This is a genomic window from Dysosmobacter sp. Sow4_B12 (assembly GCF_052116665.1).
Lineage (GTDB): Bacteria > Bacillota > Clostridia > Oscillospirales > Oscillospiraceae > Oscillibacter.
Genome location: NZ_JBQKKR010000003.1, coordinates 57521 through 168439, shown reverse-complemented (window position 1 = coordinate 168439; position 110919 = coordinate 57521). Strand labels below are relative to the sequence as shown.

The following is a 110919-nucleotide window of genomic DNA, read 5'->3' as shown; positions in this document are numbered from 1 at the left end:
GTACAAGAGAGCCCGGGCCCTGGCGGAGGCCACCGGGGAATTTCTGCCCATCCGCACCCACCGGCGGCTCAGCTTGCTGTTGCTGGCTGTGGCGTTTCTCTTTTTCTTATCCGCCGCGCTGGAGCACACCCGGTCCACGCTGTTTGCCATGCTGTTCTGGCTGGCGGCCTTTGTCCTCATCCTGCTGCTGATCAACGCCGCCAAATCCGCCCTCAAGGGCCTGCAGGCCCCCCGGACCGTCACCCGGGCGGTGACCGTCATCATGAGCGTGGTGCTGGCGGCGGCGCTGACGGGCGGGATGACAGCCCTCATCTTCCGGGGTATCCGCTCCGGCTGGCTGGAGGACCGCAGGCCGGCGGAGACCTACGAATACAGAGGCATGGCCTGGAAGGTCTATGCCGATGACATTCCTTTGCGGATCGAGGACCTAACGGACACGGACTATACCCGCTGGTCCACGGAGGCCCGGATCTCCGAGACCGTGCTGGCAGCCTTCCGGGAATATACCCAGCGGCCCCGGATGGACGCCCTGGGCGAGCCGGACCTGGCATACGACATTGTGGAGGTCAAGGTGCCGTTTTTATACGGCATTTGCAAAAAAAGCATGCTGGAGCGGTACTGGTTCAATGACCCTGCGGAATACCGCAGCGCCTACCGGCCCACGGACGCCGCCCCTTGGGGAGCGGCGGAAGCCTACCAGCTGTACCACTTCCAGGACGAACCCTCTGCCCGCTATCTTCTCTGCTGGCCAGACCGTATCGTGGAGATTCGCTTCGACGAAACGCCCACGGCGGAGCAAATGGCCCTGGCGGGAGAGATTTTGAAAACCGCGGATTGACCCAACAAGCAAAAGCCGCCCATTCCCCGGCCGTTAGGTGCCAGGGAATAGGCGGCTTTTCACTTTCTTCTCAGCCCTTGTAGCGGCAGTAGCGGACGGCTTTCGTCTCCAGCACGTAGTCGGGCTTGATGGTGCCCATCTTCTTGACGTTGTCTGTAAATGCGTGGGCGTCCGCGGCGTCCTCATTCTCCCACTGCTCGATCAGGACCAGCGTGTCCTCCTCATCCAGAGGCAGGTAGAAGGAGTAGCCGTGGTTGCCGGGCTCCTGGCGGACACCCGCCGCCACGCCGGACTCCGTGACCGCCCGGTAGAAGGCTTCCGCCTTGCCGGGCAGGGTCTTATAAGTAACGATGACAGTCAGTGCAACAGATTCCATATGATACGCTCCTTTCAAAATTACCGCTTTCTTATACGCATATCCGCATTTGCATGCGGCCTCCCTCAGCCGATGTCCCGGATGGCCAGCAGGGTCTGCTGTGCCCGTTCCTCGTCATAGGGCAGGTCCGTTTCAATGGAAACGGAGCCGTCGTACCCCGCGGCCTTCAGCCGCCGCAGCCGCTCCCGGTGCCGCTCATAATACGCGGGCTTCAGCTCGTCGCGGCGGTAGGGGGTGCCGTCATAATCGGAGATGTGGGTGTGCAGCACGCTGGGCACCAGCGTCAAAAGCTCCCGCTCATCCTCACCGCTGAGCTCCATGTTGAGAAAATCCAGAATGAGGCCGACCTTGTGGGGCTGCAGCGCCCTGGCAATGGCCTCCCCCTCGTCATAGTCGTTGACACAGTTGCAAAAGCAGGGGGCCAGGGGCTCCAGGGCCACCTTCACGCCCACGGGGTCAAAACACTCCGCCGTGTCCATTAAAAACTCCCGCAGCTGCGCCTTGGCCTTTTTGCGGTCGTATCCCTCCGGCAGCGTGCGGGACGCGGGAGAGCCGATGCCCACCTGCCGGATGCCCAGCCGCCCCGCCCGTGCTGCCAGACGGGCGGCGTAAGCCCGGGTGTTGGCCCGGTCGTATCCGGGGCCTGCGATGACTACCTCCGCCGGACAGTAGGCGTTAAACCCCAGGCACGGAAGCTCCAGCTCGTCCAGCTCCCGGCACACCTGGTCAAACGCCTCGTCCGACATGGCGGCCACAGCCTTGCCCCGCAGCTCTGTAAACGCATAGCCGCTCCGTTTCACCGCCGCGAACTCACCCGGCTGTGCGCAGTGTCCAAATTTCATTTGCAGTCTCCTTTCCGGGCCACGCATTTACCAGTGTTTGGCACAAAAATGGCCACAGATATTTGCATTATTTTACAAATATGGTATAATACTCAAAATATCAGCTCTTTCTTACATGCCCAGGCGATCTCATACACGGCAAATCATACTGCAACTGTAGGAGTGCTTATGGAGAAGAGAACGACCATCAAGGATGTCGCAAGAACCGCCGGTGTTTCCATTGCGACGGTTTCCCGTGTTTTGAACAACAGCGTCTCCGTAACGGAGGAAATGAAGCAGCGCGTCATGAATACGGTCCATCAGCTGGATTACATCCCGAATTCCGCCGCCATCAGCTTGAAAACAAACCGCACATACACCGTCGGATTTTTGATTTCCGACATCTCCAGTGAATTTCTGATCTCTGTGGCCCATGCCGTGCAGTCTGTTTTGGCAAGCCATCATTACAGCATGCTGCTTTGCAGCACGGAAAACGACCCGGACCGGGAGCGGGAGTACCTAAAAATGCTGCTGAGCAACAATGTCGATGGCATCATCATCAACGCCACCGGCAAAAATCCGGCGTACATCCAGGAGATCTCCCAAAAGTGCCCCATCGTTTTGTGCAACCGCAAGGTGGACGATGAGCGCTTCATCGGCGATCTGGTGGATACGAACAACTTCCTGGGCAGCTACCAGCTGACCAACCATCTTCTGCAGCTGGGTCACCGGCAGATCGCCGCCATCTGCGGCCCCACGTATTACCTCAGCAACGCCAAGGAGCGCTTTGAGGGCTTTGCCGCCGCCATGCGGGAAGCCGGCATCGACATCCAGCAGAACTATCCCTACATTTTTAAGGGCGAATTCTGCCATCAGTCCGGCGTGGACGCGCTGAATTACTTCATGTCCCTGCCCCAGATGCCCACGGCCATCGTCTCCCACAACGTCACCATGTCCATGGGGTTTTTGGCAAAGGCGTATGAGCGGAAGCTCCGTATCCCCGAGGACGTGTCCTTCGCCTCTTACGACGATATTCCCAATGCTGAGCTGATGCGGGTCCGCCCCACCGCGGTGGTGTTTGACGTAAAGGAGATGGGCTTCCAGATCGGCCGGGCGATTTTGAACCGCATCGACCATCCAACCCTTCCAAACCACGCCTACATCTTCGACCCCACCATGGTCCAGGGCAACTCTCTGGCGCCGGTGACCGCGCCTTGATTTTCAAAAGCACAAACGTTTCTGATCATGCGGGACCGCCCAAGCGGTCCCGCATGTCTTTTACACCACAGGGTTTACGATCCAAATGCACAGCAATATCGCCCAGGCAACGGCAATAGCGATGTCCCGTCGGGCCCACAAAAGCAGATATTCCTTCCAGCCGCTTTGACGGACGCGGCAGACAGCGCCCACAAGGACCATGCCCAAAATCCCCGCGGTCGCCCCCATCTGGTGAATCAGCTGGTTCTCCGCGTAATAGGCGGTGACAAGAAACGCGGCTCCCATCAGTCCCAGCAGCATATAAACCGTTTTGGCGGCCTTGCCCATAGCAGGCTTTGCCGCCTTTTGATAAAAGAAATCGACCAGTTTTGACAAAGTGAAACACCTCAGTAATCGCAACAGGAGGAGAAATACAGGTTCCCTGCACTTCTCCTCCCTGATGTGTGGATCAGCTGATCAAGCACAAAGTGACCTGAGGGACCATGGTGATAACGATCAAGGTGATCACCAGAGGGATATAGAACACAGCGGTTCCCCGCAGCTGCTCTTCAAAGCTCAGGCCGGCAACGCGGGCCGTGGCATACAGGCACATGCCCACAGGAGGAGTCAGCAGGCCGACCATCAGATTGAACACCATGATGAGGCCGAAGTGGACCTCGTTGACGCCGAAGGAAACTGCCGCGGGCACCAGGATGGGCGCCAGGATCAAAATGGCGGCGTTAGATTCCATAAAGCAGCCCACGAACAGCAAAAACAGGTTGATCATCAGCAGGAACACGTATTTATTGCTGCTGACGCTCAAGAAAAATTCCAGGGCCATTTTGGGGATCATGAATTTGGTCAGCATGTAGCCGTACAGCGTGGACGCCGCCACCACCAGCATGATGGCGGAGGCCTCCCGGCAGACCTCCTTGAAGATCCGGATCAAGTCCTTGAAGCCCACTTCCCGGTAGATCAGGCACACCAGGATCATGGCGTACAGTGACGCCACCGCAGAGGCCTCCGTCGCCGTGAACACACCGGAGAGGATGCCGCCGATGAGGATAACAGGCGTCATCAGCGACAGGATGGAGGATTTGAACAGCGACCAAAGCTCCCGCAGACTGGGGAAGCCCCGGCGGGGTTAGTGGCGTCTAAGGGAGATGATGGCCACCATGATGCCCAGTGCGATGGCGCAGACAACGCCGGGAACGATGCCGCCCACCAGCAGGTCGGAAATGGACACGCTGGCGGCACAGCCGAACATGATCAGGGGAATGGAAGGTGGGATGATAGGTCCGATGGTGGAAGACGCCGCCGTGATGCCGGCTGCGAACTCCGTATCAAAGCCCTCATCCTCCATGGCCTTGATCTCAATGGTGCCAAGGCCCGCGGCGTCCGCCACTGCGGAGCCGCTCATGCCCGCGAACACCACGGACGCCAGGATATTCACCTGGCCCAGGCCGCCGGGGATCCAGCCCACCAGGGCATTGCAGGCATTGAAGATGCGCTTGGTGATACTGCCGACGTTCATCATCTTGCCCGCCAGCAGGAAGAAGGGGATCGCCAGCAGAGTGAAGCTGTTGACGCCGGCGGCCATCTTTTGCGCCATAGTGCCCATCTGCACCGGGCCGAAGCTTCCGGAATAGATCATGCCCACGACGGAGGTGGCGATCAGCGCGTAAGGCACGGCAACGCCCATGAGGAACAAAATCAAAAGCAGGCCCACAAAAATCGCAATGATCATTTACCGCTCGCCTCCCACTTGATATTCCGCTTCCTCCTGCGCAAAGGCCTCTTTGAAATGGATCGCCCGCTGGATGATGTACAAAATGCCCAGCACGCAGCCGATCACCACAGGAATATATTGATAGCTCATCAAAAGCCAGGTCACGGAGGCAAAGGTCATCGTGCTGGCGGACTGGAAATAGCGCACCGCGCCGTAGGTAGTAAAGGCCAGAAGGACCACATATGCCGCGGACATCAGCCAGTAGAGTACAGCGCGAATCGCCAGGGGGATCTTGTCAAAGAAGAAGGTCACTTTCAGCTGCTCATTTTTGGATTCCAGAATGGGCAGCGTCAAAAATACCATCCATATGTAGCCCATCCGCGCGAATTCCTCCGTAAAGGGCGCGGAAATATGCAGGATGAACCGGAAGGTGACCTGCAGAAGGCAGCAAATGAGCATAAACAGCAGGATGACCGCTGTTACATTCTCAAGAATTTTCTCAATTTTTTTCATATCAGGCTCCTAAGTATCAGCAAGGCTTTGGGTGCAGCAAAGGATGGGAAAACACGGATTGGGTCTGGGGAAAATATGAGAATAAGGGGATGGAGTAACTGCTATCACATGGCGCAACAGCAGTTACTCCATTGATGTTTCAGCTAGTCAAAGCGCGTACCAAATGCGTTTTGGAAGGATCAGCCCAGATAGTTGGCGATATAATCCTGCGCTTCCTTGGAATAGCCGGCCATGACGGTGTTGATGCCCTCCTGGGCGGCGGCGGACCAAGCGTCCTTGTCCACGTCGACCACGGTCACAGAGCCGTCAGCCAGGACCTCGTCCCAGTAGCCCTGGGCCAGGTTCTCCAGCTCGGCGTCGCCCCAGGCGTTGGCCTCGTCAAAGGCTCTCTGCAGGATCTCCTGGTCGGCAGGATCCATGCTGTCAAAGGTATCGGCGTTGATGCACCAGTGATGCAGGCCATACAGGTGCTCGGTGTTCATGATGTACTTGTTGACCTCGAAGATCTTGTTGGTGAAGATGTTATCGATGGGGTTCTCCTGGGCATCCACAACGCCGGTCTGCAGGGCGCTGTAAGTCTCAGACCAAGCGACAACGGTGCACAGGGCGCCCAGGCTGTTCCAGACGGTGACCCAGTCGGTGATCTCGGGGACGCGGACCTTGACGCCGTTCAAATCGGCAGGGGTCTTGATCTCCTTGCTGGCGGTCAGCAGGCGGGGCGTGCGCTCCTGCAGGCCGATGAGGTAGCAGTTGGCGGTCTCCTTGGCGGCGTCCTTGATGGCGGCGCCCAGAACGGGATCATCATAGACGGCCTTAACGTCGTCGACGTCCTTGAAGATGAAGGGGATGACGGTGGGGTCGATGCCGGTGGCGATCTGGCTGCCGAAGTTATCGCCGAAGTGGCCGATGTCGATCTCGCCGGTCTTGATCTGCTGGATGTTTTCCAGCTCGCTGCCCAGAGTAGCGTCCTGATGATAGTTGATCTTGATGCGGCCGTCGGAATACTTGTCGGCCAGCTCCACGATCTTCTCACCCACCAGGCCGATCACGCAGCCGGTAGCATCGGAGGAAGCCATAGTAAGTTCATAGGTACGGCCTTCTGCAGGCGTCTCCGCGGGGGTCTCTGCCGGGGTTTCGGAGGTGCTTTTGTCCTTGCCGCCGCAGGCAGCCATGGTAAACACCATCGTCAGCGCGAGAATCAGGGACATTACTTTTTTCATTGTTCATCCTCCTCGGTTTTTTATTAACCAACAAACGTTCATAAAATTGAATGAAATCGTTGTCAAACAAAATGAAAACGTTTCCTGGTTCATTTGACTAAATTATAGCGCACAACGTTTTGATATTCAAGTAAAATTTCACAAATTCAAAAAGCATTGTGCCAGCGAAACAAAAAATGTCGTTTTTATTATGCTGTTGACAAAATTTCCGTTAAACATCCGTTAATTTTACACAGGCGGACTGTTACAGATTCTCGTCGTCCAAAATGGCGCCGCGGTTGGCGGAGGTGACCATGGCGCGGTAGCGCTTGAGGTAGCCGGACACCTGCTTGGGGGGCTGGGGAACGGTCTCGGCCTTCCGGGCCGCGATCTCCTCCTCGCTCACCAGCAGGTCGATCTTATGGCCGGGGATGTCGATGGCGATCATGTCGCCGTCTCGCACGTAGGCCATGAGGCCGCCGGCCGCCGCCTCCGGGGACACGTGACCGATGGACGCGCCGCGGCTGACGCCGGAGAACCGGCCGTCCGTCACCAGCGCGCAGGTGGAGTCCAGGCCCATGCCCGCCAGGGTCGCCGTGGGGCTCAGCATCTCCCGCATGCCGGGGCCGCCCTTGGGACCCTCGTACCGGACCACCACCACGTCGCCCGCCACCACCTTGCCGGCGTACAGGCCCTCGCAGCAGGCCTCCTCGCTGTCAAAGCACTTGGCGGGGCCCGTGTGCACCAGCATCTCCGGCAGCACCGCGCCCTTCTTCACCACCGCGCCGTCCGGCGCCAGGTTGCCGTACAGCACCGCCAGGCCGCCGGTCTGGGAGTAGGCGTGCTCCCGGTCCCGGATGACGTTCTCGTCCATGATCTCCGCCTTGGCGATGCGGTCCGCCCAGGTGCCGTCCACGGTCCGGGCGGAGGGGTCGATGAGGCCCATGCTGTCCAGCCGCTTCATTACGGCGCTGAGGCCGCCGGCGTTGTTCAGGTCCACCAGGCAGTGGACGCCGGCCGGGTTCAGCTTCACCAGGTGGGGCACCGCGTCGGAAACGGCGTTGACGCCCCGCAGGTCGAACTCCAGCCCCGCCTCGTGGGCGATGGCCGGCAGGTGCAGCATGGTGTTGGTGGAGCAGCCCAGGGCCATGTCCGCCGCCAGGCCGTTCTTGATGGACTTCTCCGTCACGATGTCACGGGGGCAGATGTTCTTTTCCACCAGGTCCATGATCTTCATGCCCGCGTGCTTGGCCAGCAAAATGCGCTGGCTCTCCACGGCAGGGATGGTGCCGTTGCCCGGCAATCCCAGGCCCAGCAGCTCCGTCATACAGTTCATGGAGTTGGCGGTGAACATGCCGGCGCAGGAGCCGCAGCCGGGGCAGGAGTGCTCCACGATGTCCTGGGCCTCCGCCTCCGTCATCTTGCCGGCCCGGACGGCGCCGGGAGCCTCGAAGGCGTCCGTCAGCGCCACCTGCTTGCCATTGGCATGGCCGGGCATCATGGGTCCGCCAGAGCAGAAGATGGCGGGGATGTTCACCCGCAGGGCCGCCATGATCATGCCGGGCACGATCTTGTCGCAGTTGGGGATGAACACCAGGCCGTCAAAGGGATGGGCGTTGGCCATGATCTCCACGGAGTCCGCGATATGCTCCCGGGAGGGCAGGGAGAAGAACATGCCCTCGTGGTTCATGGCGATGCCGTCGCACACGCCGATAGCCGGGAACTCGATGGGGGTGCCGCCGGCCATGCGGATGCCGGCCTTCACCGCCTCCGCGATCTTGTCCAGGTGCATGTGGCCGGGGATGATCTCGTTCTTGGCGCTGACCACGCCGATGATGGGCCGGTCCAGTTCCTCCTGCGTCAGGCCCAGGGCCCGGAACAGCGCCCGGTGGGCGATGCGGTCGATGCCGCTTTTCATCAAATCGCTGCGCATACCGTCCTCCTCACTTCTTGTCGTTGAAATACAGGACCTTGGCCAGCTCGATGTACATGCGGTCCCGCTCCCGGATGGCCTCGTCCGCCTTGTCGCCGGAGTAGTCGTAGAAGCCCTGGCCCGTCTTGAGGCCCAGCTTCCCCTCCTCTACCATCTTGTGCAGCCGCTCGTTGCCCACCTTAGCGTCGCACAGTTCGGCGTTGAGGTAGCTGTTGATGTGGTCGAAGGTGTCCAGTCCGCCGAAGTCCGCCACGCCGAAGGGGCCCAGGGCCGCGTACCGCAGGCCCATGCCCGCCTTCAGCACCGTGTCCACGTCCTCAATGGTGGCGGCGCCCATGTCCACGATGTGCAGGGCCTCCCGCAGCACCGCGAACTGGATGCGGTTGATGATGAAGCCGTTGATGTCCTTGACGATGACCGGCTGCTTGCCAAGACCCACCACCAGCTGGCGCATCTTCTGCAGGTTTTCCTGGCTGGTCTTCTCTCCGGCGATGATCTCGCACAGGGGCAGCAGGTGGGGCGGGTTCAGCCAGTGCTGGCCCATGAAGCGCTCGGGGTACTTGCAGGCCTCGGCGATCTCCGTGATGTGCAGGCCGGAGGTATTGGTGGCCAGCAGCGCCTCCTTGGGGGCGATCTCGCTGATCTCACGGAAGAAGCCCTGCTTGATGTCCATCCGCTCCACGGTGGACTCCACCACCAAGCAGCAGTCCCGGAAGCACTCCTTGTCCATGGTGAAGGCCATGCGGTCCATGGCCGCCTTGGACTCCTCGGCAGTGATGAGGCCCTCCTTTACCATCATCTCCTGGTTGATGGCGATGAGGTGCTTGCCCTTTTCGATGCCCGCTTCATAAATGTCGTACACATATGTCTCGTAGCCGGCCAGGGCGTACACCTGGGCCAATGACGCACCCATCACGCCCGCGCCGGCCATCACGACCTTGTTCGTATTCATGCTTGCTCCTCCTTCTGATCCGCACTTTTGAAGAAAGGGAGAAAAGAATGCCGACTTCATTCTTTTCCCCCTTGTTTTCGGTATAGTGGTGAAATGATGTGTTACTCTGCCCGGTGGAATTCGAAGCCCGCCAGCTTCTCATAGTATTTCATCAGCGTGGCGTTATCCTCGCTTCCCAGACCATTGGCGGACAGGTACTTCATCATATCCAGCACGATACTGCCCAAGGGCATGGGGGCGCCCACGGCGTAGCCGGTCTCAACAGCGTTTACCATATCCTTGATATGCAGGTCCAGGCGGAAGCCGGCTTTGAACTCCCGGTCCATGGCCGCCGTCAGCTTGCCGTCCAGCACCTTGGAGCCGGCATAGCCGTTGTGAATGGCATTGTAGATCACCTCGGGCTCCACACCTGCCTTCTTGCCCATGGCAAAGGCCTCGGCCACCGTGGCGATCTCCACGGCGATAATATGCTGGTTCACCAGTTTGGTGGTATTGCCGGCGCCCAGGTCACCGCACAGGCACAGGGAAGTGCCCAGAACGCTCAGCACAGGCTGCAGCTGATCAAACAGCTCCTTCTTGCCGCCGCACATAATGGAGAGCTTTCCCTCCGCGGCACCGCCGACGCCGCCGGAGACAGGCGCCTCCAGCATGGGCACACCGGCAGCCTCGCACAGCTTGCCGATCTCCTTGGTAGCCAGAGGGGCGATGGAGCTCATCTCCAGCAGGATACTGCCCTCGTGGGCGCCGGCGAGAACGCCGTCCTCCCCAGTGACAGCAGCCTTTACGTGGGGAGAATTGGGCAGCATGGTGATGACGATGTCCGTGGCCGCGGCCACGTCCTTGTTGCACGCTTCCGCAATGGCGCCGCAGCCGACCAGTTCCTCGACCGCCGCGGGAACAATGTCGTACACATGTACCTCATGTCCTGCCTTCAGCAGGTTTTTAGACATCGGTCTGCCCATGGCTCCCAGGCCGATAAACCCGATTTTCATAGTAAATTCCTCCTTGATTTTGTGAAAATAACTGTTAAATTCAAATGTAAACGTTTCCTCGTTTTCAAATGATAGCACAGCATTTTCCCCTTGTCAACGACACGCCTCATCTTCTCAGGTTTTCACGAATGTTTGCGTAATTTTTTGTAAAAGCGCACAAATTTTACGTCTCCCGCTGTCCAGTCACCTGGCTCAAGCTCCGCACAGCCGGATACACCTCCATGAACCGCCGCAGGAGCTCTTGATACAGCCGATGGTTTTCCCCATCGGGGTACACGGTGCGTACGACCCGGTTCCAGGACACCGCATCCTCCAGAGCGCCGATGGCCTGGCCGGCCAGGATCGCCGCGCCCATGGTCTCCGTTTCCAGATGCTCCGGGATCAGCAAGGGCTGCCCCAACATGTCACTGAGGATCTGTGTCCACACCGTGCTTTTGGCGCCGCCTCCGCCGCAGTAGACCGGCGATTGCAGCTCCCCTCCGTTTTGGAGGAAAATGAGCAGGCTTTCCGCCAGCGTATAGCCCACGCCCTCAAACACCGCCCTGGAAAAGTGGCCGGGGCCGTGGTATGCCTGGATATTGGCAAATGTTCCCCGTACCGTATTGTCCCAGTTGGGGCAGCTGGCTCCGTTCAGATACGGGAAAAACATCAGCCCCTCCGCGCCGGGGCCAACCTGTCCGGCCAAGCGGTTCAACATCTCAAAGCTGTCCGCCTGCCCCCGCGTCCCCGGCAGAAGCAGGTCCCGTATCCATTTCACGGCAATGCCGGCGTTATTCACCGGCGTCATGCTGACATACATGCCGCCGTCCGGCGTCAGTGTGTTCAAAAACCGGCGATCCAGCTGCTGCGCCGCCAGGGCGAACCGGCCCACGCTCCCCAGGATGAGGGCATTTGCCTGCCGTCCCGAGGACAGCCCCACCACCGCCGAGATGGTGTCCATGGCTCCCGCCGCCACCGGAATGTCCGCCGGGAGACCGCCGGCTCCCGTGGTACGGCCCACGATTTCCCGGCCGCCGCAGAGCCGCGGCATTGCCTCCGGCGCGAGATGGAAGTATTCGCACAGGGCTGGGTCCCACCTTCTGCGGCGGATGTCGTACAGCATCGTGGTAGCGGCCCGTGTATGGTCCATACAGTAAGCGCCGGTCAGCCGCAAAACCAGGTAACTGGCGGGATTGAGCAACCAGCGCACCTGCCGGTACGCCTCCCGCTCCCGCTCCCAAAGCCATTTCAGCGTGGGGCCCCAGACAAAGCCCGCGGCATTGTTGTTGCCTGTGATTTCAAAAATACGGTCATTTCCCAGCTCCCGGGCCAAGACAGGGACCATCTCCGCTCCCCGCTTGTCCAGCTGCATAATGGCCGGGAACAGCGGCTTCCCGCGGCTATCCGCCAGGACCATCGCGTTGGCGTGGCTGACGCCGATCCCGCGGAGGCCCCGCAGGTCCAGCGTCTTTCCGATCTCCTCCACGCAGGAGCAGAAGCTCTCCCACCAGACCTCCGGGTCGATCACCACCTGGTCACCGCCCCGGTACTCCAGTGAATACTCCCGGTAGGCGTACCGGATGCGCTCTCCCGCCCCGGAAAATACAGACACCTTCAGCCCCGTGGACCCAATATCAACGCCAGCAAGCACAATTACACCTCATTTTCTCCAAAAAGCCTGCGATTTGCTTGAAACACCTTGCAATAATACTGATACCGCTCCTCATAGAACCCACGTTTTTCCCTGTCCGGAACATACACTGCCGTGTCCTCCCGGTCCGTTTCCGTCCTCTCGAAGGCGGGCATGCCCAGTGCGCGCATCGCCAGGACGGCGTTTCCCCGCAGCGCAGCGTCAAAGTCCGGCTGGCGGACGCGGATGGTGCAGTTCAAAACGTCGCTTTTAATCTGGGACCAGACGCGGCTGTGATACCCGCCGCCGGTGCCCAGGATCACTTTTTCATGGATGCCCGGCTCTTGAAATTCATCCAGGATCGTCCGAAGGGCAAACGCCGTCCCCTCCATGATGGCCCGCACCAGGTCCTCCCGTCCCGTGGACGTGGAGAGGCCAAAGAACATCCCCTGCAGCGTCCGGTCCCAAAGAGGCGCCCGCTCGCCGCAAAGATACGGAAGGAACACCACCCCCCGGGCTCCCGGCGGAGACTGCTCCGCCAGCTGGCTGTATACGGAAAAGTCCTGGCCGGACCGGCCGTCCACGCAGTCCCGGAACCATTTCAAGGCGCCGCCGGAGCAGGACATGCTCCCCTTTCGTATCCAAAGGCCGGGCAGGGCGTGCTTCAAAAGGCACAGGTTCGGATGAAACGCCGGTTCCCGGAGGATCTCACCAATGCCGGAGCTCTGGCCGCTCATCTCGAAAAGCGCCCCCGGCTCCGTGACGCCCAGGCCCAGGGGCGTGGACGCGCCGTCGATGCAGCCCGCCGCCACGGGGGTGCCCTCCGGCACGCCCCACAATGCCGCCGCCTGTCCGGTGACAGTGCCCACCACCTCGTCACAACCGAAGACCTCCGGCCATTTTCCGGCATCTAGGCCAAGCAGGGAAAACGCCCCCTCCTCCGTCCGGAGCGTGTGGACGTTCAGCGTCTGCGTCAGCGCGGCGCTGGAGACGTCGATGGAGCAGCGCCCTGTCAGCTGGTAGACGAGCCAGCCGTTGATCTGGAGATATTTCCAGGTCTGCGCGTACTGTTCCGGCTCATGCCGCTTGTGCCAAAGGAGCTTCGGCAGCACGTAATAGGGGTCCAGGCGGTTGCCAGAAAAGCCGTTGATATACGCCGCGTGGAGCGTCAGAACCTCCCGGCAGACATCCTCCGCCCGCTGGTCCATCCAGATCATGCCCCGCCCCAGCGGCTGCCCGTCCCCGCCGATGGCCAGCAGGGTGGGTGCCTGGCTGCTGACGGAGATGCCCCGGACGGATGCCAGCAGCGCCGGCGCTTTTTCCCCCAGCCGCCGGACAGCGGCGGTGGCGGCGTCCCACCAGTCCCAGGCGGACTGCTCCACCCGGGACTGGCCCATGGGATAGCTGGGGTATTCCCGGCTGGCCTGGAGCAGGCCCTGTCCGGAAGCGTCCACCAGTCCGGCTTTGACGCTGGTGGTCCCCACGTCCACGCCGAGAAAGACCGCCCTGTCAGACTTCATGCAGCGGCCTGCCTGTCTCAAAGAACGCGGCAATATCCTCCAGCAATATCCGCGTCTGCTGGGCGATGATGTCCTTAGACGCGCCGCCGATATGGGGTGTCAGGATGATGTTGTCCAGCTCCAGGAACTTGGAGTCCCGCTCCATGGGCTCGTGGACCTGCACATCCAGCGCCGCGCAGGCAAACTGCCTGCTGCGCAGGGCCTCGTACAGGTCGTCCTCGTTGACCAGCGCGCCCCGGGCCGTGTTGACCAGCACCGCCGTGGGCTTCATCAAACGCATGGCGTCGGCGTTCACGATGCCCCGGGTCTGCTCCGTCAGCTTGCAGTGGATGCTGATGACATCCGCCGTGGAGAACAGCTCCTCCCAGCCAACGCCCCGGACAGAGCCGTCCGCGGGCCAGTCCTTCACATAGGGGTCGTAGGCGATCACTTTTACGTCAAAGCCGCTCAGCAGCTTCGTCACCCGCCGGGCAATGGCACCGTAGCCCACAAAGCCCACGGTTTTTCCGGAGAGCTCAAAGCCGTTGAAGGTTTTAAAGGAGGTATTGCCCGCGATATCCCAGGGCACACGGTCCCACTGCCGGGACTTGATGAAGTGGAAGGTCTTGGGGATATGGCGCAGGGCGCACAGCATTAAGCCCACCGCCAGCTCGGCCACGGCGTTGGCGTTTCGGCCCGGGGAATAGGATACCGGCACATTGTGGCGGTGCACCGCGTCCCGGTCCACGTTTTCAACGCCGCTGCGGGAGCAGGCGACGAACTTCAGATTCGGCAGGTGGTCCAGCACGTAGTCGTTGATCTCCTCATAGCAGATCACCAAGATCTCGCAGCCGGCCGCCTCCTGCACCAGCTCCTCCGGCGTCAGCTTTTTGCCGGTGGCGCCCCAGCCGCCGAATTTGATCTCATCCACATATTCGGCCAGCTTTTTCAAGCCCTCCTCCGTCATCTGCGCGGATACGAACGCTTTCATTGCACATCCTCCTTCCAGGGGTCCAGAACCGTTTTGATCCCCTTGTAGTTGGCCTTCATCTCAAAGGCCGTCTGCCACTGCTCCAGCGAGAACACGCCGGAGACCATCTTGCTGCAGTCCACCTTTCCGGAGTCCAGCAGGCGGAACACCTCCCGCTGGTTGTCCGCGGAAGAGGAGGAGGAGCCGGTGACCACCAGTTCCTTGTAGTGGATAACGTTGGGGTCGATGGAGACCCGGCTGCCTACGGGGTTGCCGGCAAAGATCACGAAGCGGCCGCCCTTTTTCACATACGCTAGGGACTGCTCCAGCACGCTGGGCACGCCCACGTCGATGATGACCGCGTCGGCGCCCCGCTTGCCGCTGGCCTCCATGATGATGTCCAGGGCGTTTTCCGTGGTGGGATCGATCACGATGTCGGCGCCCATCTCCGCCGCCATGGCCCGCTTTTCGGCGATAGGCTCGATGACGATCAGCTTGCTCAGGTTCACGCTCTTGGAAAGCTGCACGTGGAACAATCCGATGGGGCCCGCGCCCACGATCACAAAGACGTCGCCGTCCTTCAGCTGTGCCTGCTGGATGCCGTGATAAGCGGCGGCAATGGGCTCGGAGATGGCGGCCACCTCATCGGACACGCTGTCCGGGACCTCCACCACATTTCCGCAGGCGATGGCCTCCTTGGGGATCTTCACGTACTGGGCAAAGCCGCCATCGATCTCATAGCCGATGGTGGTGCGGTTCACACAGATATTTGTTCTGCCCTCCTGGCAGCAGTGGCACGTTCCGCAGTAGATCATGGGGTATACGCTGACCCGCTGTCCCACATGGTAGCCCTCCACGTTTTCACCGATCGTTTCGATGCGGCCGGAGAACTCATGTCCGGTGATGCGGGGCGCCTCGATGATCTTGGTGCCCTGGTAAATGCGGTTGTCCGTTCCGCAGACGCCGCCGTATCTCACCCGGACCAGGATCTCATCCGGGCCGCAGGCGGGGATGGGCCGCTCCTCTACCTCAAAGTGCTTGGGCCCCTTGAACACCAGTGCTTTCATCATACCGTCTTTCATATCGCACGCTCCTTTTCAATGTCTGTTCTGCCGCGTCCTGTTCCGCGTTTTGAAATAGCTCCGCTTACAGCGGCGCCTTTTTGTAGAGCTTTTCAACGTCCTCGTCGGAGAGGGGCCTTGCCGTCTGCCCGGAAACGAAGTGCAGCATGGCGTTGTTCTCAATCTCATTGGCCACGGAGACCGCCGCCGTCATGTCCTTTCCCACCGCCACAACGCCGTGGTTGCTCAAAAGGGTGCCGTTGGAGTTCCGGATACCCGCCCGGACATTTTCGCCCAGCTGCTCGGAACCAGGAAACGCGAAGGCCGTCACCATGACCGGACCGACCTTGGCGGCGACGCTGGGAACGTACACCGGCATGATGGTGCCGTTCTCCACAGAGCTGGCATAGGCCGTGGCATAGATGGAGTGGGTGTGGCACACCGCCCGGACGTTGGGCCGCTCCTGATACACCGCCAGGTGGAGCGGCACCTCCTTCGTGGGCTTCTCACCGTCCAGCAGGTTTCCCTCCATGTCGATGCGGCTGATGCACTCCTCCGTCATGTGGCCCAGGAACCAGCCGGTGGGCGTCATCAGCACCGTGTCGTCCTCCAAACGGATGGAGAGGTTGCCGCCGCTTCCCTTGACCAGCCCCTGGTCATACAGCTCCTTGCCCCAGGCCACCAGTTCCCGTCTTGCGGCGCGTTCCTCCGCGTAAGTTACCTTTCTGCTCATAAAAACACCCTTTCTCTTTGCGTTTCATGCTTCATCAAGTCAAAGTCCGCCGTCTCCGGTCCGGCAAAAACGCCGTCGGTGCGGCTGCTTTGCTATCATCTTAGCACGCCGCCTTTTGCTCCGCAGTTTCCGGCAAAATAAATATTGCTCCCTTTTTTGTGCTCTCAGCACAATTTTCTCCCCAGTGCAACACCGCTCTCTGTAAAAAAACACCACAAAGCCACGTCCCGGCTTTGTGGTGCCTTCCATATCCCCTGCTCTTAGGACAGTATCATTTTTAAGTACAGGCAGAAGTTGCTGGCAAACTCCTTCTGCTTGAAATTCTGCATGGGATTGATATTCAGCCGCTCCTTGATCTTACCCAGGCGGAAAGACAGGGTGTTTTTGTGAATGAACATCTGCTTGCTGGCCAGCTGAAAGTTGAAGTCATACTGCATCAAGCTGTCAAACAGCTCCTTGTAGGATTCCAGAAAATCCGTGGGCAGGTTTTCGGAAAAGGCGTTGAAGATCCCGCGGTACTCCATGAGGGGGATGCTGCTTTTCAAGTACGCCTCCGTATAGTCGTAAAACCAGTTCACGGTATCCCTGCACCTGGCCGTGTTATGCAGCCAGACCGCGTGGTCATAGGCCAGTCGGTAATAGGAGAGGTTGCTTTGGATGGTCCCCACCTGCATCTGGTATTGGAAGCCCATCTCCGAAAGCGTGTCCTGCCACCAGCGGAGATAATCCGTGACGCTCTCCCGGAAGGTGCGCAGGACCTCCTCGCCGTAGCCCAGGTAGATGAACAGCGTGATGTTTCCGCTGCGGCTCAAGGCCATGATGTCCTGGGGATTGTACAGGGGGTTGGCCTTTCCCTGCTGGACCAGGGCGCTGAAATCTCCCACCTGCTCCGTGGTGATGAACACCGGTATCCGCATGCAGTCATGCAGATATCCCAGGGAGGCCGCCCGGGCCTCCAGCTCCGATCGCAGGACCTGGGGGTCATAAAACAGCTTCTGCACGAACAGGTCGAATTTGCTGCTGTATTTTTGCAGCCGCACCGCGTTGACCTCCTGGCCCAGCATGCTCTCAATGGCGCTTTTCACCGCCCGGGCATAGATTCGGACCGTCTGCTCTTCCCCACTCAGCGCCAGAAGCGCCGCGGTCTGCCGGTTTTGGAGCAGGGGCGTGTAGAGGGTCCCCTGCTCTTCCTGGCCGCCCTCCCAGAAATCCTCATCCGGGTCCGTCATTCTCCGCAAAATGTGATACGCGGCCTCGTGAAACGTCCCGACGCTGTTGATGCTGCAGCCGGCGATGACAAATCCGTTGCTGTCAATGATCTGTGCCCGCAGCGCTTCACTCTCCGGGAAATTGGACAGAAAGTCTTGAAAGAACCGAATGTCCACACACTCACCTCCGCACAAAGCTCATCAACTGTACATGTAAACGCTTTCTCTTATTTTATACAGCAAAAACGCGGTATAGGTCAAGAAATAATTGATGAAAGGAAGGCTTTTCCAAGTCTTCTACTTTAAAACTCCAAATTTTAGGCCATCCTATCTCTCCTCTTTCATTTTTTCTGTTTTTTTAAATTTTCTATTGCTATTTTGTAAAAAGCGGGGTAAAATACATGCAAGAAAAATGTAAACGTTTTCTTACAATGCGTTTCCGCCGCAGCCCGCTTGCTCTGCAAGCCCTCTTACTTTTCACGTGCCAGTATCTGTCAGAAAGGATGAAACTGTATGGCAAGGACCCCTAAAAAAGTCGTTATTTCCGCAGCGATCACCGGAGCGATCCACACCCCCAGTATGTCCCCTTATTTCGCCGCCACCCCGGATCAAATCATCCAGCAGGCTGTGGATGCACATAAAGCCGGTGCCGCCATCGTCCATATCCATGCCCGCAACGACGAAGGCATGCCCGTCGGCGACTTCGCCACCTTCGAAAAGATCCTCACGGGCATCAAGTCCCAGGTGCCCAATGTGGTCATCGGCATCACCACCGGCGGTGCAAACGGAATGAGCACGGAGGAGCGCTTTTCCGTCATTGAGCGGTTCCAGCCGGAGATGGCCTCTGCCAACGGCGGCTCCATGAACTTCTGCTACCATCAGCTGGCCAACAACATCCCCAATCCGCAGTACGCCTGGGAAGAGCCCTATCTGACCCGCACCTACGACAACGTTTTTAAAAACACCTTCAAGGATATGGAATACTGCCTGCGGCAGATGGTGAAATGCGGAACACTGCCCGAATACGAGGTCTTCGACCTGGGCCAGCTGAACAACCTGGCTTTCTTCAAAAAGCAGGGCCTGCTGCCGAACCCCATTTACATTCAATTCGTCCCCGGCGTCATGGGCGGCTGCCCCGCCACGCCGGAAAACATGCTCTATCTGATCGACCAGGCCAAAAAGCTGCTGGGCAATGACATCCAGTACAGCACGGTGGCTCCCGGCCGGCGCATGTTCCGTCTGGCCACCCTCATGGCCATCAATGGCGGCAACGTCCGCGTGGGCATGGAGGACGGCCTGTACATCAGTCCCAGCGAACTGGCCACCTCCAACGCCGCCCAGGTCACCAAGATCAAGGGCATTCTCGAGAGCCTGGACTTTGAGATCGCCACCTCCGACGAGGCCCGTGAAATGCTGCACCTCAAGGGTGCGGACAAGGTCAATTTCTAAAAGGCGCCTCTCTTCGCCCCGCCTATGACAAAAGCCCCCGGGCCTGCGGTCCGGGGGCTTTTCTTCTGTTTTCTGTTGTATGGCTCCTCTCACGCCGGTCCCCGGCGGCGGGATTTCTGCTCCAGCACCAGCCGGTCGGCGATCATGGCGATGAATTCGCTGTTGGTGGGCTTGCCCTTGGCATTGGAGACTGTGTAGCCAAAGTACTTTTGCAGCGTCTCCAGGTCACCCCGGTCCCAGGCCACCTCGATGGCGTGGCGGATGGCCCGCTCCACCCGGCTGGGGGTGGTGCCGAAGCGCTTGGCCACCTCGGGATAGAGGACCTTGGTGACAGCGTTGATGACATCCATATCGTCCACGGCAATGAGAATGGCCTCCCGCAGGTACTGGTAGCCCTTGATGTGGGCGGGGACGCCGATCTCATGAATGACAGCGGTCACCCGGTTTTTCATATCCGGCGCGGCGGGCTCCGCCTCCTCCACTGTCTGCTGCAGCACGGTCCGCATCCGGTCCAGCAGCGTCTGGGTGTCACAGGGCTTGGGGAAGAAGTAGCTGGCGCCCAGGCTCACCGCCTCCGCCGCCACCTGCTCGTTGCAAAAGGCCGAGAGCAAAATCACCCGGGGCGCCTTTTCCGCCTGCAGGTCCATGCGCTTCATCACGCCGAAGCCATCCAGTCCAGGCAATACCACATCCATCAAAACCAAATCCGGCTGCCGCTGTTCGATCAGCTGCAAAGCTTCCGCCCCATCCCCTGTGGAACCCACCACGGTGAATTCCTCTGTCTGGTCTATGATCTCCCGCAGCATCCCGCGGAATTCCTCGTTGGCATCTGCCAGCAAAACAGTTTTCCTGGTATCCATGTTTTCCCTTGTCCTTTTTCAGTTTTTTTGGTTCGTTTTCGGGGCGGAGCGCCGTCTGGAAAGCGCCCCTCCCTCTTTGCGACGGATTCATGAAGCTTCAAATCACGTTTTCTATAAATTAGCATAAACGGACAGCTTTTGCAACCGCAAACTGTAAATAAATTCCAAAAATCATTCGACGGTTTTTTCAAAAAACGCCGCTGTTCCTTGGCGCGCAGGGATTTCCGCCTTTTGCTTCCCTTTTCCCCGCCGCTGTGGTATGATGAGGGCAAAGGAGGCGCACTATGGAACTTTTGGATGCGATCACAGCCTACCGGCCCTGGAACGAGCAGGAGCGCATGGACCGGGAGGAGCTTTTGCGGCGGCTGCGCAGCGGCGAGGCGCTGTACACCCGGGATAACCGCGCCGCCCATCTGACGGCCTCCGCCTGGGTGGTGAGCCCGGATAGGCGGCAGGTGCTGATGGCCTATCACAACCTGTACGATTCCTGGGCCTGGCTGGGCGGCCACGCCGACGGAGAGCGGGACTTGCTGGCGGTGGCCCTGCGGGAGGTCCGGGAGGAGAGCGGACTGGCGGCGGTGCGTCCGGTGTCGCCGGATATTTACTCCCTGGAGATCCTCACCGTGGACGGCCACGAGAAGCGGGGGGTATACGTGTCCTCCCACCTGCATCTCAATGTCACCTTCCTGCTGGAGGCGGACCCGGCGGAGCCCGTCCGCTGCAAGCCGGACGAAAACAGCCGGGTGGGCTGGTTCACGCCGGAGGAGGCGGTGGCGGCCTCCAGCGAGCCCTGGTTTCGCCAACGGATCTACCGCAAGCTCAACGAGAAGCTGTCTGCTTATTAAAAAACTGCCCCACTTGTGGGGCAGTTTTTATATTCCGCGCTTTTTTTCCTGCGCCAGCTTGGTCTGCCGGCGGTTGCGCACTTCCTCGGACATGGGCTTGATGTCGCCGGCGGCTGTTAGAGCCTGGCGGGTCAGCAGGGGTCCCACCATCTCGTAGACCAGTACGGAGAACAAGGTGATATTGCGGATCAGATTCCCCTGCTCCCCCAACTGCATGGCCGTGGCGCACATCCCCAGGGACACGCCGGCCTGGGGCAGCAGGGTGATACCCAGATATTTACAGATCTGGGGAGCGCATTTCATCTCCCTGGCGCTGACATAGGCGCCCAGGTATTTCCCGGCGGAGCGAAAAAGAATGTACGCCGCGCCGACACAGACGATGGCCCAGTCGCTGAACACGTCCAGCTCCAGCTCCGCGCCGCTGATGACGAAGAACAGGGCAAACAGCGGCGCCGTCCACTTATCCGCCGCGCCCATCAGATCGCCGGACAGAGGGCAGAGGTTGCAGAACACCGTACCCAGCATCATACACACCAGCAGGGAGGAAAAGCCCACCGTGACCGGCCCCAGCCGGAACTCCAGCATGGACAGGGAGACAGTCAGAAACACGAAGGCGATGGTCATGTTCAAACGGTTGGTGTTGGAATGGAACAGCTTTTCCAACTGGGTCAGCAGCCAGCCCATCACCGCGCCCAGCGCCAGGGAGGCCGCGATCTCCGCCACGGGGTTCACCAGGATGGACACCAGGTCCACCGTCCCGCTGACCAACGTCTTGGCGATCCCGAAGGACACCGCGAACACCACCAGGCCCACCGCGTCATCCAGCGCCACGATGGGCAGCAGAAGACTGGTCAGCGGCCCTTTGGCCTTATACTGGCGCACCACCATCAGCGTGGCGGCGGGAGCAGTGGCGGTGGCGATGGCCCCCAGGGTGATGACCTGTGCCAAAGAAAGCGTTTCCGGCAGCAGGACATGGACCGCAAACAGGGCGGCATCCACCAGCGCCGTGGCGGTCAGCGCCTGAAACACGCCGATAACGGCCGCCTGGCGGCCGGTGGCCTTCAAATCCTCCAGGCGAAACTCATTGCCGATGGAAAAGGCAATAAAGCCCAGGGCCACCTCGGAGATCAAGCCCAGGCTGCTCACCGCCTGACCGGAGACAAAGCCCAGCCCGTCAATATGCATGGAGCCCAGGAAATAGGGTCCGATCAGCACACCGGCCACCAGGTACGCGGTGACATCCGGAAGTCTCCACAAGTTGAACACCCGCGTCATCAGCAGTCCCGCCAGCACGGCAACAGAAACAGACAAAAGCGTAGACATCAAGCTCGCCTTCCTCCCCTTATGAATTCGGTTCCACCAGTATACATCACTCTGTTTCCAAAATCAACGCAAACGTTTGTTTTTTTACTGGATTTTAACACGTCAAATATTTAACATTTTAAATTAATTTTATTGTCTTTTACGCAAAATTGTTTCATTAAATTTGCAATAATTTACGCTAACGATTGCGTTAAAAGGCTGCCTAACAGCCGACGCATCCGCCTTGCATCCGGGAAGCGGCCGCCTGCGGGCAGCCGCTTCCCGGTGAACGGTCACTTTGCCGCGTTCAGCATAGTTTCAAGGAAAATTCCATATCCTTTGGTTGGGTCATTCAGCAGCACATGAGTCACGGCGCCTACGAATTTGCCGTTTTGCAGGATCGGACTGCCGCTCATGCCCTGGACGATGCCGCCGGTGGCGGCGATGAGGTCCGGGTCCGTGACGGAGAGTACCAGCTCCCGGCCGTCTCCGCTGTTGGAAACAATTTTCAAAATTTCCACATCATATGCCCGCACCTCATCCCCCTGGACATTGGCCAGAATGGTGGCCGGACCCGCCGCCACCTCCGACGGCGACGCCACCGGCAGGGCCTTGCCCTGCTGCCAGGAGGCGCTGTCTGCCTCCAGGCGGCCGAAAACGCCGCAGCCGGTATTGGCGTACAGGTCTCCCAGTGTCTCCTCCAGCACGAAATCACCCCGCAGCTCCCCGGCGCTGCCGATCTCCCCCCGTTTCACCGCCTTCACCGTGGAGGGCAGGACAGACCCGGAGGAAAAGGGCATCAGCTGGGCCGTGTCCGTGTCGGTGATGCCGTGGCCCAGGGCGCCGAAGGTGCCGGTGGCCGGGTCATAATAGGTGACGGTGCCGATACCGGCCATACTGTCCCGAATCCAGGCGCCGATGGAGTAGGTGCCCTGTTCCGTTTCCTCCGGGCAGACGGAGAGGGTCATGCTTTTTCCGTTCCGCCGGACCTGCAGGTCCGTGCTCTGCTGTCCTGTTTTTTGCAGCAGGGACCGGAACTGCTCCGAGGACCGGACGGCGGTGCCGCCGCAGCGGACGATGACGTCGCCGGTCCGCAGGCCGCAGGCTTTGGCGGGCGTACTGTCCTCCGGCAGCTTTACCACCAGAACGCCCCGGGAAAACAGCTTGATGCCAACAGTGTGCCCTACCGGCACCAGCTCCTTGACGGAAGGCAACCTCTCCGGTTCCGCCGCCCGGGCCGCCGCCGTGGGCGCCATCAAAAGCTGCATTGCCAGCAGCAGCGCCGCTCCGCCCCGCAGCGCCCGTTTTGCCGTTTGCCATAGTCCATACAAAAAAATCACCTCGCTTTCCAAAACGCCGGCCTGTTTCACGCCGGCAGGTGTAGCTTTCTCCTTCCGCCGCCGGCTCACCCCATGCAAAAAGCGGCAGCGGCCCCAAGGGACGAATCCCCAGAAGCCGCGCCGCCCGCCAAACAAAAGCGCCCCGCAGGAAAATCCTGCGGGGCGTTCCAGTTTTTTCAAATCAATCGCGCTTGTTGAAAATTTTCAGGATGTCACCGAACACATCGTCGTCATCATCTTCCTCGGGCTTGGGCACATCCTCCTCCTGCAAAGGCACAGGCTCCCGGACCGCGCCTGCGGGAGCGGCCTTGCCGGTCACGGCGTCCGCCATCTTGGGAAGCTGGGTGGGTGCCTTGTCAAAGCCGGTGGCAATGACAGTGACCCGGATCTCATCGTCCAGAGTCTCGTCGAAGGTAGCGCCGAAAATGGTGAGGGCGTCGGGATGGACCGCCTGCTGCACCAGAGAGGCAGCCTGCTCCACTTCCTCCAGGCCAATGTCCATAGAGCCGGTGACATTGATGAGGACGCCCTTGGCACCCTCGATGGAGGTCTCCAGCAGGGGGCTGGAAATGGCCATCTTGGCGGCCTCCTCGGCCTTGCCCTTGCCGGCGGCCCGGCCCACGCCCATGTGGGCCATGCCGGCGTTTTTCATGATGGCGGTAACGTCGGCAAAGTCCAGGTTGATAAAGCCGGTGTCCCGGATGAGGTCGGAAATGGACTGCACCGCCTGGCGCAGCACATCGTCCGCGATCTCAAAGGCGTTGGCAAAGGTGATCTTCTGGTCGGTGGCGTGCTTGAGCCGCTCGTTGGGGATGATGACCAGAGAGTCCACCTTCTCCTCCAGCTCGTTGATGCCGGCCATAGCGGCCCGCATGCGGCGGGGTCCCTCAAAGCCGAAGGGCTTGGTAACCACGGCCACCGTCAGAATGTCCATCTCCTTGGCGATCTCCGCCACAATGGGCGCCGCGCCGGTGCCGGTGCCGCCGCCCATGCCGGCGGTGATGAACACCATGTCCGTGTCCTCCAGAGCCTTGGCGATCTGGTTGCGGCTCTCCTCGGCGGCCTTGCGGCCCACCTCGGGGTCCGCGCCGGCGCCCTGGCCGTGGGTCAGCTTTTCGCCGATCTGGATCTTGTATGTAGCGCTGGACACATTCAAGGCCTGCTTGTCGGTATTCACCGCCACAAAGTCCACGCCCTTGGTGCCGGAACGAACCATGCGGTTGACCACATTGTTTCCGCCGCCGCCAACGCCGATGACTTTGATATTAACAACGGTATCGGGACCGGTTTCCAATCCAAATGCCATAGTGGTGCCTCCTACTATCATTTGTGGCAAAGGGCCTGCCCGCCCTTCTTTTTTCGCAACATCCTGTGGTTATAATAATAAAGTTATTGTATGACACTTTGTTTCTCCGGTCAAGGGGACTTTGCCCTTTTCCAGGAGTTTTTTCCGGCGAAAAAAAGGAGCGGCCCCGCCGGCTCCTCCTTTTCGTCAATTTTCGATGAAATGGACCTCTCCGTTGTCCCAGGTCAGCTCCACGGTGCCGGTCTGGTTGGTCTCCAGCTTGTCGATGACCGACTGCAGCGCCCGGAGCTTGCGGGGATAGTCCGCGCCGTAGGGCATCTCCACGGTGAAGCGGCCGCCGTACTCCATCACCAGCACGGAAAGGTCATCCAGCCGGATACCCTCCACCTGGTCCATCATGCCAGCCTGCTCCAGCGCATCCAGCAGGTCCAGAAGGCTCTGCTGCTGGGCGGCGTACTCCGTAGCCAGGGCCATGGGCGTCCCCACAGTGGGAGCCAGCAGCTGGCAGCCGCTGATAACGGGGTAGTCCCCCGCCTGCGACGCGCTCCGCTGCTCCACGATCTTGCCGCCGGGACTCACCAGCCAGGCAAAGCCGTCTTGAAGCACCGCCAAAGGCTCGCCGCACTCCTTCACCTCGATGATGAGGGTGTCCGGCAGACGGCGGTAGGGATGCACCTCTTCAATATAGGGAAGCTTCTCCACCAGCTGATGGGCCACGGTGTGTTTGTTCAGCAGAATGAGGTTGTCACCCTCCGCCACGCCGGAGGCCTCCCGGACCTCCTCCGCCGTGTACCGCTCCTGGCCGGTGACGACCACAGTGCCCACCCGGAAAAACAACGTCAGCGCCGCGACGATGGCGCCGCAGATGACCAGCATGGACAGCACCTTGTAGAGGAAGCCGAAGCTTCCTCCTCTGTGCCGCCGGTTGGAATGTCTGCGTCTTGCCATGTTCACGACTCCCAGTTTCACTCGTTGTCAACGCGGACAGCGTCCGCGCCCAGGGCCCGCAGGTCCCCGGCAATGTCCTCATAGCCCCGGTCGATGTGGGACGTTTCAAAAATACGGCTCTCCCCGTCGGCGGACAGGGCCGCCACACACAGCGCCGCTCCGCCCCGCAGGTCCGTGCAGCGAACAGCGGCGCCGGACAGCCGCTCCACTCCGGTGACCACCGCCACCCTCCCGGCCACCCGGATGTCCGCTCCCATGCGGGTCATCTCATCCACATGGCGGTAGCGGTTTGCAAACACATTCTCCTCAAACACCGTGGTGCCCCTGCTTTTCAGCAAGGCGGCCATCAGCACCGCCTGGGCGTCCGTTGGGAAACCCGGATAGGGCGCCGTCCGCACCGGGCGGGCCGCCCGCAGCCGCCGGCGGCACCGGCAGGCGATGCCGCCGCCGTCGGACGTCACCGTGCACCCCGCCTTCCGCAGGGCGTCGGCCACCGTGGCCAAGTGCCGCTCCCGGGCGTTTCGCAGGTAGACGCCGCCTCCCGCCGCCGCGCAGGCGCACAGGTATGTGGCAGCCACGATGCGGTCCGGCATGCAGCGAAATTCACAGCCGTGGAGGGGCCTTCCCCCCCGGATGGTGACGCTGGAGCTGCCGGCTCCGGCGACATCGGCGCCGCAGGCCTTTAAAAATTCCTGCAGGTCCACGATCTCCGGCTCCCGGGCAGCATTGGAGATGACCGTGGTCCCCTCCGCCCCGCAGGCGGCCAGCATCAGGTTTTCCGTGGCCCCCACCGACGGCAGGCTCAGCACCAGCTCCCGGCCTGTCAGATGAGGGGCCGTGCAGTGGAGGACGCCGCCCTCCTCCCGGATGTCCGTTCCCAGGTCCCGCAGGCCGCTTAGGTGCAGGTCGATGGGCCGTGGACCCAGCTCGCAGCCGCCGGGATAGCTGATGTCCGCCTGTCCCAGCCGGGCCAGAATGGCCCCCAGGAAGATGGCGGAGGAGCGCATTTCCCGCATTAGTATATCAGAGATGGCGCAGCAGTTCAAGGCAGCGGTGTCCACCGCCAGGGCGTCTCCCTCCCACTCTGCCTGGCAGCCCAGGCTCCGCAGGATGCGGATGGAGGTGTCCACATCCCGCAGGCGCGGACAGCCCCGCAGCACCACCTGGTCCCCGGTCAGGACCGTTGCCGCCAGGATGGGAAGGACGCTGTTTTTCGCCCCCTGGATGGTCACCTCGCCGTCAAGAGGTCTGCCGCCTCTGACCAATAGCTGGCTCATATGGTAGTTCCCCCCGCTTCACAGAATGGCTCAACAGTCCATCCTATGGCGGAGGGGAGGTTCAGGTTACCGGCAAAGCTCCAGGACCGTCCGGTAAATACGCTCCGTGGCGTCCCGGATACCCAGGGAGGCCATGGCCGTTTCCATTTGGGCCCGCCTTTTCTCGTCATGCAGAATGCCGCAGGCGGTCTGGAACAGGGTCTGGCCGGAGCTGTCCTTTTCCAGCAGCACCACCGCGCCGCCCGCCGCCTCCAGCACCCGGGCGTTTTTCTCCTGGTGGTTGTTGGTAACGTAGGGGGACGGCACAATGAGGGCGGGGACGCCCAGGGCCGTCAGCTCACTGATGGTGGAGGCGCCGGCCCGGCAGAGGACCAGGTCTGCCGCCCGCATGACTCTGGCCATATCATAAATGTACTCCCGCACCTGCAAGGCAGGATGCCGCCCCAGGTCCACGCCCTTTTCCGCCAGCAGCTGCCGCACCTGGGGGTAGCCGCTTTTACCGGCGCCGTGGATGTGGTGAAAGGGCTCCTTTACCGCCTCCAGAGCCAGGAAATCCGCCATCTGGCGGTTCATGCCCGCGGCGCCCAAAGAGCCCCAGAAGGAGACGATCAAAGGCCGGCCGTCGTCCACGCCCAGAGCCTTTTTGGCCTCCTGCTTCGTCATGGTGAAGAAATCGCCCCGCACCGGCGTTCCGGTGACGCAGACCCGTTCCGGGTGCTTGTAATGCTGCCGGCACTCCTCAAAGCCCACCATGATGCATCCGGCGAAGGGCTCCAGCATCTCGGTGGTGAGTCCTGGCACCATGTTGGACTCGTGGACCGCCGTGGGGATGCCGGCCTTGGCGGCGGCCTTCACCATGGGAAAGCTGGCGTAGCCGCCGGTGCCGATGACCACATCCGGCCGGAAGTCCCGCAGGATGGCCCGGGCCTCTCCCGGCGCCCGCAGGAGGTTGCAGACGGAGATGACATTGTGTTTGATCTCTTTGGGCTTGAAGGAGCGGTGAAAGCTGGAGATGTGGACGGTGCGGAAGTCGTATCCCGCCTGGGGGACCAGGTCCTTCTCCAGGCCCCGCTCCGCTCCCACAAACAAAAACTCCGTCTCCGGGTCCTTCTCATGCATCAGCTGGGCCAGGGCGATGGCGGGATTCACATGGCCCGCCGTGCCGCCGCAGGTGAAGATGACGCGCTTTAGCTTCGTTTCCATGGGTATGCCTCTCTTTCCGTCATCCGGCCTTGGTGGGCTTCATCTGCCTGGACACGCTCAGAACGATCCCCATTTCCGCCAGCTGAATGGACAGGGCGGTGCCGCCGTAGCTGAAAAACGGCAGGGAGATGCCGGTGGTGGGCAGCAGGCCTGTCACCACGCCGATGTTCAAAAAGGTCTGGAGGGCGATGAGGGTGGTGACGCCCACCACCAGGAGGCTGCCGAAGCGGTCCCGGGCGTGGAGGGCGATCCAGTAGCCCCGCAGGATCAACGCCGCGAACAGCAGCATGATGATGGAAGCGCCGATGAGGCCCAACTCCTCACAGACGATGGCAAAAATAAAATCGTTGTGTTCCTCCGGCAGGAACAGGAATTTCTGCCGGCTGCGGCCCAGGCCCACGCCCAGCAGTCCGCCGGAGCCGATGGTGATAAGGCTCTGGGACAGCTGGTAGCCCTTTCCCTGGGCGTCCGCCCAGGGGTTGTGCCACATTTCAATGCGGGAGGTGTTGTAGCCGATGACGAAGAGGACCGCGTACAAAAGTCCTCCCGCCGCCGCGGCCGCGCCGCCTACCCAGCCCCAGTGGATGCCGCCTACCAGCATCAGCACGGCGCCGGCGCCCATGATGAGGATGGCGCCGGACAGGTGGGGCTCCAGGCCCACCAGAGCCGCCAGCACCACCAGGATGATGGCGTAGGGGAGGATGCCGTAGCGGAAGGTCCGCATCCGGTCCTTCTTTTTGGAAATGCTGTCGGCAAAATACACCACCACCGCCACCTTGGCGATCTCCGAGGGCTGGAACTGCAAGGACGTGCCGGGAATGCCCAGCCAGCGGGTGGCGTTGTTGCGGGTGATGGCGATGGGATTGTGGGGGATGAGCACCAGGATCAGCAAAATGACCGACAAAAACAGCAGCGGCTGGGCCAGGGCCCGGAAGCGCTGGTAGTTGATCTTGCCGATCAGCAGCATGGCGGCAAGGCCCATGGCGGCAAATACGCCCTGGCGCATGAAATAGAACATGGGGTTCTTGCCGTCAGTCTCATAATAGGCGGAGGGAAAGCTGGCGGACAGCAGCATCACAAGGCCGATGCCGCTCAGCAGCACCACCAGCACGCAAAAGGGCAGGTCGATGGGTCCCCGGGCCAGCTCCCGGCTCTCCTGCTCCCGTTCCCGCTGCCGCTGCTTCCGCTCCTCCAAGGCCCGGGCTTCCTCCCGGCTCATGGGACGCCTGCGCTGGCGCTGCTGTGTCATGCCGTTCCCTCCTTTCCCAGGAAATCTCAGTGCCTTTTCACGTCACAGGGTCTTAAAGGCGCCCTTGAATGCCCAAAAACGCCAGTGCGCAGAACACCAGTGTGATGCCGGAGAACACCGCCACCAGCTTCGCCTCGCTCCAACCGGATAGCTCCAGATGGTGGTGCAGCGGCGCCATTTTGAAAAAGCGCTTGCCGTGGGTGGCTTTGAAATAGGTCACCTGGATGATGTCGCTCATGGTCTCGGCGATGTAGATGATGCCCACGAACACGAGGATGAGGGGCATGTCGAAGGCGAAGCCCAGGGCCGCTACGGCGCCGCCCAAAAAGAGGCTGCCGGTGTCGCCCATGAAGGTCTTGGCGGGATGGTGGTTATACACGAAAAACGCCGCCAGTCCCCCGGCCAGTGCCGCGGGGAACAGCGCCACAGGGCCGGCGCCCCGGTCCCACAGAAGGCCGGTGACCGTGAAAAACACCATGACCACGAAGGTGACGCTGCAGGCCAGGCCGTCGATGCCGTCCGTCAAGTTCACGGCGTTGACACAGCCCACGATGACGAAGGCCGCGAACACCAGGTATACGATCCAGTTGATGGTGACAGTGGTGTTGAGGAAGGGGATGTACAGGTCGTTGGACAGCAGCTCCTCATAGCGCATGAGGCACAAAAACACCACGGCCGCCGCCAGCTGCAGCACGAATTTCTGCTTGGCGGTGAGGCCCTCGTTCTGGTGCTGGCGGACCTTGCGGTAGTCATCCACAAAGCCGATAAGGCCGAAGATCAGCGCGAACAGGTACACGTACAGGTGGACGAACTCTCCCTGGAGCATCCGCCTCCAGCCCAGCACGAACACGGTGACGCCGGTGCCCACGATGAACATGATGCCGCCCATGGTGGGGGTGCCGGCCTTGCCGGCGTGCCAGGTGGGGCCGTCCTCCCGGATCTCCTGGCCGGCCTTCAGCTTGCGCAGCTCCGGGATCAAAAATTTACCGATGACCAGCGTCAGCACAAAGCTGACGGCCAGTGCGGTGATGGCTTGTGTCATGATGATGGTTCTCCCTTTCCTCCGCCGGTCACAGCCCCGGCGTTGATGATTTCTTTTGTGGATGCGGGCGCTTGGACGCCGGACTTCCGGCGATTTTATTTCCCCGCTTCCAGGTATTCCGCCACGATCTCCCGTGCCCCACAAAATCTCCGATTTTGCGGGGGCCCCGCATTGGACTCAAATCGTCCGGAATGAATCCGGCCGATTTCAAGGTTTTGCCCTTACGGGCAAAACACTTGGACGCCGGACTCCCGGCGATTTTATTTCGCCGCTTCCAGGTATTCCGCCACGATCTCCCGTTCGTCCATGTGGTGCTTGACGTGGTTCACTTCCTGGTAAGTCTCGTGGCCCTTGCCGCAAAGGACGATGACGTCGCCCTTTTCCGCGTGGTCCATGGCCCAGTGGATGGCCTCCACCCGGTCCTCCACCACCACGTAGGGCGTGGCGCTGTCCGTCATGCCCGGCAGGATGTCGGCGATGATGTCGGCAGGCTTTTCCGTGCGGGGGTTGTCGGTGGTGACCACCACAAAGTCCGCGATCTCCGCCGCGATGCGGCCCATTTTGGGACGCTTCGTCTTATCCCGGTCGCCGCCGCAGCCGAACAGGGCCACGGTTCGGCCCTTGGCAAAGTCCTTCACGGAGCTGAGGACATTTTCCAGACCGTCGGGGCTGTGGGCATAGTCGATGAGGATGGTGTAGTCCTTTCCGGGCGTGGGAACTACCTCCACCCGGCCCTTGACATGGGGCACCCGGGCCAGCGTCCGGGCGCTTTTTTCCAGAGGAATACCCAGCGCCAGGGCGGCCCCCAACACGTCCAGCGTATTATATATCATAAAACGGCCGGGAATGCCAACCCTGATCGGCACATTTTCTTCTTTCGTCACCGCGGTGAAAGCCACGTGGTCCGGCTCCAGGGCGATGTCCTCCGCCCGCAGGTCCGCCGCCGCCCGCTCCGCGTAAGAGAGCTTGCGGCAGGTGGCATGGGCCATGAGCCGCTCCGCCCAGGGGTCGTCGGCGTTGTAAACGCCGGTATCGCAGTTTTGGAACAGCAGGGCCTTGGCGTCGCAGTAGGCCTCCATGGTCTTGTGGAAATCCAGGTGGTCCTGGGTGAGGTTGGTGAAGATGCCCACGGCGTAGCGCACGCCGTACACCCGGTCCAGGGCCAGGGCGTGGGAGGAGACCTCCATGACCACATGGGTGCAGCCGCTCTCCCGCATTTGGGCAAACAGCCGCTGGAGCTCAAAGGACTCCGGTGTGGTCCGCTCCGTGGGGATGACCCGGTCGCCGATCATGTTCTGGTTGGTGCCGATGAGGCCCACCTTGGCGCCGGCCTCCTGCTCCAGGATGGCTTTGAGAAGATAGGTGGTGGTGGTCTTGCCGTTGGTGCCGGTGACGCCCACCATGGTCATGGCGTCCGCCGGATGGCCGAAGAAGTTGGCGCCCACCACCGCCAGGGCCCGGCGGGAGTCCGCCACCCGGACGAAGGGCACATCCCCCTCTGGCTCCTTTTCGCACAGCACCGCCGCCGCGCCGGCGGCCATGGCCTTGCCGATGAAGGTGTGGCCGTCAACGGCAAAGCCCGTCATGGCCACAAACAGGTCTCCCGGCTGGACAGTCCGGGAATCATAGCTGACATGGGCGATATCCATATCCAGGTCCGCCGTGGCGGACAGGATGTCAAGGCCTTGCAGCAGTTCGTTCAATCTCATAGGTGCGTACCCCTCTTTCCGGTATTGGCCCAACAGGCCGCATCCATTATATACGGAATAATTTGCGAAATATACAGTGGATAGTGCCGGAAATCATGCAAAAAATGCCGTGGGTTCAATCCAGCACGGAGCTGTCTCCAAACCGGACGGTGATGACACTGCCCGCCTCCACCTGGGTGCCCGCCGGGGTGCCCTGACTGATGGCGTGGACATTGCCGGAGGAGGTGGAGGTAGCGCCGGTGACCTTCATGATGAGGCCCGCGTTGGTGAGGAGCTGATTGGCCTCCGAAGCGGTGCGCCCCACCAGATCGGGGACTGTGCACAGCTCGCTGGACTTCTCCGCGCCCAGGTACAAAATGACCGCGGCGTTGTTGGGTACAATGGCACCGCCCGCCGGCGTCTGGTCCGTGACGGTATCGCCGCTGCCGACGGTTTTGTAAGCGAAGCCCACGCTATCCAGCTTGGCCTTGGCCTCCTCCGCTGTCTTGCCCACCACATTGGGCACGGTGGCGTCGGCGCCTACCAGCTGTTCGGCGGTGTAGTCCGGCTCGATGCCCAGGTACGGCAGGATCTCACCCATGACCTGGCTGGCGGTGGGGGCCACCATGTTGCCGCCGGAGACATAAGTGCCGGTAGTACGGCTGGGGGTATCCATGGTGATGAGCATGATGACCTGGGGATCGTCCGCGGGGGCGAAGCACATGAAGGACACCACCACGTCGCCGGTGCCGGTCTTATCGGCGGTGCCGGTCTTGCCGCCGATGCGGTAGCCGGCCACCTGGCCGTTTTTGCCGGTGCCCTTTGCCACCACGTACTCCAGGCACTGGCGGACCTTATCAGAGGTCTCCTCGCTGATGACCTGGCGGACAGGGGTAGAATCGTGCTGGGAGACGATGTTGCCCTCGTCGTCCAGGATCTGCTCCACCACGTGGGGCGTATACAAGTAGCCGCCGTTGATGCAGGCCGCCTGGGCCCGGATCAGCGCCAGAGGCGTGACGTTGAAGGTCTGGCCGAAGGCGTAGGACGCCAGGGAGACCACGTTGGTGTTGAACCGCTCCCGGCTGGAAAAGATGCCCGTCACCTCGCCGATCATGTCCACGCCGGTGGGCTCCATGAGGCCGAAGGACTCCAGATAATCGTAATAGCGGTCCGTGCCGATCTTCAGGCCCATGGTGATAAAGGCGGGGTTGCAGGAGTTTCCGGTGGCCACCTCCAGGGTCTGGGTACCGTGGCCGGTGCGGCGGGAGCAGCCGATGGGCTTGCTCCAGCCCTGGACCTTGATGGAGCCGGTGCAGTTGAAGGTGGTGTTCATGTTCACCACACCCTCCTCCAGCGCCGCCGCCAGGGTCAGAGGCTTGAAGGTGGAGCCGGGCTCGTAGGTGGAGTCGATGCACTTATTCCGCCATTGGGTATTCAAAATATCACTGGTGGCCTTGCTGACCGCCGCCTGGTAGTCCTCCTCCGTGGCATAACTGCCCTTTTTCTGCTCCAGGTCGGCTAGGGCCGTGTCCAGCTTGCTTTTCAGCTTGTCGTCATAAACGGTGCCGTAGTCGTTGAGGTCGTAGTTGGGATAAGAGGCCATGGCCAGGATCGCGCCGCTGTTCACATCCATGACGATGCCGGTGGCGCCGTTGGCGGCGTCGAACTTATCCGCCATGCTCTCAATGCCCTTTTCCAGGTAGTACTGGATGTTGCTGTCCAGGGTCAGAACCAGGTTTTTGCCGTTTTCCGCGTCGTAATACTGCTCGTACTGGTACAGCAGGTCGCTGCCGGCGGCGTTTTTGGCGGTGACCGTCAGTCCGGCGGTGCCGGAGAGGACGCTGTTGTACTTGGCCTCCAGGCCAACGCCGCCCTGGTTGTCGCCGTCCACGAAGCCGATGACGTTGGCGGCCAGGGAGCCGTAGGGATAATACCGTTTGGCGTCCGGCTGCATCCAAACGCCCCGGAGCTTTACCCGCTGGTCCTCCGGGACCTCGTTGCCCTCGTCGTCGATCTCGCCGTTGATGAAGCGGCGGACATCGTTGGCGACCTCCTGGTCCACCTTCTTTTTCACCATCTCATACTGGGAGAAGGTGCGCTCCATCCTTTTCAGAATGGTCTCCTGGTCCACGCCCAGCAGCCGCTCCAGGCCCCGGGCGATGTACGCGGCGTCCCGGATCTTGCCGGGCGTATACGCCTCTCCCTTTTCCGCGGCCTTCGCCGCGGCGGCCTCCTGCTTTTTCTGCTGGTCCTCCACATATTCCACAATGTCCTTGGGGGAGACGCACACGGTCTCCGCCGTGGCGGAGATGGCCATGGGCAGGCCGTTGCGGTCATAAATGGTGCCCCGGGAGGCCGTCACCACGGTGCTGCGGGTCTGCTGGGCCACAGCCTTTTCCTGCAGCTCGTCATGCTGGCGGATCTGCAGGTCGTACAGCTTCCAAAACAGCAGCAAAAACGTGACGATGCCCAGCAGCACCATCATCAGCAGCGTCCGGCCCCGGACCACCTGGTTGGCCCTGCGGGCGGCTTCACTTTTTCTGGGGGATTTGTTGGCCATGGTTCTGCTGCCTCCTGTTTTGTCGCAAACGGGGAGTAAGAAAGCGTAACCTTCTTACTCCCCACTGTCAGTGCATTATAGTGCGGCGGTCAGTTGAAATATTCCACCACCGCATAAAACCCGTGATGAAGCGATGTCAGCAGGCGGCTGAGGACGCCGGGATCGGACTGCTGGTAGACCACGGCGCTGTCGCCGTCGCTCAGGTCGATGTAATAGATCTGGCTGCTGCCGGGCTTGCTCATGCCCGCGGCCTCCGCCGCCTCCTTCACGGTATTCCGGTCAAACATCCGCTCATACTGGGCAGTGAGGGTGACGTTTTCCGTCTCCAGGGCGCTCAGCTGCTTCTTTAGGGACACGGTCTCAGCGGACAGGGCCGTCAGCTGGATATAGCTCATGAGCACCAGCACCGCCAGCGCCGCCACCGCTGTGAAGCCCACCACGGAAAACGCGGACAGGTGCTGCCGCTCCCGGGTCTGGACCTTGGAAACGCTGCGGACCTTGGGGCGCTCCACCACCACTTCCCGCTGGAGGGGCGCTTCGCCGGCATGGCCCAGTTCCCGCTCCCGGAGCTCCCGGTCCAGATCATATGCCAGACTGCCGTATACGGCATTTCTGTGATTGTACCGCAGGTCCTTCGCTGCTGATGCCACCTGGGGTCCCTCCTCTTTCGTATCTCACACACAAACGGCTTGTCCGGCCGTTCCCTCAAATATCAAATGGTTCGCACTTCTCCGCCACGCGGAGCTTCGCGCTGCGGGCCCTTGGATTTATCCCCGCAAAAGCTCCGCTTTTCCGGGAGCCCTGTCGAACTCAAATCGTCAGGCAGAGCCCGCCGATTTCAAGGTTTTGGCTGACGCCAAAACGCTTGGACGCCGCTTTCGCGGCGAGGCAGAAAATCCCGTGAACGCTGTCACAGGTCAAATGTCTCACACTTCTCCGCCACGCGGAGCTTCGCGCTGCGGGCCCTTGGATTTTCTGCCAGCTCTTCCGGGCCGGAGACAATGGGCTTGTGGGTGATGAGCTTCACCTTCGGCTTTTTGCCGCACACGCAGACAGGAAATTCCGGTGGGCAGGTGCAGCCCCGGGCCAGGTCCTGCAGGGTGCGCTTGACGATGCGGTCCTCCAGAGAATGGAAGGTGATGACCGCCAGCCGGCCACCGGGGTTCAGCCCTTCCACCGCCGCCCGGAGCATGGGGGGCAGGGCGTCCAGCTCGCCGTTGACAGCGATGCGGATGGCCTGGAAGCTGCGCTTGGCGGGGTGCTGCTTTTCCCGCAGGGCTGCGGGGGGCATGGCGGACTTGATGATGTCCACCAACTCCAAAGTTGTCTCCACCGGCCGGGTCTCCCGGGCCCGGACGATGGCTCTGGCGATGGCGGGGGCGTAGCGCTCCTCGCCGTATTCGAACAGGATGCGGCGAAGCTCCTCGCCGCTCCAGGTATTGACGATCTCATAGGCTGTCAAGGGCGCGTCCAGGTCCATCCGCATGTCCAGCGGGGCGTCCTGCATGTAGGAAAAGCCCCGGGAGGCGTCGTCCAGCTGGGGAGAGGATACCCCCAGGTCGAACAGCATCCCGTCGGCGCCGGAGGCGCCTGCCTGCCGCAGGACGCCGCCCAGCTCCGAAAAATTGCTGTGGACCAGTGTCACACGGTCCATATATGGGGCCAGGCGGACCTTTGCCGCCTCGATGGCCGCCATATCGCGGTCGATACAGATGAGCCGGCCGGTGGCAAGCCTCTGGGCGATCTCAATGGAGTGCCCTGCGCGGCCCAGCGTACCGTCCACATACACCCCGTCGGGGCGGATGTTCAATGCTTCGATGCACTCGTGCAGCAGCACGGGCTTGTGGGTGAATTCCATGGCGGCTTACCCCCGGCTGCGGCGGGCACGGGCCAGTGCGTCCATGGCCGCCGCCATATTGTTGCTGCTGAGCATGTCCTGCTCCCGCTTGGCCCAGGTCTCCTCGTCCCAGATCTCCGCGAAGGAGTTCAGTCCCACAATGGTGGCGCTCTTTTTCAGTCCCGCGTGCTTGCGCAGGTTGGCGGGGATGAGCACCCGGCCCTGGCCGTCCGGCTCACAGGGCACCGCGTTGGCGTACAGCAGCGTCAGTGCCCGGGCCTCTGTGTAGGACAGCTCGTCCATATCCTCGGACATCTGCTCCCACTTGGCCTCCGGGTAGATGGTAAGGCACCCTTCCGCGCCGATGGTGATATAAAAGAGGTTTCCCAAAGCCTCCCGCATGGCGGAGGGGATGACCAGGCGGCCCTTGGAGTCGATGCTGTTATTGGATTTTCCCATCAGCCGTGCCATGGACGCCGCCCCCCTTTTTTCTGTTTTTAGGGTCCAAATAGGGTTCATGTGGCACTTGGATGCACTAATTACCCACAAATCCCCACCATGTATTTTGAGTATAAGCGATATTTTCCCGGAATGCAAGGATTTTTTTGCGACCGGAGCCCTGGAAAAACAGCCCATTTTTCGCCTTTTTGCGTCAAAACCCGCCTTTTAAAACAGATGTTCGACCCCAGGTTCTCCAGTTTACGTAAAATAAAAAGCAACACTCGGCACAACATTTTGTGCCGAGTGTTACTTTTTATCAATTTTCCTACAAAATCTTGTTTTTTCTGAACGTCTTTTCTCAAGGCCTTCGTCATTTTTTACAAATTTTTGTGTTACGGTCTACCGGACCATCTCACTCCTCCTGGGCGGAGGAATCGAGGTCATTTTTGCCCTCCAGCTTATCCCGCTGCTCCTGCATTTTGGCGGCGGAGGCGGTGCGGAAGCGGACACGGGACTGCTTCACCTCGTCCAACGCGGCCTGGACGGCCTCCTCTGTGCGGGCGAGGGCGTCCTCGGCGTATTCGTTGGCCACCTGGTAGAGCTGGCGGGAGCGTTCCTCCGCCCGGGCAATGATCTGCCGGGCCTTCTCCTTGGCGGCGTAGAGCACCTCGCTTTCGGAGACCTTGGTCTTGGCCTCCAGCTCCGCCTGGCGCATCATGCGGTCCACGTCCCGCTTGGCGTCGTCCACGAATTTCTCCCGGGCGGCCAGCAACTCCTGGGCCCGCTTGATCTCCACGGGAAGGGCGGCCCGCAGCTCGTCCAGCAGGTCCAGCATTTCATCCCGGTCCACCATGCTCATATTGGGCTTCAGCGCCGGAGACTTCGCGTCCTCGATGCGCTCGTACAGCATATCGATCAGGCGGTTGACATCATTTGCCATGTTGATTCATCCTTCCTTTTTCTCGATGAAGTCCCGCACCATGGGAATGATGGAGGCGGGCAGATAGGCTTCCAGGGGCTGGCCGTAGCGGATCATCTCCCGGGCCATGGAGGAGCTGAAGTGCTGGTAAGCGGCGGAGGCGGGCAGCAGCATGGTCTCCAGTCCCGGATGAATATCCTGGTTGATGAGGGCCAGCTGGTATTCCACATCAAAATCCGATGTGTTGCGGACGCCCCGGACGATGGCGGTGGCGCCGTGATCCACGGCGAAATCCGCCAGGAGGCCCGGCCACAGCTCCGCCTCCACATTGGGAAGGTCCGCCACGGCGGTCCGCACCAGGAGGAGCTTCTCCTCCGGCGTGAACATCTGGTTCTTTTTTTCGGCATTGGGGCTGACACACACGCACACCCGGTCAAAGCAGGCCGCCGCCCGGCGGATGATGTCCAGGTGGCCCAGGGTGATGGGGTCAAAGCTGCCGGAACAAATGGCTGTTGTCATGGGTCATTCCTCATTTTGTTCATTTCCGCCGCGGCGGTAAAGGGTCAAGGCGATCTTCCCGTAGCGGTACGTGCGGTGGACCCGGTAAGGAGGCGCCAGGGCCGGCAGCACCCGGTCCGCGGGATGTTCTGCTGCAATTATACCATGCGGCGCCAGAATGTCAAACTTTGCGATGTGGGCGATGGCCGGCTCCAAAAGCCCCGCGGCGTAGGGCGGGTCCAGGAAAATGATGTCAAAGGGCTCCCGGATGCTCTTGAGATACTCCATGGAATCTCCCGCCACCACCCGGGCCCGGTCCTCCAGCTCCGTCAGCCGCAGGTTCTCCCGGATGAGCTTCACGGCGTCGGCCCGCCGGTCCACAAACACGGCGGAGGCAGCGCCCCGGCTGAGGCACTCGATGCCCAGCTGGCCGGTGCCGGCGAACAGGTCCAGCACCCGGCGGCCCTCGATGTCGAACTGCAGGGCGCTGAACAGTCCCTCCTTCACCCGGTCGGTGGTGGGGCGGGTCTCCATACCCTCCAGCTCCTTGAGCCGGCGGCCCCGGGCGCTTCCGGTGATCACTCGCATAGGGTCTCCTCCTTTTTGTGCTTGTGCTCCCGCAGCAGGCTGGAGAGCAGGTACAGCGCCAGGCCGCTCCAGACAAAGCCGAACAGGATGGCGTGGGTTGTCGTGAACGCCTCCTGGTACAGCAGCACGGACAGCAGCAGCTGCAGCGTGGGGTTGATATACATCAAGATACCGGAGAGGGTCATGGGTGTGGTCTTGATGCCCTTGGCGAAAAACAGCAGCGGCACAGTGGTGACCACGCCGGCGGCGGGCAGCAGCAGCCACTGCCAGCCATGGAGCACGCCGACGGCGCCGGCGCCCCGGACCTCCGCCGCCGCCATAAACACCAGGGCGAAGGGCGCCAGCGTCAGCGTCTCAAAAAACACGGACACGCCGGACTCGGCATGGACGCCTTTTTTGATGGCGCCGTACACGGCGAAGCTGCCGCCGATGATGAGGGCGATCCAGGGGATCTGCCGGTAGCGGAGAATGGTGATGACCAGGCCCGTGAACGTCACCGCCACGGACAGCCACTGCAGCCCCGTCAGCTTTTCCCGGAACACCACGGTGCCCAGCAGGATGGCCAGGATGGGGTTCATATAATAGGCCAGGCTGGCGTCCAGCATGTGGCCGCTGTTGACGGCCCAGATGTAGGACCCCCAGTTGACGCACACGGTAATGCCCGCCAGCACCAGCCGCCCCAGCTCCCGCCGGTCCCCCAGCACGGCCCGGACGGCGCCGAAGCTCCGCCGCGCCGCCAGGATGGCGGAGATGAACACCAGGGACCACACGATGCGTCCGGCCAGCACATACAGGGAATCCACAGCCGCCAGCATCTTCCAGAATACCGGCAGGACACCCCACAGGATATAACAGATCAGGACATAAACCGGTCCTTTTTTCACGGTGACACGACCTTTCCGCGCTCCGCAGCGGCGCAGCCCGGAAACGACTTACAAATTCTGTCCTATTTTACGTCAAAGTCCGCCGCTTTTCAATAGCCGCGGCAGGACTTTTTGGGACTTGTACTTTACAGGGGAATCGTTTATAATATAATCCTTAAAGTATGCACCGTTCCGTATACGCTATGAAGAGCGGCTCCGCCCGCCTCTTCCTGACAATACTGGGAAAGAAAGGACGTTCTCATGATTCAATTTAAATCCGATCAAGGTGAGATCTCCGTCAGCAGCGCCGTGTTCTCCAACATTACCGGCATCGCCGCCACCAACTGCTTCGGCGTCAAGGGCATGGCCTACCGCTCCATGACCGACGGCCTGGTGCACCTGCTGCGGCGGGAGGCCATGAGCAAAGGCGTCAGCATCACCTATCACGACGACAACTCCATCTCCATCGAGCTCCACATCATTGTGGAAAACGGCGTCAACCTCCCCGCGGTCTGCAGCTCCATCATGAACGAGGTGCGCTACGTTGTCACCAAGAATACCGGCGTCACCGTCAAGGCTGTTGACGTGTGCGTGGATTCCATGACCCTGTGAGGGAGGAAGTAACGACATGAACAATCAGATCACCGGCGTGCTGTTCAAGCAGATGGTGCTCCACGGTGCCGCCGCCATCACTGCCCAGAAGCAGGCCATCAACGACCTCAACGTGTTCCCCGTCCCCGACGGCGACACCGGCACCAATATGTCCATGACCATCGCTACCGCCGTGACGGAGCTGCGCAAAAGCGAGCCCGCCACGCTGACCAAGGCCGCCGACACCACCGCCTCCGCCCTGCTGCGGGGCGCCCGGGGCAACTCCGGCGTCATCCTCTCGCTGCTGTTCCGGGGCATCTCCAAGGGCCTCAAGGGCCGGGAGACCGCCGACGCCGCCGCCTTTGCCGCCGCCATGCAGGAGGGCGTCTCCGCCGCCTACAAGGCCGTCATGAAGCCCGCCGAGGGCACTGTCCTCACCGTGTCCCGCCTGGCCTCCAAGGCCGCCGTGGACGCCGCCGCGGAGGAAGCGGACGTGGAAAAGGTGCTGGAGGAGGCCATCCGGGTGGGCTACGAGGCCCTGGCCCAGACCACCGACATGAACCCCGTGCTGAAAAAGGCCGGCGTGGTGGACGCCGGCGGCAAGGGCTACCTCCTCATTCTGGAGGGCATGCTGGCCGAGCTGCGGGGCGAGCCCATGCCGGAGGTGGCGGAGGACGCCCAGTCCCAGGAAAAGGCGGATTTCGCCGCCCTCTCCGCCGAGGACATCACCTTCACCTTTGACACCGTGTTCATCGTCCGCAAGACCTCCGAAAAGTCCCTGGAGCCCCTGCGGGAATACCTGAACAGCATCGGCGACAGCCTGGTCATCGGCGAGGACGAAGAGGCCTTCAAGGTCCACGTCCACACCGACATCCCCGGCAGTGCCTTGAACGAGGCCCAGAAATACGGCACGCTGGAGCTGGCCAAGATCGAGAACATGCGCACCCAGGCGGAGGACCTGGCCGCCGGCCGGAAGGCCCAGAGCACCGACGACCTGGATGAGGTGGAAGCCCAGCTGGAAGCCGCTCCCGCCGCCGAGGAAGCCGGCCATACCGTGGCCGCTCCCGAGAAGAAGTACGGCTTCCTGGCCGTCTGCGCCGGCGAGGGCCTGGCGGCGGTCTTTAAGGACCTGGGCGCCGACGGCGTGGTGTCCGGCGGCCAGACCATGAACCCCTCCACCGAGAGCATCCTGGCGGGGGTGGACAAGATCCCCGCGGAGACCGTGTTCGTGCTGCCCAACAACGGCAACATCATCATGGCCGCCCAGCAGTGCGATGCCCTGACGGACAAGAATGTCATCGTCATCCCCACCAAGACCGTGCCCCAGGGCATCACCGCCATGATGAACGTGGACTTTGAGGCCCCCGACGCCGAGACGCTGACCGCCGCCATGACGGACAGCCTCTCCACCGTCACCACCGCCCAGATCACCTACGCCGCCCGGAACTCCGACTTCGACGGCTTTGACATCAAGGCGGGCGACTACCTGGCCCTGGAGGAGGGCAAGCTCTTCGGCACCGACAGCAGCCTGTACACCCTGCTGGAAAAGCTGGCGGCGGACGCTGTGGAGCGGGAGGCATCCTTCATCTCCCTGTACTTCGGCGAGGATGTGTCCGAGGAGGACGCCCAGAAGGCGGCCGGCGTATTTGAAAGCGCCTGTCCCGATGCGGAGGTGGCCATTCTCTCCGGCGGCCAGCCTGTTTACTACTATATCATCTCCATGGAATGAAAAACGCGAACCGCCCGGACGATGGTCCGGGCGGTTCCATTCCCCCCAAAAGTCTGTTCGGCTTTTGGGGGAAAAAGTTTGCACTCCGCTGCGCGCACTCTTTGTGCGGCTCTGCCGCACAACTCGCACACTTGCGGAGTGAGTTGTATTTTTCGCCACGTACACGCCGCGCCGAAAAATGATTTCACTTTATTTGCCGCCTGCGGGCGGCAAACTCTGCGAGGCTTCTTTAGGACAGCTTGTCCAAAAACGCCGTTTTTGTGATATTTTCTGTTATATTGCCTGCGAGGTGATATAAATGATTTCTCTTCGCCTGCAGCAATTGCGGGAGCAGCAGCACAAACGTCAAGTTGACGTTGCTGCACATTTAGGATGCAGCGTCAAAACATATAGCCGCTATGAATCCGGGCAAACCGTTCCTCGGCTAAAAGCACTGATTGCTCTGGCAGATTATTATCAAGTCAGCCTGGACGATTTATGCGAACAAGAAAAACAGTGACGGCAAAATTGCCGTCACTGTTTTATTCGTTACGCCAAAAAGCCCTTGAGGATGCAGTCCTCGGCTTCCTCCTCCGTCAGTCCCAGGGTCTCCAGCTTCAAAAGCTGCTCGCCGGCGATCTTGCCGATGGCGGCCTCGTGGACCAGCTGGGCCTCGGTGCAGTTGGCGGTGATGGCGGGGATGGACTTGATCTTGGCCTCCCCCATGATGATGGAATCGCACTGGACATGGCCGAAGCATTGGGCGTTGCCCACCATGCGGGGATAGAACACCTGGCTGGAGGTATCCTGGGCCACGGAGCGGGAAATGACCCGGCCCTTGGAGTCCTCGCCGTCCAGGACGATCTCCATGTCGCTCTCCGCCACCTGCTCGCCGTGGGTCAGCAGGCGCTCGGTGACAACGGCCTCGGCCCCCTTGCCGCAGACGATCTTCGTGTAGCGCTTCGTGGAGTCGATGCCCCGGATCTGGGTGGTGTCCATCTGGATGGAGGCCCCCTCCTCCAGATACACCACCGTCTGGGGATTCATAACGCGGCCGCCCTTGCCGTCGCCCTCGCCGTAGTGCTTTTCCGTGTAGTGGACGTGGGAGTTTTTGCCCACATAGAAGGTGTGGAGGCCGTCGTGGCGGCTGGTCTGGTCGCCGCAGTTGTGGATGCCGCAGCCGGCCACGATGTCCACATTGCAGTTCTCGCCGATATAGAAATCGTTGTACACCATTTCCTCGATACCGGGCTTGGTGATGATGACGGGGATGTGGCAGGTCTCGCCGACGGTGCCGTCCTTAACGCGGATGTCGATGCCGCTCTTGCCGTCGGTCTTGCTGGTGATCTCAATGTGCTCCGTGGACTGGCGGCCGTCGCAGCCGGAGTCCTTGCGGATGTTGAAGGCGCCCACAGGCTTGCCCAGCATGTCCGCGATCTTTTCCAGAAGCTCGCGGTCGATCTCGTTGTCCATCATTGCGCGTCGCCTCCCTTCGTCAGTACCGGGCAAGCGCCCAGGGTGTCCGCCAAAATCTGGGGTAGGATGTCCGCCGCGCTGCCCCGGTGGCGGATGGTGCCGTCGCCCACCACGATGACCTCGTCCGCCAGGGAGATGATGCGCTCCTGGTGAGAGATGATGATCATGGTGGCAGTGCCGCCGGCATGGATCTGCTCAAAGGTCTCCGTCAGCCGGGCAAAACTCCACAGGTCGATGCCCGCCTCCGGCTCGTCGAAGATCATCAGTTGGCTGTTCCGGGCCAGGATGGTGGCGATCTCAATGCGCTTGACCTCGCCGCCGGAGAGGGACACGTCCACCTCCCGGTCCAGATAGTCGTTGGCGCACAGGCCCACCTTGGTGAGGTACTGGCAGCACTTGTCCTTGGACAGCTTCCCGTCGCCGCTGGCCAGGGTCAGCAGGTCGCGGACCGTCAGTCCCTTGAAGCGGGGGGGCTGCTGGAAGCCGTAGCTGATACCCAGGCGGGCCCGCTCCGTGATGCCCAGGTCCGTGATGTCCTGGCCGTTCCAGAGGATCTGGCCGGAGGTGGGCTTCACCAATCCCATGATGATCTTGGCCAGGGTGGTCTTGCCGCCGCCGTTGGGGCCGGTGAACACCACCAGCTTATGGTCATCGATGGTCAGGGAGATGTCCTTCAATATTCCCAGCTCGCCGTCCCCTTCCCGGACGGTATAGCTGACTGATTTCAGTTCCAGCATGAAATGGAACCTCCTTTTTGGCAATAAATGCTCATAGCCTGTCTATTCTAACAGAAGCAAACGGAAAAAGCAACGCAGCCGCGGACTTTTCCCTGGGTATTTTAACCGAAAAAGCGCTTCCGCCCATCCCTTAGGCACGGTTTTTCCGCCGCCGCATATACTTGAGAGAAAGGAGGGACCTAATATGGAAGAAGATCTGCACCAGCCCCAGGTCTATGACTACCGCCAGTACGACCGCGTCTGGCAGCGGGTGGCGCCCACCCTGGAGCCCTATCCCGGCATGCGTCAGGCCGCTCCGGAGGCCGCGGAGCCCCGGGCGGAGCCGCCGTCCCCGCCTGCCGCCCCCACACCGCCGGAAAGCCAGCCGTCCACCCCGCCGGAGAGCCAGCTGCCCGGCGCCCAGCCCAATCCCTGCTGCATGGGCACCGCCGCCGGTGAGATGTTGGCGGTGATCACCGGCTTCATTGAGGAGTCCCTGTCGGACCGGCAGTATTTCCTTGCCATCGCCCGTCAGGGCCCCGCCTGGGCCCGGCAGAAGCTGCGCGCCATCGCCGACGATGAGGCCGGCCACGCCCGCCGCCTGCTGGCGGTCCATTACCTCATCACCGGCCAGTGCTACCGCCCCGCCGTCCACCACGGCCCCGTGTGCGTGGGGCAGTGGTGCGCCGCCCTGCGGGAGCGCTACCACCTGGAGGCGTGCAGCGGCTTCAACTACGCCCGTTCCGCCGACGGCACCACGGACCCCTGCCTCAGCCGGCTTTTCAATGAGCTCAGCGCCGACGAGTACCGCCACGCGGACACCATCCTCCGTCTGCTGGAGCGGAGCCTCCAGGGCTGACATTTTTCATTGCGCAGGCGGCGGGAATGTGGTATGATGAGGCCAGTGATATACCGCGTACGCGGCAGGGAAACGGAGGACACTAAGGATGAACAAGATCATTACCATCAGCCGTGAGTACGGCGCCGGCGGCCACTCCATCGGCAAGCAGGTGGCAGAGGCGCTGAAGATCCCCTTCTATGACCGGGACATCGTCCGGGAGACCGCCAAGGCCAGCGGCTTTGAGATCGACCTGGTGGAGGACGAGGGGGAGGACATCTCCAAGACCGGCTCCATCCTCAAGAGCATCTGCGCCGTCTCCAGCTCCAACTACCGGGACACTCAAGACGCCATCCACGACGTGCAGGAGGCCATCATCCTGCGCTTCGCCCACGAGGGGCCCTGCGTCATTCTGGGCCGGTGCGCCAACGTGGTTTTGCAGGAGGCCGGCATCGACTGCATCAACGTGTTCATCCACGCCGACGATGTTCACCGGGCCGTGCGGGTCAGCGAGATGACCGGCAGCACCAACGCCACGGAGATCCAAAAGCTCATGGCCAAAAAGGACGCCAGCCGCCACAACTACTATAACCACTACACCGGCAAAAAATGGGGCGACAGCCGCAATTACCACATGACCCTGGACAGCGGCGCCCTGGGCTATGACACCTGCGTCAAGCTCATCGTAGCCGCCGCCCAGGCGGAGGCGTAAACCAGCCATACATCCCCGGTCCGGAGAATTCTTCTCCGGACCGAACTTTTTGATGCCTTTGCTCCATTGCCCCGGGAAAAGTTTTGTGCTATACTTTCTTCGATTTTGGAATACGATGGGAGGACGCCATGTTTACCGGATTCACCGACGAGACCGTGGACTTCATGTGGGGTATCCGCTTCAACAACGAGCGCAGCTGGTTTGAGGCCCACAAGGACATTTACCTGACCCAATTTTACCAGCCCATGAAAGAACTGGGAGCTGAAATGTATGATTTCATCCGGGAGAAGCGGCCGGACTATGGCCTGATCTCCAAGACCACCCGCATCTACCGGGACGCCCGCCGGCTCCACGGCCGGGGGCCCTATAAGGACAGCCTGTGGTTTTCCGTGGAGCAGCCCTCCGAGCAGTGGACGGCCCACCCTACCCTTTGGTTTGAGCTGTCGCCGGACGGCTGGACCTGCGGCATGGGCTATTACATGCCCAAGCCCGTGACGATGGCCAAGCTCCGCGCCCGTATCGACCGGGACCCCGGGACCATGGAGGCCCTGACCCGGAAGCTGAACGGCCAGCAGGAATTCCTCTTGGAGACGGAGGACTATCGCCGTCCCCGCTCCGCCGCCCCCTCCCCCCTGCTGAAGCCCTGGTACAAGGCGAAATCTTTTTCCATTTACCACCAGGACAAGCTGACGGAGGAGCTGTTCAGTCGGGAGATCGCGGACCACTTGAAGCGGGACTTCGAGCTCCTGCTGCCCTACTACGATTACTTCGTCACGCTGGACGGCGACCCAGACCCCCGGGAGCCGTGAAAGGGCTTGCAAACCGGGAAAAAACCGGGTATACTGGCACCAATTTCATTCACACAAAGGAGCGATTTCCATGAGAGCATGTCCCGACAGAGAGGCGGCCCTGGCGCTGCTGAAAACATACAATTCCGAGCCCTTCCACATCCAGCACGCGCTGACGGTGGAGGGCGTCATGCGCTGGTACGCCAACGAGCTGGGCTACGGCGAGGACGCGAACTTCTGGGCCACCGTGGGCCTGCTCCACGACGTGGATTTCGAAAAGTGGCCGGAGGAGCACTGCAAAAAGGCCCCGGAGCTGCTGGCGGAGATCGGCTGCGGCGAGGACCTGGTCCACGCCGTTTGCAGCCACGGCTTCGGCATCTGCTGCGATGTGGAGCCCACCCACGAAATGGAAAAGGTCCTCTTCGCCGCCGACGAGCTGACGGGCCTCATCGGCGCCGCCGCCCGGATGCGCCCCAGCAAAAGCTGCCAGGACATGGAGGTCAGCTCTCTGAAAAAGAAGTTCAAGGACAAGAAGTTCGCCGCCGGCTGCTCCCGGGACGTCATCCGGGACGGCGCGGAACGCTTAGGCTGGACTCTGGAGGAGCTGATGGACCGGACCATCCAGGCCATGCGCTCCTGTGAGGACAGCATCAACGCCGCCATGGAGGCGCTGTGAGCAGAATGAACAAAAGGGAAGCGGTCATACCGCTTCCCTTTTTCCTTGTGTTTTCAACACTTCTATGATAAGGTACTACCATGAGTGCTTATGAACTGATCCGCTCCCGCCGGCGGACGCTGGCGCTGGAGATCACCCGGGACTGCCGGGTGCTGGTGCGCGCCCCCCTGCGGGCCAGCAAGACACGCATCGACGAATTTGTGGCCGCCCATGAGGACTGGATCGCCCTCCATCTGGAGCGGCAGCGGCGGCGGGCCGCCGAGGCGCCGCCACCCCCCACCCAGACGGACATCGCCGCTCTGAAGGCCCGGGCCAAAGAAGTCCTGCCTCCCAAGGTGGCCTACTGGGCCGGCGTCATGGGCGTCCGGCCCACCGGCGTCAAGATCACCACTGCCCAAAAACGGTACGGCAGCTGCAGCGGGAAAAACAGCCTGTGCTTTTCCTGCTTTTTGATGCGCCAGCCGGAGGCGGCCATCGATTTGGTGGTGGTCCATGAGCTGTGCCACATTCGGGAGAAAAACCACGGCCCCGCCTTTTACGCCCTGCTGGCCCAATACCTCCCGGACTACAAGGAACGAAAGAAACTTTTGAAATAAGGAGCCATCATCATGAACAAACTGGATCTTTCCCAGCAGCTTCGCAGCAATCCCTATCCCGGCCGGGGCATCGTCCTGGGCCGCAGCGCCGACGGCAAGTTCGCCGTGGCGGCCTATTTCATCATGGGCCGCAGTGAAAACTCCCGGAACCGGGTGTTCACCGTCACGGAGGACGGCATCCGCACGGAGGCCCACGACCCCTCTAAGATGACGGACCCCAGCCTCATCATCTACCATCCCGTCCGCCAGGTGGGCGACAAGCTGATCGTCACCAACGGCGACCAGACCGACACCGTCCGGGACGGCCTGCTGGCCGGCCGGACCTTTGCCGACGCCCTCCAGACCCGGGAGTTCGAGCCGGACTACCCCAACTACACCCCCCGCATCTCCGGCCTCATGGGCCCCGACGGCAGCTTCCAGCTGTCCATTCTGAAGTCCGCCGACGGCGACCCCAGCTGCTGCCACCGCTATTTCTACACCTACGACCATCCCCTCGCCGGCGAGGGCCGCTTCATCCACACCTACATGGGCGACGGCGCCCCCCTGCCCTCCTTCGAGGGGGAGCCGGAGCGTGTGACCCTGGACGCTCCCAACGCCGAAGCGCTGGCGGAGCAGATGTGGCAGGCGCTGAATCCGGACAACAAGGTGTCCCTCTTCGTCCGCTACACGGACCTTGCCAGCGGCGAAGCCACCCAGGTCATCAAGAACAAGTTCTGAGCCGGAAAATACACAGCTCTCCGCTTTTTCACCGCACCCCCAGATACCAGGCCACCAGCTCCGCCGCCTCCGCCCGGGTGGCGGGGTCCTGGGGGCGAAACAGCTCCCGGTCGTTCCGGGAGGTGAATCCCAGGGCTTCGATCCGCTCCACCGCCTCCCTGGCCCAACCGCTGATGCGAAAGCTGTCCTCAAAGCTTCGGACCTCCCCGGTCCCAACCGACACGCTTCCCCGGTCCAGCAGGCGGTCCACCATGACGTACAGCTGCTGCCGGGTCACGGGAGCGGCGGGACTGAACCGGCCGGCGCCGGTGCCCTTGATGACGCCGGCCTCCTCGGCCCAGGCCACAGCCTCCGCGTACCACGCGCTTTTCGGCACGTCCAGGAAGTCCGCCCGCCGGCGGGCCTGGGGCTCTCCCGCTGCCCGCCACAGCACCACCGCCGCCGCGGCCCGGGTCAGGCGGCGGTTGGGATGCCAGCCCTCTTCGTCGCCGGTCATGATGCCTGTGTCCTCCATGAGGGAGATGGCGGGCCATGCCCAGTGGCTCTCCAGGCGGTTTTCGTCATAGGCCTGGGGATCGGCGGCAGGCGGCACGCTTTTGTAGATGACGCCGTTCCGGGGCGTGACGCCCCGCAGGCGGAACAGTTCCTCCACCGTCACAAAATCATAGCCTCTGGGCTGGAGGGCGTCTATGATACGGCAGGCGGCATCCAGGTTGTCCTGGGTGCTGTCGTGGAGCAGGATGATGTCCCCGTCCTTGATGTTTCGGATGACGGACCGGGCCATTTTCTCACCGGACACCTGTTTTCCCGCCGCCGGGTCCTGGCTCCACAGAATGAGGGGAGAATCGATATTGTTCAGTACCGTCTGGGTGCGGACGCCGAAGGGCGTGCGCACCCAGAAATTTTTCTGTCCGGTGACTTCCGCCAGCCGCTCCCGGCTCCGCTCCGCCTGGAGCCGCACCTCTCCCGCGTCCAGACCCGTCAAGTTCAGATGCTCCCAGGTGTGGTTGGCGATCTGATGGCCCTGCTCAGCCATGCTGCGCACCAGGTCCTCTTTGGTGGCCACCCAGCTGCCCACCATGAAAAACGTACCCTTCACCCCCCGCTGGTTCAGCGCCTCCACCACCTGGGGTGTCCAGGTCTGATTGGGACCATCGTCAAAGGTGATGGCCACCAGCTTGGCGGCACCTGCGGGAACGGTCAAAAGCTGGGCCAAAAGTAAAACAAGGACGGCTGCCGCCGCCCATCTGCGTACGTGTTTCATGCTGTGTTCCTTTCCTCGTTTCGCATAGCTTTCCCGGTATTCGTCTGCTCCGCCCTGGAAATTTCCATCCAATAAGGCGTCATAATATCGATATAAATATATTATGTAATCAACTCTGCGAGATGTGACACCGTTTTTGGTTTTCTTGCTGTCAGAGCGGCGTCTCATTTGTTTACATAATATAAGACGAAGCGGCGTATAAAAATGTTTCATCCCATCTGCGCGCCGGCAGGATTTTTTTGAAGAGCCCGATCTTGCGGACAGCGGCAAGGCCCGCGGCGTAAAACGCCGCGGGCCTTGCCTTTGAGAGGGTGGAAAATCACGTTGAGAAATTAGGAGAGAAAATTGATTGGTTGATCGCTGCTATATATTCACTACTTTCCGCGCCTGTCGCACTGGCGGCGTTTGGCCTTGCCGCGGCTGCTGCCGCGAAGCCGCCGTCAAACGCCGGAAAGGGATCGTTTCGCTCAGCCGTTGGAGCGGTAGCTGTTGCCGCTGAAGCGGTTGCCGAAAAAGTAGTTGAACAGGTCATTGGGGTTGGTATAGCCGTTTCCGTACTGGCTACCGTTCTGGGTCTGCTGGTCCTGGGAAGAAATGTTGCTCTGCTGGTCCTCCGGCACAGCGCCCCACGTCAGCTCCACGGTGGTCTCCTGTCCCTCCCGGTAGATGGTGAGGGTGCAGGTGTCGCCGGCGGAATACTGCTTTTTCGCCACGGTCAGATCCTCCATGGAGGTGATGTCCGTATCGTCCACCTTCACGATGACGTCGCCCATCTTCAGTCCCGCCTTGGCGGCGGCACCGTCCTCCTCCACGGAGTAGATGAACACGCCGCTGGTGACATCGTAGCGGTACTGGGCCGCCATCTGCTCCGTCATGGTGCCGGCGGTGACGCCCAGGTAGGGCTTGTTGGTGACATAGCCGTTGGTCATGATGTCCTGGATCATGGCCAGCACATCGTTGATGGGGATGGCGAAGCCCAGGCCCTCCACGGACTCATTGCCGGTGCTGGAGTACTTGGCGGACACGATGCCCACCACCTCGCCGTATTGGTTGAACAGCGGTCCACCGGAGTTGCCGGGGTTGATGGAGGCGTCCGTCTGAATCATGTTGAAGGGCGTGCCGTCCACATTGATGGCCCGGTTCACGCAGGAAACCATGCCGCCGCTCATGGAGAAGGTCAGCTCGCCCAGGGGGTTGCCGATGGCCAGCACGTGGTCGCCAACGTTCAGGCTGCTGCTGTCGCCCAGGGTGACGGCCTGCAGGTCCTGGGCCTCCACCTTGATGACGGCGATGTCGTAATCCTCGTCGCCGCCCACGTACTTGGCCTCATACTCATCGCCGTTGTACATGGTAACCTTCACGGTCTCGCCGTCCTTGACCACGTGGTAGTTGGTGACGATATAGCCGTCCTTTGTCAGTACGAAGCCGCTGCCGGCGGAGGCCGTCCGCACCGGCTGGCCGAAGAAGTTGGTGCCCGAGGTGCCGGTAACGTTAATGGACACCACGCTGTTGACGCCGGCGGCGTACACCTCCGCGTCGGTCATGGCTGTCTTGCCGTCCACGGTGTTGACGGACACGTGGGTGGCGGGGCGGCTGGAGACATTGACGCTGGTCTGGCCGGGCTGGTTCTCGGCGAAGTGGACCACGCCGCCGCCCACGGCGCCGCCCAGCAGGGCGCAGCACAGGGCCAGGGCGGTGACCTTCAGACCCGTACGGTTCTTTTTCACAGGCTTCATCTCCTGCACGGGCTGCTGAGGCCCGCCGTGATACTGGAAGCTGTTCAGCTGGTCATCCACGGAGGAGCCGCTGGTGCCCGGCTGATTCTCCTTCTGGTAGCTGTAATGATACAGGTTTTCTTCATCGTTATACATGACTGATACCTCCTAACATGGTATCCTGTTTCTTCTGTTGTTAGAACAGAGGATACCAGGGTTTTATGTCCAATTCATGAAGAATATTTGCACGCTTTTTGAATTTTCTTCATTCCTCAAGCTTTGGTCTCAGTATAGGGCAGATATCTTAAAAACATCTGAAAGATTTTTAAACCAATTGTGAACCCGTCCAAAATACGAAAAGTCTATTCTCCTTCCAGGCGTTCCGTGTTAAAATAAGCGGTGTATAAAAGGAAGGAGCCGGTACACCTTGCTGAAGATTGAAAACATCAAACTGGCCCCCGGCGGCGGCATGGCCGCTTTGACGGCGGAGACGGCCCGCATTTTGAAGGTCCGGGAAAAGGACCTGCAGTCAGTGCGGCTGCTGCGCCGCAGTGTGGACGCCCGGGAGGACGTGAAGCTGGTCTACACCGTGGAGGTGGCTGTGAAGGATGAGGCCTCCGTCCTAAAGCGCTGCCACAGCAAAAAAGTCTCCCGGCCGGAGCGGACCATGGGCTATTTACTGCCCGGTCCCCTGCCGGCGCCGGCGGTGCCGCCGGTGGTGGTGGGCGCCGGCCCCGCCGGGCTGTTCGCTACTTTGGTGCTGGCCCGGGCTGGCCTGCGGCCCATCCTGCTGGAGCGTGGCAGAAAGGTGGAGGACCGGAAGGCCGACGTGGAGCGCTTTTGGTCCACCGGCGTCCTGGACCCCCGGTCCAACGTCCAGTTCGGCGAGGGCGGCGCCGGCGCCTTTTCCGACGGCAAGCTGAATACCGGCACCAAGGACCCCCGCCACCGCTTCATTCTGGAGCAGCTGGTCTCCTGCGGCGCCCCCGAGGATATTCTCATCGACGCCAAGCCCCACGTAGGCACGGACTACCTCCACATCACCCTGGTGAACCTGCGGCAGCGGCTGCTGGAGCTGGGGGCGGACATCCGCTTTGAAAGCCGCCTGGCGGACATCACCCTGCAAAACGGCGCCGTGGCAGGCGTCACCGTGGAGGGGCGGTCGGGCAGCTACGCCCTGCCCTGCCGCCGCCTGCTGCTGTGTCCCGGCCATTCCGCCCGGGACACCTTTGAGATGCTCCATGAGCGGGGCGTGCCCATGGAGGCCAAGCCCTTCGCCGTGGGCGTGCGCATCGAGCACCGGCAAGCAGACTGCGACGCCGCCCAGTATAAGCAGTACGCCGGCCACCCCGGGCTGCCGGTGTCCACCTACAAGCTCTCCTGCCACCTTCCCGACCACCGGGCGGCTTACTCCTTCTGCGTCTGCCCCGGCGGTGAAGTCGTGGCCGCCGCCAGCGAGGAAGGCCGGCTGGTGACCAACGGCATGAGCGAGTTCGCCCGGGACAAGGAGAACATCAACGGCGGCTTTTTGGTGAACGTGACGCCGGAGGACTTCGGCGGCGGAGACGACCCCCTGGCCGGCGTGGCCTTCCAGAGGCGGCTGGAGGAGGCCGCCTTCGACCTGGGCGGCGGCACTTACCACGCCCCCGCCCAGCGGGTGGGGGATTTCCTGGCAGGCCGGCCTTCCGCAGGCCCCGGCCGGGTGACCCCCAGCTACCGCCCCGGCGTCACCTGGACGGACCTTCGGCGGTGCCTGCCGCCCTTCGTTGCGGACACTCTTGCGGGAGCCCTGCCCATCCTGGGCCAGAAGCTGCGGGGCTACGACGACCCGGACGCCGTGCTGACGGCGGTGGAGAGCCGCTCCTCTTCTCCGGTCCGCATTCCCCGGGACGAAACGTACCAGTCCGCCATCCGGGGCCTGTATCCCTGCGGCGAGGGCGCCGGCTACGCCGGCGGCATCCTCTCCGCCGCGGCGGACGGCATGCGGGCGGCGGAGCATATCTGCGAGGCCATTTTCAAGGAGGTTTGAACCGTATGAGCCGTGATATTTGCGTATATCTGGAATTTCTGACGCCGGCGCACAAGGCGCAAATTGAAAAAGCCGCTGAAGAGACGGGCTTTTCCGTCCACTTTTTCGACCTGGACCAGTTTGAGGAGGCCCGGGCCTGCCTGCAGCACTGCGAGGTGCTCTACGCCCACGACCTGGAACTTTTGAAAGCCGCCCCCGCCTCCCTGCGGTGGTACTGCTGCTCCTTCGCCGGGGTGGACATCTACTGCAAGGACCCCTCCATCTTTGCCAATCCCCAGTGCCTTCTGACCAACTCCAGCGGCTACGGCGTCACCATTGCCGAACACGTGGTCATGGTGACCCTCATGCTGCTGCGGCGGATGCCGGAGTACGAGGCGGTGGTCCGAGCCCACAGCTGGTCCCGGCAGCTGCCCATCCGCTCCATCCGGGACAATACGTTTACCATCCTGGGCACCGGCAACATCGGCTTCAACGTGGCCCAGCGTCTGCGGGGCATGGGCGCCGCCAGGATTACTGGCCTCAGCCGCACCGGCCGGAGCGTGGAGGGTTTTGACGAGGTGCTGCCTATCTCCCGGCTGGACGACGTGCTGCCGGAGACAAAAATCCTGGTGATGGCGCTGCCCTCCACCCCGGAGACAGAGAACATCCTCTCCCGGCAGCGCATCGCCCTGCTGCCGCCGGACGCCTACGTCATCAACGTGGGCCGGGGCAGCGCCCTGGACCAGGACGCCCTGACGGAGGCCCTGAACAGCCGCAAGCTGGCCGGCGCCGCCCTGGACGTCATGGTTCCGGAGCCCCTGCCGCCGGACCATCCCATGTGGAACGCCCGGAACCTCATTCTGACGCCCCATGTCTCCGGCAACATGACCCTGGGCTACACCTGCGACGTGAATGTGGACATGTTCTGCCAGGACCTTGCCAACTACGCCGCCGGACGGCCTCTTGTGAACCTGGTGGACAGGACGCTGGGATATTAAGAAGGCAAATATATGCTGAAACGGTGGTTAAACGCGATAGATGATATTCGGCGGGAAAAATTCGGTGACGCAGAGGACCTTCGCCAAGGAAGCCCATCTGAACAGCAATTTTCCAAAAACAAACTGTATTTTTTCCTGATTGTAGGCGTATCTGTTTTTCTTTTTCAGCTCTTCTGGTCTTTACGCCAGTATTAAAATCTTTCTGGAGGTTTTTTCATGGATAACTTTACCTTTTACTCTCCCACCCTGTTTGCCTTCGGCGACGGAGAGGAAAAGAACACCGGCGCTCTGGTGCGGCGCTTCGGCGGCACAAAGGTGCTGATGGTCTACGGCGGCGGCAGCATCAAGCGCAACGGCGCCTACGACGACGCGGCTGCTTCCCTGCGGGAGGCCGGCATCCCCTGGGTGGAGCTGGGCGGTGTCCAGCCCAACCCCCGCAGCGGCAAGGTGTACGAGGGCATCGACCTGTGCCGCCGGGAGGGTGTGGACTTCATCCTGGCGGTGGGCGGCGGCAGCGCCATCGACACCGCCAAGGCCATCGGCGTGGGCGTGCCCTACGACGGCGATTTCTGGGACTTCTTCTCCAAAAAGGCGGCGGAGAAGACCCTGCCCGTGGGCGTGGTGCTGACCCTGTCCGCCACCGGCAGCGAGGCCTCCAACGCCAGCGTCATCACCCTGGAGGGAGAAAATTTGAAGTGGGGCAATATCAAAAGCGACGTCTACCGCCCCATTTTCTCCGTCATGAACCCCCGGTACACCTGTTCTCTCCCCGCCTACCAGACCTCCAGCGGCGCCACAGACATGCTCTCCCACATCATGGAGCGCTACTTCACCCCCACGGAGCATGTGGACGTGACGGACCGTCTGTGCGAGGGCCTCATGAAAACCATTCTCACCGCCGCGCCCAAGGCCCTGGAAACCCCCAACGACTACAACGCCCGGGCGGACCTCATGTGGGCGGGCATGCTGGCCCACAACAACCTCTGCGGCGTGGGCCGCCGGCAGGACTGGGCCAGCCACCAAATGGAGCATGAGCTCTCCGCCCTGTATGACTGCGCCCACGGCGCGGGCCTGGCGGTGGTGACCCCCGCCTGGATGACCTACGTTATGGACCGGGACATCCCCCGCTTTGCCCAGTTTGCGGTGCGGGTGTTCGGCTGCGAGATGGACTTCCGCCAGCCGGAGAACACCGCCCGGGCCGGTGTGGAGCGGCTGACCGCGTGGCTGCGCTCCATCGGCATGCCCACCACCTTCGCGGAGATCGGCGCCAAGGCCGAGGACATCCCCGCCATGGTTGCACACCGGGCCAAAAAGCCGAATGGCTTCCCCTTCGGCGGACTCGCTCCCATCCACGAGGACGACATGGCCGCCATTTTGCGTCTGGCTGCCGGCTGACAACAAAAAACAGGCGGTACGCAGCCGCGTACCGCCTGGGATCTTCGGGAAAGTGGTCTGGGCAGGATCAGCCGTTCAGAACCACGGCACCGCCCAGAGCCAGGATGCAAACCATCGTATACAGCATTTCGGGCACCTCCTTGTTTTCGTTCTCCTTGATGTTGTCTGTATGATATCACGGCGGCCGCCAATTTACATTCAACTTCTTGCCGAGTTTGAAAAAATCGTTTACCTTCCTGTTTTGTCAAAAATATTCTTTATTTTTAGTTATTTTCACAACGTTTGAGGCTTTTTGCGCGGTTCGCGCCCTTTCTTCCGCCGGCCCGCTCCGGCCCCTTTGCCGGAAATTTATAAAATCTTGCTGTCCGCTCCGCCGGGCACGCCAAAGGAGGACCGCCCATGCCGGACTTACAGGTCCAGTGTCTCGTGAAACGGGACTTCCAGCCGGTGTTTACGCCGGACAACATGCCCCGCCTGCTCTACATCAGCCGCCGGGCCCCCTCTGACAACGCCCATCCCCGCCTGCTCCACGCCCATCTGGATTTTGCCGAGGCCATGCTGGTCCACAGAGGAAATGCCCGCTTCCTTATTGGAGAAAAAACCTACGACATCCAGTCCGGCGACTTAATGCTGTTCAACAGCGGCGTGGTCCACGACGAGCTCACCGGCGGCGCCGACGGCGCCATCGACAGCTGCTGCGTGGCCTTTGCCGGGCTGCGCCTGCCGGGTCTGCGGGAAAACGCCCTCATCCCCGACGACGCCCCCGCCGTGTACCACGTAGGCGCGGAGCTGGAGGACCTGTGGACCCTGTACGACATGATGTACCGCTATCTCTCCGCCGACCAGCCCGGCTGCGAGGCCTTCTGCCACCACCTGCTTTTGTCCCTGCTGGGCCGCATCCTCTACCTCACCGGCGCCGCTCCCCAGCGGCTGCCGGCAGAAACGGAGCAGGGAGCCCTGGGCCTGCGGGTAAAGGAGTATATCGACCAGCATTACAGCGAGGCTCTGACCCTCCAGCAAATCGGCCAGGTCCTCCACGTGAGCCCCTATTACCTGGCCCACGCCTTTAAGGAGACCTGCGGCTACTCCCCCCGGCAGTACCTGCTGCGCCGCCGCATCGGCGAGGCCCAGAACCTGCTCATCTCCACCGACCTGCCCATCTCCCGCATCGCGGAGCTGGTGGGCTACGACACCCAAAACTATTTCGACCTGCAGTTCTCCAAGCACACCGGCATGTCGCCCCGGAAGTTCCGCCAGTCCTTCCAGGTAAAGCCGGAGCAGGGAAAAGAGGAATAAAAAATCCGCGTTCTCCGGCGTTGCCGGAGAACGCGGATTTTCCGTATGTACTGCTTACTCCCGCAAACCCATGGTCTCCCATTTATGGCCGTGGAAGCGGGGTACGAAGAAGAGGACCCGGACGACCCAGTCGATAAACATGGCCATCCAGATACCCAGGACGCCAAAGCCCCAGTACCGGCCCAGCAGGATGCCGAAGCCCACCCGCATGGTCCACATGGAGACAGTGGACACCAGCATGGTGAAGCGGGTGTCGCCGGCGGCCCGGAGCGCCTGGGGCAATGTGAAGGCGGCAGGCCAGAGGAGCATACCGAAGAAGCCATGCATGAGGATGATCTTCCGGGCGTAATCTGTTGCCTCGGGGGACACGTTGTACATTTTCATGATGAGAGGCATCAGGGCCGCAATCAGCAGAATGTCACCGCACATGAAAAGGTAGGTGGTCTTCATCAGCTTTTTCGTGTAGAACCGGGCAAGCTCATAGCTGCCGGCGCCGATGCACCGGGAGACCACCGTCACAAGAGCCAGGCCAAGGGCGTTGCCCGCCACGCACTGGAAGGTGCCGATGGTGTTGCCGATGGCGTTGGCGGCCACGGAGGCGGTGCCCAGCACGGACACCGTGGACAACAGCAGGATCTTTCCCAACTGGAACATGCTGCTCTCCAGGCCGTTTGGCACGCCGAAGCGCAGGATGTTCTTCACCACGTAGCGGTCATGGCGCAGGGAGAGCTTTTCCACCCGCATGGGAAGCCCGGGCCGCTTTAAAAGTACCACCATGATGACGGCGGCAGTAGCCCGGGACACCAGGGTGGGAATGGCCACGCCCTCCACTCCCATGTGGAAGCCAAAGATCAAAACAGCGTTGCCGGTGACGTTGATGGCATTCATGACCAGGGACACCCACATGGAGATCTTGGAGTTGCCCATGACCCGGAACAGCGCCGCGCCGGCGCTGTAAATGGCCAGGAAGGGCGTGGACGCCTCCACGATCATATAATAGGTATCGGCGTAGGCAGCCACATCGGCCTCCACCTGGCCGAACACCACATGCAGCACAAAGCCCTTGCCCAGGTAAAACAGGACCATGATCAGCAAAGACGCCTCGCCCATGAACAGCAGCAGCTGCTCACCGGAGTGCCCCGCCTTTTGGGGCTCCCGGCGGCCCAGGTACTGGCCCGCGATGACGGCGCCGCCGGTGGCCAGCGCCGAAAAGGCGTTCACCAGCAGCACGTTGACGGTATCCACCAAGGAAACGGCGGAAATGGCCGCCTCTCCCACCTGGGATACCATGACGGAGTCGAACAGGCCCACGGTGATGGCCAGCAGCTGTTCCACCACCAGAGGCACGATGAGCCGCTGCAGGTCCTGGCGGCTGAATTCCACGGTCAATTGCTTGGTTTCCATAGTTCTCTCTTCTCTCTCGATCTCGTTTGCTCACCGAAACTCCCGGGGGCTCATGTGGAAGGTGTTCTGGAAGGCCCGCAGGAAGGTGGAGTACTCAGAAAAGCCCGCCTGCTCCGCCGCCTTCATCACCGGCACGCCGCCCCGGATCAGCTCACCGGCCCGCAGCAGCCGCTTTTGGCTGATGTACTGGTGCACGGTGTAGCCGGTGACAGCCTTGAACCGATGCATCAGATAATAGCGGCTCAGATAAAAGCGGCCGGCCAGGGCGTCCACGGACAGTTCCTCCTCCAGGTGCTCCCCGATGTAGCGGAGGATCTCGTCCATTTTGGGGTCCACCCGGTAGCTGTCCCGCTGCTCCTGGGCAGTCCGATCCCGGAGAATGTCCCGGTTCACACCGATGAGCACCTGCTGGCAGAGGGTGTCCGCCAGGCGGGCGGCGCCGAACTCCCGGGACACCAGAGCCTCCTCCAGCCGCTGGATGGTCTGCATGTACTGCAGCCGCCGCTCCGCCCCGAAGCGCAGCAGGTGAAAGCCCCGCTGCCGGGCGGTATCGAAGCAGGTGTCCAGGGCCTCGCCGGGGTCGCTGCGCGTTTGCAGCCACTCCCGCCCCAGCCAGATGACCACCCGCTCATAGGGCTCCGCCGGATCGATGACGGGCCGGTGGATCATGTTGTGCTGCACCAAAAGCATGTCCCAGGGCTGGAGAAAATAGGTGACGCCCTCCACCACGTAGGAGACCTTTCCGCCCAGGGCCAGGATGAGTTTGTCAAATTCATGATAATGGTAATCCAATTTCTGGGCGCGGCTGTCTTTCAAATGGAACAGGCGGAAATCCTCGTTCAAGTATCCCCGCTTGCCAACCTCGCTGCGGTCCAGCATAGGAGCACCCCCTTTCATGTCTCAGCCGCCCTATCTTATCGCAGTTTTTACCAATTCTCAACCAGAATTTCAAACAAACTATACAAAACTTTTGAGGGTCCTTTGGTGGTTCGGTCAAAAATGGAATCGAATTCCGTCAAAAATTTAGCTATACACCGCCGCCGGGATTTGGTATACTATGAAAATATGAGAGAAAACGCCATGAACAGGAGGATTTCGCCATGAGCCGCGCCGACGAACTCTTTATTCAAAACTGCCGGGACATCCTGGATAACGGTGTCTGGGACACGGACCGGGAGGTCCGCCCCCACTGGGAGGACGGCACCCCCGCCCACACGGTGAAGAAATTCGGCATCGTGAACCGCTATGACCTTCAAAAGGAGTTTCCCATCCTCACCATCCGCCGGACCTACTGGAAAACGGCGGTGAAGGAGCTTTTGTGGATCTGGCAGAAAAAGTCCAACAATATCCACGACCTGGATGCCAAGATCTGGGACCAGTGGGCAGACGAGACCGGCTCCATCGGCAAGGCCTACGGCTACCAGCTGGCGGTGAAGCACCACTATCCCGAGGGGGACATGGACCAGGTGGACCGGGTGCTGTACGATCTGAAGCACAATCCCGCCTCCCGCCGCATCCTCACCAATATCTATAATTTCCAGGACCTCCACGAGATGAACCTCTACCCCTGTGCCTATTCCATGACGTTCAATGTCTCCGGCAACGTGCTCAACGCCATTTTGAACCAGCGCAGCCAGGACATGCTGGCCGCCAACAACTGGAACGTGGTGCAGTACGCCGTGCTGGTCAATATGTTCGCCCAGGTCAGCGGCCTGGTGCCCGGCGAGCTGGTCCACGTCATCGCCGACGCCCATATCTACGACCGCCATGTGCCCATTGTGGAAAAAATGCTGGCGCAGACCCCCGCCCCCGCGCCAAAATTCACGGTGGACAGCGCTGTCACCAGCTTTTATGACTTCACCCCCGCCAGCTTCTCCCTGGAGGGGTACACCCCCGCTCCCTTTGAAGATAAGATCCCCATTGCCATCTGAGGTGATTTTAACATGAATTGTATCGTTGTCGTTGACCAAAACTGGGCCATTGGCTGTGAGGGAGGGCTGCTGTTCTCCCTGCCCACGGATATGAAGCGTTTCCGCTCCCTGACCATTGACGGCACCGTCATCCTGGGCCGCAAGACCCTGGACTCCTTCCCCGGCGGCAGGCCCCTGCCCCGCCGGCGGAACATCGTCATCACCCGGAAGGTGGATTTCGACCGGGAGGGCTGCGAGATCGTGCCCAGCCCCCAGGCGGCCCTGGAGGCCGCGGCCGGCACCGAGGAGGAGCAGCTCTGGGTCATCGGCGGCGGCAGCGTCTATACCGCCCTGCTGCCCAAGTGCAAGCGCGCTTTCGTCACCCGGGTGGATTCCGCCGCGCCGGAGGCGGACACCTTCTTCCCCAACCTGGATAAGCTGCCGGGCTGGGAGGTGGAGTCCGTCAGCGAGCCGGTGGAGGAAAACGGCGTCACCTATCGATTTGTAGATTATATTAACACAAAGATTTAATATATCAGCTAAAAAGGCACCTGTCGGAGTTCCGGCGGGTGCCTTTTTGATGCTCTTATTGGCCGCCTTTTTCCCAGAGGAGAATGGCGCTCTCTCCGCGGCCCAGGTAGACGCGGACGATCTCCGCGGCGCCCCGCTCCGCCGCTGTTTCGCTGCAGGCCCTCACATCAATGTCATACTCCCAGTCCCACAGGCCGCCGACGGTGCTGCGGTCCCCGATGAGCAGGGGACGGCGGGGAACGACGTACATGTTTCCCGCCGCGTCATACTCATAGCGCACCTCCCGCAGGTCCTTTTCATCGTTTACGAACAGGTGGAAGGACAGCTGCCCGTCTGTCCAGTTTAAGTCCGTCACCTCCAGCACATCCGTGCTGACCTTGACGCAGTTCCAGTTGGTCAGAACGTAAAATCCACCGTACAGCAGGCAGCACACCGCCGCCGCCACGGCGGCGCCCTTGACGCGGGCTCTCCACTTCTCTTTTTGCCACGCCTCGGAAATTTTCTTCACCGCCGCTCCGTCGGCGGCGTTTTTTTGTTCCTCCGCCGCCGGCAGAGGCGCATCCATTTCCGAAAGCGCCTGCCGGCAGGTTTCGCAGCCCTTCAAGTGCTCCTCCACCGCCGTCCGGCTGGCCGCTGAGCACACGCCGTCGTGGTACAGGGGCAGCAGGTCAAACACAATGTCATGCTCCATGGTATGCCTCCTTCAATTTCTGCCGTGCCCGGAAGTAGGTCACCCGGGCCCAGCTCTCCGTTTTTCCGAACAGCTCCCCGATCTGGGAAAAGGACAGCTCGCCGAAGGTCCGCAGGGAGAACACCTCCTTGTACGGCTCCGGCATCTGGTGGAGCAGCCGGTGGAGGGTTTTTGCCTCCTCCCGGCGGGCGAAGCCCTCCTCGATGCCGCCGTCCGCCGCCTCCGCCGGGCCGGGCGCGTATTTCTCCCGCTCCCGGCACAAAGACAGGTACTGGTTCCGGGCGATCTGACACAGCCATACCCGCAGCTGGCACTGGCCCCGGAAGCTGCCAATGGCGGTGAGAGCCTTGAAAAAGGTCTCCTGGGTCACCTCCTCCGCCACAGTCTCGTCCCGGCTGAGGGCCAGGACGTATTTGTAAACATCGGCGAAATACCGCCGGTAGACCTCTTCAAACGCAGCCACTTCCTCACCGCCTTTCACACATAGGACGCAAAACCACGGATTTCGTTACAAGGCCCGGGGCGGAAATTTTCCGCCCCGGGCTGCTTCGCGTTTTTATGCCTCCGGCTGCAGGGAAACCTCGCGGTCCCCCACCCGGACGGCCGCCACCCGGCTGATGTCCTGGAGCTCCAGGAACTGGGCGGAGATGCTGGTCCGGTAACGGACCTGGCCGTCCGCCTGGTAGCTGCTCTCGCTGCCGCCGTACCCCTGGGTCACGGCGGCCAGCGGTGTTTCGCCGCCGTCCTCCCAGACAAGGCACACCGCCTGCCGCAGGGCACCGCAGTCCGCAAGGTCCGTACTGCCGCAGGACACGGTGATGGACAGGGGAGAGAGGATGACCTCCGCGGAAAACTGGGCCTCCGGGTCCCGCGTCTGACCCTGCCGGGCCCGGGCGGTGTATCCCGGCTGGAATGTGACGATGGCGGGGTGGTCCGCCAGCGCCTGCTCCCCGCCCGCCGCGGTGACGGTGGGCGGCAGCACCAGCAGCGTCAGGGGCTGGTCCGTTAGGTCCTGGGTCTGGGACTGGGTGGTGAAGCGCACCAGATACGTCAGCGTCCCGGTGTCCGGGTCGTAGCTCTGGCCCGATACGGAGGAGCCGGAGCCGTTTGTAAACCGATAGGCTGTCAAGGCATTGCTCGCGCTGTACCGGCTGTAGGACGCGTAATTCGTCCAGTCAAGCTCCGGCCACCGTTCCCCGTCCCTGGCCAGAAGGTCCTCCCAGGTCACCTCGCCCGTGCCATAAAACTGCACATCCGGGCAGCCCACCTGGTCTGTTTCACTGTCCCACGCCGCCTGGACCGCCGCCCGGTCCACATAATCCGGCAGGCGGTAATCCAAAATGAGGTAAACGCTCTTGCTGTCCCCCACGGCCTCCCGAACCGTCAAGGTCACATCGCCGCACGAAGAGGTGACGCCCACCTTTTGAAACAGGCTCTCCGCCACCGGAGAGCCTGCCGCCTCCGGCCCGAAGCGCGCCGTGAAGATGGCGTCCCACTCCACCAGCAGCGCCGCCCCCACGGACACCGTCAGCGCCAGCGTCAACACCGCCGCCAGAGCGGCCTTCCGGGCCAAGCTCCAGGGCCGCAGGACATGGCTGCCGGCGGGAGGCGCCGCCAGCACCTTTTGCCGAAGCCGCTCCTCCAGCTCCGCCGGAGGGGCGCAATGCGCCATGGCTTCTTCATACCGATTCATTCCGCTCCCTCCCAACTGCTCCGCAGGGCCTCCCGGCCCCGTTTCATCCGCATTTTCACCGCCGACACCGTGATGCCCAGCAGCGAGGCGATCTCCTGCTGGGAATAGCCCTCGCAGTAGTGGAGGTGGATGACGGTCCGCAGCTTTTCCGGCAGGGCCGCCACCTGCTCCAGCAGCGCCCGCTCCGGCTCCGGCACCGCCACCAGGGCCGCCGCCTCCAGGGGCAGCTCTCTCCGGCATCCGCGCTTCCACTCATCCCGGCACTGGTTCAGCGCCACCCGGAACAGCCACCGACGCTCGTGCTCCGCCGTCTGGAAGGGCGGCGCCTGGTACAGCCGCTTCACGAACACCTCCTGCATCACGTCCTCCGCGTCGGCGGCGTTTTTCATCTGCATGAGGCAAAAGCGGTACAGTGCCGGGCCATACATCCGGTACACCCGGTCAAATACCTCCTCCCGCTGCTCCACGGCTGTCACCTCCTTTTCTTCTTTTACGACCGGAGTCCCCCAAAGGTCACATTTTTTTGCCGCCGGTTCCCTGTTTTTGTGATGGAGGGATTCCTTGTGTTTTCTTCGGAACTATTATATAATAAATATCTATTTTTTGCATTCTTTATGGGAAAGGTGGTGGCGTGGGCCATGGCGGACTTGAGCACGGATGTGCGGCAGATCAAGGGCATCGGCGAACAGCGGGCAAAGGCGCTGGGAAAGCTGGGCATTTTCACCCTGCGGGACCTCATCAGCTGGTTCCCCCGGAAGTACGACGACCGCACGGAGCTAAAGCGCATCGCGGACCTGGTCCCCGGCGAGAGCGCCTGCGTGGCCGCCATGATCGCTTCGTCCCCCACTGTCGCCCACATCCGCAAGGGCATGGACCTCGTCAAGGTCCGGGCCGTGGATGACTCCGGCGTGCTGGATGTGACCTTCTTCAACCAGACCTGGCTGAAAAACAACCTCCGCCAGGGAGAAACGTATATTTTCTACGGCAGGGCGGAGGGGAACCTCCTGCGCCGGCAGATGGCTTCCCCGGTGGTGGAGCCTGCGGACCGCCGGGAGGTGACGGGCCGCATCGTACCCATCTACCCCTTGACGGCGGGGGTGAGCCAGCTGGTGCTGTCCCGGTCCATCCGCCAGGGGTTGGACGAGTGCGCCGACATTCTGCCGGACGCCCTGCCGGACGAGGTCCGGCAGGCGCACCACCTCTGCCGCATCGGCTACGCCTATGAGAACATCCATTTCCCGGAGAGTGCCGAGGCGTTGGACCTTGCCCGGCGGCGGCTGGCCTTTGAGGAGCTTTTCCTGTTCACCATCGGCTTAAAGCGGCTGCGCCGGCGGCGGGAAGCGGTACAGGCGGAGCCCTGTCACTACGTGGATATGTTTGCTTTTTATGACCGTCTTCCGTTTCTGCTGACGGACGCCCAGCGCCGCTGCGTGGACGAGGCTCTGGCCGATATGGAGCGCAGCACCCCCATGAACCGCCTGTGCCAGGGAGACGTGGGCTCCGGCAAGACCATGGTGGCCGCCGCCTGCGTGTACTTTATGGTGAAAAACGGCCGGCAGGCGGCTCTGATGGCTCCCACGGAAATTTTGGCCCAGCAGCATTACGCGGGCCTTTCCCCCCTGCTGGAGCCTTTGGGCATCCGCTGCGCCCTGCTGACCGGCTCCGCTCCCGCCCGGGAAAAGCGGGCCATTGCCGCCAGCCTGGCGGCGGGAGAGGTGGATTTTATCATCGGCACCCATGCCCTGCTGTCCCAGGGAGTGGACTTCCGGGACCTGGGGCTGGTGGTCACCGACGAGCAGCACCGCTTCGGCGTTGCCCAGCGGGCGGCCCTGGCCGCCAAGGGCCAGCATCCCCACACCCTGGTCATGTCCGCCACCCCCATTCCCAGGACCCTGGCCCTCATTCTGTACGGGGACCTGGACGTGTCCGTCATTGACCAGCTGCCCCCTGGTCGCAAGCCCATTGAGACCTACGCCGTCCCCGGCAGCTACCATCCCCGTGTGTACCAGTTTCTCCGCAAGCTGGTATCACAAGGGCGGCAGGCGTATATCGTCTGCCCGATGGTGGAGGAGAACGATGAGCTGCCCGACGAGCGGAAGGCCGTCACCGCCTACGCCGAAAAGCTCCAGGCGGAGGTGTTTCCCGACCTGCGGGTCTCCTTTGTTCACGGCAAGATGAAGCCCAGGGAGAAGGACGCCGTCATGGCCGCCTTCGCCGCCGGTGAAGCGGACATTCTGGTGTCCACCACCGTCATTGAGGTGGGGGTGGACGTACCCAATGCCGCCGTCATGGTCATCGAGAACGCTGAGCGCTTCGGCCTTTCCCAGCTCCACCAGCTGCGGGGCCGGGTGGGACGGGGAGCACACCAATCCTACTGCATCCTCATCTCCGACAATCAAAACGACGAGACCCGCCAGCGGCTGAAGGTCATGACGAAGACCTCCGACGGCTTCAAGATCGCCGAGGAGGACCTGCGGCTCCGGGGTCCCGGCGACTTTTTCGGCCAGCGGCAGCACGGCCTGCCGGGCCTGCGGGTGGCGGACATCGGCTGCGACACCCGGCTGCTCCAGGAGGCCCAGGCGGCGGCGGAAGCCCTGCTGGCCCGGGACCCGGAGCTGACCACCTGCCCCGCCACGGCGGCGCGGGTGGCGGAGCTGTTCGCCCAGAACGCCGACACTTTGAATTAAATGAAAACGAGGTAGCTTTCCATGGATCGTAAACTCACCGCCAGAGAATATGTGTTTTTGTCCTCCATGCTGTTCGGCCTGTTTTTCGGCGCCGGTAACCTGATCTTCCCCGTCCACATGGGCCAGCAGGCCGGCTCTGCCGTCTGGCCGGCGGTGGCGGGCTTCTGCCTCACCGGCGTGGGACTGCCCCTGCTGGGCATCGCCGCCATGGGCATCTCCCGCAGCGACGGCCTGTTTGAGCTGGGGTGCCTAGTGGGCAAAAAGTACAGCTACTTTTTCACCTGCCTGCTGTACCTCACCATCGGCCCCCTGTTCGCCATTCCCCGCACCGCCACCGTGTCCTTCAGCGTGGGCGTGCTGCCCCTGCTGCCCCAGGAGCACGCAAAGCTGACCCTGTGCGTGTTTTCGGCGTTGTTTTTCCTGGTGGTGCTGTACTTCTCCCTGCGGCCCTCCGGCATCCTCACCTGGGTGGGAAAAATCTTGAATCCCCTGTTTCTGCTGTTTCTCGGCATCCTCACCGTCACGGCCCTGCTGCGGCCCATGGGCGCCGTGAACGCCTCGGAGCCGGTGGGCAATTACGCCGCCATGAGCTTCTTTCAGGGCTTCCTGGACGGCTACAACACCCTGGACGCCCTGGCCTCCCTGGCCTTCGGCATCGTGCTCATCAACGCCATCCGGGAGCTGGGAGTCCGCTCTCCCAAGGCCATCTCCGCCAGCACTGTCAAGTCCGGCGTGTTCAGCTGCCTGCTGATGGCCGGCATCTACTGCATGCTGGCGGTGGTGGGCGCCCAGTCCCGGACGGTGTACGGCATCTGCGCTGACGGCGGCGAGGGGCTCTACCGCATCGGCACCCACTATTTCGGCACCTTCGGCGGCGTGCTGCTGGGCGTCACCGTCACCTTTGCCTGCCTCAAGACCGCCATCGGCCTCATCACCTCCTGCGCCTCCACCTTTACGGAGCTGTTTCCCAAGTCTCTCAGCTACAAGGCCTATACCGTGGTGTTCTGCCTGTTTTCCTTCTGCGTGGCCAACTTCGGCCTCAGCCGCATCATTCAGCTGTCCCTGCCGGTGTTGATGTTCCTCTATCCGCTGACCATCACCCTCATTCTGCTGAGCCTGGCAGGCGGCTGGTTTGGCTATGACCGGCGGGTGTTCGTGGCGGTGACGGTGCCCACGGCCCTGGCCGCCGCCCTGGACTTTCTGAACAGCCTGCCGGAGGGGGCCAAGGCCTTCCTCCACGCCGACGCCCTGCTGGCACCCGCCGGACGGGCCCTGCCCTTCTTTTCCATCGGCATGGGATGGGTGGTGCCCGCCTGCCTGGGTCTGGCAGTGGGTCTTGCGCTGCACTTCGCTGACAAAACACACGCCTAACAAAAAAGAGGCCTGTGTCCGGACACAGGCCTCTTTTTTGCTTTTTACAGGTGTCCCCGATCCAGCTCCCGGGAGTACAGCCGGGTCACATACTGCATGTGGGATCGCATGCTCTGCTCCGCCCGCTCCGGGTCGTTGGCCAGGATGGCCACCATGATGTTCCAGTGCTGGGAAGCGGACTGGTCATCCACCTCCGGCAGCAGGGCGCGGTTCCGGCTGAGATACTCCGTGATCTGCACCATAAGGCTCTGGAGGCTGCGGCGGAGGTAGTCGTTGTCGGCGATGTCCGCAATGGCCAGGTGAAAGTCAAAATCCCGCTCCAGCTGGTAGTCGATGTCCCGGGCGATGGCGTAGCTGAGGGGCTGGCGCAGCTTGTCGCCGTCGGCGGGGCCGGCCTTCTGGGCAGCCAGGTACACCAGGGCGCACTCCAATGCCGCCCGGGTCTCCAGCAGTTTTTCAAAATATTGCTCCATATGTCTCTCCTCGCGCTACTTCAGCTCATCCAGCGTCAGGGAAAAGCTGTCCATGAAGGTGTCCAGAAAATACCCCACCTCCGGCAGGCCGTAGCCCTCCAGCGACGCCCGGGTCTGGGCGGCGGCCTCCCGGAACTCCAGGTTGCCTGCCTTCAGTTCTTCCACGCACTTGATGTAGGCGGAAAGCTTGTCCGCCGCCTTTACCAGCTTTTCCGTCTCCGGGTCCGCCGGGGTGAGGATCGGCGCGTAAACCGTTTGCAGCTCCGGCGGCAGCATGTGCACAAGTCGGCTCTCTGCCACGGCCTCCACGTCCTTGTAGGCCTTGCGGATGGCGGGGTTGTCGTATTTGATGGGGGTAGGCATGTCGCCGGTGAGGATCTCGCTGGCGTCATGGTACAGTGCGGCCACCGCCACGGCTCCCGGGTCCACATGGCCGCCGAACTTCTCGTTGCGGATGACCGCCAGGGCGTGGGCCAGGACCGCCACCTGGTGGCTGTGCTCCTGGACATTCTCCGGAGCGGTATTGCGCATAAGGGCCCACCGCTGGATGAAGCGCATCCGGGAAATATAGGCGAAAAAATGGCTCTTCATACGCTCATGCCTCCAACTGTCCAAACAACACCTGGCCGTCTGTGCCGGTGATGCGGACGTTTTTTACCTGGTTGTGCAGGTCCGTCCCCTCCGCCAGCACCTCCATGTAGTTGGGGGCGTGGCCGGAGAACTTGCCGTTCCGGGACTGCTCGAACAGCACGGGATAGGTCCGCCCCACGCAGCCCTCCAGATACATCCGGTGCATGTCCGCCGCCAGGTTGGCGGCCCGGCGGGCCCGGTCCTCCTTCACGGCCTTGGGCACCTGCTCCAGCGCCGCCGCCGGGGTGCCGGGACGGATGGAGTAGGGGAAAATGTGCATCTGGGCGAAGCCGCAGCGGCGGATGAAGTCCAGTGTCTGGGCAAACTCCTCCTCCGTCTCCTCCGGGAAGCCCACGATCATGTCCGTAGTGACGGCGGGCCGGTCAAAGAAACGGTTCAAAAGCGTCACGGACTCCAGATACCGCTCCGTGCCGTATTTGCGGTTCATGCGCTTGAGGGTGGCGTCACAGCCGCTTTGCATGGACAGGTGAAACTGAGGGCAAAGGTCCGGCAGCGCCGCCGCCCGGCGGCAGAACTCCTCCGTCACCGTGCGGGGCTCCAGGCTCCCCAGCCGGACCCGGACACCGGGAGCCGCCTGGGAGATGGCCTCCATGAGGTCGATGAGGCTCTGGCCGTTCTTCAAGTCCCGGCCCCAGGAGGAGATCTCGATGCCGGTGATGACGATCTCCCGGTAGCCCTCCGCCTTCAGCTGGGCCGCCTGGGCCGCCGCCGTCTCCAGCGGCGCCGAGCGCACGGGACCCCGGGCGTAGGGGATGATGCAGTAGGAGCAGAAGTTCACGCAGCCGTCCTCCACCTTCAGCATGGCCCGGGTGCGGTTTTCCATGCCGCCGGCAGGCAGCACCTCGAACTGCCGCCGGTCAAAGGAGCGGTCCACAAATTCCAGAGGCCTCCGCTCCTCCACCGCCTGCTCCAAAAGGTCCACAAAGCCCGCCCGGTCACCGGTGCCGGCGATGAGGTCCACATCCAGCTTCCGCACATCCTCCACATGGGTCTGGGGGTAGCAGCCGCACACCGCCAGCACGGCGCCGGGCCGTTCCCGGCGGACCCGGTGAAGGACCTTCCGGGACTTCTGGTCGCTGACGGCGGTGACGGAGCAGGTGTTGACCACATAGGCATCCGCTTCTTCAGAAAAATCCACCACCTGGTGGCCCTTCTGCCGCAGCAGCTGCTCCATGGCCTGGGTCTCGTATTGATTCATTTTGCACCCGAGGGTGTAAATGGCAACTCTCATGGAATCTCCTTGCACTTTCTTCGAAATCTCTATATAATAGGTTGGCTATCATTATACTTTTAATTTTCCCAATGAGCAAGACCTAATGAAGGGAGTTTCTCCGATGATTTATCTGGACCACGCCGCCACCACGCCGGTGCCCCGGGAGGTGGCGGACGCCATGTACGCCGTTTTGACGGAGCGCTTCGGCAACCCCAGCTCCCAGTATCCCATGGGGCTGGATATGAAAAAGCAGGTGGAGGCCTGGCGCGGGACCGTGGCGGACGCTTTGGGCTGCAACGCCAGGCGGCTGTTTTTCACCTCCTGCGGCACCGAGGGCGACAACTGGGCCATCCAGGCCGCCTGCTGGCAAAACCGCCATCTGGGCCGCCACATCGTCACCACCGCCGTGGAGCACAGCGCCGTTCTGGAAGCCTGCAGGTGGATGGAAAAGCAAGGCTATGAGGTGACGTATCTTGCCCCCGACGGCAAGGGCGATCTGACGGCGGAGCAGGTGCTTGACGCCGTCCGGCCGGACACGGCGCTGGTATCCGTGATGATGGTGAACAACGAGCTGGGCAATGTCTATCCCATTGCGGACATTGCCCGGGGTCTGGCGGCAAAAAACCCCAAGACGCTGCTGCACACCGACGCCGTCCAGGGCTTTTTAAAGGTGCCCTTCACCGCCAAATCCTCAGGCGCCGACTTCATCACCATCTCCGGCCACAAGATCGGCGGCCCCAAGGGCGTGGGCGCGCTGTACATCGGCCCGCGGGTGCGCAATCCCCGTCCCCTGCTGGCCGGCGGCGGCCAGGAATCCGCCCTCCGTTCCGGCACGGAGGCCACGGCCCAGCTCGCGGGCTTTGCCAAGGCCGTGGAGCTGCGGACGGAAAACCTCGCGGACAAGCTCACCCATATGGCGGACATCAAAGCCTACGCCGCCGAGCAGCTCACCGCCATTCCCGACTGCCGCCTCATCTCCGACGGCACGGCCCCCCACATCCTGGCTCTGTCCCTCGTGGGCTGGCCCAGCCAGAACATCGTCAACGACCTGGGCAGCCGGGGCATCTGCATCTCCGCCGGCTCCGCCTGCCACCAGGGCAAGCCCAGCCACGTCGTGGCCGCCTTGAAGCTTCCCAAACGGGTGGCCGGCGGCGTCATCCGTCTAAGCTTCGGGCCGGAGACCACCCGGGCGGACATCGACGCATGCGTCCGGGCCCTGCGGGAGCATCACGACGCCCGGATGCCCATGCTGTGAATTTTCGAGGGGGAGCAGGCTCCCCCTCGACCTCCCCTACCACCAGTGACATCGGTCACTGGTGAATGCGCCCAAGGCGCTTAAGTCAAAGTATTTTTGCCACGTACACGCCGCGGCAAAAATGATTGAAATTTTACGGGAGCATCACGGCGCCCGGATGCCTATGCTGTAATTCTATCAACGAGAGGTTATCTTATGTTTCGCCACCTGCGGCGGGGCGCCGGCTTTTACCAGAATCTTTGTAAGCTGGCGTTCCCTCTGATCCTGCAAAATCTCATCACCACCTCCCTGGGCTTTGTGGACACCTTCATGGTGGGACTTCTGGGCAGCAACGAGCTCTCCGCCGTCACCGCCGCCAACACCCCCATCTTCCTGGTCCAGGTCATCATCTTCGGCCTTCTCAGCGGCCAGTCCATCCTGGTGAGCCAGTACTGGGGCAAGGGCGACCAGGGCGCCATCAACCGCTGCACCGGCGTGGCGCTATACTTCGGCCTGGCCATCTCCTCCCTGGTGGCGCTGACGCTGCTGCTGTTCCCCCGGGGCGTCATGACCCTGGTCACTGACAACGCCCTGCTGGTGGAGCTGGGTGCCCCCTATGTGCGCATCGTGGGTGTCAGCTACGTGTTCAACGCCGCCAGCTCCGTCTATATCGGCATGCAGCGCAGCACGGAAAATTCCCTGATGGGCATGCTGGTATTCGCCACCTCTATGCTGCTGAACACATTTTTGAACTACGTCCTCATCTTCGGCAAGCTGGGCGCCCCCGCCCTGGGGGTCACCGGCGCCGCCACGGCGACGCTGCTGTCCCGGATGGCGGAGTTTGGCATCGTGTCGGTCTACGCCCTGCGGGACCGGCGGGTACCTCTGCAGCCAAAGCTCCTGCTGCGGCCCGGTGCCGTTATCACCCGGGACTTTTTAAAGTATGCCTCCCCCGTGCTCCTCAACGAGAGCCTGTGGGGCCTGGGCGTGTCCGTCCTCACCTCCATCATGGGCCACATGGCCATCAGCGCGGAGATCCTGGCCGCCCACGCCATCATGGGCAACATCGAAAAATTCTCCACCGTGGCCTGCTTCGGCGTGGCCGGCGCCACCTCCGTCATCGTGGGCAAGCGCATCGGCGAGGGCGCCTCCAAGGAGGAGGTCTACTCCCTGGGCTGCTGCCTATTGGAGGTGTCGCTGCTGGTGGGACTGGCGGTGGCGCTGTGCCTGGCGGCACTGCTGCCCACGGTGTTCATTCCCTTCGTTTTCCCCCTGTTCCACCTGGAGGGCCTCTCCCGCCAGATCGCCGCCATCATGTGCGCCATTCTGGCGTTGATGATGCCCGCCAAGGCCTTTGACATCACCAACATCACCGGCCTTTTGCGGGCCGGAGGAGACGCCCGGATGGCCTCCGTCATCGACCTGACCTGCCAGTGGGGCATGGCGGTAGTGCTGTCCTATCTGACAGCCCTGGTGCTGGACGCCCCGGTGGCGGTGGTGTGCTTCGCCATCCAATCCGAGAACTTCTGCAAGATGCCCTGGGGCATCGTCCGCCTGCGGAGCCGGAAATGGATCAACAGCGTTACCCGAGGGGGCGAGGACCTATGAGCCTGTTCCGCTGCCCCATCTGCGGTGGGCCCTTGACGCGGGAGGAACGGGTCTACCGCTGCGTCAACGGCCACAGCTACGACATCGCCAGAGAGGGCTACACCCATCTGCTGCCTCCCAATCAAAAGCACTCCGCCGCCCCCGGAGACGACAAGGGCATGGCCGCCGCCCGGCGGGAATTCTTATCCAAAGGGTATTACAGGCCGCTCCTAAATACGCTTTGTAATGAAATTTTGGCCCGTTCCGGTCCGGCTCCGGTGCTGCTGGACGCCGGCTGCGGAGAGGGCTATTACACCAGCGGCATTTACCGCAGCCTGTTGGCGGCTGGAAAGCAGCCCCAGGCGGCAGGCATCGACATCTCCAAGTTTATCCTCCGCTCCGCCGCCAAGCGGGAAAAAGCCATTGAGTTCGCCGTGGCCTCCTCTTACCGCCTGCCGGTGGCGGACGGCTACGCGGAATTGCTGCTGGACTGCTTTTCCCCTCTGGCACTGGAGGAGTTTTACCGGGTGCTGAAGCCCGGCGGCTTCTTTTTCTACGTGGTGCCGGCGGCGGACCACCTGTGGGAGCTGAAGCAGGTGCTCTATGACCGCCCCTACCCCAATGAGGAAAAGGAGACCCCCTACCAGGGCTTTGCCTATGATGCCATCGTCCCGGTGGAGGATACCATTACCCTGGCAAGCCAGGCGGACATCCACGCCCTGTTCCAGATGACCCCCTACTACTGGAAAACCCCAAAAGCGGGGGCAGAGCGACTGGCGGCGCTGGATACCCTCACCACCCGCGTCTCCTTCCGCGTCCACATCTTCCGCAAGCTGTGAAAAACCGGCCCCGTGAGGGGCCGGTTTGCTGTTTATTCCTGCTGGTCCTCTTTCTTGTGCAGCTTGGGCAGAGCAGGCTTTTTCTTTTTCAGCTTCCGCACTGCCAAAGCCACCAGGACCACCGCCGCCAGCACCCACATCCAGCCGTAGGCCAGACCGATGACCAGGTCCTGGACGCCGGAGACAAAGTGCTTCCACCCGGAGGAAAAGGCCGCCGCCAGCTGGGCGCCGAAGCCTGTGGCGGGCTCCTCCACGTTGGAAAGGCGCCCCACCTCCCGCAGGTTGACGTACACCGTGGCGTAGTCCACCTTGGCGTCATAGTGCTGCAGGGTACCGGACAGGTCGTCGATCTGCTGCTCCGTTTCCGAGATGGCGGACTCGATGGTGATGATGTCCTCCATGTCCTCCGCCTTTTCCAGCAGGGCCTGGAGCCGCTCCAGCTTCACCTGCTGGGTCTTCAAGCGCCCGGCGGTGTCGTAGTAGACCTCGCTGACATCCTCCACATACTCGTCCTTGTACAGCAGGTGGCACAGCTCTCCGGCCTCTGACAAAAAGGCCCGGTACTGCTCCGCCGGCACCCGGACGGTGTAATCGGCGTATCGGTAGCCGCTGCCCCGGCTGGAGAGGCTGCTGGACTCGTACCAGCCGCCGCAGCGCTCCGTCAGCGCTGTGATGCCCTCCGCCGCCGCGTCGAACGCCGTGGTCTCCAGCTCCAGGTTGGCGGTGTAGATCCGCTTGGCGCCGTTGGCGGTGCCGGAGGCCGTGCCCCTGTCCGCCGCACCGCCGTAGCCCATTTCCTCCACGGCTGCGCTGTCCATGGCCATGGCCACGGGTTCCTCCGCCGGCGAGGCGGCCTCCGTCTTGCTGCTGCCGCAGCCGCTTAAAAGTCCCAGGAGCATGACCAGGGCCAGCAGCCACGCCCACTTCCTTCTTCTCATCCAAAACGCCTCCTTCGCGCCGTCGTCTTTCTTCAGCGGCCATTCGTCTTTTCAGACGGGCGTTTTTTTGGAAAAGTTCCTCCGAAATCAAAAAAAGTGCAAACTTTTTTACCAGCGGTTGCCTTTTCCCCCCGGCCGCTGTAAAATAAGGATGCTGTGAACCATCCACACGGGATATTTCAAATTTCGGAGGGAACTACATATGACGTATCAGGAAGTTCTGGCAAACGCCCGCACCTGCATGGGCCCCTACTGCAAGTCCTGCCCCACCTGCAACGGCCTTGCCTGCAAAAATACCGTGCCCGGTCCCGGCGCCAAGGGCATCGGCACCGGCTTCATCCGCAACTACCAGAAATGGCAGGAGCTGTGTGTCAACATGGACACCATCTGCGAGAACAAGGATGTGGACACCTCCTTCGAGCTGTTCGGCCAGAAGGTGAGCATCCCCGTGTTCGCCGCCCCCGTGGGCGCCGTCACCAAGCACTACGGCGACAAGTATGACGACCTGCAGTACAACGCCATTCTGGTCCCCGCCTGCGCCGAGGCCGGCATCGCCGCCTTCACCGGCGACGGAACGGACCCCGCCGTTATGGAAGGCACCGCCAAGGCCATCACCTTGACCCACGGCTGCGGTGTCCCCACCATCAAGCCCTGGAACATGGAGACCGTGAAGGAAAAGCTGGACCTGGTGAAAGCCGCCGATCCCTTCGCCATCGCCATGGATATCGACGCCGCGGGCCTGCCCTTCTTGAAAAACATGACCCCACCCGCCGGCAGCAAGACCGTGGAGGAGCTCCGCCAGATCGTGGAGTGGGCGGAAAAGCCCTTCATTTTCAAAGGCATCATGACTGTGGCCGGTGCCAAGAAGGCTCTGGAGGCCGGCGCCAGCGCCATCGTGGTCTCCAACCACGGCGGCCGTGTGCTGGACCAGTGCCCCGCCACCGCCGAGGTGCTGCCCGCCATCGTGGACGCCGTGGGCGACAAGATGACCGTTCTGGTGGACGGCGGTATCCGCACGGGCATGGACGTGTTCAAGGCCCTGGCCCTGGGCGCCGACGCGGTGCTCATTGCCCGCCCCTTCGTGAACATGGTCTACGGCGGCGGCGCCGAGGGCGTGAAGGTGTATGTGGAGAAGCTGAAGGCCGAGCTGGCCGACACCATGGCCATGTGCGGCGCCCACTCCCTGGCGGACATCAACCGCTCCATGCTCTTCGGCTATTGATCTTTCCCCATCAAAAAAGGAAGGACTGCAAAGCAGTCCTTCCTTTTTCTTTAAAAGACACACATGGCGGAAAAGCAGGTGCCCTCGGGGCCCAGGCCCTCCATCCGGTAAGTATCCTCCTCCCGGAAGCCCTCCAGCCGCAGCTCCTGGCCCAGGGTGGCCTCCTTGCTGTAATTGATGAAAAATTCCCGTGGAGCCCGCTCCTGCAGGTCCGGCGGCAGATAGTCCCAGACAATGTCGCCGTATTTGCCGCTGTACAGGTGGCCGTTGCCGTCCAGATCGGACCAGACCACCTTCCGTGTTCCCAGGTCCTCCAACCCCTCCCGGGGCAGCGTGATCTTCCGGGGGTCCGGACAGTCCACCTCCCTGCCGCCTTCCCCGATCTTCCGGGCGGTGAAGGAACCGGGCCGCAGGATGCGCCGTGTCTCGGGGTCCACCAATATCCAGTCGCTCTTGATGGACACCCGCAGCCGGCCCTCCCGGTCCCGCATCTCATAGACACGCTGCATGTGGGCGCCCTTGGCGCCGTTTTCCCAGGTGGTGATGTCCATGACCTCCCGGTAACGGGGGCAGTCGTGGATGCGCAAAGCGATGCGGGACAGGAGGAACACCTCCCGCATGCCGTAGAGCTTTTCATAGGTCAAGCCCCGGGCGTCATAGTCGTATCCGGCGAAGGCCGCCGCCTTGCTGAGCAGGGACGCCACCCGTGCCCGTTTGTTCCGGTCACAGTCCGCAAATGTAAATTCCTCCTGTCGGAAATATCCGTTTTCCATCAATTTTTGCTGAAAATCCTTCAACTTCAAGTTCCTTTCCACAAGATCGCAGTACTTATTTTTCCAATTATCACTTCAGATGATACCACGTTTTTGTACATTTCTCAAGCGACGATCATTGACTTTTTGTCCGCCTGTGCTATGATAAGGATTATCAAATTTGATTTGAGGAGGATTCTTCCAATGGACAAGAAAGTTATTGCCACCACCAACGCTCCCGGTGCCATCGGCCCCTATTCCCAGGCTTGGGCTGTGGGCGACTTTGTGTTCGCCTCCGGCCAGATCCCCGTCAATCCCGCCACCGGCGAGATCCCCGAGGGCATCGCCGCTCAGACCGAGCAGAGCTGCAAGAACGTGGCCGCCATCATGGAGGCTGCCGGCGTCGGCATGGAGAACGTAGTGAAGACCACCTGCTTCCTGGCTGACATCGCTGACTTCGTCGCTTTCAACGAGGTCTATGCCAAGTACTTCACCTCCAAGCCCGCCCGTTCCTGCGTGGCCGTGAAGGACCTGCCCAAGGGCGTCCTGTGCGAGGTCGAAGCCATCGCCGCGAAGTAAGGAATCCTTACGAAAAAAGACTGACCGTTTCCGGTCAGTCTTTTTTTTATTTCCGCAGGAATACAAGGCCCAGTGTGCCGGGACCGCAGTGGCAGAAGATGGTGCAGCCTGCCTTGGCCTCCAAAATCTCACCGAAGCGGCCGTCTGCCCGCAGGATGTCCCGGGCGATGGAGGCCAGGTGGTCATCCTCGCAGGTGTCCACCATCCACATCCGGCTGGTATCCACATCCCCGGCGTTTTGCAGCCGTTCCCGGACGTAGTCCGCCACCACCTTCTCGATGGAGCCCCGGTACTTTTTGACAACGGACAGCTTGCCGTCGATGACCTCCAGGCAGGGGTGGAGCTTTAAAAGGTTGGCACCCAGCGCCGTGACGGCGGAGCAGCGTCCGCCCTTTTTCATGTAATCCAGCCGGTCCAGGACAAAGCTGGTCTCGATGCGGGAGACCATGTCCTCCGCCATGTTCAGGATCTCGCTGACGGACTTGCCGGCCTCCGCCGCCTCGGCGGCAGCCAGGACGATGAGGCCGTGGCCCACGGTGAGGTTTGCGGTATCCACCACATAGACCTCCGGCACCTCCTCCGCCGCCAGCTTGGCGTTCTGGCAGCAGCAGGAAAAGCCGGAGCCGATGTTAAAGTGGATGACAGCGTCGTACTGCTCCATGGCGAAGCGGAACAGCGCCTCGTAGTCCGCCACGTTGACGGCGTTGGTGGTGGTGATGTCTCCGCCGGCGTCCACGTGGGCCTTGATATCCGCCGTGCGGATGTCGATGCCGTCCTGGTAAAGCCTGCCGCCCTTCACCACGCCCAGGGGCGTCACGGAAATATGGTGCTGCTCCAGCACCCACGCCGGCAGGTCACAGGTGCTGTCGGTGGTAATTTTGATCATGCTCTCTCCTCCGATATAAGCCATAAAATCGGTTTATTGTACCACAGTTTTTTCCCGATTTCCAGTCCCGGAGAAAAAATCACAGCCGGACCAGGTCATATGCCCCCTCCGGCGGCAGCTCATGGCTCACCAGCAGCACCGGCTTCCCCGCCGCATGCTCCCGGACGCACCGCCAGGCCCGCTCCCGGTTGTCCCGGTCCAGGCCGGTGAAGGGTTCGTCCAGCGCCAGCACGTCAAAGGGCGCCAGCAGCGCCCTGGCCAGGGCCAGGCGGCGCTTCATACCGCCGGAAAACTCCCGGGCAGGCTTTCCCACGGCATCCTCCAATCCCAGCTCCGCCAATAGCGCAAGAGCGGCGGCTTCGTCCAGGGCGGAGCCCAGGACAAAGCGCAGATTTCCCATGGCGTCCAGGCCCTCCAGCAGACGGTCCTCCTGGAACACAGCGCTCCAGCGGCATTTCTCCGGCAGGCCCACAGTGCCGCTGTCGGGACGCTCCAGCCCCAGCAGGATGCGCAGCAGGGTGGTCTTTCCGCTGCCGGAGGGAGCCATGATGCAGGTGACGCCCGGTCCGGCGGTGAAGCTGACGTTTTTTAGGACAGGACTTCCTCCGTAGGACTTGCAGAGGTTTTCAATATGTATCTCCATCACACCCCCGCCTTTCCCGCCAGCGTGTCCACCAGCGCCAAAAACAGCTTCTCAAACAGCACTGACAGCGCCACGATGACCGCCGTCCAGGCGAAGAGGTCCGGCGTCTGAAAGTACACCTTGGCGGTGTACAGCCGCTCGCCGATGGTGCTGGCGGGCAGGCCGATGACCTCCGCCGCCGCGCCGGCCTTCCAGCAAAGGCCCAGGGCCAGGGACACGGCGGAGCGGAAATAGGGCAGCACCGCCGGCAGGTAGATGCCCGTCAGCCGCCGCCCCAGCGGAACGCGGAACACCTTCGCCATCTCCAGCAGCCTGCCGTCCGCCGCCGCGATGCCCGCCAGGACATTCAGATACACCGGCGGGAACACCATGAGGGCGGAAATGAACAGCGGCAGGGAGCCGCTGTCCAGCCACACCAGCGCCAAGATGATGAAGGACACCACCGGAACGGCCTTCACCATCGCCGCCAACGGCGCCAGCAGCTCCCGGACCAGGCGCCACCTGGCGGACAGTGCCGCCAGCACTACCGCCAGGGCGCAGCCGACCAGGAAGCCGCCGAAGATATGGGCAACGGAAGCGCCCACCGGCCGCCAGAAGGCGGAGGTGCATGCCAGCTCCCCCAGCCGCACCGCGGCGGAGATAGGGGAGGCCAGCAGCAGGTGTCCGTGTGGCCACAGGGCGGCAAGCACCATGCTGGCCCCCTGCCACACCAGCAGCCAGAAGAGCACCGCCCAGGGCCGTATGGAGTTTTGAACGGCGTTCTTTTTCACAGGCTGCTCCTTTGTTTGAAAGCTTAGGCGTTCTGGCCGTAGTAGAAATCCTCTCCCGGCAGCTTGCCGCCCACGGAGGTGGGCTCCGCGTCAAAGAGCACCTGGAGATAGCCGGAGAGCTTGGCGCCCATCTCCTCCCCGGTGATGCAGACGATGTTGCAGTGGGGCAGGGCCTTCTCCGCGATGGGGGCTGCTTCCACGATGCCGAACTCACTGATGAGCGCCGCGGCGTCGGCGGTATTGCTGTTCACCCAATCCACGGATTCGGCGTAGTTCCGGAGGAAGGTATCCACAGCGGCGGGATGCTCCTCCACGAAGGCCTTCCGGGCCACCACGACGCCGGTGATGAGACCAGAGCCGTTGTCCAGGGCGTCCCACTCAGCGGTCAAATCCAGGGCCACCCGCAGGTTCTCGATCTTGGTCTGGGCCACGGTGACGAAGGGCTGGGGCAGCAGGGCGATGGTGGCGCTGCCGGAGGCCAGGGCCGCCACGCATTCGGCGTGCTCGCTCTTCCAGTCAATGGTCACGTCGGTATCCGGGTCAATGCCGTTTTCCGTGAGGAGGTAGCGCAGGGCGTATTCCGGGGTGCTGCCCTTGCCAGCGGCCACGATGGTCTTACCCGCCAGGTCCGCCATGGAGCTTACGGCGTTGCCGTTCTCTACGATATAGAGAACGCCCAGGGTATTGACGGCCAGGGTAATGATCTCCCCCTCCGTTTTGTTGTACAGCACAGAGGCCAGGTTTGCGGGGACGCAGGCCATATCCAGATCACCTTTGATGAGGGAGGGCGTCACCTCGTCGGCGGCGCCGGCCAGGGTGAATGCATACATGGGACCTTCCCCGGACTGGGGGTCATCGTGCATCAGCTTCACCATGCCCATGGCGGTGGGACCCTTTAGGGCGGCAATGCGGGTGGTAACGGGCTCTTCAGAAGGAGCCTCCTGGGCAGGGACTTCCTGGGCGGGGGCCTCCTCCGCCTTCTTGCCGCAGGCGGCCAGACTCAGCGCCAGTGTCAGCGCCAGGGCGGCGCAGATGGTTTTTTTCAGCAGATTCATGTTGCGTTTCCTCTTTTCCCAAATTGATTCAGTTTTTCAGGGCATCCTCCGGCGCGTACACCGTCTTGGCGGTGATGCCCGGCAGCCGGCCGATCTTTCCCGACAGGGCGGAGATCACATCCGCCGGCGCGTCCATGGCCACGCTGATGACGTTGACGTCCCGCTGGTGGTAGGGTACGCCCATACGGCCGATGATATGCTTTCCGTATTGGTGCAGCAGCTCGTTCAGTGCCGCCACGGAGGTGCCCTCCCGGACGATGATAGCCAGGACCGCCACCCGGGTCTCCATAGTTTTTCTCCCCTTTCCGCAAAAAATCATCCCCTCCGCCGTCCGGCAGAGGGGATGAGGCATATGCAGCATCCGCAGGCACGGTCACGCCGCGTCTGGCTCTCCGCATCTTTCGGCTGGGACACATCCTCACCGGCAGAACGACAGAATGTATGACGGTCGGCGGTCAGAAGCTTCTTCCCGCGGACAAATGTATGATACCACGCCCCGCCCTGTCCGTCAATGGTCAGCAGCGGCCGTAGGTGTGGGTCAGGGTCTTGATCTCCGCCGCCAGGGCGGCAGTGTCACAGCCGCTCTCCATGCGCCAGCGCCAGTTGCCCTCCGCCACGCCGGGCACATTGATGCGGCTCTCGCTGCCAAGGCCCAGGTAATCCTGCATCTGGGCCACAAACAGCTCCGCCACGCTTCCCTGCCCCAGCCGCAGCAGGGCCCGGCGGACCGGCTCTTCGCCGGAAGCGCCCAGATAGCTTTCCGCGTAATCCCGCTCCGCCTTCGCGGCATGGGTGTACCAGCCCAGAACGGTGTCGTTGTCGTGGGTCCCGGTATAGCAGATACAGTGGGAGGCATAATTGTGGGGCAGATAGGCGTTGTCCGGCCGGTCGAAGGCAAATTCCAGTACCTTCATACCCGGCAGGCCGGAGGCGTTGCGCAGGTCGTGGACGGCGTCCGTCAAGATGCCGAGATCCTCGGCGATGAAGCTCAGCTGGGGGAACCAGGAGGTCAAGACCCCCAGAAGGTCCATGCCCGGTCCCTTTTCCCACTGGCCGTTTTTGGCGGTCTCAGACTCCGCCGGCACGGCCCAGTAGCTCTCCAGGCCCCGGAAGTGGTCCAAGCGGATGGCGTCAAACAGCTTGCCGGCGCCCTCCACCCGGCGGATCCACCAGCCAAAGCCGTCGGCCTTCTGTGACACCCAGTCGTACAGGGGATTTCCCCACAACTGGCCGTCCTCGGAGAAGTAATCCGGCGGCACGCCCGCCACCTTGCTGGGCCTGCCTTCGCTGTCCAGCAAAAACTCCTTCCGCTCGCTCCACACGTCGGCGCTGTCCAGGGACACGTAAATGGGCAGGTCTCCGATGATGCGGATGCCCAGGCCGTTGACGTAGGCCTTCAGCTCCGCCCACTGGGCGAAAAAGACCTGCTGCATCCAGGCGTGGAAGGCCACATCCTCCGCCAGCTCCACCCGCCAGTGCTCCAGGGCCGCGCTCTCGTGGCGGCGCAGGGCCTCGTCCGGCCAGTCAAACCAGGCGGTATCCCCAAAATGGCGCTTCAGCGCCCGATACAGCGCGTATTCTTTCACCCAGGGATTACGCGCCGTAAAGTCCCGCACCGTCTGGGCGCGGGCGCCTCCCAGCCGGGAAAAGGCTTTGCGCAGCAAGGTCTCCCGGCTCCGGCGCAGGGCGTCATAGTCCACCCGGCCTGTCTCCGGCAGCCGGGCGGCGCGCAGCTCATCGGGCGTCAGCAGGCCCTGGGCGCCCAAGGCGTCCAAGTCAATAAACAGCGGATTGCCCGCGAAGGTGGACACGCTGGTGTAGGGGGAATCCCCCCCGCCGGTGGGACCCACCGGCAGAATCTGCCACCAGCGCTGGCCGGCGGCGTGGAGGAAATCCGCGAAAGCCCGGGCCTCCGCGCCCAGGGTGCCAATGCCGTAAGGCCCCGGCAGAGAAAAAATCGGCAGCAGGATACCGGCGGAACGTTCCATAGACATAACCTCTTTCACTTCCAAAAGTTGACGGTATTATTGTATGTATCCGGACCTCCGCTGTCAAGTTGCGTTTCTTTTGTAAATTTATTTCGGCTGTTTTTGTTCGTTTTGTATAGTCCTTTTGCCGCGGCCGCCGTTGATGCCTGCTTCCGCTCTTTCTGCCGCCATAGGCGCCAGAAGAAACAGGCAGCGGACCTTGAGCGGCCCTCCCCCGCCCCGCGGCTCTCCGGCCGCAGAAAAAATCCCCGTGAACCTGTGTTCACGGGGATTTTTTATCACTTCATCAGTTCGTACATAACGGCCTTGATGGTGTGCATCCGGTTTTCCGCCTCGTCAAAGACGATGGACTGTTCGCTCTCGAACACCTCGTCAGTGACCTCCATGGCGTCACGGCCGAACTTCTCGCCCATCTCCTTGCCCACCTTGGTCTTGTGGTCATGGTAGGCAGGCAGACAGTGCATGAAGCGGCACTGGGGGCCGGCGTTGTCCATGAGGGCCTTCGTCACCTGATAGGGACCCAGAGCCTCGATGCGCTCCGCCCAAACCTCCACCGGCTCGCCCATGGACACCCACACGTCGGTATACAGCACGTCGGCGCCCTTGGTGGCGGCCATGGGGTCCTCGATGAACTCCAGCACGGCGCCGGTCTCGGCGGCGATGGCCTGGCAGGTGTCAATGAGGTCCTGGGCGGGCATGTAGGCCTTGGGCGCGCAGGCCACGAAATGCATGCCCATCTTGGCGCAGCCCACCATGAGGCTGTTGCCCATGTTGTACCGGGCGTCGCCCAGGTACACCAGCTTGACGCCCTTCAGTTTCCCGAAGTGCTCCCGGATGGTCAGAAAGTCCGCCAGGATCTGGGTGGGGTGGAACTCGTTGGTCAAGCCGTTGAACACGGGGACGCCGGCGTATTTCGCCAGCTCCTCCACCAGCTCCTGGCCGAAGCCCCGGTACTCGATGCCGTCAAACATCCTGCCCAGCACCCGGGCGGTGTCGGCGATGGACTCCTTCACGCCGGTCTGGCTGCCGGTGGGGCCCAGGTAAGTGGAGCCCATGCCCAGGTCCTGGGCGGCTACCTCGAAGGCGCAGCGGGTACGGGTGGACGTCTTTTCAAAAATGAGGGCCACGTTCTTGCCCGCGAGGTACTGGTGGGGAATGCCCGCCTTTTTCTTGGCCTTCAGGTCGGCGGCGGTGTCCAGGAACTGCTGGATCTCAGCGGGAGTGAAATCCAGGAGCTTTAAAAAGTGGGTGTGGTTTTCCATATGCGACCTCTTTCTCTTTTCGGAAGTAATAGCTCTATCTTACCGCATTCGCGGATTTATGCAAGGGCCTTCTTCATGATGGCCAGGCCCTTGTCCATCTCCTCCTTCGTGATGACCAGGGGCGGCAGCAGGCGCATACCGGGACCGGCGGTGAGGACCAGCAGACCGTTTTCAATGAGCTTGGCGGCGATGTCGCCCTTGTTATAGCCCTCCTTCACCTCAATGCCGATCATGAGGCCCATGCCCCGGGTCTTGCCGAAGCAGGGCAGGTCCAAGGCCTCGATCTGCTCACGCAGGTAAGCGCCCTTGGCCTTGACCTCCTCCAGGAATTCATCCGTCAGCGTCTCCTGGACCACCAGGCCCGCGGCGGCGCAGACGGGGTTGGCGCCAAACGTCGTGGCATGGGTGCCGGGCCCCAGGACGCCGCGGCACTTCTCACTGGCCATGATGCCGCTCATAGGCAGTCCGCCGGCGATGCCCTTGGCAAAGGACACCACGTCCGGCAGCACGCCGTACTGCTGGAAGGCGAACAGGGAGCCGGTACGGCCCACGCCGGTCTGGACCTCGTCCGCCAGCAGCAGCCAGTCCCGCTCCGCGCACAGCTGTGCGACGGCCTGGACGTACGCCTTGTCCAGGGGCAACACGCCGCCCTCGCCCTGGACCAGCTCCACCATGACGGCGCACACGTCATCGCCGGCGGCGGCTTCCAGGGAGGCTAGGTCGTTGGCGTCAGCATAGCGGAAGCCCTCGGTGAAGGGGAAGAAATAGTTGTGGAACACCTCCTGGCCGGTGGCCATCAGGGTGGTGATGGTGCGGCCGTGGAAGGAGTTATTCAAAGTGATGATGGTGGCACGCCCCTTGCCGTATTTATCAAAGCTGTACTTTCTCGCCAGCTTGATCATGCCCTCGTTGGCCTCGCCGCCGCCGTTGGCGAAGAATACGCAGCTCTCCCCGGTGCGCCGGCACAGCGTCTGGGCCAGAAGGGCCGCCGGCTCCGTGTAAAACAGGTTGGATACGTGGCTGAGCTTCTTGGCCTGGGCCGCCACGGCGTCCACCCAGGGCTGGTAGCCGTAGCCCAGATCCGTGACGCCGATGCCGCTGGTAAAGTCGATATACTCGTTGCCCTCGGGGTCATACAGCCGGGCGCCCTCGCCGTGGTCAATGGCCACGGGGAAGCGACCGTAGGTATTCATAACGTACTGGCCCGTCAGGGCCTTGATCTCCTGGGAAGTCATATGGATTCAGTCCTCTCTTTTCAGCATGGTGCCGATGCCTTCGTCTGACAAAAGCTCGATCAAAATAGAGTGGGGGATGCGGCCGTCCAGAATGTGGACCCGCTCCACGCCGCCGGCGATGGCGTCCACGCAGCACTGCATCTTGGGGATCATGCCGCCGGAGATGACCCCCTGGGCCACCAGCTCCGGCACCTCGTAGGTGTGGAGCACGTGGATGAGGGTCTCCTCGTCGTGGGGGTCCCGCAGAAGGCCCCGGACATCCGTCAGCAAAATGAGCTTTTCCGCGTGCAGGGCCTCCGCCAGCTTGGCGGCGGCGGTGTCAGCGTTGATGTTATAGGCGGTGTCGGCGTCCATGCCCTGGGCCACGGTGGACACCACGGGAATGTAGCCGGTCAGAAGGGCGTTTTCCACCGGCTCCGGGTTCACGCCGGTGATCTTGCCCACCAAGCCGTACTTTTCGTCCAGGCACTCCGCCTGGAACAGCTGGCCGTCCATGCCGCAAAGGCCAATGGCCTGGCCTCCCAGGCGGTTGAGCTGGGCCACCAGGTTTTTGTTCACCTTGCCGCACAGGACGGATTGGACGATGTCCATGGTGGTCTCGTCGGTGTAGCGCAGGCCGTCCACGAATTTGGATTCATGGCCGATCCTTTTCAGCATGTCGCTGATCTCCGGGCCGCCGCCGTGGACCACCACCACCCGGATGCCCACCAGGCTCAGCAGGATGATGTCGCTCATGACGGCCTTGCGCAGCTCCTCGGAGATCATGGCATTGCCGCCGTATTTCACCACGATGGTCTTTCCGGTGAATTTTTGGATATAGGGCAGGGCCTCCACCAGCGTTTTGGCCTGCTGGGCATGAGATGCCATTGGGATCGCTCCTTTTTTGTTGAGTCGCCCCCTAATACGCGGGGCTGCACCCCCCATTTCTCTTTTTCTTGAAAAGAGAAACGGGCCGTGCACGGTCCAAAGAGAAATCGCTTTTCGTCCAAGCTTGCCCGTCCGGGCAAGTTTGGGGATGCGGACGGCTGTCAGCCAGCTTTTCGCAATCTTGCCCCGTCTTATCCAGGTGCGCTGCAGCGCGCCTATCCACCCACGCTTATGCCGCAAGCTGTGACGCGGCATCTCATTCCAGGGTGCTTGTCAAAGCGTTCCGCTTCTCTTCCCGCTGCCGCTCCGTGGGGGAGTTTCCAAAGAGGGGGCCGCATACGCTCAAGTCCGGTAGTCTCCGTTGATCTTGATATAATCGTACGTAATATCACAGCCCCAGCAGGTGCACTCGGCATCCCCCTCGCCCATGGCGATGCGGATCTCCACATCATGCTCTGTCAGAATCTTCTTGGCCAGGTCCTCGTCAAAATCCAGTCCCCTGCCTTGCCGGCACACGGCAATGTCGCCGGCGGCGGAGGCAAAGTGCACATCCACCTTCTCCGGGTCAAAGGCAGCGCCGGAATACCCCATGGCGCACAGGACCCGGCCCCAGTTGGCGTCGGCGCCGAAAATGGCGGCCTTGGTGAGGGTGGATGAGATGACGGACTTGGAGACGGTCTCGGCGGTGGCCTCGTCGGCGGCGCCGGAGACCGTGCAGGTGATGAGGTGCTTGGCGCCCTCGCCGTCGGAGGCCATCTTCTTGGCCAGAGCGGTGCACAGGGCCCGGAGGGCGGCCAGGAAGGCCTCGTAATCGGGGCCCTTGGCGGTGATGGTCTCGTTGCCCGCCAGGCCGTTGGCCAGGACGCAGCAGGTGTCGTTGGTGGAGGTGTCGCCGTCCACGCTGATGCGGTTGAAGGTGACGCCCACGGTCTCCAGCAGGGCAGTCTTGATCATCTCGGAAGAGATCGCACAGTCGGTGGTCAGGAAGCACAGCATGGTGCCCATATTGGGATGGATCATGCCGGAGCCCTTGGCGATGCCGCCCATGCGGACGGTCTTGCCGCCCACCGTGGTCTCCACGGCCACTTCCTTTTTCACGGTGTCGGTGGTCATGATGGCGTGGGCGGCGGCGTCGCTGGCCTCGTTAGACCGCTCCAAAGCCGCGTACAGCGCCGGAACGCCTTCCTCAATGGCTTGAATGTTGATGGTCTGGCCGATGACGCCGGTGGAGGACACCAGCACATCCTCCGCCTTGCAGCCGATGGCCTTGGCAGCCGCCGCGCACATTTTCTCCGCGTTTTCCTCCCCGTAGGGGGCGCAGGCGTTGGCGTTGCCGCTGTTGGCGATGATGGCCCGGGCCTTTCCGTCGGCCAGGTGGGCCTTGTCCACGTGGATGGGAGCGGCCTTCACCACGTTTTTCGTGAATACCGCCGCCGCGGCGCAGTCCACATCGGACACGATAAGGGCCACATCCTTCTTCCAGGCGGCGTGGGTCTTGACGCCCACGTGGATGCCCGCGGCCCGGAAGCCCTGAGCGGCGCAGACGCCGCCTTCAATAAAGTTCAGCATAGTCGTTACCTCGTTTTCACAGGTTCAAGCCGGTGGCCTCGTCAAACCCCAGCATCAGATTCATGTTTTGGGCGGCAGCGCCGTTTTGTCATCCCGACCGGTTGCCGCTTCAGCGGCGAGGCCGGCTGACATTTCTTCACGCCCGCGGGGCGCCTCCGGCGCTGACGCCAGTCATAGGTTCAAGCCGGTGGTCTCGTCGAACCCCAGCATTAGGTTCATATTCTGCACTGCCGCGCCGGAGGCGCCCTTGCCCAGATTGTCAAACAGCGCCGTTATGGTAAACTGCTCGTCATTGCCCGCCGCATACAGCACCAGGGTGTCCTTCCCCGCCTGGGCGTTGGCGTACAGCTTGGCGGTGTCTGTGGCGTCCGCCACCCGGACCATGGTCTGACCGCCGTAGTAGTCCGCCAGCCTTTGCCGAATCTCCTCCAAGGAAGAGACACCCTGCATCTGGCTCATATGGAAAGGCACGGTGGTGGCCATTCCCTTGTAGTAGTCATCTACAATGGGAGTAAAGACGGGCCGGTGGGTCAGCCCACAGATCTTCTGCATCTCCGGCAGGTGCTTGTGGCCCTGGCCCATGCCGTAGGGGCAGGGGGCAAACAGCTCGGTGCCTTTGTCCGCCGCCTCATACTGGGCAATCATCTTCTTGCCGCCGCCGGAATAACCGGTGAGAGAGAAAGCGGACAAGCAGGCGTCTTTGGGAAGGAGGCCCATAGCTGCCAGGGGATACACCACGCTGATGAAACCTGTGGCGTGGCAGCCTGGGTTGGCTACGCGGCCGGCATGGCGGATGGCCTCTTTCTGGTCCGGGCCCAATTCCGGGAAGCCGTACACCCAGCCCGGAGCCACCCGGTGGGCGGTGGAGGCGTCGATGATGCGGGTGGAAGGGCTTTCCACCAGCTCCACCGCTTCCACCGCCGCCGCGTCCGGCAGACACAAAAACACAATGTCCGCCGCGTCCATGAGCTTTTTCCGTTCCTGGGGGTCCTTTCGCTTGTCCTCGTCGATGAGCAGCAGGTCGATGTCCGCCCGCTTTGTCAAGCGGTCATAGATCTGAAGGCCGGTGGTGCCTTCCTTGCCGTCGATATATACCTTTGGTTTCATGGGATCTCCTTCCTTCCCGGCCTGCGCTCCGGATGGGACTGCCATCCACCGCAGACGCGGGGCGAAGAGGTCTTCTCCGTCCCGCAGCCGCGTTTTCTTTTCAAATAGAGGGTGTGGGCTTACAGCTTGCCCTGCTCCCGCAGCGCCAGCACCGTGTCGGGCAGGCCCCAGAGGTTGATGAAGCCGGTGGCGTTGGTCTGGTCGTAGCTGCTCTCATTGAAGGTCACCAGCTCCTCGGAATACAGGCTGCAGGGAGAGGTGATGGAGGCGGTGATCATATTGCCCTTGTACAGCTTCAGCTTCACGCTGCCGGTGACATGCTCCTGGGTCTTGTCGGCGAAGGCGCTGAGAGCCTCCCGCAGGGGGGTGAACCACTTGCCGTTATACACCAGGTCGGCGAAGTCCACGGCCAGCTTGCTCTTCATGTGGGCGGTGTCCTTGTCGATGGTGATCATCTCCAGGCACTGGTGGGCCTTGTAGAGAATGGTGCCGCCGGGAGTCTCGTACACGCCCCGGTCCTTCATGCCCACCAGCCGGTTTTCCACGATGTCCAAAAGGCCGATGCCGTTTTCGCCGCCCAGCTTGTTCAGCTTGCGGATGATGTCGCTGGCCTTCATCTTCTCGCCGTCCACGGCCACGGGCACGCCCTTTTCAAAGTCGATGGTCACATAGGTGGGCGCGTCGGGAGCGGTGATGGGGCTGACGCCCATCTCCAGGAAGCCGGGCTTTTCATACTGGGGCTCGTTGGCGGGGTCCTCCAGGTCCAGGCCCTCGTGGCTCAGGTGCCACAGGTTCTTATCCTTGGAGTAGTTGGTCTCCCGGGAGATCTTCAAAGGCACGTTGTGGGCCTCGGCGTAGTCGATCTCCTCGTCCCGGCCTTTGATGGACCACTCCCGCCAGGGGGCGATGATGGTCATGTCGGGAGCGAAGCGCTTGATGGCCAGCTCGAAGCGGACCTGGTCGTTGCCCTTGCCGGTGCAGCCGTGGGCGATGGCGTCGGCGCCCTCGGCCTTGGCGATCTCCACCAGCTTTTTGGCGATGACGGGCCGGGCGAAAGCGGTGCCCAGCAGGTACTGCTCGTAGCTGGCGCCCATCTTCATGGAGGGGATGATGACCTCATCCACCATCTCGTCGGTGAGGTCGGCGATGTACAGCTTGCTGGCGCCGGTCTTGATGGCCTTTTCCTCCAGGCCGTCCAGCTCATCGTTCTGGCCCACATCGCCGGCCACGGCGATGATCTCGGGGTCGTTGTAATTCTCCTTCAGCCAGGGGATGATGATGGACGTATCCAAACCGCCGGAATAGGCGAGGACGATCTTCTTGATTTCTTTCTTAGCTTTCATGACGGGTACCTCCGTATGTGTTGTTTGATGATGGTGTAATTATACGCTTATAATGAATATTTATTCAAGTGTCATGTTGCACAACATTTGCCGGCTTTCTTGGGAGCTTTTTCACATTCTGCCAGATTCCGGCTAAAAAGCGACCTGTTTTTTCCCACCAGCGGACGATGCTGCTCCTCCGGCAGGAACGCAGACCTCCTGCATACAGCAATATGCATATCAGAATGTATAAAGCAGAACCGCCGGACTGCCCTTTCGGCGTCTGTGATTTTATTGTATACAATTTACTTTTGTAGGAAATTATCTGTGTAATTCACATAATTTTAAAAAATTTTCGTTTTTCCTGGACATTTTATTTCAATTGTGCTACTATCATGTTTGAAAAAATTGTATACAATTTGCGCTTTGCCTTACGGCGGAAAGGAGTGAACACATGGAACCCAGAAAGGAACTCTCTGCGTCTGTTCCCGGTCCTCCCATTCTGGAGCGGTCTGAAAACACGGCGCATCTGCCCAAAAGCGAGCAGGTCTGCCGGCGCATCAAGGAGCTCATCATGCACCACGTTCTCAAGCCCGGCCAAAAGATCTCAGAAGACGAGCTGGCCGGTATGCTTCAAACCAGCCGCACGCCGGTGCGGGAAGCCCTCCGTAAGCTCAGCGGCGACGGCCTCGTGACCATTTACCCCAAGCGCTACGCCCAGGTCACCTATTTCACGCCGGAGATGGCAAAGACGCTGGGAGCCGTGCGGATGTCCCAGGACATTCTCTCCGGCCGCCTGGCCATCTGCCACGGCAGCGATGCCGAATTTTCCCAGCTGCGGCAGCTGGCGGACGCCTGCGAAGCCGCCTCCAGGGCCGGCGACCTGTACGGGCGTATCACCGCCGACCGGAATTTTCATCTGCGCATCACTGAGATCGGCAAAAACGAGCTCTTGCTGCGCTACCAGCGGGAGGTCTATCTCCGCATCCACCTCATCCAGCTGCAATACGTCTCTTTGGAGGACAGCACAGCCCGGCGCATCGCCTGCCACAACTCCCTCATCGACGCCCTGTGCCGCCGGGATGAGGCCTCCTTCACCCGGACCACCTGCCGCATCTGCCAGGAGATGTACGGGCTGGAGCCAGAGCTCGTGGAGCTGTACAGCCGGTGAAGCTGGCGAAACGCTGTTTTACCGTTCTCTGTGTTTATAAAAATTTGAAACCAGTGTGTTTGGAGGCCGCTCATGTCTGAAATGAATCTTCTGTTTCTCCAGCAGATCACCAAAATGTTTTTGATGCTGCTGCTGGGCTTCACCGCCGTGAAGGTGAAGCTGATGCCCGCCAGTGCCGGCAAGGGCTTGTCCCAGGTCATCGTGGGCGTCATCCGTCCCTGCGCCATCATCTACGCCTTCCAGGTGGACTTCACCCGGGAGCGGCTGCTGGGCCTTCTGCTGGCCATTTTCGGCGCGGCGCTTTCCCACGTGGTACTTATTTTCATCACCTGGCTGCTGGGAGACAAGGCCCTGCACATGAGTCCCGTGGAGCGGGCCTCCATGATCTACTCCAACAGCGGCAATCTGCTCATGCCCCTTATCGCCTTCACCATGGGCCAGGAGTGGCTGTTCTATACCTGCGCCTACATGGGCGCCTTGCAGGTGTTCGTGTGGACCCACGGCAAAAGCCTCATCTGCGAGGAACGCCAGATCGACTGGAAAAGGGCCTTGGGCAACGTCAACATCATCGCCATGGCGGTGGGCTTCGTCCTGTTCTGCGCCCGCATCCGCTTCCCCGGCGTGCTGGGCCAGGCGGTGCAGAGTGCGGGCAACGCCCTGGGCTCCACCAGCATGCTGTCCATCGGCATCTCCTTCGCCACCATTGCCCACCTGGATTTGAAGAAGATGTCCCGGGTGCTTGTGGTGGCGCTGAACCGCCTCATCGTCTATCCCCTCATCATGCTGGCCATCTTCCTGCTGCTGCGGCTGAACACCCTGCTGCCCGGTGCCCAGCAGATCGTCATGATCACCCTGCTGGGAGCCGGCGCCCCCACCGGTGTGGTCATCACCCAGATCGCCCAGCTGTACGACAAGGAGGCGGACCACGCCAGCCTCATCGGCGTGTTCACCATGCTGTGCAGCATCGTCACCCTGCCGGCCCTCATCTGGGTCTACGAAACTGTCACCGCCTTGCTGTGAGGATACAAAAAAGAAGCGCTGCCGCGGCAGCGCTTCTTTTTTATCCTTATACCATTTTCTCCGGACGGACTGTCTCGTCGAACTCCTCCGCCGTCAAAAGTCCCAGGGACAGCACGGCCTCTTTCAAAGTCGTACCATCGTGGAGGGCCTTCTTGGCGCACTTGGCGGCAGCCTCGTAGCCGATCTTGGGCGTCAGGCAGGTGACCAGCATCAAGGAATTGTGAAGGTTGTACTCCATCCGCTCCACGTTGGGGGTGATGCCCTCCACGCAGTGGACCCGGAAGGAGTCGCACACATCCGCCAGCAGCCGGGTGGACAGCAGGAAGTTGTAGGCGGACACCGGCAAAAACACGTTCAGCTGGAAGTTGCCCTGGCTGGCGGCCATGCCGATGGCGGCATCGTTGCCCATGACCTGGACCGCCACCATGGTGACGGCCTCGCACTGGGTGGGATTCACCTTGCCGGGCATAATGGAGCTGCCGGGCTCGTTTTCCGGAATGTGGAGCTCCCCCATGCCGCAGCGGGGGCCGCTGGCCTCGAAGCGGATGTCGTTGGCGATCTTCATGAGGTTGGCGGCCAGCGCCTTCAGGGCTCCATGGGCAAACACCAGGGCGTCCTTGCTGGTGAGGGCGTGGAACTTATTTTCATCCGGCCGGAAGTCCAGGCCCGTCAGCTGGCGGAGGTAGCCGCATACCATCTCGTCATAGCCCTCGGGGGCGTTGAGGCCGGTGCCCACGGCGGTGCCGCCGATGGCCAGACGGCACAGCTCCGTCTGGGCCAGACGCAGCATCCGGCAGGGAGCCGCCACCAGCTCCCGCCAGCCGGAGACCTCCTGGGAAAAGCGCAGGGGCGTGGCGTCCTGCAAATGGGTGCGGCCGATGCGGATGAGGTCGGGGTAGGCTTTCTCCAGCTGGGCAAAGGCCGCCTCCAGCCGCTCCGCCGCCGGCAGCACCTGCTCCGCCACGGCCAGGGCCGCCGCGATGTGCAGCGCGGAGGGGAACGTGTCGTTGGAGGACTGGGAGGCGTTCACGTGGTCATTGGGGTGCAGGGGAACCCCCTGCTCCGCCGCCAGGTGGGCGATGACCTCGTTGACATTCATATTGGTTTGAGTACCGCTGCCGGTCTGCCACACCACCAGGGGGAACTCCTCGTCCCACTTGCCGGCGCGGATGTCCCGGCAGGCGGCGGTGATGGCCCCGGCCTGCTGGGCCGTCAGCTTGCCCACGTCGGCGTTGGCCTTGGCGCAGGCCTCCTTCAAATAGGCGAAGGCGGTGATGATCTCTTTGGGCTGGCGCTGGCCGCCGATTTTGAAATTCTCCCGGCTCCGCTGGGTCTGGGCACCCCAGTAGTGGTCCGCCGGCACGGCGATCTCGCCCATGGTATCGTGTTCCATGCGGGTATTCATCAGTCTGTCCTCCAGTTGCTGTTTTGATGGTGCCATTATAGCGAAACCGGACGCCAAGTGCAAACCTTTTTCTCCCATTGCCGTGAAAAGTCCCGTATGGTAAAATAGTCCCGCCGGCAGAGGAACTTTTTTCCGCCGCCGTCGTCTGAACCAGTAAATTTCTCCTGTGAAAGGACGATCATGATGAAAAGATTCTCTGCGCTTTTGCTGTCCCTGGTCCTGGCGGCCTCCTTGACCCTGCCTGCCGCCGCTGAAGAGGTAACGGTATCCGGTGCCCGGGCCGTCACCATGGTGCCCCTGCGGGCGGTGGCGGAGGCCTTGGGCTACACCGTGACCTGGGACGGCTCCCTGCACGGCGCCCGCCTGGTCCGAGGAGACCGGGAGGCCGTTCTGGTGCTGGGCATGGGCTATGCCACCCTCACCGACCACGCGGACAGCGGCGACCCCGTCATGGGGAAGCTCCTCTCTTTGGACGCCGCCCCCGCCATGCTGGAAAAGGGCGTCATGTATGTGCCGGTAAACTTCTTCAACGGCCTGGAGGGCCGGACCTGCGTCACTGTCTCCGGCGGCGCTGTCTCCGTGGAGATCAATACCACTCCCACCGGCGGCACCGCCCAGCTGCCCAACCCCCAGCACCCGCACAACACCGTGGAGGCCCTGGAGACCGCTGTGGGCTTCTCTGTGCCGGTGCCCACGGCGCCGGCCGGCTTCTCCTTCACCCTCATCCAGGACATCGACGGCTCGTTGGCAGAGCTCCGCTGGAGCGACGACGTCCAGGAGCTCACCTACCGGGTCAGCCGGGGCGGCAGCGACAACAGCGGCGACTACACCGTCTACCCCGCCAGCGGCACTCTAACCGTCGGGGACACGCCTGTCCAGTGGCGGGGAGATGACGGCGGCATCCGGGTGGCCCTGTGGGCCAAAGACGGCTTTGCCTTCTCCCTCCGGACCTCCGACGGTCTGACGGAGCGGCAGGTGCGGCAGATGGTGGAAAGCGTGCTTTGACAAAGCAGTCAGAAAGAGGCGGACATGCAGTCCGCCTCTCAGCTTGTCGAAAAACCTCTGTTTGGAGAAAAAGCGTTCCGTTTCGCAGGGGGAGTACGAGGGGGCGGGAGATCCCTCGTGTTGAATCGAATGCCTGCAAACGCATGCCGCAGGCGTTTGCACCGCACAGCGGCAACTTTTTGGACTGCGAAGCAGACAAAAAAGCGAGGCATTGTGCAGGCTGTCGAAAAAGTCCGCCGGGCTTTTTCGACAGCCTAAGAGGCGGACATGCAGTCCGCCTCTTTCTTTTTTATGTATCATCCCGTGACATGCTTGAAATTTCCCAGGGTCTCGTTCACCTCCGACACCCAGGCAAAGGTGCCGGGAAACTGGCGGAGGATCTCCTGGAAGCGGACGATCTGGTGGCGGTTCACCACGCAGATCAAAAAATCCCGGGGCTCCGTGGAGTACATGCCCCGGGCGGGCAGCACCGTGACGCCGTGGCCCAGCTCCTCCATGAGCCGGACAGACAGGGCGGAGGCCTCCTTTGTGACCACCTCGAATTTCAGCGCCCGCTTGCCGCCCTTGAGGATGCTGTCACTGATACGGGAGCTGAGATAACAGTAGGCCAAACACAGGATCACCGGCTCAAACTGGCAGCCGTAGACGAAAAAGGACAGCACCGCCACGGAGGCGTTCAAGCCGAAGATGACCCACACCAGGCTGGCCTCCGGATGCTTTTTCCGCACCCAGGCGGCCACAATGTCCGTACCGCCGGTGGAGCCGTTCTGCCGGATGGTGAAGCCGTACACCGCGCCGCTGACCACGCCGGCGGCCACAGGCCCCAGAATGGCGGAGGTGCCGTTATCCGTGTGGTAGACGATAGCGCTGAGGTCCATCCGGTTCAGCGTCAGAGTCACGGCGGAGAACACCAGCACAAAGGCCAGGTTCTTCAAGGCAAAGTCCCGGTCCACGTGGCGCCACGCCAGCAAAATCAGCGGCAGGTTGATCAGCAAGGACATGTAGCCGATGCTCACGTGGAACAGATACTGGATCATGGTGGCAAGGCCGTTGATGCCCGCCGGCGCAAAGGCGTTTGGAAACACGAACACCTCATAGCTCAATCCCATGACCACCGCCAGCGCCATGATCGTGCCATAGCTCCGCACTGTTTTTCCTCGCATACGCCGCTTCCTCTCCGCCGGCGGGGCCGGCCTGTTTTCCATGTGGGAGTATACGCCGCCCGCTTTCTTTTTGCAAGTATTCTTGCAAAAAAATTTTCCAATTTGCAAGTTTTATTTCCTTTCATGCAAATTTCTTCCTTTCAGCGCCAAAATCCCTCCTGTTTGCGCCGCCGCTTGACGGGGCTCCCGCTCTGTCCGTCACAGAAAAACAGGGAAAAGGGAAAAAGAGGTTGAAACCCTGCAGCAGGCATAGTACAATGAAAGAGCATCCGGCGTATTTTTCGCTTTAAAGAAATATAGTCCCCCGCGTATGTCCGCTGCCGGCGGGCGGTTTTCCGCCCCATCACAACATCAGGAGGCTGTTTCTCATGCACTTTATCGTGGACCTCATCTCCGCTGCCTGCGCCTTTCTCTGGGGCGATCTGATCACCATTCCCCTTCCGGGCGGAGGAAGCGTGGGCCTTTCCCTGTTGGTGCTGCTTTTGATCCCCACCGGCATCTATTTCACCGTCCGCACCCGGTTTCTGCCCATCCGCCTGTTCCCCGAAATGCTGCGGGTGACCACTAAGGGCCGCAGCGTCAACGGCAGCGCCATCTCCGGCTGGCAGGCCCTCATCATCTCCACCGCCACCCGGGTGGGCATGGGCAACCTCATTGGCGTGGTGGCTGCCATCTCCGCAGGCGGCGCCGGCGCCGTGTTCTGGATGTGGCTCTCCGCCCTCATCGGCTCCTCCACCGCCTTCATCGAGGCCACTCTGGCCCAGCTCCACAAGGAACCGGACCCTCTTTACGGCGGCTACCGGGGCGGTCCCGCCTATTACATTCACGACTACTTTGCCGGGAAGCGGGGCGGCAAGGCCCGCCGCAGCGTCATCGCCGTGCTGTTCGCCCTGTCCGGCCTCATCTGCTGGTGCGGCATCAGCCAGGTCATCAGCAACTCCGTCACCTCCGCCTTTAAAAACGCCTTCCACATCCCGCCCATTTACACCACGGTGCTGCTGGTGGCTTTGGCGGCTGTCATCGTCCTGCGGAAAAACGCCACCGTGAAGGTTTTAGATGTGCTGGTGCCCATCATGGCCGGCTGCTACTTCTTCATGACCATTTTCCTCATCGTGAAAAACGCCGCCCTGCTGCCTGCGGTGTTCCGGCGGATCTTCCAGGAGGCCTTCGGCCTGCGGCAGGCGGTTGCCGGCGGCTTCGGCGCCGTACTGATGAACGGCGTGAAGCGGGGCCTGTTCTCCAACGAGGCGGGCTCCGGCTCCGCTCCCTGCGCCGCCGCGGCGGCGGATGTGGACCATCCCGCCAAATCCGGCCTGCTCCAGGCCTTCGGCGTATTCATCGACACCATCGTCATCTGCAGCTGCACCGCCATGATCATGCTGCTGACGCCGGAGGAATGGGTAACGGGGCTGCAGGGCATGGACCTTCTGCAGGCGGCCATGGAATACCATCTGGGCTCCTTCGGCGTGGTGTTCATCGCTCTGATCCTGTGGCTGTTCAGCTTCTCCACCTTCATCGGCATCCTGTTCTACGCCCGCTCCAACGTGGCCTACCTCTTCGGGGACAACTGGCTGTCCCAGACAGCCTACAAGGTCCTGGCCCTGGTGATGCTGTTCATCGGCGGCCTGGCCACCTATACCTTCGTGTGGGACCTGGGAGACGTCGGCATCGGTCTGATGACCATTTTCAACATCGCCGTCATCCTGCCCATGTCCCGGGAGGCGCTGGCCTCTCTGCGGGAATATGAGGGGCTGCGAAAAAACTGACAAAAAACCACGGCTCCTGTGAGCCGTGGTTTTTTCATGTCTTGTGGGGTCACCGGCGTCCTCCGCCGAAGCCTCCACCGAAGGAGCCGCCCCCTCCGAAGCCGCCCCGGCTGCCGCCGAAGCCGCCGCCAAAGGAGCCGCCCCCGCCGAAGCTGCCCCGGCTGCCGCCGAAGCCGCCGCCAAAGGAGCCGCCTCCTCCAAAACCGCCCCGGCTGCCGCCGGTGCGAGGATGGGGCGGACGGGACGAGGGACCGCCGCTGGGAGGCCTGGTGCCGCCGCTGGGAGGCCTGGTGCCGCCGCTTCTGGGCGGGCGGGGCGGACGTGGCGGCTTGCGCCGCCGGGGCCGGCCCCAGAACACGGGATAATACCGCCGGGTGGGGATACCCATACCGGGCATCAGAAAACGGCGGCGGTAACGGTTGTAGCGGAGCCGGTCCAGCGCCATCCAGATGAGGAGCAGCACCACCAGCACCAGGATGAGCTGCATCACCACGGAGCCGGTACTGGGCGCCACGGCGCCGGTGGTCTCCGTGTAATATCCGCTGCCGGCGGAGAAATTCTCCCGGACGGCGGGGATGTAGTTTTCCCGGACGGTGACGCCGTACAAGTCCGCGAACCAGTCCATATAGGCCTTCACGGTCTTGCGCACGGCGGCGTCATAGTCACCGGCGGCGAAGTCCTCCTCCATGTAGACATACAGCATGCTGGTCAGCTCATTGCCGTACTTGTACAGCCCATCGCCGCCGGCAATGCCGTAGTTGCCCACCAGGCCATTGTCGGCCAGGTCCTCCAGCGCCAGTACCAGCACCAGGCCGTTGTCCCGCTCCGCGGAGCCCACGCCGTACCGGGCGCCCAGGTTGGCGGCGTAGTCCACGATGTCGGTGCCGTCGGTGCTGTCCACCGTCTGCACCATGATCTGGGCGCCGGTCTGGGCGAACAGGGAGGTGTTCATCTCGTCGATATAGGTCATGGTCTTGTCCGTCAGGACGCCGGCGTAGTCGTAGACATACGTGTAGGTGCCCACCACAGCGGTGGACGCCTGCCCCAGCCCCTCCGGCTTCCGGGCCTGCCCCAGCAGGATGCCGGCCGCAATGGCCAGCACCATGACAGCGGCGGCCACGGAACGTTTTTGGAATACTTTCATAGGCAGTTCCTTTTACTGATGCAGCTCCATCAGCTTCTGCTTCAGCTCGCCCTCGATCTTGCCCAGCTCGGCTTCCGCTTCCCGGCGCTTCTGGGCGCCCTCCCGCTGGATGTTCAGCACCTCGTCCAGGGTGTCGATAAGCTGCTGGTTGGTGTGCTGCAGGGTCTCGATGTCCACCACGCTGCGCTCCGCCTCCCGGGCGGTCTGGATGGTGCCCATCTTCAGCATGTCGGCGTTCTTTTTCAAAAGCTCGTTGGTCATCTCCGTGACGGCGCTCTGGGCGGCGGTGGCCTGGCGGCCGTGCTCCATGCCCAGGGCCAGCACCATCTGGCTCTTCCACAGGGGGATGGTGTTCACCAAAGAGGACTGGATCTTCTCCACCATCAGCGTGTCGTTGTTTTGCAGCAAACGGGTCTGGGGGCCCATCTGGATGGAGATCATCCGCGTCAGCTCCAGGTCGTGGAGCTTTTTATCAAAGCGGTCGCACATCTGGACCATGTCGTTGTACCGCTGGGCGTCCTCCTGGGCGCCGGACTGCTCCGCCTTGGCTTTCAGAGCGGGCAGTTCATTGTCCCGCACGTCCTGGAGGCGCTTTTTGCCCGCCAGGATGTACATGGTCAGCTCCTTGTAGTACTTCAGGTTCAGCTCGTACATCTGGTCGAACATGGCGACATCCTTCAAAAGCGTCACCTGGTGCTGCTCCAGCTCCCGGGCGATCCTGTCCACATTGCTCTCCACCTTGGCGTACTGGGCCTTCATGGTCTCCAGCTTATTGCCGGCCTTCTTGAACCGGCCGAACAGGCCCTTCTTCTCCTCTTCCTCGCCGAAGCCCTTCAGCTCCACCACCAGCTCGGAAAGGGACTTGCCTACCTCCCCCAGGTCCTTGGTGCGGACGGAGGCCAGGGCGCTTTCCGAAAAGCCCGCCACGTTTTTCTGGGCGGCGGCGCCGTACTGCAGGATCATGTTGGAGTCCATGATGTCGATCTTCTTGGAAAACTCCTCCACGGCCTTTTTTTCCGCGTCGTTCAAAAGGCTGTCGTCCATCTGCACGGGAGCGGCCTCCGGCTTGGCAGGCTCGGCGGGAGCGGCCGGGGCATTGGGTTCCAGGGTCAGCTCCGGCACGGCCTCAACGGCGGTCTGGGGTTCCAGCGTCAGCTGGGGAATGTTGTTCTCGCTCATTGCGTTTCCCTCCATTTATCTGAATCATTCGATCATAAAGCCGTAATCAATGGGCCGAGCGGATGGCGCGGGCGGCCGACAGCACGGCGCCAGCCAGCCACAAAAGCCCCACGATGCAGTCGAACAGGTATACCGTGGGCCGGGAGGCGATCAGTCCGATATACAGCCACCGCAGGGCGCAGGCCAGGCAGATCAGCAGCAGCGCCACATTGGTGAGGACCTTTTTCATCCGTTCACTCATGTTCTTCTCTCCTTATTTTTCTTACAGTTCCAGCTTGATGTCCGTGCCTTCAGGCGGAATGCTCTCCGCCTTCAGCGGCCCGTCTGTAAGGCCCTCCCGGGCCATCATGGTCTCCAGCACAGTGATGTCCGTGGAGATGTCCAGGGCGTCGGCGCCGTACAGGCTGTCCAGCTGCTTTTCAAAGGCCGCCACGATGTTGCGCATCATGCCCTCCACCTTGGAAAGCGTGGCATCGATATTCTCGCCGGAAACGCCGGTGCCGCTCATGCGGTCGTAGGCGTTGAGCAGCTTCAGCGTGGTGGGCAGGTAGTAGTCCATGAACTTGCGGATCTGAGGAAGCTTTTTGGGGTCCCGCTTCACCTCGTCGAAAATTTTCTGGGACACCTGCTCCAGCCGCACGATGTCGGCGGAGATGCCCGGGTCGGCAATGTTGTCATCCAGGCGCTTCATCTCGGCGATGGCCAGACGGCCGTCCTTAAGCATCTTGTCCACCTCCGGGTCTCCGGTGGTCTCCTCCTTTGGCTTGGCCTCCTCCTTTTTGGCGGCGCTCTCCGTGCCGCCGATGGCGCCGCCGCTGCGGCACAGGGCGTTCACCGCGAAAAACACCCCCACGGACGCCGCCGCCACCAGCAGGTAGTGGGTCACGGCGTACAGGGGAAACAGGGCGCCCCACACCAGCCACAATACCGCCACCGCGTAAAAAGGCGCCACGCTTTTGCGGGCAGTCGTCTCCATAAGCGGACCTCCTTTGCCCAAAACTCATAATAGAGTTATTATACCCCCCGCCGCCGGTCCCGGTCAAGGCGGCGGACCTGTAAAATGACTGTGAACGGAAAAACCGGCGGCCAAAGCCGCCGGTTTTTTACGGGATGCCGAATGTGCCCGCCGCCATGTCCCGCCACAGGTCCAGGTGAGGCGGACGGAACGTGCACCATACAAACAAAAAGGCCAGGGCCCACAGCACGCCCAGGCCCAACACCTGCGCCCACCCGCCGGTGAGCCGTCCCCGCCGCAGCAGGCGGAAATCCAGCCAGAAAAGGCCCAGGTCCGCCGCCAAAAACACCAGAATATCCGCCCACAGCACATGGGTCCCCACGACGCCGGTGTAGGTGTAGTACAGCACCGGCACCAGCGCCGCGCCCGCCAGCACTGACAAGGCCCGGACCGCCAGGAAGTTGGGGTAGTTGCGGCCCAGAAAGCACACCTGCCCCACAGACCAGAAAAACACCGGGAAAAACAGCAGCTTCATGTGCTCCCACACGGATTCGTTGACGGAGGAAAAAGCCGCCGCCAGCAGATTCCCCCCGCTCCAGGCAAAGGTGAAATGCAATGCCGTTCCCAGTGCCGCCGTAAACAAAAAGCCCCCCAGCTCCCACAGTGCCAGCCGCCTGCGCATGTAACCAGCCTCCTTGACAAAGAACCGCGGCCCGAAGGCCGCGGTCCCAGTGTATGCGGTGACTGGAAATTTTATACACACAGATATTGGTCGTATTCTCCCAGAGCCTCCGCCAGGTCCTCCAGTGTCCACGGCCAGGACTCCTTGGTGCTCTCCGCGCAATCTGCCAGCAAACGGCAAAGCTCCCGGACCTCGTCCTCCGTCCGCCCGTCCAGCAGCGCCGGCAGGGCCGACAGCTCCCTTTCGGAACAGCTGAGAATGTAAAAGGGCAGCAGCCAGTCGTGGGTGGAGCCCTCCGTCAGGAAAAAAGCGTCCGTCAGCTGCTCCAGAGAGGCGCTGTCCAGGCTGCCAAGGGGCAGCTCCACGGAGTAGCCGCCGGTGCCTCTGTCAGCGATGTACCAGTTCCCCGACGCGTTTTTCTTCACCAGCGCCGCCTTGCCCCAGCCGTAATAGCCGTCCCCGTCCGGCTCGTCCAGGCCGGCGCCGGCCTGCCAGTAGCCGCCGCCCTCTCCCATTGGGTCCGCCAGCTTCACCCGCAGGCCCAGGCCGCAGCAGAAATTCTCCGGCTGTCCCTTATACCAGTCGTACACATTGCTGCCACCGAAGCACGCATCCTCCGGCTTCCAGGTGACCCAGTCGGGGACAGTGCAGTAGTTAGCCGCCACCTGCTCCCCCAGAGCCTCCGCCGCCTCCTCCGGGGAAAGGGCGCCGTCCGCCGTCACGTCCCACACCCGGGCGCTGACGGCGTCTTCGGCGATGATGGCCAGTAGGCGGCAGAGCTTGCCCTCATAGGGCTCTCCCTCCCGCCAGTTCACGGCGCTGGCATAGCTGACCGCCCCGCCGCCCCGCTGCCAGCGGACCAGGTCGCTGTCAGACCGGCACTGGATGGTGGTCTGGCTGTCGGCGTCCGCCAGAGTGAACAGCGTTCCCCCGCCGGCAGGCAGGGCCTCCCAGTCCCCCGCCTCCGCCGGGGACCAGTCGTAGGAGATGGCAAACAGGTTCTCCCGGCCCTCCACATTCCAGGCGTTGTCCGGAGTGATGTCCAGGGTGGTGACGGTGCCGTCCGTCTCCTCCACGGACACCAAAAACGTCAGATCCTCCGTGATGGCGGCATAGGCTCCGGCACAGTCCGCCGCCAGGGCCTGGCCCGCATCGGCCTGGGGTGCCGGGTCCTTCTCCGGCGCCGGGCCTGTTTGTTTTTTTCCGCAGCCGGCCAGCAGGACCGCCGCCAGCAAAAGGCAGGTAAAAACGCGTTTCATGGCAAACATCCTCCTGTTGGTTGATGGCACCAGAATACCGGCTTTCCCTGGAAAATTCCCAACAATTCCAAGACAAATCGTAACGATTTGGATACAAAACGCCGGGGAGGCAGCAGCCTCCCCGGCGTTCTTTCACACGAATACCGCCTGCACCAGCAGCATGTACAGCGCCGTGCCGCCGGCAATGGAAAGAAGCACGTTTCCCCTCCAGCGGTGCAGCACCGCCACCGCCGCGATGGCCAGCAGTTCCGGCGCGCCGTGGGGCACCGCCGTCCAGGCAACGCCCTTCAGACAGTACACCACCAAAAGGCCCGTCATGGCCGCCGGCAGCACCCGGCCCAGGTACAGCACCGCCGCCGGCGGGTCTTTTTTCTCCGGGAACAGCCAGAAAGGCAGCCAGCGGGTCAACTGCGTGCCCGCCGCCACCGCCAGGATCATGATGACAGTTTGAAACGATGTCAGGCACAAAGACGCTTCCTCCCTCCCAATAGTACCGCCAAAATCAAAACCATAGCGGGGATGACCAGCTTGTCCGGTCCGAACACCGCCAGGCTCACCGCGGCGCAGCCAATGCCGATGAGGCCCGAGGGCCGGTTCTCCGGCTTTTTCCACTGCTCCAAAAACAGAACCACAAACAGCGCTGTCAGCGCGAAATCCAGGCCGGTGGTATCAAAGGTGATAAACCTTCCCAAAAGGCCGCCCAAAGCCGTGCCGCCCACCCAGTACAGGTAATCCAGCAGGGTGATCCAGAAATAGAAATCCTTCCGCGCCACGCCCTCCGGCGGCTCCAGGGTGGACACCAGGGAAAACGTCTCGTCGCACAGGGCAAAGACCATGAAAAAGCGGGCCCCGCCCAGGCCCTTGTACTTGTTCAGCAGCGAAAGGCCGTAAAATATGTGGCGGGCGTTGACCATGAGGGCCAGCAAAAATGCCTGCAGGGGATCAAAGGCCGTCACCAGCAGGGTGATGGCCACATACTGCATACTGCCGCCGAAGCCGATGGCGCTCATGAGGGTGGACCACAGGGGCCCGTAGCCGTTGGTCCGCATGAGGATGCCGTAGGCGATGCTCAAGGTCAAAAAGCCCGTCATCACCGGCACCGTGGCGGGAAAGGCGGCCCTAACCGCCGCCCGGCGGCGCTTTACCGTTTCCATGGGCGGTCCCTCACGCCGGGAACTGGGCGTTGGGGCATTTTTCCCGCAAAAACGCCAGGAACTCCTCCTGGCCGCAGGCGGTTCCGTCCCGGAAAAAGCCCTGCTTGTCCGCCCGGACCACCACGCCGCCCTCAAAGATGAGGGCCAGCCAGGCCCCCGTGTCCCGAACCTCCCGGACCTGGCCGCAGGCCTTTTCCGCCAGGACCTGGCCGTCGTCCTCCACGGTGATGCCGTCCCCGTCGAAGCGGAGGACCCGCTTCCACTCCCCGGGCTTTCCGGCCCTAAGGCGGCGGAACTGCCGCCGGGCCAGCATGGCGTCATAGCCGAACAGCCGGAAAGCCACGCCTGCCAGCAGCAGGGCGTACAGCAGGGAATACGTGCCGTTTCCGTCCGCGAAGGCCATCACCAGCATGACGGCGCAGGCCGCCAGCAGCACAGTCAGCAGCAGGGGAAAGCGGCGGCGGGACTTGCCCAGCAGCACCGGGTGCACCGTCCAGTCCACATAAATCTTCTCCGTAATGGTATAGCGGTTTTCAAACATTTCCATCGGTCTCCTGTAACGTATGGTTTTGAAAAACAGAGCCGCGCCTGCGCGGCGCGGCTCTGTCGGTTTACATCTTTTCCGGGGCGTCCACGCCGATGAGCTTGAGGCCGTTGCGCAGCACCACGCGGGTGTCGTCCGCCAGCTTCAGCCGGGCCGCCTGGACCGCGGGCTCCTCACCCTTGATGCGGCAGGCGTTGTAGAAGCGATGGAAGCAGCCGGCCAGCTCCTGGAGGTAGCGGTTGATGTGGCTGGGGTCATAGTCCCGGGCCGCCAGCCGGATCTCCTCGCAGAACTGGGAGATCTGCTTGATGAGGGCGGTCTCCGTCTCGCCGGAGAGCAGGGACATGTCCACCTGGCTCTGAGGCGCCACGGTAACGCCCTCCGCCTCCATGGCCCGCAGCAGCGAGCAGATGCGGGCGTGGGCATACTCCACGTAGTAGATGGGGTTCTCGCTGTCCTCCCGGACGGCAAGGCCTAAGTCAAAGTCCATCTGGGTGTCGGGCTTGGCGTTGAAGTACCACCGGGCTGCGTCCACGGACACCTCGTCCAGCAGGTCGGAGAGGCTGATGGCCTTGCCGGTGCGCTTGCTCATGCGGACCACCTCGCCGTCCCGCAGCAGCTTCACCAGCTGCATGAGGACGATGTCAAGCTTTTCGCTGCCGTTCAGGCCCAGGGCGTCCAGGGCACCCTTCAGACGGGCCACGTGGCCGTGGTGGTCGGCGCCCCAGACGTTGATGACCTTGTCAAAGCCCCGGACGGCGAACTTGTTGCGGTGGTAGGCGATGTCCGCGGCGAAGTAGGTGTAAAAGCCGTTGGCCCGGCGCAGGACGTCGTCCTTCAAATCCAGCTTCTCGATGTCCTTTTCCTTCTTGCCGGCCTTGAGCAGGTTCTCCCGCATGATGTCGGCGGTGCGCAGCCACAGCGCGCCGTCCTTTTCATAGGTCCAGCCACGCTCCGTCAAAAGCGCCACGGTCTCGGCCACGTAGCCGCTTTCATGAAGGGTGGACTCATAGAACCAGTTGTCGTAGCTGATCTTGTACCGCTGGAGGTCCGTTTTCATCTTGGGCAGGTTCACGCTGAGGCCGTACTGGGCCAGCTCCGCCTGCCGCTCCCCGGCAGGGACATTCAAAAGCTTTTCGCCATTGGCGTCATAATAGGCCTGGGCCAGGTCCCGGATGTCGCCGCCCTGGTAGCCGTCCTCCGGGAAGGGCACGTTCTCCTCCCCCTGGATGAGCTGGAGGTAGCGGGCCTCGATGGAGTGGGCGAACTTATCGATCTGGTGGCCGGCGTCGTTGACGTAGAACTCCCGCGTCACGTCGGCGCCGCAGGCGGTGAGCACGGAGGCCAGGGTATCGCCCAGGACGCCGCCCCGGGCGTTGCCCATGTGCATGGGGCCGGTGGGGTTGGCGGAGACAAATTCCACCATGATCTTCTTTCCCCGCAGGCCGTCGTTGGTGCCGTAGTCAGCGCCCTCGGACTCCACGGCCTCCATGACCCCGGCGTACCAGCTGGGGTTCAAGCGGAAGTTCAAAAAGCCGGGGCCGGCGATTTCGGCGGAGGCAAAGTAGGTGCCCTCCAGCTGCATATGGTCCAACAGGGCCTGGGCAATGTTCCGGGGAGGCTGCCGCAGCGCCTTGGAAGCGGCCAGGGCAAAGGTGGTGGTGAAGTCGCCGTTGGCGGTATCCTTGGGGATCTCCACCGGGGCGGTCTTGACCTCCGCCCGGGGCAGCGTGCCGTCGGCCACCGCCGCCTCATAGGCGGCCATGGCCAGGGACGCCGCCTGGTCTTTCGCGTTCTGGATCATGTTGATCATATCTTCAAACCTCTTTTGTGAATTTGTTTTCGTTGTCAGTCAGTATTTCCGCCGCACCCGGATCTTAAAGCAGTTCCGGCCTGTTACCGTGTGCTCCACGGCGATGGAGTACTTGATCTCCATAAGACCGCCCCGCTCCGTCAGGTTGTGCTTGAGAACGCTGGTCTGAATGTCCACGGACAGCTCCCCGAAGGGAGTCTCGTACAAGGATGTGTGCTGCCGGCCCTCTTCAAACACCATCTGGGAGTTGACGGTGCCGGACCGGGTCAAAATGACCTGGGGGCCCTGGATCTGAAAGCTGGTGGTGGTGCCCTCCATGCCGGTGAGGGCCGTTTCCTCATAGGCAAGGACCATGCCGTTCTCCGTCAGAGTCATGGTCCCCTCGGTCATCAGCTCCGTGGCGTCGGGGTCGATGCCGTCAAAATACTGCTCGCCCCGGATGGACAGCATCACCGGCAGCTTTTCCTGTTCAATACTGGTCAATGTCGATCCTCCGTGCCGTGTGGCGCAAATCCTCCTGCAAAAATACCGACGCGATGCGCTCAAAATCCTCCGGGCGGTCGCTGACGTAAAACTCCGCCTCTCCCCGGCGGCTCTCGTCCGTCCGCAGGCCGTTTGCCTTCAGCATCCGCTTCAACTCAAACGCCGACTCCTCCCCCGCGGACACCAGCGTCACCTCCGGTCCCATGACGGCGCTGATGATGTCCGTCAGCAGCGGGTAGTGGGTGCAGCCCAGGATGAGGGTGTCGATGCCGGTGGCCTTCAGCGGCTCCAGATACTCCCGGGCCACGGTCTCGATGACCACATCTCCCGGACGGAAGCGGCCGTTTTCCACCAGGGGCACAAACAGCGGGCAGGGCAGGCACTGCACCTCCACCTCCGGGTCCAGGCGGCGGAGGGTGGCCTCGTAGGCGCCGGAGCGGACGGAGGCCAGCGTGGCGATCATGCCGACTTTTTTGTTTTTCGTCACCAGCAGGGCCCGGCGGCAGGTGGGCTCCACCACGCCCACAATGGGCAGGTCATTTTCCCTTTGCAGGGTGTCCAGGGATGTGGTGGACACGGTGCCGCAGGCGATGAGAATGGCCTTGAGGTCAAAGGATCTCAGAAAGCGCACATCCTGCCGGGCGTATTTCAGCAGCGTCTCCTTGGACCGGCCGCCGTAGGGCACCCGGGCGGTGTCGCCGAAATAGATGAGGTCCTCCTCCGGCAGGATCTGGCGCAGGGAACGCACCGCCGTCAATCCCCCCAGGCCGGAATCGAACACACCGATGGGTCGCATATCCATAGCTTTTTCGAACTCCTTATGGAAATCCGGGCTTCGTTTCACCCGGTCAGCATCCGAGTTATATATTATACTATGTACCGATATTTGCCGCAAGACAGATTTTAGTCTTTTTACCCTGTTTTTTGTATGGAATTTTGTCTGCGGCTTTGTTATAATCATACCATTGTAAAAATTTTTGAGCAACTGGGAGGTGTCTGCCCAATGAAGATCGAATTGACGGAGCAGCAGTACCGCTATCTGCTGGATCTGGTGTACATAGGAAACTGGGTGATGAACTCTACCCGGGAAGATGACCGCATCAAGGAATACGACCAGGTGGAAAGCCTGGTTTTCTCCCACTGTCTGGACCACAAAATGAGCAAGCTGGTGGAACTGTACCGGGGCGAGCTGATCCCCTCCCGGGCCTTTGCCGACGGCGGCATCCACGAGGCCATCGAAAACTACGAGGACGTGGTGTTCTACGAGATTCTGGCGGAGGAGCTGGCCCTGCGGGACATGGACGGCGAGCCCCTGACCCGGGAGAACTACACCCAGCTGATGGACCGCATCGACGCGTACCTGTCCGAATTTGACCGCCACGGCACGGACAACATCAGCGTGGATTTGGACGAGTGACCCCATGGCGGCGGACAGCCGCTTTTGACTACAAAGAAAAAGGAGTTTCATCATGGCTGAACAAGCAAAGGTGTATTTCGCGGATTTCCGCTGCCCCAGCTGGCGGGAGAACCTGCCTCAGAAGCTGGCCCGCCTCATCATGACCGCCGGCTTCGGCGACCTGGACCTGGAGGACAAATATGTGGCCATCAAAATGCACTTCGGCGAGCCCGGCAACCTGGCCTACCTCCGGCCCAACTGGGCCAAGGTGGTGGCGGACCTGGTGAAGGCCCAGGGCGGCAAGCCCTTCCTCACGGACTGCAACACCCTGTATGTGGGCGGGCGGAAAAACGCCCTGGACCACATTGAATCCGCCTACGTCAACGGCTTCACCCCCTATTCCACCGGCTGCCACATCCTCATCGCCGACGGCTTGAAGGGCAACGACGAGGTATCCGTTCCCGTGGAGGGCGGCGAGTATGTGAAGGAGGCCAAGATCGGCCGGGCCGTCATGGACGCGGACGTGTTCATCTCCTTGACCCATTTCAAGGGCCACGAGCAGGCCGGCATGGGCGGCACGCTGAAAAACATCGGCATGGGCTGCGGCTCCCGGGCCGGCAAAATGGAGATGCACAACTCCGGCAAGCCCTTTGTCAAGCAGAAAAAGTGCGTCGGCTGCCGGGCCTGCGCCAAGATCTGCGCCCACGGCGCCCCCCAGTTCGGTGAGGACGGCAAGGCCACCATCGATACGGCCAAGTGCGTGGGCTGCGCCCGGTGCCTGGCCATCTGCCCCAAGGACGCCATCGCCTCCCGGGACGACGAGGCCCCCGCCATCCTCAACAAAAAGATCGCCGAGTACACCAAGGCCGTGGTGGACGGCCGTCCCTGCTTCCACATCTCCCTGGTCATGGACATTTCCCCCAACTGCGACTGCCACGGAGAAAATGACGCCCCCATCGCCCCCAATGTGGGCATGTTCGCCTCCTTTGACCCCGTGGCCCTGGATCAGGCCTGTGCCGATGCCGTCATCGCCCAGCCTGCCATGCCCGGCTCCGTGCTGTATGACGAGGGGTATGACTGCAATTGCGGCGACCTGCTCTGCGCCGCCCATCCGGACACCGACTGGCGGGTCTGCCTGGAGCACGCGGAGAAGCTGGGATTGGGCACCCGGAGCTATCAGCTCATCAAGATCTGAGACCATAAAAAAAGAAGGACTTCCGTCGGGAAGTCCTTCTTTTTTATGTGTGTTCACTGAAACAGGTAACCGCTGTTTTGCAGGTCCTCCATGTAGTGGAGGAAGTGGCTATGGTCCCGGAAGTCGCACTGGTCATAGCCCTCACGGCGTGGAAGGACGCGATCTTCTGGTCCCGGTCCAGCCAGACGGTCCAGACCTGGGTCTCGGCGGCAGCGATCATGGCAGTCTCCTCCCCCGCGTTTTATCTCTGCCTATATTATGTAAGCTTCTCCGCCGGACCGGACAGGTCCGGAAAATTTTCTCCGCATAAAGCGCCCTTGTCCGCAGACACTAAAGCCGATCTTGAAGCAAGGAGTGGAACATGCATATGCCGGAGAGAATCGTGATCGCCCTGGGCGGCAACGCCCTGCAGTCCAGAGACAGCGCCCCCACCGCCGAGGCCCAGCTGGAGGTGGTGAAGCGCACCAGCGAATTCATCGCCCAGATCAGCCAGCGGGGCTACGAGATGGCGGTGGTCCACGGCAACGGCCCCCAGGTGGGCCGCATCGTGCTGGCCAGTGAGACCGCCAAGGACGTGGTGCCCCCCATGCCCTTTGACGTGTGCGGCGCCATGAGCCAGGGCTATATCGGATACCACATCCAGCAGGCCCTGAAATACGCCCTGAACAAGCGAAACCGCAATTACCCGGTGGTGTCCCTCACCACCCAGGTGGTGGTGGACCGCCGGGACCCCGCCTTCCAGACCCCCACCAAGCCCATCGGCGCCTTTTACACGGAGGCTGAGGCCCGGCAGCTGGAGCGGGAAAAGGGCTACACCATGAAGGAGGACGCTGGCCGGGGCTGGCGGCGGGTGGTCCCCTCTCCCCTGCCCCGCCGCATCGTGGAGATTGGCGCCGTGCGGCTTTTGTGGGACCACGCCATCGTCATCACCTGCGGCGGAGGCGGCGTGCCGGTGGTGGAGAATCCCGACGGCACCCTGGAGGGCGTGGCCGCCGTCATCGACAAGGACTTCGCCGCGGAGCTGCTGGCGGAGGAGGTGGGGGCCGACGCCCTGCTCATTTTGACAGAGGTGGAGAAGGTGGCCATCCACTTCGGCCAGCCGGGCCAGCAGGACCTGGACCACTTGAGCCTGGCGGAGGCCGCCCGCTATGTCCGGGAGGGTCACTTCGGTGCCGGCAGCATGCTGCCCAAGGTGGAGGCCGCCATGAAATTCGTCCGGGCCAACCCCGGCAAAAAGGCCATCATCACCAGTCTGGACAAGGCCCTGGAGGCCCTGGACGGCAAGACCGGCACCGTGGTCACCTTCGCTTGAGCCACCCAAAATTTCTGCCTGCGGCGGCAGGCAGAAATTTTTTTGCAGTTTCCTCTTTTCATCGGGAACTTTTTCGTGTATCCTGCGTCTGTTAGGATGAACGTACTTCATACATAAGGAGAGTATCATGAAAACAAAGATCCTTGCCCTGCTGCTGGCATTGAGCCTGCTGGCCACCCTGTCCGCCTGCGGAAAGAAGGAAGCCCCGGATACGGCGGAGGAAACGGAGACCGTGGAGCCCGTCCATCCGGAGGAAGAACCCGAAACCCCTCCGGAGGAGGAGCCTGCTGAGGAGGAGCCCGCCGAAGCGGAGGAAGCTCCCGCTGAAACGCCGGAAAACGGCCGGGAGAGCGTCAGTCAGCCTGCCGAAAAGCCCGCTTCCAAGCCTGTGGAAAAACCCGTGGAGAAGCCCGCCCAAAAGCCTGTGGAAAAGCCTGCCGAAAAAACCGCGGAAA

Annotated in this window: 109 protein-coding genes and 1 pseudogene (2 of these 110 only partly in view); 35 read left to right on the top strand and 75 right to left on the bottom strand. The window is 62.0% G+C overall.

What is annotated here, in order from left to right:
* Positions 1-838, top strand: the 3' portion of a protein-coding gene (locus ACTQ4R_RS05885) for a DUF2812 domain-containing protein (protein WP_441626751.1). 551 nt of this gene lie to the left of the window's left edge; 838 of the gene's 1389 nt are visible here — the last part of the coding sequence; its start codon lies off the left edge, out of view; it ends in the stop codon at positions 836-838.
* Between the two features lie 70 nt (positions 839-908).
* Here the strand turns inward: ACTQ4R_RS05885 and ACTQ4R_RS05880 are convergent, their stop codons facing one another.
* On the bottom strand, positions 909-1214 hold the full coding sequence (locus ACTQ4R_RS05880; protein WP_441626749.1) for a putative quinol monooxygenase: 306 nt from the start codon (positions 1212-1214) through the stop codon (positions 909-911).
* A 65-nt stretch (positions 1215-1279) separates the two neighbouring features.
* Positions 1280-2056 carry a sugar phosphate isomerase/epimerase family protein gene (locus ACTQ4R_RS05875; protein WP_441626747.1) on the bottom strand — a complete coding sequence of 259 codons (777 nt, stop codon included), beginning with the start codon at positions 2054-2056 and terminating at the stop codon, positions 1280-1282.
* A 168-nt stretch (positions 2057-2224) separates the two neighbouring features.
* Here ACTQ4R_RS05875 and ACTQ4R_RS05870 point away from each other — a divergent pair, with 168 nt between their 5' ends.
* The gene (locus tag ACTQ4R_RS05870; protein ID WP_441626745.1) at positions 2225-3253 is read left to right on the top strand and encodes a LacI family DNA-binding transcriptional regulator; all 1029 of its coding nucleotides are present in this window, start codon (positions 2225-2227) and stop codon (positions 3251-3253) included.
* Between the two features lie 60 nt (positions 3254-3313).
* On the opposite strand, the gene ACTQ4R_RS05865 is transcribed toward ACTQ4R_RS05870, so the two are convergent.
* From ACTQ4R_RS05865 to ACTQ4R_RS05805, 13 genes and pseudogenes are all read right to left on the bottom strand, one after another.
* On the bottom strand, positions 3314-3628 hold the full coding sequence (locus ACTQ4R_RS05865; RefSeq protein WP_441626743.1) for a hypothetical protein: 315 nt from the start codon (positions 3626-3628) through the stop codon (positions 3314-3316).
* A gap of 73 nt (positions 3629-3701) precedes the next feature.
* Positions 3702-4979 (bottom strand): annotated as a pseudogene (locus ACTQ4R_RS05860) (TRAP transporter large permease).
* Complete coding sequence (locus ACTQ4R_RS05855) at positions 4980-5474, bottom strand: TRAP transporter small permease (RefSeq protein WP_441626741.1); 495 nt, start codon at positions 5472-5474, stop codon at positions 4980-4982. It lies immediately after the preceding pseudogene.
* A 179-nt stretch (positions 5475-5653) separates the two neighbouring features.
* Complete coding sequence (gene dctP, locus ACTQ4R_RS05850; protein WP_441626739.1) at positions 5654-6694, bottom strand: TRAP transporter substrate-binding protein DctP; 1041 nt, start codon at positions 6692-6694, stop codon at positions 5654-5656.
* A gap of 244 nt (positions 6695-6938) precedes the next feature.
* Complete coding sequence (gene ilvD / locus ACTQ4R_RS05845) at positions 6939-8606, bottom strand: dihydroxy-acid dehydratase (RefSeq protein ID WP_441626737.1); 1668 nt, start codon at positions 8604-8606, stop codon at positions 6939-6941.
* Between the two features lie 10 nt (positions 8607-8616).
* A complete protein-coding gene (locus ACTQ4R_RS05840; protein WP_441626735.1) occupies positions 8617-9558 on the bottom strand; it encodes a 3-hydroxyacyl-CoA dehydrogenase family protein in 942 nt (313 codons plus the stop codon).
* Positions 9559-9659: 101 nt separating this feature from the next.
* Positions 9660-10550, bottom strand: coding sequence for an NAD(P)-binding domain-containing protein (locus ACTQ4R_RS05835; RefSeq protein WP_441626733.1), 891 nt, complete (start codon positions 10548-10550; stop codon positions 9660-9662).
* A 163-nt stretch (positions 10551-10713) separates the two neighbouring features.
* Entirely contained in the window at positions 10714-12180 is a 1467-nt protein-coding gene (locus tag ACTQ4R_RS05830) for a xylulokinase (protein ID WP_441626731.1), read from the bottom strand.
* A 2-nt stretch (positions 12181-12182) separates the two neighbouring features.
* On the bottom strand, positions 12183-13679 hold the full coding sequence (locus tag ACTQ4R_RS05825; protein WP_441626729.1) for a xylulokinase: 1497 nt from the start codon (positions 13677-13679) through the stop codon (positions 12183-12185).
* Positions 13669-14649, bottom strand: coding sequence for an NAD(P)-dependent oxidoreductase (locus tag ACTQ4R_RS05820; protein ID WP_441626727.1), 981 nt, complete (start codon positions 14647-14649; stop codon positions 13669-13671). Before ACTQ4R_RS05820 ends, ACTQ4R_RS05825 begins: the two co-directional genes overlap by 11 nt.
* The gene (locus ACTQ4R_RS05815; RefSeq protein WP_441626725.1) at positions 14646-15710 is read right to left on the bottom strand and encodes an alcohol dehydrogenase catalytic domain-containing protein; all 1065 of its coding nucleotides are present in this window, start codon (positions 15708-15710) and stop codon (positions 14646-14648) included. Before ACTQ4R_RS05815 ends, ACTQ4R_RS05820 begins: the two co-directional genes overlap by 4 nt.
* A 64-nt stretch (positions 15711-15774) precedes the next feature.
* On the bottom strand, positions 15775-16422 hold the full coding sequence (locus ACTQ4R_RS05810; RefSeq protein ID WP_441626723.1) for a class II aldolase/adducin family protein: 648 nt from the start codon (positions 16420-16422) through the stop codon (positions 15775-15777).
* A 260-nt stretch (positions 16423-16682) separates the two neighbouring features.
* Positions 16683-17807, bottom strand: coding sequence for a sugar diacid recognition domain-containing protein (locus ACTQ4R_RS05805; RefSeq protein ID WP_441626719.1), 1125 nt, complete (start codon positions 17805-17807; stop codon positions 16683-16685).
* A 336-nt stretch (positions 17808-18143) separates the two neighbouring features.
* Here ACTQ4R_RS05805 and ACTQ4R_RS05800 point away from each other — a divergent pair, with 336 nt between their 5' ends.
* A complete protein-coding gene (locus ACTQ4R_RS05800) occupies positions 18144-19079 on the top strand; it encodes a 3-keto-5-aminohexanoate cleavage protein (RefSeq protein ID WP_441626717.1) in 936 nt (311 codons plus the stop codon).
* A gap of 89 nt (positions 19080-19168) precedes the next feature.
* Here ACTQ4R_RS05800 and spo0A read toward each other — a convergent pair whose 3' ends face one another.
* Positions 19169-19939 carry a sporulation transcription factor Spo0A gene (gene spo0A, locus ACTQ4R_RS05795; protein WP_441626715.1) on the bottom strand — a complete coding sequence of 257 codons (771 nt, stop codon included), beginning with the start codon at positions 19937-19939 and terminating at the stop codon, positions 19169-19171.
* A 284-nt stretch (positions 19940-20223) separates the two neighbouring features.
* Here spo0A and ACTQ4R_RS05790 point away from each other — a divergent pair, with 284 nt between their 5' ends.
* The gene (locus ACTQ4R_RS05790; protein ID WP_441626713.1) at positions 20224-20784 is read left to right on the top strand and encodes an NUDIX hydrolase; all 561 of its coding nucleotides are present in this window, start codon (positions 20224-20226) and stop codon (positions 20782-20784) included.
* 27 nt (positions 20785-20811) lie between these two features.
* Here ACTQ4R_RS05790 and ACTQ4R_RS05785 read toward each other — a convergent pair whose 3' ends face one another.
* The 17 genes from ACTQ4R_RS05785 to rarD form a co-directional block, all read right to left on the bottom strand.
* Positions 20812-22107, bottom strand: coding sequence for a cation:proton antiporter (locus tag ACTQ4R_RS05785; protein WP_441626711.1), 1296 nt, complete (start codon positions 22105-22107; stop codon positions 20812-20814).
* A 272-nt stretch (positions 22108-22379) separates the two neighbouring features.
* Positions 22380-23426, bottom strand: coding sequence for a SpoIVB peptidase (gene spoIVB / locus ACTQ4R_RS05780; RefSeq protein ID WP_441626709.1), 1047 nt, complete (start codon positions 23424-23426; stop codon positions 22380-22382).
* A 181-nt stretch (positions 23427-23607) separates the two neighbouring features.
* Positions 23608-24732: a cell division protein FtsZ gene (gene ftsZ, locus ACTQ4R_RS05775; RefSeq protein WP_441626707.1), complete on the bottom strand. Its 1125-nt coding sequence runs from the start codon at positions 24730-24732 to the stop codon at positions 23608-23610.
* Positions 24733-24918: 186 nt separating this feature from the next.
* Positions 24919-25680 (bottom strand): cell division protein FtsQ/DivIB, encoded by a 762-nt coding sequence (locus ACTQ4R_RS05770; protein WP_441626705.1) that lies wholly within the window; start codon positions 25678-25680, stop codon positions 24919-24921.
* Positions 25681-25697: 17 nt separating this feature from the next.
* Positions 25698-26957: a UDP-N-acetylglucosamine 1-carboxyvinyltransferase gene (gene murA / locus ACTQ4R_RS05765; RefSeq protein WP_441626703.1), complete on the bottom strand. Its 1260-nt coding sequence runs from the start codon at positions 26955-26957 to the stop codon at positions 25698-25700.
* Positions 26958-27023: 66 nt separating this feature from the next.
* On the bottom strand, positions 27024-28160 hold the full coding sequence (gene murG / locus ACTQ4R_RS05760; protein WP_441626701.1) for an undecaprenyldiphospho-muramoylpentapeptide beta-N-acetylglucosaminyltransferase: 1137 nt from the start codon (positions 28158-28160) through the stop codon (positions 27024-27026).
* Between the two features lie 19 nt (positions 28161-28179).
* The gene (gene ftsW, locus ACTQ4R_RS05755; protein ID WP_441626699.1) at positions 28180-29409 is read right to left on the bottom strand and encodes a putative lipid II flippase FtsW; all 1230 of its coding nucleotides are present in this window, start codon (positions 29407-29409) and stop codon (positions 28180-28182) included.
* A 52-nt stretch (positions 29410-29461) separates the two neighbouring features.
* On the bottom strand, positions 29462-30451 hold the full coding sequence (gene mraY, locus ACTQ4R_RS05750) for a phospho-N-acetylmuramoyl-pentapeptide-transferase (protein ID WP_441626697.1): 990 nt from the start codon (positions 30449-30451) through the stop codon (positions 29462-29464).
* A 260-nt stretch (positions 30452-30711) separates the two neighbouring features.
* Complete coding sequence (locus ACTQ4R_RS05745; RefSeq protein ID WP_441626695.1) at positions 30712-32160, bottom strand: UDP-N-acetylmuramoyl-L-alanyl-D-glutamate--2,6-diaminopimelate ligase; 1449 nt, start codon at positions 32158-32160, stop codon at positions 30712-30714.
* A 115-nt stretch (positions 32161-32275) separates the two neighbouring features.
* On the bottom strand, positions 32276-34699 hold the full coding sequence (locus ACTQ4R_RS05740) for a penicillin-binding transpeptidase domain-containing protein (protein ID WP_441626693.1): 2424 nt from the start codon (positions 34697-34699) through the stop codon (positions 32276-32278).
* Between the two features lie 89 nt (positions 34700-34788).
* Positions 34789-35349 (bottom strand): hypothetical protein, encoded by a 561-nt coding sequence (locus ACTQ4R_RS05735; protein ID WP_441626691.1) that lies wholly within the window; start codon positions 35347-35349, stop codon positions 34789-34791.
* Positions 35350-35609: 260 nt separating this feature from the next.
* Positions 35610-36557, bottom strand: a complete 948-nt coding sequence (rsmH, locus tag ACTQ4R_RS05730) for a 16S rRNA (cytosine(1402)-N(4))-methyltransferase RsmH (RefSeq protein ID WP_441626689.1) — start codon at positions 36555-36557, stop codon at positions 35610-35612.
* Between the two features lie 6 nt (positions 36558-36563).
* Complete coding sequence (gene mraZ, locus ACTQ4R_RS05725) at positions 36564-37007, bottom strand: division/cell wall cluster transcriptional repressor MraZ (protein WP_441626687.1); 444 nt, start codon at positions 37005-37007, stop codon at positions 36564-36566.
* 382 nt (positions 37008-37389) lie between these two features.
* Positions 37390-37917 (bottom strand): hypothetical protein, encoded by a 528-nt coding sequence (locus ACTQ4R_RS05720; protein WP_441626685.1) that lies wholly within the window; start codon positions 37915-37917, stop codon positions 37390-37392.
* Positions 37918-37923: 6 nt separating this feature from the next.
* The gene (gene coaD, locus ACTQ4R_RS05715) at positions 37924-38415 is read right to left on the bottom strand and encodes a pantetheine-phosphate adenylyltransferase (protein ID WP_441626683.1); all 492 of its coding nucleotides are present in this window, start codon (positions 38413-38415) and stop codon (positions 37924-37926) included.
* Positions 38416-38418: 3 nt separating this feature from the next.
* The gene (rsmD, locus tag ACTQ4R_RS05710; protein WP_441626681.1) at positions 38419-38982 is read right to left on the bottom strand and encodes a 16S rRNA (guanine(966)-N(2))-methyltransferase RsmD; all 564 of its coding nucleotides are present in this window, start codon (positions 38980-38982) and stop codon (positions 38419-38421) included.
* Positions 38973-39866 carry an EamA family transporter RarD gene (gene rarD, locus ACTQ4R_RS05705; RefSeq protein WP_441626679.1) on the bottom strand — a complete coding sequence of 298 codons (894 nt, stop codon included), beginning with the start codon at positions 39864-39866 and terminating at the stop codon, positions 38973-38975. The genes rsmD and rarD overlap by 10 nt, the downstream gene beginning before the upstream one ends.
* Before the next feature lie 240 nt (positions 39867-40106).
* Here rarD and ACTQ4R_RS05700 point away from each other — a divergent pair, with 240 nt between their 5' ends.
* The 3 genes from ACTQ4R_RS05700 to ACTQ4R_RS05690 all read left to right on the top strand — a co-directional run bounded on the left by ACTQ4R_RS05700 (position 40107) and on the right by ACTQ4R_RS05690 (position 42664).
* Positions 40107-40457, top strand: coding sequence for an Asp23/Gls24 family envelope stress response protein (locus ACTQ4R_RS05700; RefSeq protein WP_295585814.1), 351 nt, complete (start codon positions 40107-40109; stop codon positions 40455-40457).
* Between the two features lie 16 nt (positions 40458-40473).
* Entirely contained in the window at positions 40474-42165 is a 1692-nt protein-coding gene (locus ACTQ4R_RS05695; RefSeq protein WP_441626677.1) for a DAK2 domain-containing protein, read from the top strand.
* 298 nt (positions 42166-42463) lie between these two features.
* Positions 42464-42664: a helix-turn-helix domain-containing protein gene (locus ACTQ4R_RS05690; protein WP_441626675.1), complete on the top strand. Its 201-nt coding sequence runs from the start codon at positions 42464-42466 to the stop codon at positions 42662-42664.
* Between the two features lie 29 nt (positions 42665-42693).
* Here ACTQ4R_RS05690 and ACTQ4R_RS05685 read toward each other — a convergent pair whose 3' ends face one another.
* Both ACTQ4R_RS05685 and ACTQ4R_RS05680 read right to left on the bottom strand, forming a co-directional pair.
* Complete coding sequence (locus ACTQ4R_RS05685; RefSeq protein WP_441626673.1) at positions 42694-43620, bottom strand: SufB/SufD family protein; 927 nt, start codon at positions 43618-43620, stop codon at positions 42694-42696.
* The gene (locus ACTQ4R_RS05680; protein ID WP_441626671.1) at positions 43617-44357 is read right to left on the bottom strand and encodes an ABC transporter ATP-binding protein; all 741 of its coding nucleotides are present in this window, start codon (positions 44355-44357) and stop codon (positions 43617-43619) included. Before ACTQ4R_RS05680 ends, ACTQ4R_RS05685 begins: the two co-directional genes overlap by 4 nt.
* Before the next feature lie 184 nt (positions 44358-44541).
* Between ACTQ4R_RS05680 and ACTQ4R_RS05675 the strand changes: the two genes are divergently transcribed.
* The 6 genes from ACTQ4R_RS05675 to ACTQ4R_RS05650 all read left to right on the top strand — a co-directional run bounded on the left by ACTQ4R_RS05675 (position 44542) and on the right by ACTQ4R_RS05650 (position 48663).
* The gene (locus ACTQ4R_RS05675; protein ID WP_441626669.1) at positions 44542-45195 is read left to right on the top strand and encodes a ferritin-like domain-containing protein; all 654 of its coding nucleotides are present in this window, start codon (positions 44542-44544) and stop codon (positions 45193-45195) included.
* Between the two features lie 88 nt (positions 45196-45283).
* Positions 45284-45886 carry an AAA family ATPase gene (locus tag ACTQ4R_RS05670; RefSeq protein ID WP_441626667.1) on the top strand — a complete coding sequence of 201 codons (603 nt, stop codon included), beginning with the start codon at positions 45284-45286 and terminating at the stop codon, positions 45884-45886.
* A 128-nt stretch (positions 45887-46014) separates the two neighbouring features.
* Positions 46015-46695: a DUF2461 domain-containing protein gene (locus tag ACTQ4R_RS05665; protein ID WP_441626666.1), complete on the top strand. Its 681-nt coding sequence runs from the start codon at positions 46015-46017 to the stop codon at positions 46693-46695.
* A 70-nt stretch (positions 46696-46765) separates the two neighbouring features.
* A complete protein-coding gene (locus ACTQ4R_RS05660) occupies positions 46766-47350 on the top strand; it encodes a hydrolase (RefSeq protein ID WP_441626664.1) in 585 nt (194 codons plus the stop codon).
* Between the two features lie 80 nt (positions 47351-47430).
* Positions 47431-47946: a M48 family metallopeptidase gene (locus ACTQ4R_RS05655; protein WP_441626662.1), complete on the top strand. Its 516-nt coding sequence runs from the start codon at positions 47431-47433 to the stop codon at positions 47944-47946.
* A gap of 12 nt (positions 47947-47958) precedes the next feature.
* On the top strand, positions 47959-48663 hold the full coding sequence (locus ACTQ4R_RS05650; RefSeq protein ID WP_441626661.1) for an IMP cyclohydrolase: 705 nt from the start codon (positions 47959-47961) through the stop codon (positions 48661-48663).
* A gap of 28 nt (positions 48664-48691) precedes the next feature.
* Here ACTQ4R_RS05650 and ACTQ4R_RS05645 read toward each other — a convergent pair whose 3' ends face one another.
* On the bottom strand, positions 48692-49927 hold the full coding sequence (locus ACTQ4R_RS05645; protein ID WP_441626660.1) for a polysaccharide deacetylase family protein: 1236 nt from the start codon (positions 49925-49927) through the stop codon (positions 48692-48694).
* A gap of 467 nt (positions 49928-50394) precedes the next feature.
* Complete coding sequence (locus ACTQ4R_RS05640) at positions 50395-51798, bottom strand: S1C family serine protease (protein ID WP_441626658.1); 1404 nt, start codon at positions 51796-51798, stop codon at positions 50395-50397.
* A 271-nt stretch (positions 51799-52069) separates the two neighbouring features.
* Between ACTQ4R_RS05640 and ACTQ4R_RS05635 the strand changes: the two genes are divergently transcribed.
* The 5 genes from ACTQ4R_RS05635 (at position 52070) to ACTQ4R_RS05615 (ending at position 57339) form a co-directional block, all read left to right on the top strand.
* Positions 52070-53671, top strand: a complete 1602-nt coding sequence (locus tag ACTQ4R_RS05635; protein WP_441626656.1) for an NAD(P)/FAD-dependent oxidoreductase — start codon at positions 52070-52072, stop codon at positions 53669-53671.
* A 5-nt stretch (positions 53672-53676) separates the two neighbouring features.
* Positions 53677-54648 (top strand): D-2-hydroxyacid dehydrogenase, encoded by a 972-nt coding sequence (locus ACTQ4R_RS05630; protein ID WP_441626654.1) that lies wholly within the window; start codon positions 53677-53679, stop codon positions 54646-54648.
* 12 nt (positions 54649-54660) lie between these two features.
* Positions 54661-54843, top strand: a complete 183-nt coding sequence (locus tag ACTQ4R_RS05625) for a hypothetical protein (protein ID WP_441626652.1) — start codon at positions 54661-54663, stop codon at positions 54841-54843.
* A gap of 21 nt (positions 54844-54864) precedes the next feature.
* Positions 54865-56043: an iron-containing alcohol dehydrogenase gene (locus ACTQ4R_RS05620; protein ID WP_441626650.1), complete on the top strand. Its 1179-nt coding sequence runs from the start codon at positions 54865-54867 to the stop codon at positions 56041-56043.
* A 399-nt stretch (positions 56044-56442) separates the two neighbouring features.
* Positions 56443-57339, top strand: a complete 897-nt coding sequence (locus ACTQ4R_RS05615) for an AraC family transcriptional regulator (protein WP_441626648.1) — start codon at positions 56443-56445, stop codon at positions 57337-57339.
* A 54-nt stretch (positions 57340-57393) separates the two neighbouring features.
* Here ACTQ4R_RS05615 and ACTQ4R_RS05610 read toward each other — a convergent pair whose 3' ends face one another.
* Both ACTQ4R_RS05610 and ACTQ4R_RS05605 read right to left on the bottom strand, forming a co-directional pair.
* Positions 57394-58743, bottom strand: a complete 1350-nt coding sequence (locus ACTQ4R_RS05610) for an MATE family efflux transporter (protein WP_441626646.1) — start codon at positions 58741-58743, stop codon at positions 57394-57396.
* 30 nt (positions 58744-58773) lie between these two features.
* A complete protein-coding gene (locus ACTQ4R_RS05605) occupies positions 58774-59622 on the bottom strand; it encodes an AraC family transcriptional regulator (protein WP_441626644.1) in 849 nt (282 codons plus the stop codon).
* Between the two features lie 221 nt (positions 59623-59843).
* Here ACTQ4R_RS05605 and thyA point away from each other — a divergent pair, with 221 nt between their 5' ends.
* Entirely contained in the window at positions 59844-60674 is an 831-nt protein-coding gene (thyA, locus tag ACTQ4R_RS05600; protein WP_441626642.1) for a thymidylate synthase, read from the top strand.
* Between the two features lie 12 nt (positions 60675-60686).
* The gene (locus ACTQ4R_RS05595; RefSeq protein ID WP_441626640.1) at positions 60687-61184 is read left to right on the top strand and encodes a dihydrofolate reductase; all 498 of its coding nucleotides are present in this window, start codon (positions 60687-60689) and stop codon (positions 61182-61184) included.
* 55 nt (positions 61185-61239) lie between these two features.
* Here ACTQ4R_RS05595 and ACTQ4R_RS05590 read toward each other — a convergent pair whose 3' ends face one another.
* The 4 genes from ACTQ4R_RS05590 to ACTQ4R_RS05575 form a co-directional block, all read right to left on the bottom strand.
* Positions 61240-61875: a zf-HC2 domain-containing protein gene (locus tag ACTQ4R_RS05590; protein WP_441626638.1), complete on the bottom strand. Its 636-nt coding sequence runs from the start codon at positions 61873-61875 to the stop codon at positions 61240-61242.
* Positions 61865-62338: an RNA polymerase sigma factor gene (locus tag ACTQ4R_RS05585; protein WP_441626856.1), complete on the bottom strand. Its 474-nt coding sequence runs from the start codon at positions 62336-62338 to the stop codon at positions 61865-61867. Before ACTQ4R_RS05585 ends, ACTQ4R_RS05590 begins: the two co-directional genes overlap by 11 nt.
* A 93-nt stretch (positions 62339-62431) precedes the next feature.
* Positions 62432-63568 carry a hypothetical protein gene (locus ACTQ4R_RS05580; RefSeq protein WP_441626636.1) on the bottom strand — a complete coding sequence of 379 codons (1137 nt, stop codon included), beginning with the start codon at positions 63566-63568 and terminating at the stop codon, positions 62432-62434.
* Positions 63565-64035, bottom strand: a complete 471-nt coding sequence (locus ACTQ4R_RS05575) for an RNA polymerase sigma factor (RefSeq protein WP_441626634.1) — start codon at positions 64033-64035, stop codon at positions 63565-63567. The genes ACTQ4R_RS05580 and ACTQ4R_RS05575 overlap by 4 nt, the downstream gene beginning before the upstream one ends.
* Before the next feature lie 171 nt (positions 64036-64206).
* Here ACTQ4R_RS05575 and recG point away from each other — a divergent pair, with 171 nt between their 5' ends.
* Both recG and brnQ read left to right on the top strand, forming a co-directional pair.
* A complete protein-coding gene (recG, locus tag ACTQ4R_RS05570) occupies positions 64207-66255 on the top strand; it encodes an ATP-dependent DNA helicase RecG (protein ID WP_441626854.1) in 2049 nt (682 codons plus the stop codon).
* Between the two features lie 21 nt (positions 66256-66276).
* The gene (brnQ, locus tag ACTQ4R_RS05565; RefSeq protein ID WP_441626632.1) at positions 66277-67626 is read left to right on the top strand and encodes a branched-chain amino acid transport system II carrier protein; all 1350 of its coding nucleotides are present in this window, start codon (positions 66277-66279) and stop codon (positions 67624-67626) included.
* Between the two features lie 44 nt (positions 67627-67670).
* Here the strand turns inward: brnQ and ACTQ4R_RS05560 are convergent, their stop codons facing one another.
* The 3 genes from ACTQ4R_RS05560 to mtaB are packed head-to-tail and all read right to left on the bottom strand — an operon-like array spanning position 67671 to position 69981.
* Positions 67671-68099: a FadR/GntR family transcriptional regulator gene (locus tag ACTQ4R_RS05560; protein WP_441626630.1), complete on the bottom strand. Its 429-nt coding sequence runs from the start codon at positions 68097-68099 to the stop codon at positions 67671-67673.
* Between the two features lie 15 nt (positions 68100-68114).
* Positions 68115-68690: a 5'-deoxynucleotidase gene (gene yfbR / locus ACTQ4R_RS05555; protein ID WP_441626628.1), complete on the bottom strand. Its 576-nt coding sequence runs from the start codon at positions 68688-68690 to the stop codon at positions 68115-68117.
* A gap of 4 nt (positions 68691-68694) precedes the next feature.
* Positions 68695-69981, bottom strand: coding sequence for a tRNA (N(6)-L-threonylcarbamoyladenosine(37)-C(2))-methylthiotransferase MtaB (mtaB, locus tag ACTQ4R_RS05550; protein ID WP_441626626.1), 1287 nt, complete (start codon positions 69979-69981; stop codon positions 68695-68697).
* Between the two features lie 103 nt (positions 69982-70084).
* On the opposite strand from mtaB, the gene ACTQ4R_RS05545 reads away from it, so the two are divergent.
* The 3 genes from ACTQ4R_RS05545 (at position 70085) to ACTQ4R_RS05535 (ending at position 73623) form a co-directional block, all read left to right on the top strand.
* The gene (locus ACTQ4R_RS05545; RefSeq protein ID WP_441626624.1) at positions 70085-71218 is read left to right on the top strand and encodes a cysteine desulfurase family protein; all 1134 of its coding nucleotides are present in this window, start codon (positions 70085-70087) and stop codon (positions 71216-71218) included.
* Between the two features lie 195 nt (positions 71219-71413).
* Complete coding sequence (locus ACTQ4R_RS05540; RefSeq protein WP_441626622.1) at positions 71414-72805, top strand: MATE family efflux transporter; 1392 nt, start codon at positions 71414-71416, stop codon at positions 72803-72805.
* Positions 72802-73623 (top strand): putative RNA methyltransferase, encoded by an 822-nt coding sequence (locus ACTQ4R_RS05535; protein WP_441626620.1) that lies wholly within the window; start codon positions 72802-72804, stop codon positions 73621-73623. The genes ACTQ4R_RS05540 and ACTQ4R_RS05535 overlap by 4 nt, the downstream gene beginning before the upstream one ends.
* Positions 73624-73655: 32 nt before the next feature.
* Here the strand turns inward: ACTQ4R_RS05535 and ACTQ4R_RS05530 are convergent, their stop codons facing one another.
* Positions 73656-74561, bottom strand: a complete 906-nt coding sequence (locus tag ACTQ4R_RS05530; protein WP_441626618.1) for a DUF4349 domain-containing protein — start codon at positions 74559-74561, stop codon at positions 73656-73658.
* 202 nt (positions 74562-74763) lie between these two features.
* Between ACTQ4R_RS05530 and ACTQ4R_RS05525 the strand changes: the two genes are divergently transcribed.
* Positions 74764-75783: an alpha-hydroxy-acid oxidizing protein gene (locus tag ACTQ4R_RS05525; protein WP_441626616.1), complete on the top strand. Its 1020-nt coding sequence runs from the start codon at positions 74764-74766 to the stop codon at positions 75781-75783.
* A 50-nt stretch (positions 75784-75833) separates the two neighbouring features.
* On the opposite strand, the gene ACTQ4R_RS05520 is transcribed toward ACTQ4R_RS05525, so the two are convergent.
* Entirely contained in the window at positions 75834-76556 is a 723-nt protein-coding gene (locus ACTQ4R_RS05520) for an acyl-[acyl-carrier-protein] thioesterase (RefSeq protein ID WP_441626614.1), read from the bottom strand.
* 183 nt (positions 76557-76739) lie between these two features.
* Between ACTQ4R_RS05520 and ACTQ4R_RS05515 the strand changes: the two genes are divergently transcribed.
* Positions 76740-77114 carry a RidA family protein gene (locus ACTQ4R_RS05515; RefSeq protein WP_441626612.1) on the top strand — a complete coding sequence of 125 codons (375 nt, stop codon included), beginning with the start codon at positions 76740-76742 and terminating at the stop codon, positions 77112-77114.
* A 46-nt stretch (positions 77115-77160) separates the two neighbouring features.
* On the opposite strand, the gene ACTQ4R_RS05510 is transcribed toward ACTQ4R_RS05515, so the two are convergent.
* The 12 genes from ACTQ4R_RS05510 to ACTQ4R_RS05455 form a co-directional block, all read right to left on the bottom strand.
* Complete coding sequence (locus tag ACTQ4R_RS05510) at positions 77161-78000, bottom strand: DegV family protein (RefSeq protein WP_441626610.1); 840 nt, start codon at positions 77998-78000, stop codon at positions 77161-77163.
* A gap of 79 nt (positions 78001-78079) precedes the next feature.
* Positions 78080-78643: an ABC transporter ATP-binding protein gene (locus ACTQ4R_RS05505; RefSeq protein ID WP_441626608.1), complete on the bottom strand. Its 564-nt coding sequence runs from the start codon at positions 78641-78643 to the stop codon at positions 78080-78082.
* Positions 78643-79335, bottom strand: a complete 693-nt coding sequence (locus tag ACTQ4R_RS05500; RefSeq protein ID WP_441626852.1) for an ABC transporter permease — start codon at positions 79333-79335, stop codon at positions 78643-78645. Before ACTQ4R_RS05500 ends, ACTQ4R_RS05505 begins: the two co-directional genes overlap by 1 nt.
* A gap of 101 nt (positions 79336-79436) precedes the next feature.
* Complete coding sequence (locus ACTQ4R_RS05495) at positions 79437-80459, bottom strand: ABC transporter substrate-binding protein (protein WP_441626850.1); 1023 nt, start codon at positions 80457-80459, stop codon at positions 79437-79439.
* Between the two features lie 37 nt (positions 80460-80496).
* Positions 80497-80757 carry a TM1266 family iron-only hydrogenase system putative regulator gene (locus ACTQ4R_RS05490; RefSeq protein ID WP_441626606.1) on the bottom strand — a complete coding sequence of 87 codons (261 nt, stop codon included), beginning with the start codon at positions 80755-80757 and terminating at the stop codon, positions 80497-80499.
* Between the two features lie 226 nt (positions 80758-80983).
* Entirely contained in the window at positions 80984-82456 is a 1473-nt protein-coding gene (gene malQ, locus ACTQ4R_RS05485; protein WP_441626604.1) for a 4-alpha-glucanotransferase, read from the bottom strand.
* Positions 82457-82734: 278 nt separating this feature from the next.
* Entirely contained in the window at positions 82735-83718 is a 984-nt protein-coding gene (argF, locus tag ACTQ4R_RS05480) for an ornithine carbamoyltransferase (RefSeq protein WP_441626602.1), read from the bottom strand.
* Positions 83719-83774: 56 nt separating this feature from the next.
* Positions 83775-84953 carry an aspartate aminotransferase family protein gene (locus tag ACTQ4R_RS05475; RefSeq protein ID WP_441626600.1) on the bottom strand — a complete coding sequence of 393 codons (1179 nt, stop codon included), beginning with the start codon at positions 84951-84953 and terminating at the stop codon, positions 83775-83777.
* Positions 84954-84959: 6 nt separating this feature from the next.
* Entirely contained in the window at positions 84960-85820 is an 861-nt protein-coding gene (gene argB, locus ACTQ4R_RS05470; protein WP_441626598.1) for an acetylglutamate kinase, read from the bottom strand.
* Between the two features lie 342 nt (positions 85821-86162).
* On the bottom strand, positions 86163-87389 hold the full coding sequence (gene argJ, locus ACTQ4R_RS05465; protein WP_441626596.1) for a bifunctional glutamate N-acetyltransferase/amino-acid acetyltransferase ArgJ: 1227 nt from the start codon (positions 87387-87389) through the stop codon (positions 86163-86165).
* A 171-nt stretch (positions 87390-87560) separates the two neighbouring features.
* A complete protein-coding gene (gene argC, locus ACTQ4R_RS05460) occupies positions 87561-88496 on the bottom strand; it encodes an N-acetyl-gamma-glutamyl-phosphate reductase (protein ID WP_441626594.1) in 936 nt (311 codons plus the stop codon).
* Between the two features lie 119 nt (positions 88497-88615).
* Entirely contained in the window at positions 88616-89839 is a 1224-nt protein-coding gene (locus tag ACTQ4R_RS05455) for an argininosuccinate synthase (RefSeq protein ID WP_441626592.1), read from the bottom strand.
* Positions 89840-90272: 433 nt separating this feature from the next.
* Between ACTQ4R_RS05455 and ACTQ4R_RS05450 the strand changes: the two genes are divergently transcribed.
* The gene (locus ACTQ4R_RS05450) at positions 90273-90989 is read left to right on the top strand and encodes a GntR family transcriptional regulator (RefSeq protein ID WP_441626590.1); all 717 of its coding nucleotides are present in this window, start codon (positions 90273-90275) and stop codon (positions 90987-90989) included.
* A 72-nt stretch (positions 90990-91061) separates the two neighbouring features.
* Complete coding sequence (locus ACTQ4R_RS05445) at positions 91062-92009, top strand: AEC family transporter (RefSeq protein WP_441626588.1); 948 nt, start codon at positions 91062-91064, stop codon at positions 92007-92009.
* 46 nt (positions 92010-92055) lie between these two features.
* Here the strand turns inward: ACTQ4R_RS05445 and fumC are convergent, their stop codons facing one another.
* The gene (gene fumC / locus ACTQ4R_RS05440; RefSeq protein ID WP_441626586.1) at positions 92056-93414 is read right to left on the bottom strand and encodes a class II fumarate hydratase; all 1359 of its coding nucleotides are present in this window, start codon (positions 93412-93414) and stop codon (positions 92056-92058) included.
* Between the two features lie 180 nt (positions 93415-93594).
* On the opposite strand from fumC, the gene ACTQ4R_RS05435 reads away from it, so the two are divergent.
* On the top strand, positions 93595-94419 hold the full coding sequence (locus ACTQ4R_RS05435; protein ID WP_441626584.1) for a copper amine oxidase N-terminal domain-containing protein: 825 nt from the start codon (positions 93595-93597) through the stop codon (positions 94417-94419).
* Positions 94420-94715: 296 nt separating this feature from the next.
* Here ACTQ4R_RS05435 and ACTQ4R_RS05430 read toward each other — a convergent pair whose 3' ends face one another.
* Positions 94716-95582, bottom strand: coding sequence for a YitT family protein (locus ACTQ4R_RS05430; RefSeq protein WP_441626582.1), 867 nt, complete (start codon positions 95580-95582; stop codon positions 94716-94718).
* A gap of 368 nt (positions 95583-95950) precedes the next feature.
* Between ACTQ4R_RS05430 and ACTQ4R_RS05425 the strand changes: the two genes are divergently transcribed.
* A complete protein-coding gene (locus tag ACTQ4R_RS05425; RefSeq protein WP_441626580.1) occupies positions 95951-97348 on the top strand; it encodes an alanine/glycine:cation symporter family protein in 1398 nt (465 codons plus the stop codon).
* Positions 97349-97397: 49 nt separating this feature from the next.
* Here ACTQ4R_RS05425 and ACTQ4R_RS05420 read toward each other — a convergent pair whose 3' ends face one another.
* From ACTQ4R_RS05420 to murI, 12 genes are all read right to left on the bottom strand, one after another.
* Entirely contained in the window at positions 97398-98492 is a 1095-nt protein-coding gene (locus ACTQ4R_RS05420; protein WP_441626578.1) for a TPM domain-containing protein, read from the bottom strand.
* 12 nt (positions 98493-98504) lie between these two features.
* Positions 98505-99671 (bottom strand): toxic anion resistance protein, encoded by a 1167-nt coding sequence (locus ACTQ4R_RS05415; RefSeq protein ID WP_441626576.1) that lies wholly within the window; start codon positions 99669-99671, stop codon positions 98505-98507.
* Between the two features lie 46 nt (positions 99672-99717).
* Entirely contained in the window at positions 99718-99912 is a 195-nt protein-coding gene (locus tag ACTQ4R_RS05410; RefSeq protein ID WP_441626575.1) for a hypothetical protein, read from the bottom strand.
* 21 nt (positions 99913-99933) lie between these two features.
* The gene (locus ACTQ4R_RS05405) at positions 99934-100647 is read right to left on the bottom strand and encodes a 5-bromo-4-chloroindolyl phosphate hydrolysis family protein (RefSeq protein ID WP_441626573.1); all 714 of its coding nucleotides are present in this window, start codon (positions 100645-100647) and stop codon (positions 99934-99936) included.
* A 127-nt stretch (positions 100648-100774) separates the two neighbouring features.
* Positions 100775-101308: a DUF6512 family protein gene (locus ACTQ4R_RS05400; RefSeq protein WP_441626571.1), complete on the bottom strand. Its 534-nt coding sequence runs from the start codon at positions 101306-101308 to the stop codon at positions 100775-100777.
* Between the two features lie 71 nt (positions 101309-101379).
* Positions 101380-102567, bottom strand: a complete 1188-nt coding sequence (locus tag ACTQ4R_RS05395; RefSeq protein ID WP_441626569.1) for a hypothetical protein — start codon at positions 102565-102567, stop codon at positions 101380-101382.
* Positions 102568-102699: 132 nt separating this feature from the next.
* Positions 102700-103035 (bottom strand): branched-chain amino acid transporter permease, encoded by a 336-nt coding sequence (locus tag ACTQ4R_RS05390; protein ID WP_441626567.1) that lies wholly within the window; start codon positions 103033-103035, stop codon positions 102700-102702.
* Positions 103026-103721 carry an AzlC family ABC transporter permease gene (locus tag ACTQ4R_RS05385; protein WP_441626565.1) on the bottom strand — a complete coding sequence of 232 codons (696 nt, stop codon included), beginning with the start codon at positions 103719-103721 and terminating at the stop codon, positions 103026-103028. Before ACTQ4R_RS05385 ends, ACTQ4R_RS05390 begins: the two co-directional genes overlap by 10 nt.
* Before the next feature lie 10 nt (positions 103722-103731).
* Positions 103732-104262, bottom strand: a complete 531-nt coding sequence (locus tag ACTQ4R_RS05380) for a hypothetical protein (RefSeq protein WP_441626563.1) — start codon at positions 104260-104262, stop codon at positions 103732-103734.
* Between the two features lie 70 nt (positions 104263-104332).
* The gene (gene argS, locus ACTQ4R_RS05375) at positions 104333-106078 is read right to left on the bottom strand and encodes an arginine--tRNA ligase (protein WP_441626561.1); all 1746 of its coding nucleotides are present in this window, start codon (positions 106076-106078) and stop codon (positions 104333-104335) included.
* A gap of 39 nt (positions 106079-106117) precedes the next feature.
* Positions 106118-106561, bottom strand: coding sequence for a DUF1934 domain-containing protein (locus ACTQ4R_RS05370; RefSeq protein ID WP_441626559.1), 444 nt, complete (start codon positions 106559-106561; stop codon positions 106118-106120).
* Positions 106548-107363 carry a glutamate racemase gene (gene murI / locus ACTQ4R_RS05365; protein WP_441626557.1) on the bottom strand — a complete coding sequence of 272 codons (816 nt, stop codon included), beginning with the start codon at positions 107361-107363 and terminating at the stop codon, positions 106548-106550. Before murI ends, ACTQ4R_RS05370 begins: the two co-directional genes overlap by 14 nt.
* A gap of 201 nt (positions 107364-107564) precedes the next feature.
* Between murI and ACTQ4R_RS05360 the strand changes: the two genes are divergently transcribed.
* A complete protein-coding gene (locus ACTQ4R_RS05360; RefSeq protein WP_441626555.1) occupies positions 107565-107978 on the top strand; it encodes a hypothetical protein in 414 nt (137 codons plus the stop codon).
* Positions 107979-108030: 52 nt separating this feature from the next.
* Positions 108031-109152, top strand: a complete 1122-nt coding sequence (locus tag ACTQ4R_RS05355; protein WP_441626553.1) for a DUF362 domain-containing protein — start codon at positions 108031-108033, stop codon at positions 109150-109152.
* A 43-nt stretch (positions 109153-109195) separates the two neighbouring features.
* On the opposite strand, the gene ACTQ4R_RS05350 is transcribed toward ACTQ4R_RS05355, so the two are convergent.
* Positions 109196-109372 carry a hypothetical protein gene (locus ACTQ4R_RS05350; protein ID WP_441626551.1) on the bottom strand — a complete coding sequence of 59 codons (177 nt, stop codon included), beginning with the start codon at positions 109370-109372 and terminating at the stop codon, positions 109196-109198.
* A gap of 147 nt (positions 109373-109519) precedes the next feature.
* On the opposite strand from ACTQ4R_RS05350, the gene arcC reads away from it, so the two are divergent.
* Complete coding sequence (gene arcC / locus ACTQ4R_RS05345) at positions 109520-110464, top strand: carbamate kinase (RefSeq protein ID WP_441626549.1); 945 nt, start codon at positions 109520-109522, stop codon at positions 110462-110464.
* A gap of 127 nt (positions 110465-110591) precedes the next feature.
* A protein-coding gene (locus ACTQ4R_RS05340) for a DUF4358 domain-containing protein (RefSeq protein ID WP_441626547.1) crosses the window boundary here: on the top strand, positions 110592-110919 show its 5' portion. Its footprint extends 431 nt past the window's final position; the window shows 328 of its 759 coding nt (coding positions 1-328); it begins with the start codon at positions 110592-110594; its stop codon lies off the right edge, out of view.

Excerpts from the sequence above, each read along its gene's own strand:
- ACTQ4R_RS05605 (WP_441626644.1), bottom strand. The coding sequence starts at position 59,622 with ATGCTGGACCGCAGCGAGGTTGGCAAGCGGGGATACTTGAACGAGGAT.
- ACTQ4R_RS05435 (WP_441626584.1), top strand. The coding sequence starts at position 93,595 with ATGATGAAAAGATTCTCTGCGCTTTTGCTGTCCCTGGTCCTGGCGGCC.
- ACTQ4R_RS05430 (WP_441626582.1), bottom strand. The coding sequence starts at position 95,582 with ATGCGAGGAAAAACAGTGCGGAGCTATGGCACGATCATGGCGCTGGCG.
- ACTQ4R_RS05415 (WP_441626576.1), bottom strand. The coding sequence starts at position 99,671 with ATGAGCGAGAACAACATTCCCCAGCTGACGCTGGAACCCCAGACCGCC.
- ACTQ4R_RS05700 (WP_295585814.1), top strand. The coding sequence starts at position 40,107 with ATGATTCAATTTAAATCCGATCAAGGTGAGATCTCCGTCAGCAGCGCC.
- spo0A (WP_441626715.1), bottom strand. The coding sequence starts at position 19,939 with ATGGATACCAGGAAAACTGTTTTGCTGGCAGATGCCAACGAGGAATTC.
- ACTQ4R_RS05815 (WP_441626725.1), bottom strand. The coding sequence starts at position 15,710 with ATGAAAGACGGTATGATGAAAGCACTGGTGTTCAAGGGGCCCAAGCAC.
- ftsW (WP_441626699.1), bottom strand. The coding sequence starts at position 29,409 with ATGACACAGCAGCGCCAGCGCAGGCGTCCCATGAGCCGGGAGGAAGCC.
- mraZ (WP_441626687.1), bottom strand. The coding sequence starts at position 37,007 with ATGGCACGGCTGATGGGAAAATCCAATAACAGCATCGACTCCAAGGGC.
- ACTQ4R_RS05530 (WP_441626618.1), bottom strand. The coding sequence starts at position 74,561 with ATGAGAAGAAGGAAGTGGGCGTGGCTGCTGGCCCTGGTCATGCTCCTG.
- ACTQ4R_RS05520 (WP_441626614.1), bottom strand. The coding sequence starts at position 76,556 with ATGGAAAACGGATATTTCCGACAGGAGGAATTTACATTTGCGGACTGT.
- ACTQ4R_RS05630 (WP_441626654.1), top strand. The coding sequence starts at position 53,677 with ATGAGCCGTGATATTTGCGTATATCTGGAATTTCTGACGCCGGCGCAC.
- ACTQ4R_RS05740 (WP_441626693.1), bottom strand. The coding sequence starts at position 34,699 with ATGGCCAACAAATCCCCCAGAAAAAGTGAAGCCGCCCGCAGGGCCAAC.
- argS (WP_441626561.1), bottom strand. The coding sequence starts at position 106,078 with ATGATCAACATGATCCAGAACGCGAAAGACCAGGCGGCGTCCCTGGCC.
- ACTQ4R_RS05695 (WP_441626677.1), top strand. The coding sequence starts at position 40,474 with ATGAACAATCAGATCACCGGCGTGCTGTTCAAGCAGATGGTGCTCCAC.
- ACTQ4R_RS05840 (WP_441626735.1), bottom strand. The coding sequence starts at position 9,558 with ATGAATACGAACAAGGTCGTGATGGCCGGCGCGGGCGTGATGGGTGCG.
- ACTQ4R_RS05445 (WP_441626588.1), top strand. The coding sequence starts at position 91,062 with ATGTCTGAAATGAATCTTCTGTTTCTCCAGCAGATCACCAAAATGTTT.
- ACTQ4R_RS05615 (WP_441626648.1), top strand. The coding sequence starts at position 56,443 with ATGCCGGACTTACAGGTCCAGTGTCTCGTGAAACGGGACTTCCAGCCG.
- ACTQ4R_RS05645 (WP_441626660.1), bottom strand. The coding sequence starts at position 49,927 with ATGAAACACGTACGCAGATGGGCGGCGGCAGCCGTCCTTGTTTTACTT.
- ACTQ4R_RS05425 (WP_441626580.1), top strand. The coding sequence starts at position 95,951 with ATGCACTTTATCGTGGACCTCATCTCCGCTGCCTGCGCCTTTCTCTGG.
- ACTQ4R_RS05545 (WP_441626624.1), top strand. The coding sequence starts at position 70,085 with ATGATTTATCTGGACCACGCCGCCACCACGCCGGTGCCCCGGGAGGTG.
- ACTQ4R_RS05580 (WP_441626636.1), bottom strand. The coding sequence starts at position 63,568 with ATGAATCGGTATGAAGAAGCCATGGCGCATTGCGCCCCTCCGGCGGAG.
- ACTQ4R_RS05490 (WP_441626606.1), bottom strand. The coding sequence starts at position 80,757 with ATGGAGACCCGGGTGGCGGTCCTGGCTATCATCGTCCGGGAGGGCACC.
- ACTQ4R_RS05675 (WP_441626669.1), top strand. The coding sequence starts at position 44,542 with ATGGAAGAAGATCTGCACCAGCCCCAGGTCTATGACTACCGCCAGTAC.
- argF (WP_441626602.1), bottom strand. The coding sequence starts at position 83,718 with ATGGAAAACCACACCCACTTTTTAAAGCTCCTGGATTTCACTCCCGCT.
- ACTQ4R_RS05385 (WP_441626565.1), bottom strand. The coding sequence starts at position 103,721 with ATGGAAACGGTAAAGCGCCGCCGGGCGGCGGTTAGGGCCGCCTTTCCC.
- mtaB (WP_441626626.1), bottom strand. The coding sequence starts at position 69,981 with ATGAGAGTTGCCATTTACACCCTCGGGTGCAAAATGAATCAATACGAG.
- ACTQ4R_RS05660 (WP_441626664.1), top strand. The coding sequence starts at position 46,766 with ATGAGAGCATGTCCCGACAGAGAGGCGGCCCTGGCGCTGCTGAAAACA.
- ACTQ4R_RS05360 (WP_441626555.1), top strand. The coding sequence starts at position 107,565 with ATGAAGATCGAATTGACGGAGCAGCAGTACCGCTATCTGCTGGATCTG.
- murI (WP_441626557.1), bottom strand. The coding sequence starts at position 107,363 with ATGGATATGCGACCCATCGGTGTGTTCGATTCCGGCCTGGGGGGATTG.
- ACTQ4R_RS05535 (WP_441626620.1), top strand. The coding sequence starts at position 72,802 with ATGAGCCTGTTCCGCTGCCCCATCTGCGGTGGGCCCTTGACGCGGGAG.
- ACTQ4R_RS05835 (WP_441626733.1), bottom strand. The coding sequence starts at position 10,550 with ATGAAAATCGGGTTTATCGGCCTGGGAGCCATGGGCAGACCGATGTCT.
- malQ (WP_441626604.1), bottom strand. The coding sequence starts at position 82,456 with ATGGAACGTTCCGCCGGTATCCTGCTGCCGATTTTTTCTCTGCCGGGG.
- ACTQ4R_RS05505 (WP_441626608.1), bottom strand. The coding sequence starts at position 78,643 with ATGGAGATACATATTGAAAACCTCTGCAAGTCCTACGGAGGAAGTCCT.
- ACTQ4R_RS05745 (WP_441626695.1), bottom strand. The coding sequence starts at position 32,160 with ATGAGATTGAACGAACTGCTGCAAGGCCTTGACATCCTGTCCGCCACG.
- argB (WP_441626598.1), bottom strand. The coding sequence starts at position 85,820 with ATGGCATCTCATGCCCAGCAGGCCAAAACGCTGGTGGAGGCCCTGCCC.
- ACTQ4R_RS05590 (WP_441626638.1), bottom strand. The coding sequence starts at position 61,875 with ATGGAGCATGACATTGTGTTTGACCTGCTGCCCCTGTACCACGACGGC.
- murG (WP_441626701.1), bottom strand. The coding sequence starts at position 28,160 with ATGGAAACGAAGCTAAAGCGCGTCATCTTCACCTGCGGCGGCACGGCG.
- ACTQ4R_RS05610 (WP_441626646.1), bottom strand. The coding sequence starts at position 58,743 with ATGGAAACCAAGCAATTGACCGTGGAATTCAGCCGCCAGGACCTGCAG.
- ACTQ4R_RS05540 (WP_441626622.1), top strand. The coding sequence starts at position 71,414 with ATGTTTCGCCACCTGCGGCGGGGCGCCGGCTTTTACCAGAATCTTTGT.
- ACTQ4R_RS05820 (WP_441626727.1), bottom strand. The coding sequence starts at position 14,649 with ATGAAAGCGTTCGTATCCGCGCAGATGACGGAGGAGGGCTTGAAAAAG.
- arcC (WP_441626549.1), top strand. The coding sequence starts at position 109,520 with ATGCCGGAGAGAATCGTGATCGCCCTGGGCGGCAACGCCCTGCAGTCC.
- coaD (WP_441626683.1), bottom strand. The coding sequence starts at position 38,415 with ATGACAACAGCCATTTGTTCCGGCAGCTTTGACCCCATCACCCTGGGC.
- ACTQ4R_RS05770 (WP_441626705.1), bottom strand. The coding sequence starts at position 25,680 with ATGGCAAGACGCAGACATTCCAACCGGCGGCACAGAGGAGGAAGCTTC.
- ACTQ4R_RS05355 (WP_441626553.1), top strand. The coding sequence starts at position 108,031 with ATGGCTGAACAAGCAAAGGTGTATTTCGCGGATTTCCGCTGCCCCAGC.
- mraY (WP_441626697.1), bottom strand. The coding sequence starts at position 30,451 with ATGACACAAGCCATCACCGCACTGGCCGTCAGCTTTGTGCTGACGCTG.
- argC (WP_441626594.1), bottom strand. The coding sequence starts at position 88,496 with ATGAAACCAAAGGTATATATCGACGGCAAGGAAGGCACCACCGGCCTT.
- argJ (WP_441626596.1), bottom strand. The coding sequence starts at position 87,389 with ATGCTGAACTTTATTGAAGGCGGCGTCTGCGCCGCTCAGGGCTTCCGG.
- ACTQ4R_RS05455 (WP_441626592.1), bottom strand. The coding sequence starts at position 89,839 with ATGAAAGCTAAGAAAGAAATCAAGAAGATCGTCCTCGCCTATTCCGGC.
- rsmD (WP_441626681.1), bottom strand. The coding sequence starts at position 38,982 with ATGCGAGTGATCACCGGAAGCGCCCGGGGCCGCCGGCTCAAGGAGCTG.
- ACTQ4R_RS05785 (WP_441626711.1), bottom strand. The coding sequence starts at position 22,107 with ATGTCTACGCTTTTGTCTGTTTCTGTTGCCGTGCTGGCGGGACTGCTG.
- ACTQ4R_RS05350 (WP_441626551.1), bottom strand. The coding sequence starts at position 109,372 with ATGATCGCTGCCGCCGAGACCCAGGTCTGGACCGTCTGGCTGGACCGG.
- ACTQ4R_RS05800 (WP_441626717.1), top strand. The coding sequence starts at position 18,144 with ATGGCAAGGACCCCTAAAAAAGTCGTTATTTCCGCAGCGATCACCGGA.
- rsmH (WP_441626689.1), bottom strand. The coding sequence starts at position 36,557 with ATGGAATTCACCCACAAGCCCGTGCTGCTGCACGAGTGCATCGAAGCA.
- fumC (WP_441626586.1), bottom strand. The coding sequence starts at position 93,414 with ATGAATACCCGCATGGAACACGATACCATGGGCGAGATCGCCGTGCCG.
- brnQ (WP_441626632.1), top strand. The coding sequence starts at position 66,277 with ATGGATCGTAAACTCACCGCCAGAGAATATGTGTTTTTGTCCTCCATG.
- ACTQ4R_RS05450 (WP_441626590.1), top strand. The coding sequence starts at position 90,273 with ATGGAACCCAGAAAGGAACTCTCTGCGTCTGTTCCCGGTCCTCCCATT.
- ACTQ4R_RS05380 (WP_441626563.1), bottom strand. The coding sequence starts at position 104,262 with ATGTTTGAAAACCGCTATACCATTACGGAGAAGATTTATGTGGACTGG.
- ACTQ4R_RS05405 (WP_441626573.1), bottom strand. The coding sequence starts at position 100,647 with ATGGAGACGACTGCCCGCAAAAGCGTGGCGCCTTTTTACGCGGTGGCG.
- ACTQ4R_RS05640 (WP_441626658.1), bottom strand. The coding sequence starts at position 51,798 with ATGTATAACGATGAAGAAAACCTGTATCATTACAGCTACCAGAAGGAG.
- ilvD (WP_441626737.1), bottom strand. The coding sequence starts at position 8,606 with ATGCGCAGCGATTTGATGAAAAGCGGCATCGACCGCATCGCCCACCGG.
- ACTQ4R_RS05720 (WP_441626685.1), bottom strand. The coding sequence starts at position 37,917 with ATGGCAAATGATGTCAACCGCCTGATCGATATGCTGTACGAGCGCATC.
- ACTQ4R_RS05620 (WP_441626650.1), top strand. The coding sequence starts at position 54,865 with ATGGATAACTTTACCTTTTACTCTCCCACCCTGTTTGCCTTCGGCGAC.
- ACTQ4R_RS05670 (WP_441626667.1), top strand. The coding sequence starts at position 45,284 with ATGAACAAGATCATTACCATCAGCCGTGAGTACGGCGCCGGCGGCCAC.
- ACTQ4R_RS05420 (WP_441626578.1), bottom strand. The coding sequence starts at position 98,492 with ATGAAAGTATTCCAAAAACGTTCCGTGGCCGCCGCTGTCATGGTGCTG.
- ACTQ4R_RS05625 (WP_441626652.1), top strand. The coding sequence starts at position 54,661 with ATGCTGAAACGGTGGTTAAACGCGATAGATGATATTCGGCGGGAAAAA.
- ACTQ4R_RS05515 (WP_441626612.1), top strand. The coding sequence starts at position 76,740 with ATGGACAAGAAAGTTATTGCCACCACCAACGCTCCCGGTGCCATCGGC.
- ACTQ4R_RS05875 (WP_441626747.1), bottom strand. The coding sequence starts at position 2,056 with ATGAAATTTGGACACTGCGCACAGCCGGGTGAGTTCGCGGCGGTGAAA.
- ACTQ4R_RS05665 (WP_441626666.1), top strand. The coding sequence starts at position 46,015 with ATGTTTACCGGATTCACCGACGAGACCGTGGACTTCATGTGGGGTATC.
- dctP (WP_441626739.1), bottom strand. The coding sequence starts at position 6,694 with ATGAAAAAAGTAATGTCCCTGATTCTCGCGCTGACGATGGTGTTTACC.
- ACTQ4R_RS05500 (WP_441626852.1), bottom strand. The coding sequence starts at position 79,335 with ATGGTGCTTGCCGCCCTGTGGCCACACGGACACCTGCTGCTGGCCTCC.
- ACTQ4R_RS05680 (WP_441626671.1), bottom strand. The coding sequence starts at position 44,357 with ATGCTGGAACTGAAATCAGTCAGCTATACCGTCCGGGAAGGGGACGGC.
- ACTQ4R_RS05825 (WP_441626729.1), bottom strand. The coding sequence starts at position 13,679 with ATGAAGTCTGACAGGGCGGTCTTTCTCGGCGTGGACGTGGGGACCACC.
- ACTQ4R_RS05855 (WP_441626741.1), bottom strand. The coding sequence starts at position 5,474 with ATGAAAAAAATTGAGAAAATTCTTGAGAATGTAACAGCGGTCATCCTG.
- ACTQ4R_RS05410 (WP_441626575.1), bottom strand. The coding sequence starts at position 99,912 with ATGAGTGAACGGATGAAAAAGGTCCTCACCAATGTGGCGCTGCTGCTG.
- ACTQ4R_RS05395 (WP_441626569.1), bottom strand. The coding sequence starts at position 102,567 with ATGAAACGCGTTTTTACCTGCCTTTTGCTGGCGGCGGTCCTGCTGGCC.
- ACTQ4R_RS05510 (WP_441626610.1), bottom strand. The coding sequence starts at position 78,000 with ATGATCAAAATTACCACCGACAGCACCTGTGACCTGCCGGCGTGGGTG.
- ACTQ4R_RS05525 (WP_441626616.1), top strand. The coding sequence starts at position 74,764 with ATGACGTATCAGGAAGTTCTGGCAAACGCCCGCACCTGCATGGGCCCC.
- ACTQ4R_RS05870 (WP_441626745.1), top strand. The coding sequence starts at position 2,225 with ATGGAGAAGAGAACGACCATCAAGGATGTCGCAAGAACCGCCGGTGTT.
- ftsZ (WP_441626707.1), bottom strand. The coding sequence starts at position 24,732 with ATGGCATTTGGATTGGAAACCGGTCCCGATACCGTTGTTAATATCAAA.
- ACTQ4R_RS05685 (WP_441626673.1), bottom strand. The coding sequence starts at position 43,620 with ATGATGGACAACGAGATCGACCGCGAGCTTCTGGAAAAGATCGCGGAC.
- ACTQ4R_RS05690 (WP_441626675.1), top strand. The coding sequence starts at position 42,464 with ATGATTTCTCTTCGCCTGCAGCAATTGCGGGAGCAGCAGCACAAACGT.
- ACTQ4R_RS05595 (WP_441626640.1), top strand. The coding sequence starts at position 60,687 with ATGAATTGTATCGTTGTCGTTGACCAAAACTGGGCCATTGGCTGTGAG.
- yfbR (WP_441626628.1), bottom strand. The coding sequence starts at position 68,690 with ATGAAGAGCCATTTTTTCGCCTATATTTCCCGGATGCGCTTCATCCAG.
- recG (WP_441626854.1), top strand. The coding sequence starts at position 64,207 with ATGGCGGACTTGAGCACGGATGTGCGGCAGATCAAGGGCATCGGCGAA.
- ACTQ4R_RS05475 (WP_441626600.1), bottom strand. The coding sequence starts at position 84,953 with ATGACTTCCCAGGAGATCAAGGCCCTGACGGGCCAGTACGTTATGAAT.
- ACTQ4R_RS05650 (WP_441626661.1), top strand. The coding sequence starts at position 47,959 with ATGAACAAACTGGATCTTTCCCAGCAGCTTCGCAGCAATCCCTATCCC.
- ACTQ4R_RS05880 (WP_441626749.1), bottom strand. The coding sequence starts at position 1,214 with ATGGAATCTGTTGCACTGACTGTCATCGTTACTTATAAGACCCTGCCC.
- ACTQ4R_RS05400 (WP_441626571.1), bottom strand. The coding sequence starts at position 101,308 with ATGCGCAGGCGGCTGGCACTGTGGGAGCTGGGGGGCTTTTTGTTTACG.
- ACTQ4R_RS05655 (WP_441626662.1), top strand. The coding sequence starts at position 47,431 with ATGAGTGCTTATGAACTGATCCGCTCCCGCCGGCGGACGCTGGCGCTG.
- ACTQ4R_RS05790 (WP_441626713.1), top strand. The coding sequence starts at position 20,224 with ATGGAACTTTTGGATGCGATCACAGCCTACCGGCCCTGGAACGAGCAG.
- thyA (WP_441626642.1), top strand. The coding sequence starts at position 59,844 with ATGAGCCGCGCCGACGAACTCTTTATTCAAAACTGCCGGGACATCCTG.
- ACTQ4R_RS05810 (WP_441626723.1), bottom strand. The coding sequence starts at position 16,422 with ATGAGCAGAAAGGTAACTTACGCGGAGGAACGCGCCGCAAGACGGGAA.
- ACTQ4R_RS05560 (WP_441626630.1), bottom strand. The coding sequence starts at position 68,099 with ATGGAGCAATATTTTGAAAAACTGCTGGAGACCCGGGCGGCATTGGAG.
- murA (WP_441626703.1), bottom strand. The coding sequence starts at position 26,957 with ATGAGCCAGCTATTGGTCAGAGGCGGCAGACCTCTTGACGGCGAGGTG.